Raw genomic sequence first — 114767 nt, forward strand, 5'->3', positions numbered from 1 at the left:
CCACCATCGCGGCCATGCTGGCGGACCCGATCGGGCTGAACAGTGAACTTGGCCGCTTTACCAATTTCATGAACCTGCTCGACTACGGCGGCATTGCGGTGCCTGCAGGCTTGACCGCGCTCGGCCTGCCGTTTGGCGTGACCGTAGTGGCGCCTGCGCAGCAGGATGTACCGCTGCTGCGGCTGGCACGCCGCTGGCAGCAGGCGCTGCAGGGGCGAGCTGCGACGATGGGGGCGACGGGCAGGCCATTGCCGCAAGGTGGCGCAGTTCCCCGTGCCGTGCCGTCTGGCCAGATCCGCGTGGCCGTGTGCGGCGCGCACCTGCAAGGCCAGCCTTTGCACCACCAACTCGCCGACCGCGGCGCCCGACTTGTCGCGCGCACGCGCACCGCGCCGTGCTACCGGTTCTATGCGTTGAGCGGCGAAGGCCCGCGCCGGCCGGGGCTGGTCCGCGTGGCCGAGGGCGGCGCGGCGATCGAGGTGGAAGTCTGGGAGTTGCCGCAGACGCAGTTCGGCAGCTTCGTCGCGGGCATTCCCGCGCCGCTGGGCATTGGCCGCACACTGCTGGCAGATGGTACCGAGGTGCCAGGCTTTATCTGCGAGCCGGCAGGTGTGTCGGGCGCGACCGACATCACCCGCTGGGGCGGATGGCGCGCGTGGCTGGCGCGGGCCGAGGCGGCCTGAGCTGCCTTCAGGTGCGCACCGATGCGCGCCACGCGCCGGGCGGTTGGCCGAACCGGCGTGTGAAACTGCGCGTGAAGGTGGTCTGGTCGGGATAGCCGGAGGCCAGCGCCACCTCCACCAGCGGGAGGCCGCTGTTCGCCAGCAACTGCACGGCGCGGTCCAGCCGCAGCCGGGTCTGGTAGCGGTGAGGCGTGTCGCCGAAGGCCTCGGCGAACAGCGTGTGGAAGCGCCGCACGCTCCAGCCGAAGTGCCCGGCCAGATGGCCTGCATGCACGGCCGAAGAGAGGTTCGCGCGCAGGTAGGCGTCGATGGCCATGACAGGGAAAACGCTCGCGGCCTCGTGCCCGTCCGGCGTACCGAGGCGTTCGGCAAGGTCGCCGGCGAGCGTCGCCGCCACGCTCCAGTTCAGAGACGTGGCTCGCGGGTTTGCGGGGCGCAGCGCGGCCAGTGCCTGCACGCGCGTGCCGAGCGCGCCGTCCAGCACGAAGCCGCGCGGCCGCTCCATCAACCGTGCGGGCAGTGCGACCGACGTGCCGGGAAAATCCGCCACGACCTGCAGGTTGCCTTCCAGCCCGAGAAACTCGTGGTGGCTGCCGGCCGGCACGATGAGCCCGTGATCGCGGTCGACCCGGTACAGGTGGCCGTCGATCTCGAGTTCGGTCGCACCGTCGAGCCCGAACAGCAACTGGTGATGGTCATGCGCATGCCCCGCGGGCCATGGGTGGTAGCGGCGGGGTTCCACCAGCGGGTTTGCGGCGCTGGCGCTTTCCATGCGCATTGGCTCAGTGGGCAGTGGCATGCCTCTGCTTTGGTTGCGGCTGCCGCGTCTGGCACAGCCAGACTCCGGCACCGGCGACGGCCATGCCGAGCCACTGCAGCGGCCCGAGGCGGTCGCCGAACAGGAGCCACGCCTGCACCGCGGCCAGCGGCGGGGCCAGGAACATGAGCGCCGAAGCTCCGGCAGCCTGCCCGCGTCGGACGATGCCGAGCAGCAGCCAGGTGCCGGCGCCGGATATGACGAAAGCGGCCCAGCCGAGCGCTGCCCACAGCACCGGCACGGGCTGCCAGTGCGGTGCCGGCGACAGCCACGCCGCGACGCCGGCCACCAGCATGGCGCCGACGTTCTGCCAGGCCGAGCTGGTGCGCAGGTCCGAAGCGGCGATCGACATTTTCTGCAGCAGGGTTCCCATGGTGATCGAAACAATGGCAAGCAGCCCGGTCAGCACGACCCAGGGCGACACGCCCGGGCCGATGCCGGCCTGCATGGCCGGCACCACCACCAGCGCCACGCCCGCGGCGCCGACGGCCAGTCCTTGCCAGGTGCGTCTGGAAGGTAGCTCCTTCAGCAGGGGAATGGCAAGCAGTGCGGTCAGCAGCGGCTGCAACGCGCCTAGCAGCGCCATCACGGCGGGCGGCAGGCCATGCGCGACGGCGCCGAATGCGGCGCACAGGTAAAGGCCCTGCATCAGTGCGCCGGCCAGCATGTGGCGAGGCACCTCGCGCCACGCCGGCCACGCGGCGCGTGCAGACGTTGCTGCAATGCAGAACATAAGCGCCGCCAACGCAAAGCGCGCGAGCAAGAACAGGCTGGTGTCGGCCAGCGGTACGATGGCCTTGCCGACGATGAAGCCGGTGGACCAGATCAGGACGAAGATGAGGCCGGGGAGCCAGCCGGCTGAAGGGTGAGGGTGAGACATAAGGGCGTGGCGTGGTTTCAACGGAATTCGGCGGCGGTGGGAGTCACGGGTGCCAGCATGCCTTGGAAACTAATGCCGCACGGCGAGGATGTCTTGGCGATTTCGGCAATTGGCGGGCTCATGGTGGCCGGTTGGCGCTTCTGGCTCGGGCCAGCACAACGACAAAAGAAGACCAAAATTTTGTGTTACACACACCCAAACCCAGCCCTGTCAACCGCCACCCCGCCGGACACGTAAGATGACCATGTCCCCGCATCCCCGAGCGAAGGAGCCTGGCATGTCCCCTTGGCGGCAGATCCTCCAAGCAGGCGTCGGCACCCGCGCCCTGCGGCGCGTGCTCGCCACGCTGTTGGCCGCTGCATCGATCGTGTCACTGGCGTCATGTGCGCTGCAGCCGCCAGCGGCTGCAGGCCCGCTCAGCGCCGCGGACTTGCATTGGCTCAATACCGTCAGCTTCGGCGCCGACCAGGCCAGCATCGCCCGGCTGCGCGAGCAGGGCCGCAAGCGCTTCCTGGAAGAGCAACTGCGCATGCCGGCCACCGATCCTCCCCATGTGGCCGCCGCCATTGCGGCATTGCCGAACCTGCAGGGCACAGCCGTCGATCGCGTCCGCGCGGCGCGCGGCGAACGCCAGCGCATCGCCAGCCTGCCGGACGAGATGGCCAAACAGCAGGCCCGCCAGGCACTGAACCAGCAAGGGCGGCAGACGATCGCCGATACCAGCCGCCGGCATTTGCTGCGCGCGCTGTACTCACCGGCCCAGCTGCGCGAGCAGATGACGTGGTTCTGGATGAACCACTTCAGCGTCTACGGGTACAAGGGACAGGTGCGCTGGTCCTTGCCGGACTATGAGGAGAACACGATCCGCCCGCGCGCGCTCGGCAAGTTCGGCGATCTGGTGCTTGCGACGGTGACCGCGCCCGCCATGCTCGAGTACCTGGACAACGCGCAGAGCAGCGCCAACCGCGTCAACGAGAACTACGCGCGCGAGCTGATGGAGCTGCATACGCTCGGCGTATCGGGTGGCCCCAGCGGATCGCGCTATACCCAGCAGGACGTGCAGGAACTGGCGCGCGTGCTGACAGGCTTCGGCGTCAACCTGCGCGGCGAGCCGCCGGGGCTGGGCCCGGTGCGCGCGGCGGCGTACCGCAGCGAGGGCCTGTTCGAGTTCAACCCGAGCCGCCACGATTTCGGCGCGAAGACGCTGCTTGGCCAGCGCATCGAGCCGACCGGGTTTGACGAAGCGGCGCGTGCGGTCGCGATCTTGACGCGCGAGCCGGCCACGGCTCGATTTATCAGCGCAAAGCTCGCCGCGTACTTCGTCGCGGACAATCCGCCGGCTGCGCTGGTCGACCGCATGGCCGCGACGTTCACGCGCACCGATGGCGATATTTCCGCCGTGCTGACCACGATGTTCCTGTCGCCGGAACTCGATCGCATGCTCGATGCATCGGCCCGCAAGTTCCGCGACCCGATGGCGTTCGTCATGGCGTCGATGCGCCTCGCCTACGATGGCCGCACCGTCAGCAATCTGCGCCCGGTCATGAACTGGCTGAACCAGCTTGGCGAGCCGCTCTACGGGCATGTCACGCCCGACGGTTATCCGGCCGCCGAAGGGGCGTGGGCCAGTTCGGGGCAGATGGTCAAGCGCTTCGAGATTGCGCGCGCGATGGGTTCCGGCCCGGCAGGACTGTTTGCCGGGGATGCCAATGTGCCGCCGGGACCCGCGCGTTTCCCGATGGTGGCAGGCAAGGCCTACTACGACACCATCGAACGAACGCTTGGCGCGCAAACGCGTGCGTCGCTCGCGCAGGCCGAAACGCAGGCCGAATGGAACACGCTGCTGCTCAGTTCGCCGGAGTGGATGCAGCGTTGAAAACCCCAATACGCAAGGATCCGGAATGAAACGTCGGGAATGGCTCAGGACGATAGGCACTGCCGGCCTCGCGCTCGCATTGCCCTCGGTCGTCTCTCGCGTCTATGCGTTGCCCGCTCAGGCGGACGCGCGTTTCCTGCTGGTGTTCCTGCGCGGCGCCTATGACGCCACCAGCGTGCTGGTGCCCGCGGGCAGCGATTTCTACTACGCCTCGCGGCCCAATATCGCGATCCGCCGTCCGGTACCTGCGGGCGCCGAGCCCGATCCCGCGGCAGCCGTTGCGCTGGCGCCTGCATTTGCGTCCGACAGCAGCCGGCGCGGCATCGGCGACTGGGCGTTGCACCCGGCCCTGGCCGACACCATGCTGCCGCTGTGGAACCGCCAGCAGCTCGCGTTCGTGCCGTTTGCCGGCACCCATGACATGTCGCGCAGCCACTTCGAGACGCAGGACACTATCGAAGCCGGCATGTCGGGCACCGGCGACGCTCGCCATGACGCGGCTTCTCTGCGCGGCAGCGGCTTCCTGAACCGGCTGGCGCAGTCGATGGGTGGGCGCGCGGCGCCGGTGGCGTTCACCGACGGATTGCCGATGGTGCTGTCGGGCAGCCAGGATGTCCCCAATGTCTCGCTCAAGGGCACGGGGCGCACGCCGTTCGATGCGCGCCAGACGCGCGCACTCGCGCAGATGTACCGCGGCACGCGCTTCGAATCGCTGATCGATGAAGGCTTCGAACTGCGCCAGACCGTTGCCGAACAGGCGCAGGCGATGCAGGCCCGGACAACGATGGGTGGCGCGGCGGGCGCGATGGACAGCGCGGCCGCGCGCATGCAGGACATGCAGGCAGCCAACCGCCGTTCGCTGAGCGCGCGCGGCTTTGAGGTCGAGGCGCGCCGCATGGCGGGGCTGATGCGCGACAAATTCAACCTTGGCTTCGTCGACGTCGGCGGCTGGGATACGCACGTCAACCAGGGCGCTGCACAAGGGCAACTCGCGAACCTGCTCGACAACCTCGGCCGCGGACTGGCTGGCTTTGCGCAGGAGATGGGCCCAGCATGGAACAAGACCGCCGTGGTGGTGGTCTCCGAATTCGGCCGCACGCTCCGCGAGAATGGCTCGCGCGGCACGGACCATGGCCATGGCACGGTCTACTGGGTGGCCGGCGGCGCCGTGCGCGGCGGCCGTATTGCCGGAGAGCAGGTAGCCGTGGAGGCGGCTACGCTGAACCAGAACCGCGACTATCCGGTGCGCAACGAATACCGTGCCATGCTCGGCGGGATGTTCCGGCAGCTGTACGGTCTTGACGATGCGCGGGTGGCGCAGGTGTTTCCCGGGGCGAAGGCACAAGACCTGGGGCTGGTCTGATTACCGACATCAGAAGCGGTGCCGCAGCCCGATTACCGCGCCGAACTGGTTGTCGCGGGCCCCGATCTGCTCGGTCGGACCCGACAGCGCCGTCGCATACGGATTCAGTGACGGGCCGAAGCCCGTCAGGCCCATGGCGGGGCTGTTGCGGCTGCGGGCAAATCCGAGCGTGGTAAAGACGTCGGTGCGTTTCGAGTACGCATAGGACCCCGTCAGCATGAAGCTGTACGGATCGCCGGCACCGCTCTGGGCATCGTTGTAGTACGCCGCCCCCCCGACCTGGATGGCGGACGTGACCTGGTACTGCACGCCAAGCCAGTACAGGTTGGTGCGCAGCCCCACGGTGTTGAAGCTGTCGTAGGACCAGCGGTACCCGGCGATCGCCCTTGCCGGCCCGAGCGAGTACGCGGCGCCGATGCTCGCCCGGTTAGCCAGGTTAGTGCTGCCGACATCCGGGTAGCTGCCGTTTTCGACCGCCATGAAGGCCTTCAGGCCGATGCCCGGTTCACTGCCATGGTGCAGCCCCCAGCGAGAATCCGACAATGCCGCGGCGTATTCGCGCATGACATAGCGGCTGCCGGTTCCGGTGGCGGCCGCGCCGGCGGTGTATTCGACCCCGGCATCGGCAATGCCGTAGCGCACGACACTGGTTTGCGCATGGGCGGCGACGGCCAGCATCGACAGTGCGGCCAGGCAGGCTAGACGGATCTTCATGTTCGGGCCCTCGTCATGTGGGACAGCAAACCGGTCAATGCTGCTATGACGCAGAAGATCGTCTGCGCTGACCGTCTGTTTTCGCACATGGAGATCGCACATCGGCACGCGCATGCCGGATGCGGCATGTCGGGCCAGTCCATGTGTCAGGCAATGCGGTGCAGCAGGCGCCCGCCCGGTCAGGCCCCGGGCGGGATTTCACTGTTGAAGCAGGTATGTCGCATCAATCGGCCGCGCGCGTTCACGAGGGCGCGGTGCGTACGCTTCAGCCCAGGCAACCCATGCCGTACTGCAGCACACGCAACTCGTCGGCGTGTTCGCGATAGCGGTCGGCACGGCTCCAGTACTCGGTGGTTTGCATCGCGCGCTCCGTCGCGCGTATCCGGTAGTCGATGATCAGGCACTGGTTCCAGAATGCGTTCTGCCGGCGCATGTCGGCTTCGTAGTCGGCATCGCGCAGTGCTGCCGGCTGCAAGCCAAAAGGCGTCGTGGCCCGGGCGGATTTCTGGTTCTTTGCGAGTCCCGGAACCGTCTGTACATGCGAGCGCATCGTGCTCGTGACGTTGTGGTAGCCCGCGGGGCACGAGGCCGATGTGTAGAGCGTTTCGTTGACGCCCTGGCACTTGGTGACTGCCTGCGCCAGGCCGCTGCCGGCCAGCAGCAACGTCATCACGGCGAGTTGTCTGACCATGGCCGTGCCCTCCCGCGAACATCGATGGAATCAATGTAGGCAGGGATCGACGCTCTTGCCAGGAGTAGTTTCCGGCCTTTGTGACGCGCGGCAGTGTGCGGAGCCGCCTCTGCGTCACACCGGAAGCGCGGGGGGGCGGTCAGCCCGGCGTGCCGGAAGTGGCCGGCACTGTCGCCGGGGCGGAGGAGGGCTGAGCCGGCAAGGCGGCCGGCGATACCGGACCCGTGGTGGCGGCCGTGTCTGACGATGACGACGCTGGTGACGATGGCGCAGGAGTTGGAACGGGAGTGGGCGCCGGTTCCGGCGCCGCGACCACGACTTCGCCGCGATCGAGCGCCATGCCCGAAGCGTCGGACGCTTCCGCGGCATTGGCCAACGGTGCCGGTGGCTGCGGCGTGACGTCGGCTTCCGGGGACGGCAATGCCGGGCGGCGCGGCGCGGGTCGCGTGGCCGGCGCGTCTGGCGTGGCCGTCCCGCCGAAGAGGCGCTTGAACCACACGCGCACCTGGGTGGCCAGCGCGCTGAAGACGCCCGATTCCTCTTGCTCGGCAAAGCGCGCCCGGCCATCGATGATGCGGCCGCGCAACGAACGCTGGTAGAAATCGCCGACGACCGGCAGCGCGCTGTGGGCGCCTTGCCCCCAGTAGTCGCTGCGCAGCGTGACCCGGCTGTCGTTGAAGCCGACCCATGCGCCGGCCACCAGCTCGGGTTGCATCAGGATGAACCAGCCATCGGCATTGTCCTGCGTGGTGCCGGTCTTGCCTGCCACATCGGCGCGGATGCCGAAGCGCGAGCGGATGGCCGCGCCGGTGCCGCGGTCGATCACGTCGCGCATCACGTCGAGCAGCGTCTGCGTGGTGGCGGCGGGCAGGGCGCGCTCGGCGCGCGCCGGCTGGAATTCCTGCAAGACCTTGCCGTCGCGGTCTTCGATGCGCGTCACCATGGTCGGCGCGATGTATTCGCCAGCGTTGGCGATGGTGGCATAGGACGCCACCATTTCCTTGAGCGTCACCGGGCTTGTGCCCAGTGCCAGCGAAGGGACCGTGTCCAGCTTGCTGTCGCGCACGCCCATGGCGCGCGCGAGCTTGGCCACGCGCGCGGGACCGACTTCCTGCATCAACTGCGCAGTGATGGTGTTGCGCGAATAAACCAGGCCGTCGCGCAGCGACATGGCGCGGCCGCTCGGGCGGCCTTCGTCGGTCGGTCGCCACACTTCACCGCCGGCGAGCTGGATCTCGACGGGCTGGTCCACCAGCGTATCGTCAGGCGTCTTGCCTTGCTCAAATGCGGCGCCGTAGACAAAGGGCTTGAACGTGGAGCCCGGCTGGCGGCGCGCGCTCTGCACGTGGTCGAAGGCGTCCTGGGTGTAGTCGCGGCTGCCGACCCACGCGCGGATCTGGCCCGTGCGCGGATCGATGGCGATAAAGCCGGCCTGGATGCGCGTCTTCTGCTGGCGCAGCGCCTGCATGAACGCCGTATCGGCCAGCAGGTGCTTAAGGGCCTCCTCGGCCGGCGTGCCGGCGGCCACGGCGTTGCGGTACTCGGGCGTTTCGCGCACGAAGGCCTGGACCAGGTCCTTGCTCGCGGCCCAGCCCGCGCGCGGCGCCCATGCGGCATTGGCGATTGACTGCAACCGGTTGCCCTGCGCCGTGACGGCCTGGGTGGCGAACGCCTGCAGGCGCGAATCGATGGTGGTGTGCACGACCAGCCCATCGGCGTAGATGTCATAGCCGTTGCGGTCGGCCCAGCCGATCAGCCACTTGCGCAGTTGCTGGGCAAAGTGCGGCGCCGGGCCGGGCGGCTCGGTCTGGCGTTCGAAATCGATGCGCAGCGGCCGCTTGCTGAGCTGGTCGAGGCGGCCCGCGTCGAGCTTGCCGCGCTTGACCATCTGCGCCAGCACGGTATTGCGGCGGTCCAGCGCGCGCTCGGGGTTCAGCACCGGGTTGTAGTAGCTGTTGCCCTTGAGCATGCCGATCAGCGTGGCGCTCTGCAGTACGTCGAGCGAGCGGGCCGACTTGTCGAAGTACGTACGCGCGGCCATCTCGATGCCGTAGGCGTTGTACAGGAATGGCACCGTGTTCAGGTAGGTCTCGAGGATCTGCTCCTTGGTGTAGAGCGCCTCGATCTTGAACGCGGTGATCGCTTCCTTGAGCTTGCGCGTCATGGTCGGCGCGCGGCCGATCTCATCGGGATACAGATTGCGCGCAAGCTGCTGCGTGATGGTCGAGCCGCCCTGGCGGTCGCCGGAGAACGTGTGCAGCGCCGCCGAGGCGGTGCGCCGCCAGTCCAGCCCATGGTGCTGGTAGAAGCGGTGGTCTTCGGTAGCGATCAGCGCGTCGACCACACTGGGCGAGATCTCCGACAGCTTGACCCAATCGCGGTTGGCCCACTTGAAGACCGCCAGTTCCTTCCCGTCGGACGACAGCACCTGCGCGGGGCGTTCGAACCGGGCCTTGCGGATATCGCTGATGCCGGGCGTGAACGGGATCAGCACCAGCACATAGAGCAGGAATGCGGCGGGAACGGCAGCCACGGCCAGCCAGACCTGCCGGCGCGTCGGGCGCCGCAGGGACGACAGCGACTGGAGCGATGCCTGGGACCGGAGGGACGTGAGGCGCTGCACCGGTTGCAGATGTCCCCAGGCCCGGGCAAGCGGAGGGACGAGCAGGGACTTGATCTTGTCCAGCCTCATGACGCAACCACGATCATCACAAGGCGGGGGCAAAGGACTGCGCGGGGCACTGGGAATACCGGTCTTCGAAAAGACTGAATCCTACCAAAATGAACCCGTTCGCATCGAGAAGACTGCTGCCTTGGTGCCTAATCATTCACTTTGAGTTCCGAATGTGATCGCAATGAGCGTGTCTCGCACAAGGCCCGGTCCCGACCGATGACACGGCAACAACATCTCGTGATCCTCAGCGCAGATTGCGCGCACATTGCGTCAGCCATTGACGAAGCAAATCCACGTGCTGCGGATCGATGCCCTCCAGCATTTCCGCTTCCAGCTTCTTCACGGTCTCGTCGCAACGCGCCAGCAGCGCCCGTGCATTCTCCGTCAGGCTCAGTTTGACGACGCGTCCGTGCGTCGGATCTGCCTCACGCACGATCCAGCCCTTGGTTTCCATCATCTTCACAATCTCGTTGGCCGATTGCGGTGACATGAACGATCGTTCGGCCAGTTGCGCATTGGACAGGCTACCTCTCGCCTGCAAAACGGACATGGCCGTGAAGAATGGCAGCGTAATGCCATGCGGCGCGAGCGCCTCGGTCAGCCGCCGCTTGACGATGCGATCGGTGCGGCCAATGAGATAGGGGATGCGGATCGGCATGGGATTCGCCGCTTCATGCCCGGCGGCTTGATCGACGTCCTTCGTTGCCCTTTTCGTTCCTGACGTTGCCATGGTGGTATGCGGTGCTTCCTGTGTCGCGTCTTGAGAGTCGTTAGGGGTTTACTCGCAACGATGATAATCTACTTGATATGTCAGGAAGCCTGATACTATATTGATACCGCGTTGGCATGCCGACGAAGCGCCTGCGCAACCACGCGAAGCGGCACTTGACCTCCGCAGCAGCCGGGGGCGGCAGTGATTCCTGCCGCCACACCGGCCACGATCTGACAATAAGGGAGACATCCATGCAGCAAATCCTTGCCGGCGGCGCCTTGGCGGCCGCCGCGATGGCGCTCGTCTCGTTGACGGGATGCGGTAGTGGGGACGAATCCGGCGACACCACAGCCCGGGCGTCCTCACCGGCTTCCTCCACCGGGTTGCCTTCACTCTCGCCAGCGACCGGCACTACGATGAGCGCCGCGTGCGAAAGCCTTGCAGGCCGCCTGGCGTTTCAGAACACATCGGTGACGGCGGTCAGTACGGTAGCGGCCGGCGCGGTCAAGATCGGCGGCAGGGACGTCGCCGAGCATTGCCTGATCACAGGCAAAATGAATTCGCGCGTGAGTCCGGTGGACGGCAACACCTATGCCATCGGCTTCGAGATGCGCATCCCGAAATCCTGGAACGGCCGGCTGTTCTACCAGGCCAACGGCGGACTGGACGGAAGCGTTGCCACTGCGCTCGGCACTTTCGGTGGCGGCCCGGTGACCGGGGCGCTTGCCATGGGCTTTGCTGTCATCAGCTCGGACGCCGGTCACAGCGGCAGCCAGAATCCGCTGTTCGGCCTGGATCCGCAGGCGCGCATCGACTATGGCTACAACGCGGCGGCGACGCTGACGCCGATGGCCAAGGCGCTGATCGGGCAGGCCTACGGCAAGGGTCCCGATCGCAGCTACTTCGGCGGCTGCTCCAACGGCGGACGCCACGCGATGGTGGCGGCTGCGCGGCTGGCGGCCCAGTACGACGGCATCCTCGCTGGCGACCCCGGTTTCCACTTGCCAAAGGCGGCCGTGGCACAAGTGTATGGCGCGCAGCAGCTCGCCACGGTTTCCAGCCTGGGCACCGATGGCCTGCCGGATATTTCGACGGCGCTGACGCTGGCGGAGGCATCGTTGATCGCAACGCGCGTGCTCGCAAAGTGCGACGCGCTGGATGGCGCCACGGATGGCATGGTCCACGACCTGAAGGCGTGCCAGGCGCAGTTCAGCCTCGCCAACGATGTGCGCAGCTGCTCCGGCGCGCGCGATGGCACTTGCCTCACGGACGCGCAGAAGACAGCCCTTGGCAATATTTTCGCGGGGGCACGCAACGGTGCCGGGCAATCGCTCTATGCCAGCTTCCCGTTCGACGCGGGAATCAGCGGGACCAACTGGGCGCAATGGAAGCAGACGATGTCGGTCACGCGCGATCCGGGGGCGCTGGCCTTCGTCTTCACGGTGCCCCCCGCACCGGCATCCACCAATAGTGCCTTGAAGGCCTATGCGTTCAACTTCAGCATGGACGTCGATGCGCCGAAGATCTTTGCGACCAACGGCGTCTATGCCGAATCGCCCTGGTCGTTCATGACGCCACCCGACGAGACCAATTTGTCGGTGCTGAAGAACCGTGGCGCCAAGCTGATTGTGTATCACGGCACCAGCGATCCGGTGTTCTCCTCCAACGACACCACTGACTGGTACGAGCGCCTCGCGGCAGCGAACGGAGGCGATGCCAGCAACTTCGCGCGGTTCTTCCCGGTCGCGGGAATGAACCACTGCTCGGGCGGCCCGACCGCGGACCAGTTCGACATGATCACCCCGCTCGTGGCATGGGTTGAGCAGGGCAAGGCGCCCGACAGTGTCGTGGCCACGGCGCGCGGCGCGGTCAACGCGGTGCCGAATGCCGAAGTACCGGCCGCCTGGAACACTGGAAGCGCTGACCGTACGCGGCCGCTGTGCGCGTATCCGAAGACGGCGCGCTACGCCGGCTCCGGCGACATCAACGATGCGGCCAACTTCCGCTGCCTCTGACTTCCGCACCAAGCAAGGAACCACCATGCAAACTTCAACCGTAGTACGCGCCGAGGCAACCTCGGGCGCGGCGCTGACGCTCGGTCTCTGCTTTGTCGTCGCGCTGCTGGAAGGGCTCGATTTGCAGTCGATCGGTGTCGCCGCGCCCCGCATGGCGCGGGAGTTCGGCCTGTCGGTCAGCGAGATGGGACTGGCGTTCAGCGCCGGGACGTTCGGCCTGCTGCCCGGCGCCATGCTGGGCGGACGGCTGGCCGACCGCATCGGACGCAAGCGTGTGCTGATCGTAGCCACCGCGCTGTTCGGCATCTTTTCCATCGCGACGGCGCACACCGTCGACTTCTGGAGCCTGCTGGCCATCCGTGTCGCCACCGGCATGGGTCTGGGCGGCGCCATGCCGAACCTGATTGCGATCTGCTCGGAATCGGTGCCGGCCAGGCTGCGCAATACCGCCGTCAGCATCATGTACTGCGGCATCCCGTTCGGCGGCGCCGTGGCGGCGGTGATTGGCATTCTCTCCGCCGGAGACACCGGATGGCGCCACATTTTCTATGTCGGCGGCTTTGGGCCGCTGCTCGTCGTGCCGCTGCTGCTGATGCTGCAGGACTCGCGTCGTTTCGATCCGCCGCACGGTGAGTCGGTGAAGCCGCCGCCGGTGGCGTGGGCGCTCTTCGGGGAGCGCCGCGCGATGGCCACCGCATGCATCTGGATCAGTTACTTCTTCACCCTGATCGTGCTGTATTTCCTGCTGAACTGGCTGCCGTCGCTGATGGTGGCGAACGGCCTGAGCCGGCCACAGGCGGGTGTAGTGCAGATCGTGTTCAACATCGGCGGTGGCGTCGGTGCGCTAGGCATCGGGATGCTGATGGATAAGGGTCGCCCGCGTGCGGTGGTGTCGGGCATGTATGCGGGGATTATCGTCGCGCTCGCCACGCTGGCGGCCGCTTCGGGCATGACCTGGATGGCACTCGGCGCCTTCCTGGCAGGCCTGTTCGTCATTGGTGCGCAGTCGGTGCTCTATGCGCTGGCAGCCGCGTATTACCCGATGGCGGTGCGCGGCACCGGCGTGGGCACCGCAGTCGCGGTGGGGCGGCTCGGGTCCATCGCGGGACCCATGCTGGCGGGGCAACTGCTGGCCATGGGCAAGAACGCGAGCACGATCATCGGCGCAAGTATTCCGATCACCATCATCTCCGCCGTTGCCGCATTGCTGCTGTTGCAGCGGCCCGCGGCTAAAGACTGACCAGGGCAACAAGAGATCACAAGAGAAGGAAGGAGAAAGCGAGACAATGAAACGCAAGAACATTCACCGTGCCGGCCGGGGGTTCCTGGCGCTGGCGGCGCTGGCGGCGTTGCCTGCGGTCGCCACCGCGCAATCCGTGACGCTTTATGGCGTCGTGGACACCGGCGTCGAGTACGTGGGTTCGATCGGCGCCAACAAGGACAGCGTGGTACGCGTACCGAACGTCACGGGTACCGTGCCGTCGCGCTGGGGCCTGCGTGGCACGGAGGACCTCGGTGGCGGCCTGAAGAGCGTGTTCGTGCTGGAATCGGGGTTTGCTGCGGACTCCGGCACGTCGGGCCAGGGTGGCCGGCTGTTCGGCCGCCAGGCACTCGTTGGCTTGTCCGGCAACTGGGGACAGGTCGCGCTGGGACGCCAGTACACGATGCTGTTCTGGGCGATGCTGGACGCGGATATCCTCGGGCCGCAGGTCTACGGCACCGGTTCGCTGGACAGCTACATTCCCAACGCGCGGGCCGACAACGCAGTTTCGTACAAGGGCACCTTCGGCGGCCTGACTCTGGGCGCAACCTACAGCTTCGGACGCGACACCGTCAACGCGGGCCCCAGCCCGGTCGGTACGAACTGCGCGGGCGAGAATCCGGCTGACAAGTCCGCTTGCCGCGAATGGTCCGCGCTGATCCAGTATGCGACCGCAAACTGGGGCGTGTCGGCGGCATACGACTCGTTGCGCGGCGGGCCGGGCGCGTTTGCCGGCCTGACCAGCAGCGGACTGAAGGATGACCGGCTCTCCGTCAGCGGCTACGCCTTGTTTGATCGCACGAAGATCGGTGTCGGGGTGCTCAGTCGCAACAATGAAGGAAGTCCGACCGCGCGCAGCGAACTGTATTACGCCGGCGCAGCGTATGACGTGACGCCTGCCTTCACGATCGCGGGCCAGGTCAACTACCTGAGGTATCGCCACAGCGACAACAAGGCGCTGCTCTACGCGCTGCGCGGGACGTACGCGCTGTCGAAACGGACGTCGGTCTACGGCACGGCCGGCTACATCAACAACGACGGTCAGCTCGCGCTGTCCGTGAGCAGCGGTGCCGCGGGCGGCAATCCCACGCCGGGCGGCTCCCAATTCGGCTTCATGGCGGGTGTGAAGCACGTCTTCTAGACGCGCCGTCACGTCATGGCATATCCCAGGTAAGGGTTTTCACGAGGTCGGTCGGATTTCGCTTGCAATATCAGGTAACCTGATATTAAATTGATTCCACGACGAACCGCCGACCAGTCATCAAGGAGACGAACATGGCCAATTACGAAGGACGCTGGAAGACCGTAAAGGTCAGCGTGGAAGAGGGCATTGCATGGGTAATGTTTAACCGCCCCGAAAAGCGCAACGCGATGAGCCCGACCCTGAACAGCGAGATGATCCAGGTACTCGAAGCGCTCGAACTCGACGCCGATGCCAGGGTGGTGGTGCTGACGGGCGCCGGCGACGCATGGACCGCCGGCATGGATCTCAAGGAGTATTTCCGCGAAGTCGACGCCGGCCCCGAGATCCTGCAGGAGAAGATCCGCCGCGACGCCTGCCAGTGGCAATGGAAGCTGTTGCGCATGTATGCGAAGCCGACCATCGCGATGGTCAACGGCTGGTGCTTCGGCGGCGGCTTTTCGCCTCTGGTCGCATGCGATCTCGCGATTGCCGCCGATGAGGCCGTGTTCGGCCTGTCGGAAATCAACTGGGGCATCCCGCCGGGCAACCTGGTCAGCAAGGCGATGGCCGATACGGTCGGACATCGCCAGGCGCTGCACTACATCATGACCGGCGACACCTTCACGGGCCAGCAGGCGGCCGCGATGGGCCTGGTCAACAAGAGCGTGCCGCGCTCGCAATTGCGTGAGCACGTGCTGGAACTGGCCGGCAAGCTGCTGGAGAAGAACCCCGTCGTGCTGCGCGCCGCCAAGCACGGCTTCAAGCGCAGCCGCGAACTGACCTGGGAGCAGAACGAGGACTACCTGTACGCCAAGCTCGACCAGGCGCAACTGCGCGACCCCGAGCACGGACGCGAACAGGGCCTCAAGCAGTTCCTCGACGACAAGTCGATCAAGCCGGGCCTGCAAGCCTACAAGCGCGCCTGAGGCCGCGGGGCGCCGTAGAGCGCCCCTTGACAAGCCCCCCGACAGGAAGCGGGCTTCGCAGCGTGCGGGGCCCGCCTGGAGACATGACTTCATGAACGCGTTGACCATGCTGATCGGCGGCCAGGACCGGCCCGCCGCCAATGGTGCTACTTTCGAACGCCGCAACCCCGTCACTGACGTGGTGGCGTCCCGCGCGCCCGCCGCGACACCGGAGGACGCCATCGCCGCGGTCGAAGCGGCGGCAGCCGCCTTTCCCGCATGGGCGGCGCTCGGACCGGGTGAGCGCCGCAAGCGCCTGCTCAGGGCGGCCGACATGATGGACAGTCGCACCGACGAATTCATTGCCGCCGGAGCAGCGGAAACCGGTGCGATGCCCAACTGGATCGGCTTCAACGTGATGCTGGCGGCCGATATGCTGCGCGAGGCCGCCGCCATGACCACGCAGATCGACGGCAGTGTCATTCCGTCGGACGTACCGGGTAGCCTGGCGCTCGCGGTGCGCCAGCCGTGCGGCGTGGTGCTCGGCATCGCCCCGTGGAACGCGCCGGTGATTCTCGCCACACGTGCCCTTGCCATGCCGCTAGCCTGCGGCAATACGGTCGTGCTCAAGGCATCGGAGGCCTGCCCGGCCCTGCACCGGATGATCGGTACCGTGCTGGAGGAAGCCGGGCTCGGCAGCGGCGTGGTGAACGTGGTGACCCATGCGCCGGAGGACGCGGCCACCATTGTCGAGACGCTGATTGCACACCCGGCCGTACGGCGGGTGAATTTCACCGGCTCAACCCATGTCGGACGCATCATCGCGCAGCATGCGGCAAAGCACCTCAAGCCGGCATTGCTGGAACTCGGCGGCAAGGCACCCGTTATCGTGCTGGACAATGCCGACCTCGACGCCGCGGTCGAGGCCGTGGCATTCGGTGCGTTCTTCAACCAGGGGCAGATCTGCATGTCCACCGAGCGCGTGATCGCCCAGCGCGCCGTAGCCGACCTCTTTGTCGAGAAACTCGCGGCCAAGGCGCGCACTCTCCGGGCCGGCGATCCGTCCGATCCGTCTTCGGTGCTGGGCGCACTGGTCAGCACGCAAGCCGCGCAGCGCATCCGCGCGCTCGTGGAAGATGCGCGATCAAAGGGCGCCCGGCTGCCGGTGGGCCTGCATGGCGACGGCGCCATCCTGCAGCCGGCGATTGTCGACGGCGTCACGCCGGAGATGGCGCTCTACCGCGAGGAGTCGTTCGGGCCGGTCGTGACCGTGGCGCGCGTCGACAGCGATGAGGCGGCGATCCAGATGGCCAACGACAGTGAGTTCGGCTTGTCGGCCGCCGTATTCAGCCGCGATGTGCCGCGCGCCCTGGCCGTGGCAAAGCGGATCGAATCCGGCATCTGCCACATCAATGGGCCAACGGTTCACGACGAAGCGCAGATGCCTTTCGGCGGGGTGAAAGGCAGCGGCTATGGCCGCTTCGGCAGCAAGGCGTCGGTCGATGCCTTCACGGAGTTGCGATGGATTACGATCCAAAGTGGGCCGCGGCATTACCCGATCTGAATAGCCGGCAGCGCGACCGGCGGTTACACCCGGCCGCGCACGGCCGGGAGCACAAGCATGGCAGGAGACAGGACGTGAGCGACGTCGAGACAAAAGCAGCCCCTTCCCCCGGCATCCCGATCGATGCTGGCGCCTCGCCCGTTCCGCGATATCGGGCGGTCCATGTGGCCGACTCCGCTGCGCTGGTCAGCCGGGATGGCGATATCTGGCACATCCGGTCCAGCGAGGCACTGCAGCCATATCCGCAGCGCATGACGGATTGTCTCGTGCGTGGCGCGGAGCATCACCCCGACCGCGTACTGGTGGCCGAGCGGGGGGCGGACGGTGGCTGGATGACGATCACCTATGCGCAGATGCTTGAGCGCGCACGCGCGATTGGGCAGGCGCTGCTGGACCGCGGGCTTTCCGCTGAGCGGCCATTGGCCATTCTTTCGGACAATGACCTCGAGCATCTGCAGCTCTCGCTCGGCGCCATGTGGGCGGGCGTTCCCTTTTCGTCGGTGTCCGCGCCTTACTCGCTGGTTTCAACGGATTTCGGCAAGCTGCGCCATGTGTTTTCGGTGCTGACGCCTGGGCTCGTCTATGCCGCGGACGGGAACGCGTTTGCGCGCGCCATTGCGGCGGTTGTGCCGGCAGATGTCGAGGTCGTCACCCGCGATGGCCGGCGTCCGGGTCGCTCGGCCACCGCGTTCGATGCATTGTTGCGGACGACGCCGGTCAGCGTTGATGTCGCCCACGCCGCGACAGGGCCGGACACGATCGCGAAATTCATGTTCACGTCCGGTTCCACCCGCCAGCCGAAGGCGGTGCCGACGACGCAGCGAATGCTGTGCAGCAACCAGCAGATGCTGCGCCAGACCATTCCGGAATTCGCCAGCACCCCGCCGGTATTGGTTGACTGGCTGCCCTGGAACCATACGTTCGGCAGCAGCCACAATTTCGGCATCGTGCTGTACAACGGCGGCACGATGTACATCGACCACGGCAAGCCCGTCGCCGGGCGGTTCGAGGAAACGCTGCGCAACCTGAGGGAGATCGCGCCGACCGCTTACCTGACCGTGCCCAAGGGCTGGGAGGAACTGGGTCTCGCGCTGGAGCGCGATGCGGCCTTGCGCGATAAGTTTTTTTCGCGCGTCAATATCTACTTCTTCGGCGGCGCAGGCTTGTCGCAGGAGGCCTGGGACCGGCTCGAGCGCGTCACCGAAACACATTGCGGCGAGCGCATCCGCATCATGGCCGGATTGGGCATGACCGAAACATCGCCATGCTGCCTGTTCACCACGGCACCCATCACGCGGGCCGGCTACGTGGGCACGCCGGCGCCAGGCTGCGAACTCAAGCTGGTGCCCGTCGACGGCAAGCTGGAGGCGCGCTTTCGCGGGCCGCACGTCATGGCGGGCTACTGGCGTCATCGGGACGCCGGCGTGCAGGCCGCGTTCGACGAGGAAGGCTACTACTGCAGCGGCGACGCGCTGCGTTTCTACGATGCCGAGCGGCCGGAACTCGGGCTTATGTTTGACGGGCGGATCGCGGAGGACTTCAAACTCAGCTCGGGCACCTTCGTCAGTGTCGGGCCATTGCGGGCGCGAGTGATCGCTGCTGGGGCGCCGTACGTGCAGGACGTGGTGGTGGCCGGATCGAATCGCGACGCCATTGGCCTGCTGGTTTTTCCGCGCATGGAGGACTGCCGTAGGCTGGCAGGCTTGCCAACGGGTGCGACGCCACACGAGGTCCTGGGCTCGCCGCCAGTGCGTGCCGCATTTGCGGCGCTTCTGCACACGCTGAACCAGTCGGCCACGGGCAGCGCGACCCGGGTGGCAAGCCTGTTGCCCGTGGACGAGCCGCCCTCGATCGATCGTGGCGAGATCACCGACAAGGGCACGCTGAACCAGCGGGCCGTGCTTTCCAACCGGGAAGCGCTCGTCGAGGCCCTGTACCAGCGCGAAGCGCCCGCCGGCGTCATCCGGCCCTAGCCGGGTTGCCGTCGCGTGCGGCGAAGCCCGCCGCGAGGCGTAGCAACTCTGGGGCTTTGCGAACAGACGGCCGCGGCTGCCGCGGCCCTCATTGCGGAAGGTCAACCTGATCCAGTATTTCCACCTGCCTTTCGGCAGGCAGCGCTGCTCGCGTCAGGCCGCCTGCTTGAGCGTGGCAAGCGCCCGGCGGCCCGCGGCGAGTTGTTGCGCCACTTCGGCGACGCGTGCGCCCAGATGCTCGGCGGTGCGCAGGTCAGCCAGCGGCGGCACCACATCGGCGCTTTCATCGGCATTGGACTGCGCGGCGGCGCCCAGGAAGAAGCCGTGGCGGTTCAGCGAATCCTCGGTCGACTTTGAATTGTTGTGGCCCGGAGGGAGGCCAAGGTTCACCCAGTGCATGCCATGCTGGGCCGCAAAGATGGAGATCTGCTGCAGCGTGGCTAGCTTGTCGCCCGAACGCGAGGCCGAATTGGTAAAGCCCGCTGCCACCTTGTTCGCCCACTTGCCACCCTTGGCGAAGACATTGCGCGAGGTCGCATCCATGAACCCCTTGAACTGTGCCGAGGCACTGCCCATGTAGGTCGGCGATCCGAAGATGATGCCGTCGACCTCTTCGAGCGTGTCCCAGTGTTGGTCGATATCGTCGACGCTGATCAGCAGGCTTTCCACGCCTTCGACGCTGCCGGCGCCACGTGCAACGGCCTGCGCCTGCTTCGCGGTGTGGCCGTAGCCGCTGTGATAAACGATGGCGACGCGGGTTTGGTGGGTGTTCATGGTGTGTTGCCTCACTCGATAAACAAAACAGTTGAATCTTGGTTTTTGCCGGCTATGCGTTGCAGTTGCTGCCGTTGAAAGAAGTTTAGGCGGATGCGGAAGGGCGGCGGTGGCTTGTCTCGAAATGAGTCATTGAAATTTTTTGATATATCGCTGCCGCCGCGAAAAGGGGTTTTCCCGCAACCCGTCGCATGGCAAATCCCGCGCAGACCATATAAAGTTATCCCGCATCCACCCAACCCGGCGCCGGATGGATTCCACGACCGCGCCAGCTTCCAACCGCTCCACACCGATGACGACAGGCGGCAGGCAGGTACTGGCAATCCGGCGTATCGTTACCCGCCATTCGGCGGCATCAGTGTTCAGCCTGCTGGCCAGCCTGGCCGCAGCGGGCCAGTCAGCGGCCGCCGAGCCGGATGTGGCGCTGCCTGATGTCGTCGTCAGCGCGTCGCGCAGCGAACAACGGCGTTTCGATGCTCCTGCAGCCGTGGACAGTGTTCCTGTCGATGCGCTGCGCGCCACATCGCCGCTCGTGAACCTTTCCGAGGTGCTGACCGGTGTGCCCGGTGTGGCCGTGCGCGACCGTCAGAACTATTCGCAAGACCTGCAGCTTTCCGTGCGCGGCTTCGGCACGCGCTCGACGTTCGGCGTGCGCGGCGTGCGCCTGTATGTGGATGGAATTCCCGCCACCATGCCTGACGGGCAGGGACAGACCTCGACCGCCGATCTGGCCAATGCGAGCCGCGTAGAGGTCCTGCGTGGCCCATTCGCGCAGATGTACGGCAATGCGTCGGGCGGCGTAGTTCAGGTGTTCACGCCGGACCCGCCCAAGGATGGCTTCACCGGCCGTGCCTCGACCGGGGTTGGTTCCGATGGCCAGTGGCAGGCGGGCGTGTCGCTCGGCGGCGGCAACGACAAGCTCGGCGGCACGCTGGATGCGTGGACGTACCAGACCGACGGCTACCGCGATCACAGCGCCGCGCGCCGCTACCAGCTCAATGCCAAGGTCGTGGCCCAGCCCACCGATGCCACGCGCGTGACGGGCCAGTTCAATTACTTCAACCAGCCGCTCGCGCAGGACCCGCTGGGGCTCACGCGCGCGCAGGCTGATGCCAACCCGCGCCAGGCCGTGCCCGCCGCAACCCAGTTTGATACTGGCAAGACCGTCGAACAGACCCAGGCCGGCGTGGTGGTGGACCACAAGCTGAGCCAGGCCGACAGCCTGCAGGGACGGCTCTATGTGGGCACGCGCCAGCTTTACCAGCGGCTCGGCATGAGCGGCATCGCCGCGACGTCTTCCGGCGGTATTGTCGATCTGGACCGAAGCTACGGCGGCGCCGCGCTGTCGTGGACGCGGCGAACCACCGCCGGTGGCCTGCCGCTGCAATGGACCGCCGGCGTGGAGGCCAATGGCATGCGCGACGGCCGCACGGGGTTCGTCAACAACAACGGCACCCAGGGCGCGCTGCGCCGCGACGAAACCGACAAGGCCAGCGACTACGGCGCGTTTGCGCAGTTCGACTGGACCCTCCATCCGTCCTGGGAACTCGTGGGCGGCGTGCGGGCCAGCCGCGTGAAACTCAGCATCGACGACCATTTCGTCACCGCCGCCAGCCCGGACGACAGCGGGTCCACCACGTACAACAATGTCAGCCCGGTGCTGGGGCTGGTCTGGCATGCACTGGATACGTTGAACGTCTACGCCAACCTCGGCCGAGGCTTTGAATCGCCCACGCTGACCGAAGTGGCCTACGGACCGGGCGGCGTTGGCAGCAACCTCGGGCTGCAGGCTTCCACCAGCCGCCAAGGCGAAATCGGCGTCAAGTGGCAGCAGCAGCGCCAGCGGCTGGAGGCGGCGCTGTTCGACGCCGACAGCCATGACGAAATCGTGCCCCTGTCGAACAATGCCGGCCGCACGGTCTACCAGAACGTCGATGGGGTGCGCCGGCGCGGGCTGGAGCTGGCCTGGCGCGGAGGCTTTGGCGAGCAGGTCGGCGCAGCGGCGAATGGCGTAGCCGGTAGCCGGTACGAGGCCGGGCTGGCCTATACCTACCTGTCCGCCTATTTCGGTGAGTCGTTCCTCAACGCGCAGGGACAGACCGTAAATGCCGGGAACCGGTTGCCCGGCACGGCACGCCACAGCCTGAACTTCGACATCGCGTGCCGGCCGCTGCCGCCGCTCGTGCTTGGCGCCGAGATGCATGTAGACAGCCGCATCTATGCCGACGACCTCAACACGCAGGCCGCGCCAGGCTATGCCACGTTCAATCTGCGCGCCGGCTACGAATTCCGCCTCGGCAAGACGCGCCTGTTCGCGTTCGGCCGCATCGACAACATAACGGACCGCAAGTACATCGGCTCGGTCATCGTCAACGAGGCCAACGGCCGGTATTTCGAGCCCGCGCCCGGCCGCCGCTTCTTCGTTGGCTTGCGCGCCGCGATGTAAGACACACGCGGACTTGCCACGCCACCCTCCGCCGAACTAAGGTTGCGGCTTTGGCCGGTAGTCCGGCCAGCCTCGGAACACCTCGGAGTACGCAGCCATGACCACGCCCATGCCTGACGACCGCACCCGCCGCATCATGCTGTGGGTGGTGGCGGTCGGCTTCTTCATGCAGACGCTGGATTCCACCATCGTCAACACTGCGCTGCCGTCCATGGCGCGCAGCCTTGGCGAAAGCCCGCTGCGCATGCAGTCGGTCGTGATCGCCTACTCGCTGACCATGGCCGTGATCATCCCGGCCTCCGGCTGGCTGGCAGACCGCTTTGGCACGCGCACCATCTTCCAGACCGCCATCGCGCTCTTCGTGCTCGGCTCGTTGCTGTGTGCGTACGCGGGCACGCTGCCGTTCCTGGTCGCCGCGCGCGTGGTGCAGGGCGTGGGCGGCGCCATGCTGCTGCCGGTGGGCCGGTTGTCCGTGCTGCGCACGTTCCCGCGCGACCAATACCTGCAGGCGCTCAGTTTCGTCGCCATCCCGGGCATGATCGGTCCGCTGATCGGCCCGACGCTGGGCGGCTGGCTCACGCAGGCGCTGTCGTGGCACTGGATCTTCCTGATCAACGTGCCCGTCGGTATCCTCGGCGCGCTCGCGACGGTGCGGTACATGCCGAACGCGCGCCAGTCCGGCATCGGCCACTTCGACGTGGCCGGCTATGTGCTGCTCGCTGTCGCCATGCTGGCGCTGTCGTTCTCGCTTGACGGGCTCGCCGAAATGGGCTTCCAGCACGCCACCGTGCTGATGCTGCTGATCGCCAGCATGGCCGCGCTGACCGCCTACGTGCTGCACGCGGGCAAGCGGCGCCAGCCGCTGTTTCCGCTGCGGCTCTTTCGCATCCACAGCTTCAGCGTGGGCTTGCTCGGCAACCTGTTCGCGCGGATCGGCAATGGCTCCATGCCGTTCCTGATTCCACTCACGCTGCAGGTGAGCCTTGGTTATTCGCCGTTCGATGCAGGCCTGATGATGCTGCCCGTCACCGCTGCCGGCATGGCGTCCAAGCGCCTCGCCACGCGCCTGATCGAGCAGCACGGCTACCGCCGCGTGCTGGTCACCAACACGTTCGCCGTAGGCGTCGTGATGGCGGCGTTCGCGCTGATCACGCCGCAGCGGCCACTGTGGACGGTGATTCCGCTGCTCGCGCTGTTCGGCATGGTCAACTCCATCCAGTTCACGGCGATGAACACCGTCACGCTCAAGGACCTGAGCGGCACCGGCGCCAGCAGCGGCAACAGCATGCTTTCGATGGTGCAGATGCTGTCGATGAGTCTCGCGGTGACGTCGGCGGGCGCGCTGCTGACCACCTTCGAGCATGGCTTCGGCAACGGGCCATCGGGGGTGCTGCCGGCGTTTCACGCGACATTCATCTGCATGGGGCTGATCACATGTGCTTCGGCCTGGATCTTCATGCAACTCTCGCCGCAGGAGTCGCGGGCGGTGGTGCATCGGACCGAGAGGGCGGAAGGGTAAGCTATGTCCGAATACGCCTTTCCCGGTGAACCCGGATCGCCTCCGATATCCATACCACGATGCACATCGTGTTCGCGAAATAGAATCCGGCCCTGATGCCATCGTATCCCCTGGTCCTCTGCCTGACCATCGCCGTCGTATGCAGTATCGGCATGGCCGTCATGGCCTGGCCGCGGCGCGATGACCCGACCATCCAGGCGTTCCTGGTGCTGGCCGGCGGCGTGGTGATCTGGAGCGGCGGGCGGCTGCTCGAGATCAGTTCCGCCGACCTGCCCGGGCGGATACTGTGGGCCAAGATCCAGTATTTCGGGATCGTGGCCGTGCCGATCGGCTGGCTGGTGGCGATGATCCACCTGAGCCGGCCGCGTTACGTGGTGCCATGGTCGTTGTTGTCGATCCCGATCCTGATGGCCGTGCTGACCGTGGTGCTGGTGCTGACCAATACCCACCATCACCTGGTATGGACGCGGATTACGCTGATGCCGCCGGGTGTGGCGCCTGGTGCCGTTTTCGAGCATGGCCCCGGCTATGGCGTCATGGCGGCCTGGACCTATCTGCTGCTCGCGCTGGGCTTCTACTTCCTCGTCACGGCGGAGGTGCCCAACGACGCCTTGTCGCGGCCCGGGCGGGCGGTGCTGGCGGGCAGCCTGGCCTTTCCGCTGCTCACGCATATCGCCTATCTGCTGCGCTGGACCGGGCCGCTGGGCGGCGACCTGACGCCGGCCACGTTCTCGCTGATGGCGGTGCTGGTCTGGTTCTGCGGATTGCGCACGCATCTCGACGACATTGGCCACTACGCGCGCCTGCGCGTATTCGATGCGCTGAGGGAGGGATGCGTGGTCCTCGGTGCTGACGACAAGATCGTCGAATACAACCCCGCGGCGGCGAGGCTGGTGCCAGCGTTGCGCCGTGGGCAGCCGGTGCCGGCCGGCTGGGAGGAGGTGTTCCTGCGCCCGCAGAGCGCCGACAGTCAGACCGTACGCCCGTTCATTCCACCGGGCGCGCACTTCGAACTGACAGCAGAAGCCGTAACGCGCATGGATGGCAAGCGCATCGGCACGCTGGTGTTCCTGCTCGACATCAGCCGCTACCAGTCGCGCGAACTGGCGCTGACGGCCCGGCTCGGGCAGACCGAAGAGCAGTTGTCGCGCGTGCAGGCGGATCTCGACATCGACGCGCTGACCGGTATCCCGAACCGCCGCTACTTCCAGCGCGAGGCAATGCTCGCGGTGAGCCGGGCGTTCGAGCGGCGTGAAGAGATGGGACTGCTGATCCTCGATGTGGATCTGTTCAAGCAGTACAACGATCTGTATGGCCACCCGCGCGGCGACGAATGCCTGCGCCAGGTCGCTGCCGCGCTGACGCGGATGCTGGCAGGCACGCAGTTCTGCGCGCGCCTGGGAGGGGAGGAATTTGCAGTCGTGCTGCCCGCTTCCACACAGGAAGAGACTCGCACCGTGGCGCGGGCTATGGTCGAGGCAGTGCGCGAACTCGGCATCCCGCACCATGGAACGCCGGTGCAGCCGATCGTGACGATCAGCGTCGGCGCGGTTTGCGCGGCGCCCGATGCGCCGCGGCTGGAGCCGCTCCTGCACCGGGCCGACAGCGCGATGTACCAGGCCAAGCGGGCAGGGCGGAACCGCTTTGTGTTCGACGGGCAGGCACACGCGGATGCCTGGCATGGCCAAGGCTGAGCAGAGCTGCGCTAAGCCACTTCCGCGACCCGAACCTCCACCAGCAGCTTCTTCAGTTCCGGCACGCAGGATCCGCAATTGCCACCTGCCTTTACGCAGGCGGTGATCTCGGCCGGCGTCGTCAGGCCATGCTTGCGCACGGCATCGCAGATGGTGTTGCGGCCTACGCCGAAGCACGAGCAAACCGTTGGCCCGGCGTCGGCGCCTTTCTCGATGGGCTGGCCCATGAGCAGGCCGATGCGGTCAGCGTCTTCCAGTCTATCGCGCCCGAACAGCTCGGCCAGCCAGGACCGGGACGGCAGTTCGGGACGGGTGGCCACGTACACACACGCTTCCAGCCTGTCGTTGACGACATAGCCCGCATGATAGGTGCCGGCGCTGCGATCCTCATACTCGAGCCAGTCTGCCTCCGGATCGGTCACGCCGAGCAGGCTGCGGGCCCAGGCGGCACGGTCGACAATGGCTTCACGTCCCGCAAATTCATAGCGCTGGAAGCGCTTGCCCTGCACGCGCGTCCAGTAGGTGAGCGTGTCGGCCGGTAGTTCCCGGCGGCTCAGCACGAAGCCGTGCCAGTTGACGCCGAACGGTTCGACACTGACCGGCGTGTGCTTGAATTCCGGCTCGCCCGACACAGGGTCGACCACCGGGTTGACGAGCGCGCCGACGCGCGCGTCGGAGCTGAACTGCCCATTCCAGTGGATCGGCACGAACACGCTGCCGCGCGGAATGCCGCCGCCGTGCCGCACGCGGGCCACCATGGCGCCCCAGCGCGTGGCCACGCGCGCGAGCTTGCCTTCGCCCACGCCGCACAAGAGCGCATCTTGTGGATGCATGTCGACAAACGGCTCGGGCAGGTGGTCGGCGAGCTTGGCCGACTTGCCGGTGCGCGTCATGGTGTGCCACTGGTCGCGCACGCGGCCAGTGTTGAGGATCAGCGGGTAGTCGTCATCCGGCGCATGTGCCGGCGCGCGCCTCCGCGTCGCGACAAAGCGCGCGAGTCCATCAGGATGGGCGTAGCGGCCGTTTTCGAACAGCCGTCGCGTTCCGGCCGCCGAACCGGCCACCACGGGCCATTGCAAGGGTTCGAAGGTGTCATAGCTGTCCTTGTCCATGCCGGCCATGCCGCCGATGTCGAATGCGCGCGGTGCCTCGTCATTGCGCCACGCGCTCAGCCGTGCATGTTCGTCGAAGATCTCGTGCGGGCCGGCGTAGTCGAAGCCGGCAAAGCCCATGCGCTGGGCCACGTCGCACAGGACCCGCCAGTCGGCGCGCGCCTCGCCCGGCGCCGGCAGGAAAGCGCGCTGGCGCGAGATACGACGCTCCGAGTTGGTGACCGTGCCGTCCTTCTCGCCCCAGCCCAGCGCGGGAAGCAGCACGTGGGCGGCGTCATTGGTGTCGGTGCGTTCAATGATGTCGGAACTGACCACCAGTTCGCACTTCGCGAGCGCGCGGCGCACCTGGTCGGCATCGGGCAGGCTGACCACAGGGTTGGTAGCGATCACCCATACCGCCTTGACCCGCCCTTGCTCGATCGCGTTGAACAGGTCCACCGCCTTGAGGCCCGCTTGATCCGCCATGACTGGCGATTGCCACAGGTCCTGCACGATCTCGCGATGCAGCGGATTGGCCAGTTCCATATGCGCGGCCAGCATATTCGCCAGGCCGCCGACTTCGCGGCCGCCCATGGCATTCGGTTGCCCCGTCAGCGAGAACGGGCCCATGCCCGCGCGGCCGATCCGGCCGGTCAGCAGGTGGCAGTTGATGATGCTGTTGACCTTGTCGGTGCCGGCCGATGACTGATTGACGCCCTGCGAGAAGGCGGTCACGACCTTTTCCGTATCGGCGAACAGGCGATAGAAAGCCAGCACGTCCTCGACATCGAGCTTGCATGCGCGCGCCACGGCCTTCGGGTCGCTGCAGTCCACGGTCGCTTGCAGCGCATCGTCGAGCCCCGCCGTGCTGGCCGCCACGAACGCCGTGTCGGCCTTGCCTTCACGCGCCAGATAGCTGAGCAGTCCGTTGAACAGCCAGACATCGGTGCCCGCACGCACGGGCAGGTGCAGGTCGGCCAGCTCGCATGTGGCGGTGCGGCGCGGGTCGATGGCGACGATCTTCATCTCCGGCCGCGCTTCCTTGGCCTTCGACAGGCGCTGGAAGAGGATCGGATGGCACCACGCGGTATTGGAGCCCACCAGTACGACAAGGTCGGCCAGCTCCAGGTCTTCGTAGTTGCCCGGCACCAGGTCTTCGCCGAACGCGCGCTTGTGCCCGGCCACGGCCGACGACATGCACAGGCGCGAGTTGGTGTCGATATTGGCCGTGCCGATGAAGCCCTTCATCAGCTTGTTGGCGACGTAGTAGTCCTCGGTCAGCAACTGGCCGGAGACATACAGCGCGACCGCATCGGGGCCGTGTTCACGGACGATGCGCGAGAAACCCTGCGCCACGGTGTCGAGCGCGTGGTCCCACGACACCTGTTCCAGCGTGCCGTCCTCGTGGCGCACCTTGGGATGCAGCAAGCGGCCTTGCAGGTCCACCGTCTCGCCGAGTGCCGAGCCTTTCACGCACAGGCGGCCGTGATTGGACGGATGCTCCGCGTCGCCGGCAATCTCGACCTGCCCGTCGGCGCGCACCGTGGCGCGCACGCCGCAGCCGACGCCGCAGTACGGGCAGGTGGTGGCGGTGGTGGTGGTTGGGGTGGCGGATACCACCGGGATGTCGGACAGATTCACGCGTTCTCCGTGGGGCGATGTCGTTGTCGTCGGATGATGGCGTTCAGGCAGCGAGCGCCTCGCATTGGGCCTTGCCGAACAGCAGGCGCTGGCGCAGCGCCGCGACCGGTGCGCATTGCTGGATCAGGTCGAAGTACCACGGCCCGTCCTGCACGTCGCCATAGAGCACGGCACCGATCAGGCGCCCGTCCTGCAGTACCAGCCGCTTGTAGACGCCGCGCCGTGCGTCGCGCAGCACGAGGTCCTCGCTGCCTTCGCCGCCGATGAAATCGCCGGCGGAATAGAGATCCACGCCGGTGACCTTGAGCTTCGTGGCGGTGGCCTGCTGGATATAGCGGCGATGGCCCGCACCGGCCAGGTGCGCGGCGCACACGCGCGCCTGGTCCCAGATCGGCGCCACCAGTCCGAACGTGGCCTGGCGGTGCTGAACGCATTCACCGACGGCATAGATGCGCGGATCGTAGGTCTGCAGCGTGTCGTCGACCACGATGGCGCGTTCGCAGCGCAGGCCTGCACCGGCCGCCAGCTCGATGTTCGGGCGCACGCCGGCGGTCATCACCACCAGGTCGGCCGGGATCTCGTTGCCGTCCTTGAAACGCACGCCGGTCACGCGCGTATCGCCTAGAATCTCCGCGGTCTGCGCGCCCAGCATGAAGCGCAGGCCCTTGCGTTCGAGCGCGCCCTTGAGCAGCGTGGCGGCGGGCTTGTCGAGCTGGCGTTCCATCAGGCTGTCGCACAGATGCACGACGGTGACATCCATGCCCTGGCGCAGCAGGCCGTTGGCGGCCTCCAGCCCGAGCAGGCCGCCGCCGATCACCACCGCGTGGCGGTGGTTACGCGCGGCGTCGAGCATGATTTCCACGTCCTGGATATCGCGAAACGCGATCACGCCGTCGAGCTGGTGGCCGGGTACCGGCAGGATGAAAGGCTTCGAGCCGGTGGCGAGCAGCAGGCGGTCATAGCGCACCTCGCGCCCGGACTGCGCACGCACCGTGCGGCGCGGGCGATCGATCGCCACCACGGGGTCGCCCGCCAGCAGTTCGATGCCGTTCTGCGCATACCACTCTCGCGTATTGAGCATGATGTCGTCGACGGTCTTCTCGCCGGCCAGCACCGGCGACAGCAGGATGCGGTTGTAGTTGCCGTGCGGCTCCGCGCCGAACACGGTGATGTCGTACAGGTCCGGGGCCAGCTTGAGCAGTTCCTCGACCGTGCGCATGCCGGCCATGCCGTTGCCGACGACGACCAGCCGGGGGCGGGACTGCGAGGGGGCGGATGGCGTCATGCGCGCGGTCTCCATCGGGAACATGGTTGCAGTGTCAGGCGGCGAGTTCTTCTTCGGCTTCGCGCAGCGTTACATTGGCGGCGATCCATACCTTGCCGTCGTAGACGCGCGCCGGGTAGGCGTTGACCGAGTGTTCCGGTGCCTCCAGGCATTCGCCGGTGCTCAGGTCGAAGTGCTGCTTGTAGATAGGCGATGCCACCACCAGGCGTTCGCCGATGTTGCCCACCAGGCCGCGCGACAGCACCGCTGCCTGCGAGTTCGGATCGAAATTGTCGATCGCGTACACGTCTTCGCCGCGGCCGATGCGGAACACGGCTACCTGCTGGTCGTCGACCAGCGCGCAGACACCAGTATTGGGCACGATCTCGCGCAAGGTGCAGATCGCAGTCCAGGTTTCGGGATGGTGGGTATGGCTCATCACGTTCTCCTTCGCTTTCGTTGCGTTTACCTGAATTCAGGCTGCTTTTGCGGGCACGGCCACTACGGGAATGTGGCTCAGGCGGGAACGTTGCAAGTTCCGTTCCTCCGGCGTGGCCGGCCGAATCTGTCCGCGCTCTTCGATGAAGACAAGGTTGTCGTCGCGGCGTTCGCTGTTGACGAAGTGGCGGAAGCGCTTGCGCGTCTCGGGATCGGTGACTGCCTTCTTCCACTCGTCTTCGTAGGTATCGACCACGTGCTGCATTTCGGCTTCCAGATCGGCGGCAATGCCGAGCTTGTCGTCGAGCACGACGTCCTTCAGATAGTCGAGGCCGCCTTCCAGGTTGTCGCGCCACACGCTGGTGCGTTGCAGGCGGTCGGCGGTGCGCACGTAGAACATCAGGAAGCGGTCGATGTAGCGGATCAGCGTGTCGCGGTCCAGGTCGCCGGCCAGCAGTTCGGCGTGGCGGGGCTTCATGCCGCCGTTGCCGCACACATAGAGGTTCCAGCCCTTCTCGGTGGCGATCACACCGACGTCCTTGCCCTGCGCCTCGGCGCATTCGCGCGTGCAGCCCGATACGCCGAACTTGATCTTGTGCGGCGCGCGCAGGCCCTTGTAGCGGTTCTCGAGTTCGATGGCGAGGCCGACCGAGTCATCCACGCCATAGCGGCACCACGTGGAGCCGACGCACGACTTCACCGTGCGCAGCGCCTTGCCATAGGCATGACCTGATTCGAAGCCCGCGGCAATCAGTTCTTCCCAGATATAGGGCAACTCCTCAGCGCGTGCACCAAACAGGTCCACACGCTGGCCACCGGTGATCTTCGTGTACAGGCCATACTTCTTCGCCACCTGTCCCACGGCGATCAGCCCTTCCGGCGTGACTTCACCGCCCGGCATGCGAGGCACCACGGAGTAGGTGCCGTCCTTCTGGATGTTGGCGAGGTAGTAGTCGTTGGAGTCCTGCAGCGCGGCGTGCTCTTCCTTCAGCACGAACTCATTCCAGCACGAGGCCAGGATGCTGCCGACGGTCGGCTTGCAGATGTCGCAGCCCAGGCCCTTGCCGTGCGCTTCCAGCAGCGCATCGAAGGTCTTGAACTTGCCCACGCGCACGAGGTGATAGAGTTCCTGGCGCGAGTACGGGAAGTGTTCGCAGAGATGGTTGTTGACGGCCATGCCCTGCTTCTTCATCTCGGCCTTCATGATCTGCGTGACCAGCGGCACGCAACCGCCGCAGGCAGTTCCGGCCTTGGTGCAGCTCTTCATCGCGCCGATGCTGGTGGCGCCGTCGCACACCGCGGCGCAGATCTCGCCCTTCGACACGTTGTTGCACGAGCAGATCTGCGCGGTGTCGGGCAGCGCGTCGGCGCCGAGCGCTGGCTTGGCCTTGCCGCTGCTGTCGGGCAGGATCAGGAATTCCGGCGACTCGGGCAGCTCGATCTTGTTCAGCATCATCTGCAGCAGCGTGCCGTACTCGCTGGCGTCGCCGATCAGCACGCCCCCGAGCAGGTACTTGCCGCAGTCGGACACCACCAGCTTCTTGTAGACCTGCTTGCTGTCGTCGCTGAACTGGTAGAGCCGGGCGCCCGGTACTGTGCCGTGCGGATCGCCGATGCTGGCGACATCCACGCCCATCAGCTTGAGCTTGGTGCTCATGTCGGCGCCGGCGAATTCGGCGGCTTCACCGCGCAGGTGACGCGCGGCGACACGGGCCATGTCGTAGCCCGGGGCCACCAGGCCGTAGATTTTGCCTTGCCACAGCGCGCACTCGCCGATCGCGTAGACATCGGGGTCCGAGGTGCGGCAGTTGTTGTCCACCGTGATGCCGCCGCGTTCGCCAACGGCAAGGCCGGCGGCACGCGCCAGTTCATCGCGCGGACGGATGCCGGCCGAAAACACGATCATGTCGGTGTCGAGGTGCGTGCCATCGGCAAACACCATGCGATGGGTGCCGTCCGCGCCGTCGATGATTTCAACGGTGTTCTTGCCGGTATGGGCGGTCACGCCCAGGCCTTCGATCTTCTGGCGCAGCATGCGGCCGCCGCCTTCATCCACCTGCACGGCCATTAGCCGCGGCGCGAATTCGACCACATGCGTTTCCAGGTCCATGTCGCGCAGCGCCTTGGCGCACTCCAGGCCCAGCAGCCCGCCGCCGATGACCACGCCGCGCTTCGAGCGCGCGCCGCACTCCCGCATCGCTTCCAGGTCTTCGATGGTGCGGTAGACGAAGCAGTCCTTGCGCTCCTTGCCCGGCACCGGCGGCACGAAGGGGTAGGAGCCAGTGGCGAGGATCAGCTTGTCATAGGCCAGCGTCTCGCCGGTCGATACGGTGACCGTGCGCGCGGTGCGGTCGATCGACACTGCACGGGCGTTCAGGCGCAGCAGCATGTTGTTGTGCTGCTCGAAGAAGCCCGCCGGTACCAGCGAAAGGTCTTCGGCCGACTTGCCGGCGAAGAACTCGGACAGGTGCACGCGATCGTAGGCGGGGCGCGGTTCTTCGCACAGCACGGTCACTTCCAGGTTCTGCGCGCCGGCTTCCGCCAGGCATTCGAGGAATTTGTGACCCACCATGCCGTGGCCGACGATGATCAGTTTCATGATGCGTTCCTTGTCCGATAGTCAGTCTGTGCTGCTCGGGATGCTGTTGTGGTGGAGATGCGGGCTATTCAGTTGGCCAGCGCGCTGTCGTACAGCGCCTGTTCCTGCGCCTTGTGCTCGGCGCTGAAGCGGATGGCGATCGCGCACAACGCGGCCAGGGCGGCGAGCACACCAAGCACGGTGAGCGTTTGCTGCAGGTCGCCCAGGCCCTTGAGCAGGAAGCCGGCGGCCACCGCACCCACGTTGCCGCCGGCGCCGATGATGCCGGCCACGCCGCCGAGCGCCTTGCGGTCGATAAAGGGAACCAGCGCATACGTAGCGCCGCAGGCCATGTGCGTGAACAGGCCGAACAGCAGCATGGCAGTCACGGCCATCACGACGTTGCCGGCCTGCGCGAACCAGAGCAGGCCCAGGCCTTCGCCGAGGATCAGCACGAACAGCAGCGTCGAGCGTGCATCGAGGCCGCGGCGGCGCGCCGCCTTGTCTGACAGCCAGCCGCCGAGGGCACGGGCGAACAGCGCCAGCAGGCCGAAGCTGCCAGCGGCCAGGCCCGCGGCCTTCAGGCTCAGGCCGAAGTGGTCCACGTAGAACGTGGCGGCGATGTTGTGGATGAAGATCTCCACGCCGAAGCACGCACCGTAGGTGACGAACAGCAGCCACACGCGATAGTTGGCGCTGGCGGCGCGGAAGCTGGCCCAGCCGCCGCCCTTGCCGCCATCCTTGCCAGTGATGGCCTGGCCGCGGGCGCGCATGTCGGAGTAATTGCCTTCGGGGCAGTCCTGCGTGAAGCACCAGTAGACGACGGCCATGACCAGCATCAGCACGCCCGGCACCAGCAGCGCCACGCGCCAGCCCATTGCATGGTCCACGCCAAGCATCAGCACCGCGCCCAGCAGCAGCGGCATCAGCGCCTGCGCGGCGCCGCCGCCGGCATTGCCCCAGCCTGCCGCTGCCGCGTTGGCGGTGCCAACGACGTTGGGCGCGAACATGACCGAGGTGTGGTACTGCGTGATGACGAAGCTCGCACCGACGGCGCCAATCAGCAGGCGGAACGCGAGGAACGTTTCGTAGCTCTGCGCGAACGCCACGCCGATCACGGGCAGCGCGCCCAGCGCCAGCAAGCCGGTGTAGGTCTTGCGCGGGCCGAAGCGGTCGCACATCGGGCCGATCACCAGCCGCACGAGAATGGTCACTGCCACCGCGGCGATATTGATATTGGCGATCTGCGCCGGCGTGAGGCCGAATTCGCCCTTGATCACCGGCATCAGCGGCGCGCACGCGAACCATGCAAAGAAACACACGAAGAACGCCATCCACGTCAGGTGGAAGGCACGCATCTGCGGGCTTCGCAGACTCAACAACTGGATGCGGGTGGCTTTGCCGTTCATCGTCGCTTGCTCCGAGAAAACAAAAGGCGTCCCGCAATCCGGTCATTGACCAGATCAGGGGACGCCGTTGTCCTGACAGCGGCTACATGGCATAGCCGCCGCATTGATGGGGTGGTTGGATCGCCGTTGATCCGCCCACGTCATTTACGCAAGTGCTGTGCCAGCGTTGATGTGACGGTGAGAGCGATATTTCGCGGCAAAAGGGACCGATATGGTTCTGGCCCGTGCGCGTTGATGGGGCGCGTCGGCCGGCGCGGCACAGTCATGGTGCGATGCAATGTATCGCCGCGGTGCCAGCCAGGGAATCAGTCTTGTGGCGCGCCTGGCGTCGCCAGCGGTATGACGGCCATGTCGGAGGGCGACACGGCCTGGCCATCTTCATCGACCAGCGCCACGCTGACCCGCTGGCCATTCTGGCGCGAGCGGATCTCCACCGGGCCGATGCCACCGGCGGCAAGGTGGCGGTCACCCCATTGCATCAGCCCGACCAGCACGGGCAGTAGTTCGACGGCCGCGCGCGTCGGACGGTACTCGAAGCGCTCGCGCTCGCCAGGTTCCTTGTAGCCGACGCGGCGCAGCAAGCCGGCCTCGGTCAGCGTCTTCAGCCGGGCTGACAGCACGGCCGGCGAACATTCAAGCCGGCGCAGGAAGTCATCAAACCGGGTCACGCCGTGGAAGATGTCGCGCAGGATCAGGATCGTCCACTTCTCGCCGATCAGCGAGAGGGTGGCGGCGATCGAGCAGTCACTAAGGACGGTGGACGTGGCTTTCATGATGCACTGAGCATAGCATGCTGACTTCATTTGCAAAAGTCAGGGGTTCGCCTATACTCTGGATACAAATATTGAAGTCAGGTGGCGGTCATGGTTGAGATAAGGCAAGGCCTGCAAGCACGTACGTCGGTACAAGGGGGCAACGAGCAATGGGCGCTCCGGCGCGGCGCACAGGCAACGTTGCGGCAGGCGGGCGCAGACGATGAAGCCGCGGTACGTGAACTGGTGGAAGGCTTGTCGCGCGACAGCCGCTATTTCCGCTTCCTGACAGGCGGCCGGGTCGCGGACTCCATCATCGAAGGGTTGGTCAGGCCAGGCGCCGAAGGGGCTGCGCTGGTCGTGACCGTGCCGACCGTGGATGGCGGTGCGGAAGTGGTGGCCAACGGCCAGTTCGTCGTGACGGACCGGGATACCGCCGAATTTGCCGTGGTGGTGGCCGATGACTGGCAAGGCCAGGGTCTTGGCCGCCGGCTCATCACCAAATTGCAGCAACTTGCGCAAGCGGCCGGTGTGCGCCGCCTGCGCGGTGATGTGCTCAGCGAGAACCGCCGCATGCTTGCCATCCTTCGCGGACTGGGCTTCAGCTGCCGCCGCAATCCCGAAGACAGCTTCCTGCACGAGGCCACGCTTGCGTTCGGGGCAGCCGATGCGGACGCCACCGCAAGCCTGCCCGCCGGCTGGTTCGGTGCCCGCTGAGCGGGGCGCGCAAGACTATTCGACGCGCGCGCCCGACGCCTTCACCACGCGTTCCAGCACCGGCATGGCCGACTGGTAATCCTCGCGGAAGCGGGCCGACGTGGTGCCCATGGCTTCCAGCCCGGCCACCTGCAAACGCGCCTTGACGGCCGTGGTATTCGCTGCGGCGATGGCCTCCTTCTCCAGCCGGGCGAGCACCGGTGCCGGCGTGGCTGCCGGCGCCACCAGCACCAGCCAGCCGACCGGCCGGAACTCCGGTTCGCTGAGCCCGGCCTGCTCGAACGTCGGGACGTCCGCGATGGTGCCGATCCGCTTGTCGCCGGTCACCGCCAGCGCGCGCAGCTTGCCGGACTCCAGGTACGGCTTGATCGACATATACGAGCCGATTGCCATCTGCACCTGTCCGCCGATCAGGTCCTGCAGCATGGGCGCCTCGCCCTTGTAGGCGATATGGCTCATGTCCATGCCGCGGCTGTTGCTCAGGAAGGCGCCCATCAGGTGCGCGGCCGAGCCGACGCCCCATGAGCCGTAGTTGACCTTGCCCTTGTTCTGCTGGGCCCACGCGACGAATTCCTTCACGCTTTTCGCCTGCACCGACGGGTGGACCGCCAACACGAGCTGGCCGGTCGCGACCTGGGAGATCAGCGCGAAGTCCTTGCGCGGATCGTAGGGGAGCTTCGCGTACACGAACTGGTTGGTCATGATGGGCAGCGTGGTGGTGAACATCATGGTGTAGCCATCGGCAGGCGCCTTGGCGACATAGCTCGCGCCCACGATGCCGCTGGCGCCGGCACGGTTCTCCACGACCACGGGCTGGCCCAGGCGTTTGCCCATTTCGTCGGCCATCGCCCGGCCGACGACATCGGCGGAGCCGCCGGCGGGGAACGGCAAGACCATGGTGATCGGCTTGCCGGGCCACGTCTGGGCCGCGGCAATCGAACAGAGGCCGGCCATGAGGCTGAATGCTGCCAGTGCCACCTTGATGGTTCGCATGCTTCCTGTCTCCTGTGTTGGACGCCAGAGTTGTACTGCGCGGTCCAATCTGAAGCCCGGCCCAGGTTCAGTCAAGCGCGGCAGGCAAAGGGAAAACCATGAACTGGCCGCTATCGCGGCGGGTTTGCTGCGCCGCATTCACGGCGAGAATTCAGGCCGCCGCCTTGCCCCGCGCGGTAGCCGTGCAACCGATCGAGGCCACGATGATGCTGGCAATTGCTAGCCACTGGATCATGCTGAGTTGCTCATGCAGGAACGCCAGCCCGGCCAGCGCGCCCATGGCGGGCTCCATGCTGAGCAGGATGCCGAACGTCCGTCGCGGCAGGCGCTTGAGCGCGACCATTTCAAGTGAATAGGGAATCGCGCTGGACAACACGCCCACGGCCAGCCCCGCGAGCAGCAGCGGCGGGCTGAACATGGCCGTGCCGGCGTGGGCCAGGCCGAACGGCAGCACGACCAGCGCCGCCATGGTCAGACCGAGCGATGTGGCCTGGCCGCCGTGGGCATTGCCCGCGCGCTGGCCGAAGATGATGTAGAGCGCCCAGCCAACCCCCGCCGCGAGCGCGAAGCCCATGCCGACCGGATCCAGATGCGTGGACGCTTCGCCCAGCGGCAGCAGCAACAGCAGCCCGGTGACCGCGAACGCGATCCACAGGAAATCGATGGCACGCCGCGACGACAGCACCGCCACGGTGAGCGGTCCGGTGAATTCGATCGCAATCGCCAGCCCCAGCGGAATGGTGCGCAGCGACATATAGAACAGCAGGTTGGTGGCGCCGAGCGCGGCACCATAGAGCGCAATGGCCCTGGCATTGGCGCCGGACAGCGGCATCCGCCACGGTCGCCACACCGCGAGCAGGATCAATGCCGAAAAGCTCACGCGCAATGCGGTCGTGCCCTGCGCCCCCAGCGCCGCAAACAGCGACTTGGCGAACGAGGTGCCGATGCACAGGGAGGCCATCGAGCCGGTCAGCGCCACGACGGCGAGAAGGGTGGCGCTTTGCCGCAAGCGGGTAAGAGGCAATTGGGGATCCTGAATGGGTGAGGCAGCAGCGGGTGATGCAGCCGCATCTTGGCGCATGTACGGGCAGTGCGCCATAGACGGGCGCAAGGATTCCGCTCTGTACAGTTCAGCCGACATCCGCATTTCCCTTTGCGTGCCGCCCGACTATGGTGAAGGCAGTCCTTCGCTACGGGAGCCCGAAGATGGAAGCCGCCATTCGTCATGTCGTGATCACCGGCGCCGCCGGCGCCTTGGGCCGCGCAGTAGCCAGCCGCTTTGCCGGGGAGGGCTGCCGGCTGGCCCTGATCGACCGTGACCTCCAGCACCTGCAAAGCGTCTTCGCCCATCCCGATGCGGACGGCGGCATGTTGCTGCGCGAGGCCGATGTCACCTCGGATACCGGCATGTCCCGCGTCGGTGCGGAGATACTGGATACCTTCGGTGCCGTGGACGTCGTGGTCCATGTGGCCGGCGGCTTCGAGATGGGCGAGGCCACGCACGCCATCAGCCGCGAGTCATGGATGCACATGATGGACCTGAACGCGTGGTCATTCATCGCCGTAACGCGCCCGTTCATTCCCGCCATGCTCGCGCGGGGCAGCGGCAAGGTCGTGGCCGTCACGGCACGCAGTGCGGCGGCGGGCGTGGCTTCGATGGGCGCGTACTGCGCGTCGAAGAGCGCGCTGCAGCGGCTCGTTGAAAGCCTGTCGCGCGAGGTACGCGCCGGCGGCGTGAACGTCAACAGCATTGCGCCAGGAGTGCTCGATACGCCGGCCAACCGGCGGGACATGCCGGGGACGGATCCTTCAGTGTGGGTGTCGACGGGAGCGGCTGCACGGATGGTATCCATGCTGGCATCCGATGCGGCGGCCATGGTGCATGGGCAGCACTGGGTGCTGGATGGATTGAGCTAGGGGCCGGAGACCGCCACCGTGTTTGCCCCCGCTCCCATCGTTTGCCATTCGGGTTGAGGATCGCCGGTCGCGGTGCCAGAATTCCAGCATTGCGCGATCGCGTGACTGCAATGAGGACGTGGCCCGTCGGAACCGAGCCGGGCCGGCGTGCATATGGACCGAGAACCGCTTAACGAGGCGTCGCAAGGGTCGGTAATGTTCGCCGACCTCAGCGGCAGCACGCGGCTGTACGAAGTGGCCGGCAACGCAGCGGCGATGGCCGCGGTCGCGCGATGCCTCGGCGTCATGCGGTCCTGCTCGCAGGATTGCGGCGGGCGCATCGTCAAGACCATCGGCGACGAGATCATGGTGGTGTTCCCGGCGGCGGAACGCGCACTGCAGGCCGCGCTCGATATGCAGCACGCGGTGGCCGAACTGCCGCCGGTGGCCGGTGTGCCGATGTCGATCCATATCGGCTTTCATCACGGGCCGGTACTATCTGATATCTCAGGCGATGTGTTCGGCGATACCGTGAATCTCGCGGCGCGGCTGTCCAAGCTGGCATCGCGCGGCCAGATCATCACCAGCGCGGAGTCCGTCGGCGGCCTGCCTGACTGGCTGCGCCGGACGACGCGCTACCTGTACCCGATCCAGGTACGCGGCAGGGAGCAGCCGGTCGAACTGTTCGAGGCGATCTGGCAACAGGCGACCGACCTGACGCTGATCGACACCGAAAGCCCGCGTACCGCGTGTTCGGTGTTTCTCACGTTGCGCTACCGCTCGGCGCTCGTGGAAATGAATCTCGCCTCCGCGCCTGTCACCATTGGCCGTGACAGCACCATGACGATCGTGGTGGCGGACCGGCGCGCCTCGCGGTTCCAGGCCACCGTGGAGTCGCGCGCCGGGCGCTACGTGCTGGTCGACCGGAGTTCGAACGGCACGCACGTCACCATCGACGGCGAAGAGAGCTTCATCCTGCGCCGCGACGACGTAATGCTGCGCAGCCACGGCTGGATCACGTTCGGCCAGTCGATGGAAGGCGTCGACGAAGGCGTGGAGTTCTTCGTGCGCGTCGAGCGTGTCTGACGCTAGGCGCTTCCCACGAACGCCTCGACCAGTTCCCGCGCGAAAGCGTCGCGCTCTGTCTGGCTAGTGCTCATGGCCTCGGCCATGCCCAACGCAAGGGCCGACGGCGGCACTGCCGCAGGCGCGCCGGCCGATCCCCACGTCCCGGCAAACGCGGCTTGCTTGCTGGACCCGAGCGATTGCCCGGGACGCAGCAGGCCCACGCGCGGCAGCGCAAACGCGCTCGCGACGATGCTGCCGTGCAGGCTGCTGCCCGCGTAGCCGCGGCTATGGGCGACCAGCGCGCAGATATCCCACAGGTTGAGCGAGCCAAACACGCGCACCGGCACGCTACCCATGAGCGCCGCCAGGCGCCGGTAGACGTCCAGGTCGTCATGCCATGGCGCGGCGCCCGCGCGGAACAGCACGATGCCGAGATCCCAGTTCGTGGCCATCTGTTCGAGCTGCCGTGCGAGTGCGGCCAGCGTCTCGTCATCGCCGAAATCAGCGCTACACTGCACGGCCAGGTATCCGCGCGGGAATGTGGACATCACGCGGGCCAGCTCGCCTTGCCGGGCGTGCTCCCGGATGCGCGGTGCAAACATATCGGCGACCATCACCGCCGGATCGGGCGCGAGATGGCAACTGACGCCCGCGGCTTCCAGCATGGTGCGGGTCTGCAGGTCGCGTACGCTGATGGAAGTGGCGGCCTTCAGCTTGGCTACCACTTCGGCACGCATGGCTGGCTCGAGCCGGTCAAGGTCGATGCCGCCCACGGCGTGGTAGCGCACGCTGGCGACGTTGGCAAACAGGCCATCGGGCAACAAGTACGGGGCGAAGTCGCGCAGCCCGAGCTGTGCGCTCGCCCAGGCGGCGCGTTGTGCCGGCTGCGCATCGAGCCGCGCGACCACCGCCTGCGCCTCGTTCGGGGGCAGCAGCATCACCGCGGCTTCCCACGCGCTGCACGTCAGGATCTCTCCGCCCACATGAAAGATGTCAACGGGCGTGTCGCCCAGGCTTTCGGCCACCCGCGCCAGCGCCCGTACCTTGTGGCCGCCGTACGCCGACAGGTCGCGATCCGCCAGGCCGCCATAGTGCAGCGCACGGCCTTTCATTACGTGTGCGGCGATGTGTGCGAGCAGCAGATCGCCGAAGTTATGGCGATCGAATGCGCCGAAGAGGATGGCGGGGCGATGTTCCTGCGCCTTCACGGCATTCAGCTTGCCGCTGACGGCTGGCCGTGGCGCCAGGCCGGAATGCCGATGGCGACGAGCAGCACGGCCGGCAGCAGCACGCACCACACGGACAACGTGGCATAGCCGATTGCCCCGAGGATCGCGCCCAACGCGAACGCGGCCAGGGCCGGGCCCATCTTGCGCAGCCGCCGCCGGATCGCTTCGCGTTGCGCGCCCGATGCGGATGGAAGATCAACAAGGTCGATCACGATCTGCGTCGTGTTGCCGGTCATGATCGTCGTCGGTCCCAGCTCGAGCAGCGATGTCCGTGACAGCGCGTTCTGGATACCCATGGCCATGACGGCAAGCATGCCGGCCACGAGCGCGGCCGGCGCCGACGGATCGGTGACGGGCGCGGCATGCAGGCTCGCGGCCATGAATAACAGGAGCAGCACGGCTTCGGTCAGCAGCAGCGGGGCGACCGGCGAGCGGCCGGACTTGCCGAGCCGCACTTCGGCGACCCGGGTCGCCGCGACGGCCAGCACAAAGGCGGGCAGCGCGAGCAGCTTGGCGAGCAGGCCTGCCTCGTTGCCCGTGACATCGACGCCGATCATGATGAAGTTGCCTGTCACATGCGCTGTGAACAGCCCGAACAGCGAGACGAACCCGACGACATCGACATAGCCGGCGATAAACGCGAGGATGCAACCCGTGGCGGGGCCCGGTGCCGACGCGGCAAGATCGGGGCGCGGTGCGGTGCTCACTGCGGTCCCGGCGGCAGCACAAGCCGCGCGGTACACGTGCTGGCACATGCCGACCGGGATTGACCGCTCTTGTATCCCCGGATCATTGCCCGCTTTCCTTGCCGCGCGCAGCCAGCGTGACCGGTGGCTCGGTCGTGCCATCCGCCTTCGGTGGCGCGCCGGTAATCTTGGGCACGCACTCGCTGCGGAACCAGGCCGCGGTCACAGGTTCGCCCGCGACGACCCGCTTCACCGTGGGCACGACCTGTTCGCCGATCAGCATGCCGAGCAGCCCGATCAGCGCGATGGCCGGTGGTGCGGGCGACCGTACCTGCAGCAGCGCATAAATGATGCCGACGAGAATCCCGGCGGCGAGCGAGACGATATAGACCTTCATGGTCGGACTCCGGTTGGTTGGTGGCGCGCCATCATGGCGCTCCGGTGCGGCGCGACATCAGAACGCCCAGCACGAGCAGCCCATTGCGCCCCAGAACGAGCGCTCATCGGAAACGGGCAGGCTTGCCGCCCACGCGTCCGCGTGCGCGTGGCCGTGCACGCCGCAGGCGCTGGCGCAACCGCAAGCGGTGTTCGCCATCGCGCGGGCCTGTGCCTGTGGCCGCGGCTGGTAGCGGCTGCCGTGACGGGCCGGCGACCAGTCCGGCATCGGCGGCGGCAGCTCGGGCGCATGCTTGCCGAATTCACCGTCGCCGTAGACCACCTTGCCACCGAGCACGGTCATGACCGAGGTGATGTCCTGAATCTCGTCGCCGGGGACCGCGAAGTAATCGTTTGACAGCACCGCCAGGTCTGCAAGCTGTCCGACCGCCATCATGCCCTTCTTGCCTTCCTCGTTCGAAAACCACGTATTCGCTTCGGTCCACAGCCGCAGCGCGGTCTCGCGGTCGAGCAGGTTGGCCTGCGGATACATCGACATGCCGCCCACCGTCTTGCCGGTCGTGAGCCAGTACAGCGACACCCACGGGTTGTAGGACGCGACGCGCGTGGCGTCGGTGCCCGCACCGACCTTGACGCCGCGCTCGAGCATCTTCCGGATCGGCGGGGTGCGTTCGGCCGATCTTGCGCCATAGCGTTCGACGAAATACTCGCCCTGGTAGGCCATGCGGTGTTGCACCGCGATGCCGCCGCCAAGCGCCGCGATGCGGTCGATATTGCGGTCGCTGATGGTCTCGGCGTGGTCGAAGAACCAGTGCAGGCCGTCGAATGGCATGTCTCGCGCGACCTTTTCATACACATCGAGCGCGCGCGAAATCGTCTCGTCGTAGGTCGCATGCAGGCGCCACGGCCAGCGGTTCTCGACCAGCAGCCGGATCACAGGCTCCAGGTCGCCTTCCATCGACGGCGGCATCTCGGGCCGTTCGACGCGGAAGTCCTCGAAGTCGGCGGCCGTATAGACCAGCATCTCGCCGGCGCCGTTATGCCGGTACAGATCGTCGCCCTGGCCGGGCTTGACCTTCCCGGCCCAATTGCGGAAGTCGCTCAGTTCTTCCTTCGGCTTCTGCGTGAACAGGTTGTACGCGAGCCGCACCGTGAGCTGGCCTTCCCTGTGCAGTTCTTCGATGATGCTGTAGTCCTCGGGGTAGTTCTGGTAGCCGCCACCCGCATCGATCACGCCCGTCACGCCCAGCCGGTTCACCTCGCGCATGAAGTGCCGTGTCGAATTCTTCTGGTACTCGGGCGGCAGTTTCGGCCCCTTGGCCAGCGTGGCGTAGAGGATGGTGGCATTGGGCTTGGCCAGCAGCAGGCCAGTGGGGTTGCCGCTTGCGTCACGAATGATTTCACCCCCGGGCGGGTTTGGCGTGTCTTTCGTGTAGCCGACCGCGCGCAATGCAGCGCCGTTCAGGATTGCGCGATCATACAGATGCAGGATGAACACGGGCGTGTCGGGCGCCGCCGCATTGAGTTCCTCGATGGTTGGCAGGCGTTTCTCCACGAACTGGTGTTCGGTGAAGCCGCCGACCACGCGCACCCACTGCGGGGCGGGCGTGCGCGCAACCTGGTCGCGCAGCATGCGCATGGCATCGGCCAGCGAGCGCACGCCGTCCCAGCGCAGTTCCATGTTGTAGTTCAGGCCGCCACGGATGATGTGCATGTGGCTGTCGATGAGTCCCGGAATAGCACGGCGGCCACCAAGATCGATCACGCGCGTGCTGCTGGCGGCGGTCTGCATGATGTCCTGCTTCGTGCCGACGGCGGCAAACCGGCCATCGCGAATGGCGACTGCTTCGGCTTGCGGATTGGCCCGGTCCAGCGTGGTGAACTTGCCGTTGACGAGAATCAGGTCCGGGGCGGTCGAAGCATTCATGGCGAAACTCCTGTAGGCGTTGGCATGGCAAGGTGACGGCTTATGGCGGGCGCGACGGCGGTTGCCGCTGCGCCCGCGATCCACTCACGTCAATGTGTCAGTGAGCTCAGCGTGCCGGGACTGCCGGAATGGCCTCGTGCTGCGTTGACGTACGCTGCTTCGCCTTGTGCACCATCGTGTACGCGTAGTCGACGCCCATGCCATAGGCGCCCGAATGCTCCTTGACAAGCGCCATGACCGCATCATAGGTATCGCGGTGGGCCCAGTCGCGCTGCCATTCAAGCAGCACCTGCTGCCAGGTCACGGGCACCACGCCGGCCTGGATCATGCGGTGCATGGCATAGTCATGCGCCTCTTTGGACGTGCCGCCGGACGCATCGGCCACCATGTAGATCTCGTAGTCGGCGTCGTGCATCGCGCTGAGCGCGAACGTGTTGTTGCAGACTTCCGTCCACAGCCCCGACACCACGACCTTCTTGCGGCCCGCAGCAGCCAGCGCGTCCCGCACCTTCTGGTCGTCCCAGGAATTCATCGACGTGCGTTCCAGCAGCTTGTGGCTCGGAAACACGTCGAGCAATTCGGGATACGTAAAGCCCGAGAAGCTTTCGGTTTCCACGGTGGTGATCGTGGTCGGGATATTGAAGATCTTCGCGGCCTTGGCGAGCCCGATCACATTGTTCTTCAGGACTTGGCGGTCGATCGACTGGACACCGAATGCCATCTGCGGCTGATGGTCGATGAAGATCAGTTGGCAATTCTGCGGAGTCAGGACTTCTAGCTTCGGATTGCTCACGGTTTTCTCCTTGGGGCGGGAAAGACGCCACACCTTCGCTGTCGCATGGGGCGCGACGGCATGGCGGCGGGGGACAAATTATCATGCGGCGATGGCCGCAGCGCCAACTGCGTGGGAAAGCATGTCATTGGGCACTTGCCGGCAATGCCGGGAGCGCTGCGAAAGTATAACGAGGCGATTCTGACCGGCATAACGGATTATTTCGAACAGACTATTCGAATAAGTGGATGAGTCTGGGGAGGAATCCGTTATTCAGGCCCATAGCATTCTTGGATACCCTAAAGCGACAGCGGTAGGACGATGTCGATGAAAAAAATAAAAACGTGAGTTAACTTCTTTATTCGAACGATCATGCACTAACATGACTTCGCTTCGCCGGCCTTGCAGCAGCGTTGCGGCGCGGCACATCACTATCTTCGAGAGAGCAAGCAATGATCGAGCATGGCAGTCTGACTCCGCCGGCGGCGGAAACCCGCGTGGCCCGCTTCGCGACACCGGTGGTGCGCTGGGTGGCACTGCTGGGCCTGTGCGCGGCCTACCTGCAGGGCGGGCTGAACAAGGCGCTGGACTTCCCCGCGGCCATGGCCGAGATGCACCATTTCGGTCTTGCGCCGGCCGGGCCGCTCGCGGCGGCGACCATTGCGCTCGAACTCGGCGCCTCGGCGATGATCCTGGCCGGCTTCTACCGCTGGCTCGGCGCGCTTGGCCTGGCGGCTTTCACGCTGATGGCGACGTTCCTGGCGAACCGCTTCTGGGAAGTCTCCGGCGATGCCCGTTTCATGATGGAGAACGCCTTCTTCGAGCACCTCGGCCTGGTGGGGGGATTCCTGCTGGTGGCCTGGTACGACCTGCGGGAGAGGGCCTAGCGGCCGCTGGCGACGGCGGTGCGCGCTTTCCCGTCTTGTTCCGGTCTTGTCGCCGGGCCAGTCTGCGCGCCTTCGCCAGTCAGGCTGGCGCCTGAAGCCCAAGGCTTTGGCGCAGGGCGTTGGCGAGCGCCTCCTTGCGCTCGATCCACCAGCCGATCGCCCTGCCGGGATCGTTGCTGCGCCAGGCGATATGAAAGGTTTGTGGCGGGCGCTCCTCGCCCAGCCGCCGCACGACGAGCCGCCCTTTGTCGATATGCGGCTGCGCGGCGCACACCGGCAGATAGCCGCATGCAAGGCCGGACAAGAGCACGGACACTTTCGCATCGAGTGTGGGCACGCTGATGTGTCGCTGGCCTTCCACCAGCGTGTGGAGCGGATCGGGCGCACTGTCCTGCGGCAGCCAGACTTCCACGAACTGGTGTTGCCACAGCACGGTGCAGTCGATGGGCTCCTCCACTGCCGCGAGCGGGTGCCCCGGCGCGACGACAAAGATCGACCTCGCGGTGCCGGCGGGCACCGTGAACAGCCCCTGCACCGCGGGGGGATCTCCGACCGCGCCAATCAACAGGTCAACGCTGTTGGTGGCTAGCGCCAACCAGTTGTTGCCCGGCAATTCCTGCGAGAACAGCAGGCGCGTATAGCTGTTTTCCGCCTGGAATGCCGAGATGAACGGCAGGATGGCGTCAAACGGAACCAGCGCGTCGGTCGCAATCTTTAGTTCGGCCTCCCAGCCGGCCTCGGCGCGCCTGACGCGTTCTTCGAGGTCGTTCGCGGCGCGCAGCAAACGGCGCCCTTCGTCCAGCAGGACCTCGCCTGCCAGCGTCAGGCGCACGCGGTGCGCGCTGCGATCGAACACCGTGATGCCCAGGTCGCTTTCGAGTTTCTGCACGACATAGCTCAGCGACGACGGCGCCTTGTGCAGTTCCTTGCCGGCAAGTGCGAACGTGCCACAGCGCGCAATGGACTCGACTACCTGCAGCGCATCGAGCGTGATTCTCATTGTTGAATATTTGGGTCGTTAGATTCGGGGAATTCGTCTATATGAATAGACGCCTTTTGTATATTACCGCGCGAATTAAACAAAAGCTGCATGGTTGTTACTTTTAAAGGCGCGGTATGAGTATCTGCCGATTTCCGTCAACCAGTTTCTTCGTGTCGGCCGCTTGCCAATGGCGGGGCAATCTCCTCGAGCGGGCGCCGCTCGGCATCGATCCCGTAGCGCAATGCCAGCAGGCCGGCCGCAATGACCAGTGCGGCGCCGAGCCCGTAGCCGGCCGCGACCGCTTCACGGCTGCCGCGTTCGATCAAAGTGCCAAGCAGCACGGGTGCGATGAAGCCGCCGGTGCCGGTGCCCACCGCATAGAAGACCGAGATCGCAAGCGCGCGCATTTCGAGAGGAAAGACCTCGCTGGCGGTCAGGTACGCCGAGCTGGCGGCGGCCGAAGCCAGGAAGAACACGGCGGACCAGCACAGCGCCTGCGTGGCAGCGTCGAGCCAGCCTTGCGTGAACGCCCACCCGGTGGCGGCCAGGCCGAGGCCAGACAGCACGTAAGTGGCCGCAATCATGCGGCGCCGGCCGACCTCGTCGAACAAAGGGCCGAGGACCAGCGGCCCCACTGCATTGCCCAGCGCGAACGGGAACAGGTAAAGCGCGACACGGCCATCCGGCACGCCGTAGAAGCGTGTCAGCACGAGTGCGTAGGAGAAAAAGATCGCGTTGTAGAAGAAGGCCTGCGCCAGCATGAGGGCCAGCGTAATCAGGCTGCGCTGCCGATAGCGCAGCACCAGCAGGCGCAGCACATCGCGTATGGACGGCGGTGGCGTCGGGACGTGAATGTGCGATGCTGCGGCCGGCGAGCCCGCGCGCATCCGCACTGTGGGGAAGACCTGCGCCTCGATGTCCGCAATCACGTGTTCCGCTTCGCCGATGCGGCCGTGCATGGCCAGCCAGCGCGGGCTTTCCGGCACATGCCGGCGCACCAGCATGATGGCAACGGCCAGCACCGCGCCCAGTGCGAAACATGCGCGCCAGCCCCACACGGGACCCAGCACGCGCGGGTCGAGCAGCAGCAGGCTCAGCCCGGCTCCGAGCGCGGCGCCGACCCAGAAGCTGCCGTTGATCGCCAGGTTCACGCGGCCGCGCACACGCGCGGGAATGAGTTCGTCGATGGCGGAATTGATGGCGGCATATTCGCCGCCAATGCCAAGGCCGGTAAAGAACCGGCACACCGCGAACATGGCGAAGCCTGTTGAAAACGCCGTCGCTAGCGTGGCGGCCATGTAGACCAGCAGCGTGACAAGGAACAGCCGCTTGCGGCCGAGCCGGTCGGCCATGCGGCCGAACAACAGCGCGCCGAGCACGGCGCCGCCAACATAAAACGAACCCGTCCAGCCGACCTCGGTCGCGGTAAGCGCCAGCGTGTCGCGGCGCTCCAGCACGGCGCCGACCGAGCCGACCAGCGTGACCTCGAGGCCGTCGAGCACCCAGGCGATGCCCAGCGCGAGCACCACGCGCCAGTGCCAACGCGACCACGGCAGGCGGTCAAGCCGCGCGGGGATGCTGGCCTGCCGGTCGTCGGTCGGAGAGGAAAGGCTGCTTCTCGTCGAAATGTCGGGATCCGAAGCCGTGGCTGCACGGGGGCTCGTGCCAGCCGATGCTGTTCAGTATAGGCGCTGAGGCTGGCTTCTCATTCCGGGCAGGGTTGAGGCAAGTGTCCGTACGACGCGGTGCACTACAACGTGGAGTCGTTTTGCCAAGTCGCTTCATTCGTCAGACGCCTGCCCAGTTCCTGAATCCGCTTGCGTGCCCGGCGCACGCACTCCTGGGACGCGATATGAGGGGCGGGCCACCGTTGGATGCCTCGACAGACTCGCCGAAAAATGAAGTCAATCTCATTCTCAGTGAAGTCCCCAAAGTCGCGGTATGTCGTACGTTTTTCTTTTAGATACGTGTCCAGCTCGACTTCCGCCAACGTCAGCGCGCTAGCCAGCAGAAATCGCGAATGCAGGCGCAACCAGCGGCGGCGCCACCGCCTGTAGCCTTCGTTGTTCATTTGACCCCCAGTACCCGGAAACCTTTCTCCGCGTGCGGCCTGAATGACAGAAAAACTGGCCTGATGCGGGCGGCAACATTTTTGAGATCCATCATAGGTTGCTGCCGGTCGGGCAGCAAATATGGAATCCCGAGAATGGGACCTACTAAAGAGGGGGAACGATCGTTGAGATGGCCGGTGTGGCGACCGGGCGGTCGCAGTTGCTCTGGCACTCACCATAAGTGGTACCTTGGATAGGACCACGCGGTTCCATTGAACGCGGCTGGCGCCGGGCATAGAGTCCACTTCACCGAAGTTGCTAGAACAGCGGTGGAGACCGACATGCCTTTCAGCAAGAGACAATTCCTGGCCAGTGCCGCGCTGACCGTCCTGGCCTCGATGGCCCCGGCAGTGCACGCTGCAACCGACAAGCCAATCACGATCGTGGTCGGCAGCCCGGCCGGTGGCACTACCGACGCGCTGGCGCGCCTGATTGCCCGTTCGATGGGCGAGACGCTGCAACGCAGCGTGGTGGTGGACAACAAGCCCGGTGCTGGCGGCAATATCGCCGCGCAGTATGTTGCGCGCAGCACGCCGGACGGCACCACGCTGCTGATGAGCTTTACTGGCCATACCATCAACGCCTCGCTCTACAAGAATCTGCCGTTCGATGCGGTCAGGGACTTCACGCCGATCTCGATGGTCGCGCGGGTGCCCAGCGTGCTGGTGGCGCGCAAGAACGCGCCGTTCGACAACACTGCCGGCCTGATCGATTATGCGAAGCGCAACCCCGGCAAGCTGAGCTTTGCCATCGGCGCGCAGGGGTCATCGCTGCATCTGGCCAGCGAGCAGTTCAAACTGCAGACTGGCACCGATATCCTGAACATTCCCTACAAGGGCACCAATCCCGCTCTGACCGACCTGCTGGCCGGCACCGTGGACCTGATGTTTGCCAGTACCGTCAATGTGCTGCCGCATGCGAAGTCCGGCGCGCTCAAGATACTCGGCGTCAGCAGCAGGCAGCCGCTGCCGCAGCTCCAGGGCGTGCCCACCATCGGCAGCACCGTGAAGGGATTCGAGTCGTCGGCATGGTTCGGGCTGTTTGGGCCGGCCAAGCTGCCGCAGGCCACCACTGACCAGCTGTATCGGGCGGTGAAGATCGCGGTGGAGGATCCCGCGTACAAGCAGCGCATGGAAGCCGAGGCCGCCAGCGCGGTGAGCATGACGCCGCAGGCGTTCGCGCAGTTTGTCCGCAGCGATATCCAGCACTGGGCCAAGGTGATCCAGGCATCGGGCACACGGGTGGAATGATGGCGCAGGTGTCCGCACAGGCCGTCGCAGCGGCCACGCCCCAGACGCTCGCCCAGAAACTGCTGGCCCGCGCATCCGGCCGCGCGCATGTCACGCCGGGCGAGATCGTCACCTGCCGTGTCGATCTGGCCATGATGCATGATTCGGGTGGCCCGCGGCGCGTCAAGCCGCTGCTGGAGAAGATCGGCGCCCGGGTCTGGGACCCGTCCAGGGTGGTGGTGGTCACAGACCACTATGTGCCGGCCCATGACGCCGACAGCCGCAAGATCGTGCAGATCGCGCGCGAGTGGGTCAGGGAGGAGGGCGTGGCGCGCTTCCATGACATGGAGGGCATCTGCCATGTGGTGGTGCCGCAGAAGGGCTACCTGCGTCCGGGCATGATGGCGGTGGGTGGTGACAGCCACTCCTCAACGGGTGGGGCCTTCGGCACATACATGTTCGGCATCGGGGCGACAGAGATGCTCGGCGTACTGGTGACCGGCGAGATCTGGGTGCGCGTACCGCAGACCCTCCGCATGCAATGGCACGGCCGGCTGCGCCCCGGCGTGTCGGCAAAGGACATGATGCTGCGCATGTGCACGCAATTCGGCATGGACGGGGGCCAGTATCAGGCCGTTGAATATGCCGGCACCGCCGTGTCGGCGTTGTCGATGCAGGAGCGCATGACGCTGTCGAACATGACCGCGGAGCTGGGCGCCCAGGTCGGCCTGGTGGCGCCCGACGCGGTGACGCGCGACTGGCTGCTCGACGCCGGCGTGGAGCCATCGGAGATTGACGTCGACCGCTGGCAGTCGGACGCCGGCGCCGCATGCCTGGCTACGCACGACTTCGACGCTGCGTCGCTGGCGCCGCAAGTGTCGCGGCCGCATACCCCGGCCGATGCCAGCGACGTCGACAGCCTGGGCAATGTGGCGGTCAATATCGCATACATCGGTGCCTGCACCGGCGCCAAGCTCGACGACCTGCGCATGGCCGCGCAAGTGCTGCGCGGACAGCGCGTGGCGCGCAATAGCCGGCTGCTGGTGGCGCCGGCCAGCGCCGCGGACCAGGCGCAGGCCGAGCGCGAGGGCACGCTGGGCGCGCTGGTGGCGGCCGGCGCCGAGCTTCTGCCGAACGCTTGCGGCGCGTGCGCTGGCTATGGCGAGCACCGCTTTGGCGAGGACACCGTGGTGATCAGTACCACTGCGCGCAATTTCAAGGGACGCATGGGCGCCGCATCGTCGCAGGTTTATCTCGGTTCGCCCTACACGGTGGCCGCGTCTGCAATTGCCGGCCGAATCGCCGATCCACGGGGGATGCTGTCATGAACGACACGCTCATGCCCGCCACAGGGCACTTCACCGGTCGCGCCTGGGTGTTCGGCGACGATATCAATACCGACCTGCTGGCGCCCGGCGCGTATATGAAGTACGGCATCGATGCGCTCGCGCGCCATTGCATGGAGCATGTCGATCCCGGGTTTGCCGCCGCGGTGCGGCCCGGAGACATCGTGTTCGGCGGGCGCAATTTCGGCGCGGGCTCGTCGCGCGAACAGGCGGTGGAGGTCTTGCGGCATCTGGGCGTGGCAGCCGTAGTCGCGCCGTCGTTCGCCGGGCTGTTCTATCGCAACGGCTTCAACCTGGGCCTCCCGCTGTTCACTTGCCCGTCGCTGCCGCGTATTGCGGCGGGCCAGCGCGCCGGTTGCGATCTTGCGCGTGCGCAGGTCTTTGTCGAAGGCCTCGCGCCACTACAATGCGAACCGGTTCCGCCGCACCTGGTGGACATGATCCAAGACGGCGGCCTGGTGCCGCACCTCGCCCGCAAGATCGCGGCGGGCCAACTTTCCGTGAACGGAAATCCAGCATGACACTGAAGCAACGCCTGCAACAACCTGGCATCGTGACCGCACCGGGTGTCTATGACGCCTTTTCCGCACTGCTGGTCGAACAGGCCGGGTTCCAGGCTGCCTATCTTTCCGGTGCCAGCCTTGCCTACACGCGCTTTGGCCGGCCGGATATCGGCTTACTGTCGCTTGATGACGTGGCTTCTGTCACCCGCAATATCCGCGAGCGCGTGGCGCTGCCGCTGATCGTCGATGCCGACACCGGCTTCGGCAATGCCCTCAACGTCGTGCAGACCGTACGCGTGCTCGAGCGTGCCGGCGCATCGGCGATCCAGCTGGAAGACCAGGCGATGCCGAAGCGCTGCGGGCACCTCGATGGCAAGTCGGTGATCCCGGCCGCCGAGATGGCGGGCAAGATCCGCGCTGCCTGCGACGCGCGCCGCGATGCGAACACGCTGATCATCGCCCGTACCGACGCCGTGGCGGTGGAGGGCATGGAAGCGGCGCTGGAACGCGCCGAGCGCTACGCCGAGGCCGGCGCCGATCTGCTGTTCGTGGAGGCGCTGCGCAGCCGCGAAGACATGTCGGCGGCCATCGCCAGGCTCGGGACACGCGCGCCGCTGCTGGCCAATATGGTCGAAGGCGGCAAGACGCCGGTGCTGCCAGCGCCGGAACTGGAAGAGATCGGCTTTCGTGTCGTGATCTTCCCCGGCGGTACCGTACGGGCGCTGGCCTTTGCGCTGCGCGACTACCTGCAAAGCCTGGGGACGCATCAGACCACCACACCGTACCTGGACCGGATGCTGTCGTTCCAGGCGCTCAACGAGCTGATCGGCACACCTGAAATGCTGGCGCTGGGCAAGCGCTACGAATAGGGCAGCATCGCTTGTTCAACTAGCGCGACGCGCGTACCGTGGCGGCAATGCCCGTACGCTTGTCAGCCTATTGCCCATGCCTTTGGATGCCAACCCCGATCTTCCCCGCTTTCAGCAAGTCCGGCTGATCCTGCGCGACCGTATCCGCGGCGGCTACTACGAGACCGGCATGCCGCTACCCGGCGAGCGCCAGCTAGCCGAAGAATTCGGCGTGGCGCGTGTCACCGTACGCTCGGCGCTGGCGCGGCTGGAAGAGGAGGGAATGGTTGCGCGTCTGCGCGGCAAGGGCACCGTGCCGACCTTCCGGCATGCGGCAACCGCCGCCACGGCGGTGCGCGGCGGATTGCTCGACAACATCGTCAGCGTCAGCAAGCGCACGCGCGTCACGGTCCTGGAATGGAAGCGCATGCCGGCCCCGCCGGCAGTCAGCACGGCGCTGGACCTGCCGCCTGGCGCCGCGGTGCTCAAGGTGGTGCGCGTGCGCAAGTTCAAGGCGCAGCCGATCGCCTATACCGAAGTCTTTGTGCCCGACGACCTGGCCGGCGCGCTCGACCGGCATACGTTGCAGGACACGCCGATGCTGGTTGCGCTGGAGCAGCACGGCGTGCATGTCGTTTCCGCCGACCAGACGCTGGGAGCCGCCGTGGCGGATCTCCAGGTTGCCCGCATCCTGCGGCTGAGTCCCGGGGTGCCGCTGCTACGCGTTTCGCGCATCGCCACGGATCGGCAAGGCCGGCGTGTGCAATACCTGGTGGGCTTGTATCACCCGGAGCGCTACACCTACCAGATGCGCCTGTCGCGCGTGGGCGGCGCTACGCGGGTCTGGATCGATGCCGATTCGTCGGAGGGTGACGCGGCAGGCAGCACGACGATTTCGCCGCTGGAGTAAGTGAGGGTGAGTAGTCAAGGCATTGAGCGAGCCTGGGCGATGATCGACACCCTGACTGTAGCCTTGCCGACGTGCCTTACCCTTCTGTGGGGAGGGCGCAGTTGATTAGAAACCGGCCCAGTTCGTTTCGAAGCAAGTGGAAGGGTGGTTCTCTGGCCAACAACGCGGACCCGCGTCGCGCACGCGAATAACGCCTCACTTGCCCAATGGCAAGCCTCGTAAATGCCCGTTGCAAAATCGAACAGAATGTCAGGCGTCGCGCCGCTACAGTGATTACTCCCATGCCTTTAGGCTATTCCAGGAGTTAACCGAATGAAGCAACATCTGGCGAAATCCCTGTTGATGGCTGGCGCGATGCTCGCGTCCTGCCCGCTGTTCGCGCAGCAGGCGCAGCCCAATCAGCCGACCCAGCCGATGCCATCCATCCAGCCAGCAGCGCCTGCAGCCCAGCCGATGCAAGGCGCACAGGCCATTCAGGCCGCACCGGCGGCAACCATCCCGGCGGCCGGGGCCATGCCCGCCGGCGGCAATACTTATGCTCAGACGGCTGGACAGCCGAGCCAGCCGGGCATGGCCTCCGCACCGGTCGACATGACCGCGGCCGGCAGCGCGGGCCAGGGCATCGATCCCGCCAGCATGCGCCTGGCGCCCGATGCGCTCGGCACCCGCCTTGGCCAGCGCAGCCCGTTCCTCGACGGGGCCTGAGCGGGCCACGTTATTCAATTCATGCGCGCACGCGGTTGCGTCTATGGAACAGTGACGTACACCTCGCGGTAGTCAAGGTAGCGTTGGAGAACACCAAAAGCTGGTCTCCAACGCGCTTTCCGCTTTGCCGCGAAGTTCCGGGCTTCAATCCAGCCGATAACCGGCACCCAGCAACCGCTCCAGTCGCTGGGACAGCGTCATCGCGACGGCTCGCGCAAAGCCCTGGATCGCCAGCACGTGACGTCGATAGATGACCGCGTGCACCAGTTTCGCCAACGCGCCTTGTACCTGCCAGCCATCGCTGGCGCCAGGCGCAAGCAGATGGCACAGCGCCATGTCGTCAGCCAACGAGATGACAGAGCCACGATCTTGAAATTTGAACCTGGCTACGGGCTTTCCGGCGAGCGCACGGGGCAAGGCTCGGGCCAGGTAAATGGCCTGCTGATGCGCGACTTGTGCTCGCGTAGGAAGCTCTGCCAGTTCGCCCGCCGGACGGAAGCTCGCGCAATCGCCCAAGGCATAAATATGCTCGTCTTCCAGGGTCTGGAGCGTGTCTCCCACCCGAATGCGTCCGTTGCGGGTCACCTGCAGGCCGATGTTCGACAACACCGGCGATACGGTAACGCCGGCAGTCCATATTGTCACGTCCGCGGCAACGGGGTCCGCGCCTGCAATATGCAGGCAGTCGGGTCGGACCTCGGTGACGCGCGTGTTAAGGAGAATCTGGATACCCTGCGCCTGCAACTCAGCTGCCGTCCTGTCGGCGAGGCGATGATCCATGCCCGGAAGAATATTGCCGGAAGCCTCGACGAGGCGTATCTCGGTGCCGCGGTCAGGATCGAGCGAATGAATGCCGTACTGGCTCAGCACGCGCGACATCTGCCGCACCTGGGCTGCCAGTTGCACGCCGGTGGCGCCCGCGCCGACAATGGCGACGCTGGCTCGCGCGGGACCGTCGGCTGCTTTCGCTTGCGAGGACACGCGGCGCAGCGCATCCACGATCTGGGTCCGCGCATACTCGGCGCCGGGTACGCTATCCAGCGCCAGCGCGTGCTCCCTCGCCCCCGGGACACCGAAGTACTGGGTGGTGCCGCCAATCGCAAGCACCAATGTGTCATAGGCCAGCGCCGTCACGTGCGTGGCACCATCGCTTCCGGCTGTCGTGATCGCCAGTGTGCGGTTGTCGCGATTCAGTGAGGTGAACTCTCCCTGCAAGAAACGAAAGCCGTAGCGGCGCGCCTGGAGCGCGAATGACGTGTGGTGGATGTACGGCTCAAGCTTTCCTGCGGCGACTTCGTGCAGCAGGGGCTTCCAGAGGTGTGTCCTGTAGCGGTCCACCAGGACAATCTTCGCCAGGCCGCGCTTGCCCAATTGCTTTCCCAGCCGGGCCGCGAGTTGAAGGCCAGCGGTTCCGCCGCCAGCAATGACGATTGTCTTCATTCCATCCCCCTCTATGCGTTGGTAGTGCCCACGACGGCTCATGCCGGGGCGGCCAATGTCCCTAGGGACGTGTAGCGCGACGGCTGGGTCGGTGCGCCTTGCATGAAGTGCATCTCGATGTCCTCGAACGACGGCCACGACGCGGTGGGCACGTCGGAAAGGATGGTTGGGCCCTCGTCCTGGCGCGATGCCATGCTGTCCCCCAGCCGCATCACCGGCATGCCAAGCGCATCCGCGGCATGGGCCTCACTGGCATTTGCACCGATGAACAGCGCGCGGTCGGCAGGAAGGTCGACGGCATGGAGCACAAGCCGCAGCAGGTCTGCGTGGCCGCGGCCGTGGCCAAGCGAATCCGCGGTGGCAATCACGGTAAAGCGGTCGGTACAGGCTGGCTGGTCATAACTGTCAAGCAGGGCGCTCAGCATGCGGGACGACATCATGGTCACGATGGCAAGCCTGGCTCCGGCTTGCTCGGCTTCGCGCATCAGCTGTTCGATTTGCCGGCGCACAGATACCTTCGCCACCGCGCTTGCCTGTACGAATGCCTCCTGATATGCCGCGCAGAAGTCTTCGCCAATTGCGCTGCCAGGAGCGGTTTCCGACTGGTGCCGGGTGGCTGCGGCCGAGCCGGCGGCGTGTTGCGCTTTCGTCTGGAACAGCACGTGGTCGGCGGAAACAATCAGCAATTCGATCGACATGGTGGACTCCTGGATGGTTTGGCGGAACGCGGAGGGGCGGCGCGATCAGGTCTTGACGTTTGCACTGTACGCGGGAAAACTCATATTGAATAATTGAGAAACAAATCCGACCGATAGGTTTTCTTCTATGCATAAGACCACCACCTTCCGGCAGCTCAATGCGATCGACGCGGTCGCGCGCCTGGGCGGCGTATCGCGGGCAGCCGAGGAGTTACACCTGACCCAGCCGACGGTTTCGCTGCAATTGCGGCTGCTTGAAGAGGCCACAGGCACGCCGCTGGTGCAGCGTTCCGGGCGCGGCTTGCTGATGACGCCCGCGGGCGAAGTGATGGCAGGCTACGCGAGCCAGATCCTCAAGCTATGGCGCGACGCGGTGGAAGAGGTAGCTGCCTTGCGCGGTGGGATCGCGGGGACCCTTCGCGTCGGCGCGATCACCACCGCCGAGTATTTGCTCCCGCAGATGCTGGTCGCGTTCACCCAATGCCATCCGGATGTGAAGATCGTGCTTCGGGTCGGCAACCGCGAAGAGATCGTGCGCATGCTGGGGATGCACGAAATCGATCTCGCCATCATCGGGCGGCCGCCGTCCGAGCTCAGGACGAATGCGGTGACCTTTGCCAAGCATCCGATGGCCTTCATTGCCGCACCCGATCATCCATTGATGGCCCGGCGGCACATCACGATGCAAGACCTGCTTGCGGAAAACCTGCTGGTCCGCGAGCGGGGCTCTGGTACGCGCGATACCGTCGAACGCCTGTTCCGCGAGGCGGGGCTGCGCTTGCCACACGGGTCCGAACTGTCCAGCAATGCGGCGATCAAGCGCATGGTCTCGGCCGGGCTGGGCATCGCGTTCCTGTCGTTGCATGCCTGCACGCTGGAGTTCGAAGCGGGCTTGATCGATGTGCTGCCGCTCGCAGGCAACCCGGTGGAGCGCGACTGGTACGTGGCGCACCTGCCGGCGGTCCGGTTGCCGCCGGTCGCGTCGGCATTCCGCGCGTTCCTGGTCGAAAACGGGCCAGAAGAGATCCACCGGCAACTGGAATCGTTCGACGGTATTCTCAAGCGGCTGCACCAGTCCGAACGCCGGCGGTCAAAGCGTGCGCGTGCGGGCTGAATCATTCCCACGGGTCGGGACGCCTGCAGACGATCTTCCCTGGCGCGATTGTCCTAATGGAACGACGGACTGGTTCTATCTCTCGCCTGCAGGATCTGATGTACTAGGGACACACAACAGGCTGCATGGCGCACCGGTCGACGCGCCCGCTGAAAGGAAAAGCGATGGAACATATTGATGGTCTGACTCTTCGCAAGGCGCTGGGTGCTTTCCCCACCGGGGTGACCGTGATGACCACTTTGGACACCACTGGAAGGGCATGTGGCATCACCGTCAACTCGTTCAGTTCTGTCTCGCTGACTCCGCCCCTGATCTTATGGAGCCAATCTCTTTCATCAAGGAGCTACCCCGTGTTTCGGGATGCCGAGCGGTTCGTCGTAAATATCCTCTCTGAGCACCAAATACAGGTATCCAGGCAATTTTCGACAGCCAGCGACGATAAGTTCCGCAATATCGTCAGCCGCCCGGGTTTGGGGGGTGTTCCAATTATCAGTTCATGCGCTGCCAACCTGGAATGCGTGAAGATTTCCGCTCATCCGGAAGGTGACCATGTCGTTTATATCGGACGGGTTGTCCGCCTGGAACGGTCCGCGAACAGGCCGCTCGTCTTCGGCAATGGACGCTACCTTGTCGCACGCGCCCATCAGCAGGATGAGCTCGATGCGGTGCTCCCATTGGAGGCCTAGGGCTGGTGGTGTCTGCAGCATGTCACAGGCAGTTCGGGATCGCTGGCAGTGGGCCGATGACAGTGTCCGGACTCGCAAGCCACCCCGCAGCTGCTTGCTTTACTGTTGCCCGAGTTGGATGAGCAATGCGCGGGCCTCGCGCAAGTCCGCTGTGTCGAAGCCTTCACTGAACCAGCCGTAGGTCTCGGACAGCAATGTTCGGGCCTCAGCATGCCGGCCCTTCTGCTGCCACAGGCGGCTCAGCGCCACAACCGCGCGCAGCTTCGGCGATCGGGCATCCTGCCTTGTGGCAATCGCGATCGCCCGCTGGAAGCTGGCTTCGGCATTGTTGGCGGCCTCGTTCGCAACGCCCGGTTCGCCCGCTTCCCGCAGCGCAAGTTCTCCCTTGAGCCGATGCAACTCCGCTTCGTGAACCCGCTCTTCGGTTCGTTCCACGGCAGCGAGCGCTTCGGCCACCGCTGCAAGCCCTGCTTCGACTTGTCCGGCTTTGGCGCAGGTGTCGGCCAGTAGCGCGAGGAAATGGGTTCGCAGAAGCTCGGCGCCCGTTTCGCGGTATGCGCACAGGCCCTTTTGAATGAGGCTGATCCCCTCTGCGCTGTGGCCGCCTGCAGCCACGGCGCAGCCCGACAGGATAGTGCCGCAAGCCAGGCCGTACGGCAAACCATAATCGTTCGAGAGAGCAACGAGTGCCTGCGCGAGGTCGTGCGCCAGCTTCACTTCGCCACGGAACAGGCGGACCTGTGCTGCGGCGATCAGCGCATCGGACGTGTCAGAGGGATGGGACGGATTCTGCGCAAGGGTGAGTGCCTCCTGGCCGCGTGCGCAGGCCTGGTCCGGGTAGCCCAGCATCCACAGGTCCATGGCAATCAGGGCGAGCCCTTGCACACCCGGTTCCAGTCCATAGACGTAGGCATGCGAACGGTGCTGCCGTGGGTCATAGAGCGCCATGGCTTGCTCCAGCTGCTCCTGCGCCGGGAGCAGTTCGCCAAGATAGAACAGGTTGGCGCCCAACGCCCGACGCGCCTGAAGCAACCACGCAGGATCCTGCGCCTGTTCAGCCAGGTCAAGCAATTGCCCAGCCAGTTCGCGCGCGGTCCGGAGTTCCGCACGGACCGTGTAGAACGTGCGGAGGCCCATCAGCGCAGTAAACCGCTGGGTCGTGTCTTCCAGCTGCTGACATAGGGCCAGCGCGCGCGCGTAGGTTGCGCCCACCTCCGGCGCAGCGAAGCCACCTTTAGCCATCCAGGCTGGTCCGAGGGTGATCTGAAGCGTGAGTTCCTGTTGTGCGCGCTCGGGGCAATCCGGTAGCGTGGCGAGCAGTCCGAGCGCCATGGTGAGATGGGTGACAGCCTCGGCGTCGGCCGAGCGTTGCACGGCCTGGCGGCCGGCACGGTGCAGGTACACCACTGCCTTTGCCGTGTTGCCGCTGCGGCTGAAGTGATACGCCAGCTCGCTGCAGTGCTCCTCAAGCTGGGCGCTGAAGAGCGTCTCGATTGCCTGCGCCGTGCGCTCATGCAATGCACGACGCCGCTCGCTCAGCAAGGAGCCGTAAGTTACCTCCTGGGTCAGCGCATGCTTGAAGCTGTACTCCACCTCCGGGAAGGCAGGCTGCTCGTAGATAAATTCGCCTGCTTGCAGGCGGGCCAGCAGGCTCTTCGTCTTGTCCTCGGGCAGGTCCACGACGCTACCCAGCAGGCTCCAGGTAAATATCTTGCCGATCACGGCCAAGGTCTGCAGCAGGGCTTTCTCGGCAGGTTGCAGGCGGTCGATACGGGCGGCGAGCACTCCCTGCACAGTGGCAGGAATGTGCAGCTTGCCCGGAATCTGCACAAGTCGGTAATGCCCGCGCTCGCCGCGCAGCACCTGCCCCTCGACGAGGTCCTGCACCACCTCCTCGATAAAGAAGGGGTTGCCTTCGGTCTGCTCCAGGATCAGCTGCTCGAGCCGGGCCAGTCCGGTGGCATCGCCCAGCAGCGCGTGCACCAGGTCCCGGGCTTCGGCTTCGCCAAGCGGATCCAGGCGTAGCTGGGTGTAATAGCTCTTGCGGCTCCAGTCGTGCCGGTATTCAGGACGGAAATTGACCACCAGCAGAATGCGAGCACTGGGCACGCTCTCGCCGAGAAAGCCGAGGAACGACTCGGTTTCGCTGTCGAGCCACTGCAAGTCCTCGATGACCAGCTCCAGTGGCTGGGTCAGGCTTTCGCGCACGAGCAGCCGCTTGATTGCCTCGAAAGTCCGCTGCTGACGGATCTGGTTGTCCATCTGTGCCAGCGCAGAGCCTGGCTCGACGACTCCCAACAGGTGGCAAAGATAGGGCAGGCTGTCTTCCAGCGCGCGGTCAAGCGTCAGGAGCTTGCCAGTGAGCTTTTCGCGCCGCCGGCGCTCATCGTCTTGCGCGGTGATCTGGCAGTAGTTCCGTAGCAGTTCGATGAGCGGCAGATAGGGGTAGGCCTTGCCGTGCGAAACCGAGAACGTTTCGAGCACCAGGCAATCACGCGGCGCGAGCAGCTTGAATTCGTGGCAAAGCCTTGACTTGCCCACCCCCGGCTCGCCGACCACGCCGACAATCTGCCCATGTCCGGCCCGTGCCCGTGCCCTCGCTTCGCGCAATTGTTCGAGTTCCCGGGTGCGGCCGACAAAGCGCGCCAGTCCGCGGCTTGCCGATACCTGCAGCCGGGTGCGAAGCGGGCCGAGCCCGACAACTTCGAAGACCTCCAGCGGCTCGGGCAGTCCCTTCACGCTTGTCGCGCCGAGGGCCTTGAACGCGAAGTAGCCTTCAGTGAGATTGCGGGTGTGTTCGCTTGCGACAATCGAGCCGGGAACGGCGATGTTCTCCATGCGCGAGGCAATATGGATCGAGTTGCCCACCGGGTCGTAATCGGTGTGCAAATCCTTGATGCGAATCGTGCGCACCACGACTTCGCCGGAGTTGATACCGACACGGATCTGAAGCGCGATGCCCTGAGCGAGGCGCACGCCGTCGGCGTAATGGCGCATGGCCTCCTGCATGCGAAGCGCCGCCAGCAGGGCCCGCTGCGGATGGTCCTCGTTGGCGATCGGTGCGCCGAACAGTGCCAGGATGCCATCGCCCATTGACTTGGCGACATAGCCTTCGTAGTGGTGAACGGCCTCCATCATCAGCGCGAGCACCGGGTCGATCAGGCTGCGGGCGTCCTCGGGATCGAGATCATGGATCAGCGCGGTGGAGCCGGCCATGTCCGCGAACAGCGCAGTGACCATCTTGCGCTCGCCGTCCGTCTGGCGGCGGGCTTCCATCTCCGCCTGCGCCGCCAGGATACGCTCGGCCAGATAGGGCGGGGTGTAATCGATGGGAGTGCTGGGCGCCGTTGACGTGGCGCGCACGGCCCCGCTCGATGTAGCGGGGGCGCTGGAGGGGGCGTTCAGCGGCGAGCCGCATTCGCTGCAAAACTTGGCGCTGGCCGCGGACTCCTGCCCGCAGGCCGGACAGGCACGCACCTGCCTGACGCCACATTCCTCGCAGAACTTGGCGCCTGCCGGATTCTCGAACCCGCACCTTGGGCAGCGCATGGACCTTGTCCCCTTGATGGGGCCAGCGACAGTCAACCGTTCAATCTTATCAAGGTGTGCACGGCCCGTCGAACGAGAAGCGGCGCTTACTGGAGGCACTCAATTTCGCGGACAAAAGGCGGGCGGGAGTGCCTAATTCAATACATCGATGGGTCGCGGCGGAGTCGGCAGGAATCGGTCATCCGCTCCCTGCCTACAAGGGTGTTCTCGGGAAAGGCGCTCCTCAGTACAGCACCACCGAGCGGATCGACTCGCCGCGCTTCATCAGGTCGAAGCCTTCGTTGATGCGGTCGAGCGGCAGCGTGTGCGTGATCAGGTCGTCGATGTTGAGCTTGCCGTCCATGTACCAGTCCACGATCTTGGGCACGTCAGTGCGTCCGCGCGCGCCGCCGAAAGCCGAGCCCTTCCATTCGCGACCCGTGACGAGCTGGAACGGACGCGTGGAGATCTCCGCGCCGGCCTCCGCCACGCCGATGATGATCGACTTGCCCCAGCCCTTGTGGCAGCACTCGAGCGCCTGGCGCATGACCTGCGTATTGCCGATGCATTCGAACGAGTAGTCCGCGCCGCCGTCGGTGAGCTGGATGATGTGGTCGACGACGTTGCCCACGTCCTTCGGGTTGATGAAATGCGTCATGCCGAACTTGCGCGCCATCGCTTCGCGCTCGGGGTTCAGGTCCACGCCGATGATCTTGTCCGCGCCGACCATCTTCGCGCCCTGGATCACGTTCAGGCCGATGCCGCCGAGGCCGAACACCACCACGTTGGCGCCGGCTTCCACCTTCGCGGTGAAGATGACGGCGCCCACGCCGGTGGTCACGCCGCAGCCGATGTAGCAGACCTTGTCGAACGGCGCGTCGGGGCGAATCTTCGCGAGCGCGATTTCCGGGACCACGATGTGGTTGGCGAACGTCGACGTGCCCATGTAGTGGAAGATCGGCTTGCCATCGATCGAAAAGCGCGAGGTGCCGTCCGGCATCAGGCCCTTGCCCTGCGTGGCGCGGATGGCCTGGCACAGGTTGGTCTTGCGCGACAGGCAGAACTTGCATTGGCGGCATTCCGGCGTGTAGAGCGGAATCACGTGGTCGCCGGGCTTCAGCGAGGTCACGCCGGCACCGACATCGGTGACGATGCCCGCGCCCTCGTGCCCGAGGATCGCCGGGAAGATGCCTTCCGGATCGGCGCCGGACAGCGTGTAGTAATCGGTATGGCAGATGCCGGTGGCCTTGATTTCTACCAGCACTTCACCGGCGCGGGGGCCTTCCAGGTCCACGTCTTCGATCGTTAGCGGCTTTCCCGCCCCCCAGGCAACTGCTGCGCGTGTTTTCATGGCTCTCTTCTGTGGAAATACGCTGTTGGCGTCAAATGATTGGTGGCCCGACGAGGTGATGGTCCGTGGGCGTAGGTACAGGTTCAACACTCGCTCTCAATTTCAGTGAGCGCCGAGACCTCGCCAGCATCGCCGTCGGGCAGCAACGGCTCGGCGGAATCCGGGCCTTTGTCGCGGTAGGCTGCGGGCGGCACTCCGAATTGCTTGCGAAATTCACGGCCAAGGTGCGATGCATCGGCAAAGCCGCAGCCCAAGGCGATGTCGGCGACCGTGCGGTCCGAGCTGGTCAACAACCACGCAGCGGTCCTCAGGCGCACATGCTTGGCGAATGCCTGTGGGCTCTTGCCCGTCTCTGCCTTGAACAGGCGTTCGAGTTGTCGTGGCGACAGGTCGAGCTTGCAGGCAAGCGCATCGAGCGGGAGCGCCCGGCCGACGTGCTGTTCCATCAGCAGGATTGCGCGCTTGACCTTGGGGTGCGTCGCGGGCTCCAGCCCGGGTGGATGCGGCTGTGGGGCATTACCCTTCTGCATCTCGCCGACCAGCAGGATTCGGAGCGCCTTTTGGACGGTGGCGTGATCGAAGTGGCGCAGCAGAATGGCGGCTGCGACATCGATCGACGCGCGCCCGCCCGAGCAGGTGATGCGCCGGCGGTCGATCACGAACAGCCGGTCGGCAATCAGCAGGTTGGGATCGACTGACGGGAATCGCTCCATGAAATCCCAGTAATGGAACCAGCTTACGCAGGCCCGGTGCCCCTGGAGCACACCAGCGCGCATCAACGCGAATACGCCCGTGCAGATGCCGACGATTGTCGCGCCGCCGCCCGCCGCGCGGCGGATGAAGTCCAGCGTCTCGGGCCCCGCCTGCGGCCCCGAGTGCAGCAGTCCGCCGACGACGACCACGTAGTCGAACGGCTCTGACTCGTCGAATGTTTCCCACGGTGCAACCTGGATCCCGCAACTCGCGCGTACCGGGGCGAGTGTGTTCCCGATCACACTCCAGACGCACCGAACCGGCTTGCTGTAGTCGCCATCGTCGGCCGACAGCCGGAGCATGTCGACGAAACCCGAGAACGCCGTCAGCGTGAAGTTCGGCAGCAGCACGATGCCGAAACGCACGCGCCGTGGCGCCAGCTCGGCGACGGGAGAAATGGGAACGTCGGGTGTCATGGCGGCATCCATCTTGGCTGGTTCGGGCAAGCGGGCGGATCTGGGTTGTGGGGCGGGGGTGCTCTGGGCACCAAACGCCGGTGATGCGTACGGCATTCCTGCAGCGCTCGCCGCCTGTCCGCTCGACGCGGCTCAGGCACAGTCAGCGTCGCCGATCCGCCTGCCGCGAACTTGCGCTTTTCCGACGCAAATCATCGCCAAAACGAACTTCCCGCCTGACCGGCCCCCCGCTTGGCGGCGTCGTCCCACGTCGATGCCGCTTTTGTTCTATCGGCAAATTCCACGCTTTGATGTACTGGCGTCCAACGACACCTACCAGCCAAGAGCAAAGAGGCAAGCCAGATGAATGTCAGCGTTTTCGACCTGTTCAAAATCGGCATCGGTCCATCGAGTTCGCATACGGTCGGCCCGATGATTGCCGCATGCCGATTCGTCTCGCACCTTGAGGATGCGAACCTGCTCGGCTTCGTGCGCCGCGTGCGGGCCGAATTGTACGGTTCGCTCGGTGCGACCGGAAAGGGCCATGGCACGGACAAGGCGGTGCTGCTCGGCCTTGAGGGAAGCTTGCCCGACCGCATCGATCCGGACGTCATTGAGCCGCGGCTCGCGCAGATCCGCAAGGACAAGCGCCTGTTGCTGCTTGGCAAGCATGAGATTGCGTTCGACGAAAAGGAGCACATCGGCTTCTTTCGCCGTCTGATGAGTGGCACGGGCAATGTCGTGCATCCGAACGGCATGCGCTTCCAGGCGTTCGACGAGCAGGGCCAGTTGCTCGTCGAGAAAGAGTACTACTCGATCGGTGGCGGCTTCGTGGTCAATCGCGACGGCGATCGCGTCAACGGCGTGCGCGCGGCTGCCGAGGTGCCATATCCGTTCCGCACCGGTGCGGACCTGATGCAGGCGTGCAGCGACAGCGGGCTGTCGATCGCGGCGCTGATCTTTCGCAATGAATGCGCGCTGCGGCCGGCCGAAGACGTACGCGCGGGGCTGCTGGCGATCTGGCAAACGATGGCCGCCTGCGTCGAGCGTGGCTGCAAGGTCGAGGGCGAGCTGCCCGGCCCGATGCGCGTGAAGCGCCGCGCGGCCGAACTCAATCACCGCTTGCGCACACGTTCCGAGGAGTCGCTGCGTGATCCGCTGTCGATGCTCGACTGGGTCAACCTGTATGCGATGGCCGTCAACGAGGAGAACGCAGCGGGCGGCCGCGTCGTCACCGCACCGACAAACGGCGCGGCAGGCGTGATCCCCGCGGTGCTCCACTACTACGTGAAGTTCGTGCCCGGTTCGAATGACGAGGGCATCGTCGAGTTCCTGCTGACGGCAGCCGCCATCGGGATGATCTACAAGGAGACGGCCTCCATCTCGGGTGCCGAGGTTGGTTGCCAGGGGGAGGTGGGCGTGGCGTGCTCGATGGCCGCGGCCGCGCTGGCCGCCGTGATGGGCGGTACGCCTGATCAGGTCGAGAATGCCGCGGAAATCGGCATGGAGCACAACCTCGGCATGACCTGCGATCCGGTCGGCGGGCTGGTGCAGATTCCGTGTATCGAGCGCAATGCGATGGGCGCAATCAAGGCGCTCAATGCATCTCGCATGGCGCTGAAGGGCGATGGCCAGCACTACGTGTCGCTCGATTCTGTGATCAAGACCATGCGCGAAACCGGCGCCGACATGAAGACGAAGTACAAGGAGACGTCGCGCGGCGGCCTGGCCGTGAACGTCATTGAATGCTAACGAGGGTCCATGAAATGAGCCGCTATTCGATATTCAGTCTGTTCCGCAACGGCCTGTCCTATCACGAAAACTGGGAAAAGCAATGGAAGAGCCCGGAGCCCAAGCGCGAGTATGACGTGGTGATCGTCGGCGGAGGTGGACACGGCCTCGCGACCGCATATTACCTCGCCAAGGAGCACGGCATCAGGAACGTCGCCGTGCTCGAGAAGGGCTGGATCGGCGGCGGCAACACGGCGCGCAACACGACGATCGTCCGCTCGAACTACCTGTGGGACGAGTCCGCGGCGCTCTACGAAAAGGCGATGAAGCTGTGGGAGGGCTTGTCGCAGGACCTGAACTACAACGTGATGTTCAGCCAGCGCGGCGTGATGAACCTGGCGCACACGCTGCAGGATGTGCGCGATACCGAGCGCAGGGTGAACGCGAACCGCCTGAACGGCGTCGACGCAGAGTTCCTGACACCGCAGCAGATCAAGGAGATCGAGCCGACCATCAACCTGAACAGCCGCTATCCCGTGCTTGGCGCGTCGATCCAGCGCCGTGCCGGCGTGGCGCGCCACGACGCGGTCGCGTGGGGATTCGCACGAGGCGCCGATCGCGCGGGCGTCGATATTATCCAGAATTGCCAGGTGACCGGTATCCGCCGCGACCGCGGCGCGGTCGTCGGCGTCGAGACGGTGAAGGGCTTCATCAAGGCGAAGAAGGTCGCGGTGGTCGCGGCCGGCAACACGACAACGCTCGCCGACATGGCCGGGGTGCGCCTGCCGATCGAGAGCCATCCCTTGCAGGCCCTGGTGTCTGAGCCGATCAAGCCGGTTGTCAACTCGGTGATCATGTCGAACGCGGTGCACGCGTACATCAGCCAGTCCGACAAGGGTGACCTGGTGATCGGCGCGGGCATCGACCAGTACACCGGCTTCGGCCAGCGTGGCAGCTTCCACATCATCGAAGGGACGCTGCAAGCCATCGTCGAAATGTTCCCGGTGTTCTCGCGGGTGCGGATGAACCGCCAGTGGGGCGGCATCGTCGACGTGTCGCCGGATGCTTGCCCGATCATCAGCAAGACCGACGTGAAGGGGCTCTACTTCAACTGCGGCTGGGGCACGGGCGGCTTCAAGGCGACGCCGGGCTCGGGCTGGGTATTCGCGCACACGATCGCGCGCGACGAGCCGCATGCGCTGAACGCACCGTTCGCGCTGGGTCGCTTCTATACCGGCCACCTGATCGACGAGCACGGCGCTGCCGCCGTCGCGCACTGAACGCCCCGAGGAGAAAGAAATGCTGCTGATCGAATGTCCGTGGTGCGGACCGCGCGCCGAATCCGAGTTCTCATGTGGCGGCGAGGCCGACATCGCGCGCCCGCTCGACACTGAAAAGTTGTCCGATCGCGAATGGGGAGACTACCTGTTCATGCGCACCAATACCCGCGGCACGCATCGCGAGCAATGGATCCACGCCCAGGGCTGCCGACGGTGGTTCAAGGTCGAGCGCGATACGGTCTCTTATGACATCAAGGGCTACGAAACCTTCGTCCAGCCCGGCGCCAATGCACCGCAAGGAGGGGGCAAGAAATGAGCCAGAAAGACCGTCTCGGCACGGGCGGCCGCATCCATCGCGGCGAGCCGCTGACCTTCACGTTTAACGGACGTACCTACCAGGGGTATCAGGGCGACACGCTGGCATCGGCGCTGCTCGCGAACGGCGTGCGCTTCGTTGCACGCAGCTTCAAGTACCACCGTCCCCGCGGCATCGTGACCGCCGATGTCGCGGAGCCGAATGCCGTGGTGCAACTGGAGCGCGGCGCTCACACGGTGCCGAATGCCCGTGCGACGGAGATCGAACTGTACCAGGGGCTCGTCGCGACGAGCGTCAACGCGGAGCCGGATCTGGAGCGCGACCGCATGGCGGTCAATCAGAAGTTTGCGCGCTTCATGCCCGCCGGCTTTTACTACAAGACATTCATGTGGCCGCGCAAGATGTGGCCCACGTATGAAGAGAAGATCCGCGAAGCGGCCGGCCTCGGCAAGGCGCCGACAGAACTGGACGCCGATCGCTACGACAAGTGCTACGCGCATTGCGACGTGCTGGTGGTTGGCGGCGGGCCGGCAGGCCTCACAGCCGCGCATGCGGCGGCCGTGGGTGGCGCGCGCGTGATCCTCGTCGACGACCAGCGTGAACTCGGCGGCAGCCTGCTGTCCGGCCGGAGCGAGATCAACGGCAAGCCCGCGCTGCAGTGGGTCGGCGACATTGAGGCCAAGCTGCGCAAGCTGCCGGACGTGACGATCCTGTCGCGCAGCAACGCGTTCGGCTACCAGGACCACAATCTTGTTACTGTCACGCAGCGCCTCACTGACCACCTGCCCGTATCGAAGCGCCGTGGCACGCGCGAACTGCTTTGGAAGATCCGCGCTAAACGGGTGATCCTTGCGACCGGCGCGCACGAACGCCCCATCGTCTTCGGCAACAACGACCTCCCGGGCGTGATGATGGCGTCGGCGGTATCGACCTACATTCATCGCTACGGCGTGCTGCCGGGGCGGGATGCGGTTGTGTTCACCAACAACGACCGCGGCTATCAGGCAGCGCTCGACCTAAAGGCGAACGGTGCGAAAGTGACCGTCGTCGATCCGCGCGCCTCGACCAGTGGCGCGCTGCCCGCCCTCGCGAAGCGGCAGGGCGTGACTGTCATGAACGGCGCGGTCGTGATGGCCGCGTCCGGCAAGCGGCACGTCACGTCGGTCGATGTGACTTCCTATGCGAACGGACAGGCAGGCAGCAAGGTGTCGAAGATTCCTTGCGATCTCGTCGCCATGTCGGGCGGCCTGAGTCCGGTGCTTCACCTGTTCGCGCAGTCGGGCGGCAAGGCGCAGTGGAGTGATGAAAAGACGTGCTTCGTACCGGGCAAATCGCTGCAGGCCGAGGTGAGCGTGGGTGCAGCGGCGGGCGAGTTCAACCTTGCGATGGCGCTCCCGCTCGCGCTCGAAGCTGGGATCGACGCTGCCAAGGCCGCCGGCTTCCGTCCCGAAAAGGCCCCGGCCGTGCCGAAGGTCACGCCTGTCGCCGAGGGCGCGCTACTGCCGCTCTGGCTTGTCGGCAGCCGCGCGGCTGCCGCACGCGGGCCGAAGCAGTTCGTCGACTTCCAGAACGACGTCGCCGCGTCGGACATCCTGCTCGCCGCGCGCGAAGGCTTCGAGTCCGTCGAGCATGTGAAGCGCTACACCGCCATGGGCTTCGGTACCGACCAGGGCAAGCTCGGCAACATCAACGGGATGGCGATCCTGGCGCAGGCGCTTGGCAAGTCGATTCCCGAGACCGGTACGACGACGTTCCGCCCCAACTACACGCCGGTCACGTTCGGCACGTTCGCCGGGCGGGAGGTCGGCGACTTCCTTGACCCGATCCGCAAGACCTGCATTCACGAATGGCACGACGAGCATGGCGCGCTGTTCGAGGACGTCGGCAACTGGAAGCGACCCTGGTACTTCCCGAAGAAGGGGGAGAACCTGCACGCGGCGGTGAAGCGCGAGTGCCTCGCGGTGCGCAACAGCGTCGGCATCCTCGATGCTTCGACGCTCGGCAAGATCGACATCCAGGGCCCGGACGCGGTCACGCTGCTGAACTGGATGTACACGAATCCGTGGAACAAGCTTGAAGTCGGCAAGTGCCGCTATGGCCTGATGCTCGACGAGAACGGCATGGTGTTCGACGACGGTGTCACGGTGCGGCTCGGCGAGCAGCATTTCATGATGACAACGACCACGGGCGGCGCCGCGCGCGTGCTGACCTGGCTGGAGCGCTGGCTGCAGACCGAATGGCCGCACATGAAGGTTCGGCTGTCATCGGTGACCGACCACTGGGCGACGTTCGCGGTGGTTGGCCCGAACAGCCGCAAGGTGCTGCGCAAAGTCTGCGAGGACATCGACTTCGCGAACGATGCGTTCCCGTTCATGAGCTATCGGAACGGCATCGTCGCCGGCGCGAAGGCGCGGGTGATGCGGATCAGCTTCTCGGGCGAACTGGCGTACGAAGTGAACGTGCCCGCGAACGCCGGCCGTGCCGTGTGGGAAGCGCTGATGACCGCTGGCGCCGAGTTCGACATCACACCGTACGGCACGGAAACCATGCACGTGCTGCGCGCGGAGAAGGGCTACATCATCGTCGGCCAGGATACGGACGGTTCGGTCACGCCGTATGACCTCGGGATGGGCGGCGTCGTCGCGAAGTCGAAGGACTTCCTGGGCAAGCGTTCACTGACGCGCTCGGATACGGCGAAGGAAGGCCGCAAGCAGTTCGTCGGCCTGCTGACCGACGACGCGGAGTTCGTGCTGCCCGAGGGCGCGCAGATCCTTGCGCCGGGTACGCGCGTGTCGACGACCGAGCCAACGCCGATGATCGGCCATGTGACGTCGAGTTACTACAGTCCGATCCTGAAGCGCTCGATCGCGCTCGCCGTGGTGAAGGGCGGCCTGGGCAAGATGGGCCAGAGCGTTGCGATCCCGCTGGCCGACGGCAGGCGCGTGATGGCGAAGGTTTCCAGCCCTGTTTTCTACGATACCGAAGGAGTCCGCCAGAATGTGGAATGAAACGGGTAATGCTACGCCGGTCGCGGATATGCCGGCGACCGCCGCGCGCAAGCGCGCGGTGCGCCTCGAGTCGCCGTTTATCGGCACCGCCGATCTGCTGAACGCGCAGCAGACGCGTGCGCCGAAGCACTTCGTGATGCGCGAGCGGGCCTTTCTGGATCTTGTCAACGTGCGAGGCGATCTGTCCGATCCCGTGTTTGTCGACGCGTTCGAGGGCGTGGTGGGGTGCAGGCCGCCGGCCGCACCGAACACAGTCGCGCGGAGTGCCGCCTATGACGTACTGTGGCTCGGCCCCGACGAATGGCTGGTGCGGTCGAACGGGCCGGTGCCGGCGGGCGTACTCGAGCCGAAGCTCGCCCAGGCGGTCGCCGGTGCGTACGCTGCGGCGGTCGACGTCGGCAGCGGCTATACGGTCGTGGAGATCAGCGGCGAGCGCGTCCGTGATGTGCTGGCGCGCGGCTGCCCGCTCGACCTGCATCCGCGCGTGCTGAAACCGGGGCAATGCGTGCAGAGCCATTACTTCAAGGCCGCGATCGTGCTCGTGCCGACTGGGAATGACCGCTTCGAGATCGTGGTGCGCCGCAGCTTTGCCGATTACTTCAGCCGCATCATGCTTGACGCAGCGGAGCCGCTGACATCATGAAGCTCGTCGATCACGCGTTCAGCGGCCCGCTCGCCGCGTTGGAAGCGTCGTTGCTGCCGTCCAGGGGATGGAGCGTGTTCATTGACGCGTTGGCGGTGCCGGTGCGAATCGGCATCCATCCACACGAGCATGAGGCACCACAGCCCATTGTCATTGATGCGCGCCTCGGCTATCGCTGCGAGCCGCGCGAGGAGGGCGAGTGGATCGACTACGAAGGCTATTGCGCGCGCGTCGCCGCTTTCCTCGCGCACAGGCCGCATACGCGCCTGCTCGAGACGCTCGTGGCCGATATCGCGGAGTTGTCGTTCCGCGAATGGCCAGCGCTCGACACGCTGACGCTCGCCGTGCACAAGCCGAAGATCCGGCCTGGCACGAAGCGGGTCGGCGTGGCACTCGAGTGGACACGCGCCGATTACCTGCGGCGCAGCGCGAAGGCGGGCTGAGCATTGCGGTGGCCGTGTCGGCATGGTTCAAACGCGTGTCGGTATTGGACATAGGTTTCGCGGTTCCTGCCACTACTCTCGTAGACGCTGCCGCGTATGCCGCGCCGACCGGCGCGGCGGCGGTACGAGCCAAGTTCATACGAGGAGGAAATCCAATGAAAAAGGGAGCGATTGCCGGGCCGGTGCTGGCGCTGATGTGTTCTGCGTCGGCCTTTGCCCAAAGCGGCGTCACGCTGTACGGCATTGTTGATGAAGGCATCAACTACACGAACAACGTCGGTGGACATAGCCTGACCGAGTTGGCAAGCGGCTTTGCCCAGGGCAGCCGCTGGGGCCTGAAGGGGACCGAGGACCTGGGCGGCGGCCTCAAGGCATTGTTCCAGCTCGAGAACGGCTTCAATGCGAGCAACGGCAAGGCAGCGCAGGGTGGCCTGATGTTCGGCCGGCAAGCCTACGTCGGGCTTTCGGACAATCAATGGGGGAGCGTCACGCTCGGCCGCCAGTATGATTCGGTGATCGACTATCTCGCGCCGACGACCGTTGCCGGCAATTGGGGCGGGACCATGTTCGGCCACCCCTACGATAACGACAACCTGATCTACTCGTTCCGCGTCAACAACACAGTCAAGTACACCAGTCCGTCGTTTGGCGGCTTCCAGTTCGGCGGCACCTACAGCTTCAGCAACGACACCAGCTTTGCCAACAACCGCCAGTACGGCGCAGGCATGCAGTATGCGAGCGGGGGCTTGCTGCTGGCTGCGGCCTATCTGCAGGCGGACAACCCGTCGGCCACCTCGGGTGGCGCCATCAATAACGGCGGCGACCAGAACTTCCTGGCCAAGCGCTTGCGCATCTTCGGTGCCGGCATCAACTACACCTTCGGCGCGGCGACAGCAGGCTTCGCTTACTCCAACTCGAACCTGAACGAACCGCTTTCCACCTCGTACATCTCCGGCTCGATCCTGCCGGCGAACGGCACGTTGAACTCGCTCCGGTTCCAGAACCTCGAAGTGAATTTCAAGTATCAGTTCACGCCCGCCTTCTATGCGGGCGGAGCCTACACGCTTACGCTGGAGCACTTCAACGCCTCGTCCGGCGACGCGAAGCCGAAAGTTCATTCCTTTGGCCTGATGGCGGATTACAGCTTTTCGAAGCGCACGGACGTCTATATCCAGGGTGCTTACCAGCGTGTCGCCGGAGGCAAGACCGGCACCGCACTGGACATGGCTGACTTGCCCGGGGCGGCGAACGCATCATCGACGTCGAGCCAGTTCCAGGTTCGCGCCGCGATTCGCCACAAGTTCTGACCGGAACTTCTCCGACGACCTGGTCGAAGAAGATTGCGATCGGTGTTGCGGGGGATGTCCGCGGCGCGGCGATGTCGGTAGGGGACGGCGCGCTCGATGTCGCCGCCGTGCAAGCGCCTGTCGGGTTTTGGACATCCCGCGCCGGCATCCCCGAATACGCTCGAAGACGCTGCCGCGCATGCCACGCCGATCGCCGTGGCTGCGGCACGATTCAACAAGACATGGAGACAACGCGATGAGCAGCAACCGAGGCGTCGTATATCTTGGGCCGGGCCAGGTCGAGGTACAGAAGATCGACTATCCGAAAATGGTCGATCCCAGCGGCCGGGCCATTGGCCATGGCGTGATCCTCAAGGTCGTGACCACGAACATCTGCGGGTCGGACCAGCACATGGTGCGCGGCCGCACGACCGCACCGACCGGCCTTGTGCTCGGTCACGAGATCACCGGCGAGGTCATCGAAATCGGCCGCGACGTCGAGACGCTGAAGCTTGGCGATCTGGTGTCTGTGCCGTTCAATGTCGCGTGCGGCCGCTGCGCGATGTGCAAGGAGCAGCACACCGGCGTCTGTCTTACCGTCAACCCGTCGCGCGCGGGGGGAGCTTACGGGTACGTCGACATGGGCGGCTGGATCGGCGGGCAGTCCGAGTACGTGATGGTGCCGTATGCCGACTTCAACCTGCTGAGATTTCCCGACCGCGACCAGGCGATGGCGAAGATCCGCGATCTCACCTGCCTGTCGGACATCCTGCCGACGGGCTATCACGGTGCCGTCACCGCGGGCGTGAAGCCTGGCTCGACGGTCTATATCGCCGGCGCGGGCCCGGTAGGCATGGCTGCCGCCGCATCAGCCCGCCTGCTTGGCGCAGCCTGCACCATCGTCGGCGACATGAACCCGGCGCGTCTCGCGCACGCGAAGGCGATGGGCTTTGAAGTCGTGGACCTGTCGAAGGACGCAACGCTCGGCGAGCAGATCGCCGAGATTCTCGGTACGCCCGAGATCGACTGCGCGGTGGACTGCGTCGGCTTCGAGGCGCATGGCCACGGCTCGTCCGGCTACGTGGAGGAGGCGCCTGCCACGGTGCTCAATTCGCTGATGGAAATCACGCGGCCCGCCGGGGCGATCGGCATCCCGGGCCTCTACGTAACGGATGATCCGGGCGCCCAGGATGCAGCGGCGCAGCGCGGCAGCCTCAGCATCCGCTTCGGCCTCGGCTGGGCGAAGTCGCACTCGTTCCATACGGGCCAGACGCCGGTCCTCAAGTACAACCGCAACCTGATGCAGGCGATCCTTCACAATCGTTTGCCGATTGCCGAAATCGTCAATGTGACGGTCATCCCCCTTGATCAGGCGCCGGAAGGCTACAAGCAGTTCGATGGCGGCGCGCCACGCAAATTCGTCATTGATCCGCACGGGCTGTTGGCGGCCTGACCATTAGCGCAGAAACAAAACGGGCGGCCGATTTGCGGCCGCCCGTTTTGCCGTTTGAGGCAGTGTGCTTCACTGCCGCTTCCCCCGAACGCTCACGCGTGCAGCATCACTGAAGACGATCCGTGCCCCGACGACTTCGCCAGTGGCGCGCTCTGCGCCCTGCGCTCGCGCGTAGGCGCGACGCCGAACTCGTCGCGGTAGCTCTTGCTGAAGTGGCACGCGGACTGGAAGCCACATGCCATGGTGATGTGCATGATCGACATATCCGTCTGCAGCAGCAGCTCCCGCGCACGGCGCAAGCGCAACGTCAGATAGTAATGCGTCGGTGTCATGCCGAGATGGTCGCGGAACAGGCGCTGCAACTGCCGCTGCGACAGGCTTGCGAGTCGTGCTAGCTCTTCGCGCGACAGGGGCTCCTCGATGTTGTTCTCCATCAGCGAGACCACTTCGAACAGGGACTTCTTCGCCGAGCCCAGGCGTGCGACCAATGGGATCTTCTGCTGCGCGCTCGTGTCGCGCACGTGCTCGACAATGAACTGCTCCGCGATCTGCGTGACTCGCGCAGTACCGACGCGACGTGTGATCAGGTTCAGCATCATGTCCAATGGCGCGACTCCGCCCGTGCACGTGATCCGGTCGCGGTCGATCACGAACAGTTCCTTCAGGAAGCGCGTGTCGGGAAACTCCTCCTTGAGTGCGGACATGTTTTCCCAGTGGATCGCGCAGGCATAGCCGGCCAGCAGGCCGGATTTCGCGAGGGCGTACGTGCCGGTGCAGAGGCTCCCCAGCAAGGTGCCCTCGCGCGCCGCACGCCGCAGCGTGGAGAGGTGCTCCGCTGTCGTCGAACGTTGCACGTCGATGCCGCCGCAAACGAACACGATGTCGGGACGCCCGATGCTGTCTGCCCGCTGAGTGTCGAGCGCCAGGCCGTTGCTCGCCGTCACCAGCCCGCCATCCGGGCTGATGATGCTCCAGCGGTACAGCTCCTGCCCGCTCAGGTAATTCGCCATGCGCAGCACTTCGATCGCATTGGTGAACGCGATCATGGTGAAGTTGGGGAGCGGCATGAACGCGAAGTGAGCTAACGACGCGGTGCGATCGGTCGACATGGGGGCGTCCTTCAAATTTTTTAAGGTGCGTTTCCGGCCTTCGCGGAAAAGGCCCGATGCTTTTTACTTATTGTTAAGTCACCCGCAACAAGCATGCCATACGGCGAAACCCTAGAACTTTCGTGGGGTGCCTCGCAGGCAGCATGGCGGACGGGTTTTCTGCTGCGCCGCACTCGTGACACGCCGCACATGCAACGCGCCACGCACCGTTGCGGTGCGCTTTCCGGCCGCTTGTGCAAATCGGACGCAAATGGCGGAAATGGAAAAGAACGCGTCTGAATTCATCAATCGGCCAAAAACGCGAACGACAAGAATAGATCCGTTGGCAACGCTGTGCCGCTCCGGCAAACAAACCTGGCGCCGCGGGCCTCTCGTCCTCAGCCATTTCATCCCACACGGACCTCTATGTCGAACACCCAGTCTTTCTTCTCGCAGCCCCTGGCCGAGCGCGATGCGCTGGTTCGCGGCGCCCTTTCGAAGGAACTCGAGCGTCAGCAGTCGCAAGTCGAGCTGATCGCCTCGGAAAACATCGTGTCGCGCGCGGTGCTCGAAGCCCAAGGTTCGGTACTGACCAACAAGTACGCCGAAGGTTACCCGGGCAAGCGCTACTACGGCGGCTGTGAATTTGCGGACGAAGTCGAATCGCTCGCGATCGAGCGCGTGAAGCAGCTCTTCAACGCCGGCTTTGCCAACGTGCAGCCCCACTCGGGCGCCCAGGCGAACGGCTCGGTGATGCTCGCGCTGACGAAGCCGGGCGACACCGTGCTCGGCATGTCGCTGGACGCGGGAGGCCACCTGACCCATGGCGCCAAGCCGGCGTTGTCGGGCAAGTGGTTCAACGCCGTGCAGTATGGCGTGAACCGCGAGTCGATGCTGATCGACTATGACCAGGTCGAAGCGCTTGCGAAGGAACACAAGCCGAGCCTGATCATCGCCGGCTTCTCCGCGTATCCACGCCAGCTCGATTTCGCCCGCTTCCGCGCGATCGCCGACAGCGTCGGTGCGAAGCTGATGGTCGACATGGCGCACATCGCCGGTGTGATTGCTGCGGGCCGTCATTCGAACCCGGTCGATTATGCCCACGTCGTCACTTCGACGACGCACAAGACCCTCCGAGGCCCGCGCGGCGGATTCGTGCTGACCAATCATGAAGAAATCGCCAAGAAGATCAACTCGGCCGTGTTCCCCGGGCTGCAGGGTGGCCCGTTGATGCACGTGATTGCAGCCAAGGCGGTGGCGTTCGGCGAGGCGATGACGTCGGACTTCAGGACCTATATCGACAACGTGCTCGCGAACGCCAAGGCCCTCGGCGAAGTGTTGAAGGAAGGCGGCGTCGACCTGGTCACCGGCGGCACCGACAACCATCTGCTGCTGGTCGATCTTCGCCCGAAAGGGCTCAAGGGCACGCAGGTCGAGCAGGCGCTCGAACGTGCCGGCATCACCTGCAACAAGAACGGCATTCCATTCGACACCGAGAAGCCGACCATCACGTCCGGCATCCGGCTCGGCGCGCCGGCCGCCACGACGCGCGGCTTCGGTGTTGCGGAGTTCCGCGAGATCGGCCGCCTGATCCTCGAGGTGTTCGAAGCGCTGCGCGCGAATCCGGAGGGCGACGCTGTCACCGAGCAGCGCGTGCGCCAGCAAATCTTCGCGCTGTGCGATCGCTTCCCGATCTACTGACCCGAACGAACGATAAGACTGGAGCCCCCCATGAGCCCGCTGCACCAGGACAGCATCATTATCGACGGCCTGAACATCTCGAAGTTCGAGCGGTCGGTGTTCGAAGACATGAAGAAGGGCGGCGTCACGGCCGCGAACTGTACGGTCTCGGTCTGGGACAATTTCACCAAGACCGTCGACAACATTGCGCTGATGAAGCAGGCGATTCGCGACAACAGCGAACTGCTGACGCTCGTGCGCACCACGGAAGATATCCACCGTGCAAAGCATGAGGGCAAGACCGGCGTGATCCTCGGCTTCCAGAACGCGCACGCTTTCGAAGACAACCTCGGCTATGTCGAAGCGTTCGCCGACATGGGCGTGCGCGTCGTGCAACTCTGCTACAACACGCAGAACCTGGTGGGCACCGGATGCTACGAGCGCGACGGCGGCCTGTCGGACTTCGGCCGCGAGGTGATCACCGAGATGAACCGCGTCGGGATCATGGTCGATCTGTCGCACGTTGGGGGCAACACTTCGTCCGAGGCGATTGCGTTCTCGAAAAAGCCGGTCTGCTACTCGCACTGTCTGCCGTCGGGCCTCAAGGAACATCCGCGCAACAAGAGCGATGCGCAGCTGAAGGAGATCGCCGATGCGGGCGGCTTCGTCGGCGTGACGATGTTCGCGCCGTTCCTCAAGCGCGGAATCGAGGCGACGGTCGACGACTACATCGAAGCGATCGACTACGTGGTCAACCTCATCGGCGAGGATGCGGTCGGCATCGGCACCGACTTCACGCAGGGCTACAGCACCGAGTTCTTCGACATGCTGACGCATGACAAGGGCCGCTACCGGCGCCTGACCAACTTCGGCAAGGTGATCAACCCTGAAGGGATCCGCACCATCGGCGATTTTCCGAACCTGACCGCGGCGATGGAACGAGCTGGCTGGAAGGCCTCTCGCATCCGCAAGATCATGGGCGAGAACTGGGTGCGCATCTTCAAGGAAGTGTGGGGCGCCTGACCCCCGCACCGCGCCAGCTTTCCATCAAATCACCACAAACGGGACGGGCGTGCGCGATAGCGCGCGCTCGCGCGCGACGCCGCGTCTACGCAACGCTACCGCGGCGTGCCTTTCCTCACGGAGTTACCACGATGCAACCGCAACTGCCAATCGACGTTGATCCCGAAACCGGTGTCTGGGCCACCGACGCGCTGCCGATGCTTTACGTGCCGCGCCACTTCTTCACGAACAACCACGTCGCCGTCGAAGAGGCGCTCGGGCGCGAGGCATACGAAGAGATCCTCTACAAGGCCGGCTACAAGTCCGCCTACCACTGGTGCGATAAGGAGGCGCAGTTGCACGATATCAGTGGGATGGCCGTGTTCGAGCATTACCTGAAGCGGCTGTCGCAGCGCGGCTGGGGCCTGTTCTCGATCCTCCAGGCCGATCCGGCGACGGCTAGCGCGCGCATCGCGCTGCGCCACTCGTCATTCGTGCTCCAGCAGCCGGAAAAGAGCGGCAAGCTTTGCTACATGTTCGCCGGCTGGTTCGCCGGCGCAATGGACTGGGTCAACGACACCGCTTACGCAGGCAAGGGCGCACCGCGCGCGCAGTCGAAGGAAGTGCAGTGCGCGGCCGAAGGACACGATCACTGCGTGTTCGAAGTGTCGCCGATCGCGCGCTGACACCGAAGCCCGTCCGCACTACGAGAAATACGAGACACACCAACGCCAGAGGTCGTCCGCGATGCGTTATCCCCACTTGTTCAAACCTTTGCAGCTCAATCAGCTGACGCTCCGCAACCGGATCGTGAGCACCGCGCACGCGGAAGTGTATGCCGAGCCGGGCGGCCTGCCAGGTGACCGCTACATTCGCTACTACGAAGAGAAGGCAAAGGGCGGCGTCGGCCTGGCAATTTGCGGCGGCTCGAGCCCCGTGTCGATCGACAGTCCCCAGGGCTGGTGGAAGTCGGTGAACCTCTCGACCGACAAGATCATCGATCCGCTGTCGCGGCTGGCCGAGACGATGCACCGGCATGGCGCCAAGATCATGATCCAGGCCACACACATGGGACGCCGCTCGGCGTTCCATGGCGAGCACTGGCCACACCTGATGACGCCATCCGGCGTGCGCGAGCCCGTGCACCGTGGCAACGCCAAGATCATCGAGGTCGAGGAGATCCGCCGCATCATCGCCGACTTCGCGGCAGCCGCGAAGCGCGTGAAGGACGCGGGCATGGATGGCATCGAGATCTCGGCCGCCCACCAGCACCTGATCGACCAGTTCTGGAGCCCGCGCACGAACTTCCGCGCCGATGAGTGGGGCGGTAGCCTCGAGAACCGCATGCGCTTCGGCGTGGAGGTGCTCCAGGCGGTGCGTGAGGTGGTCGGCAAGGATTTCTGCGTGGGGCTGCGCATGTGCGGCGACGAGTTCCATGAAGACGGTCTCGATCACGAGCAACTGAAGGAGATCGCGCAGGCGATGTCCGAGTCCGGGCTCGTCGACTATATCGGCGTGGTCGGCTCCGGCGCCGATACGCACAACACGCTCGCAAACTGCATGCCGCCGATGGCACTGCCACCTGAGCCGTTCGTGCATCTGGCCGCCGGTATCAAGTCGGTGATCAAGGTACCGTTGATGCACGCGCAGAGCATCCGCGACGCGGGCCAGGCCGAGCGCCTGCTCGCGAACGGCATGGTCGACCTCGTCGGCATGACGCGCGCCCAGATCGCCGACCCGCACATGGTCATCAAGATCCGCGACGGCCGCGAAGACGAGATCAAGCAATGCGTCGGCGCGAACTATTGCATTGACCGTCAGTACAACGGCCTCGACGTACTGTGCGTGCAAAACGCCGCGACCTCGCGCGAGGCGACGATGCCGCACATCATCGAAAAGTCGCGTGGCCCGAAGCGCAAGGTGGTGGTTGTTGGTGCGGGACCGGCCGGCCTGGAAGCGGCACGCGTCGCGCGCTCACGCGGCCACGACGTCGTGCTGTTCGAGAAGAACACGGAAGTCGGCGGACAGATCCTGCTCGCTGCCAAGGCACCGCAGCGCGAGCAGATGCAGGGCATCGTGCGCTGGTTCGACATGGAGACCAAGCGCCTTGGCGTCGACCGGCGCCTTGGCGTTGAAGCGGATGCAAAGATGATCATGGCGGAGAAGCCGGACATCATCGTGCTCGCTACGGGCGGCCGGGCATTCTCCGATCAGGTGCCGGGCTGGGCCGTGGCCGAGGGGCTCGCGGTCAGTTCCTGGGACGTGCTGGCCGGCCGCGTCGAGGCGAAGGAGAACGTGCTCGTCTATGACGGCGTGAGCACGCACGCCGGTGCAGGCGTGGCCGACTACCTGGCGAGCCGCGGCGCGAAGGTCGAGATCGTGACGCCGGACGTCAAGGTTGCCGATGATTGCGGCGGCACCACCTTCCCGATCTTCTATCGCCGCCTGTACGCGCAGGGCGTGATCCATACGCCGAACTACTGGCTCGATCGTGTCTACGAGGAGGGCGGCAAGAAGATCGCGGTGCTGCGCAACGAGTACACGGAAGAACTCGAGGAACGCGCGGTCGACCAGGTCGTGATCGAGAACGGCTCGACCCCGAACGACGCGCTGTACTGGAAGCTCAAGCCGGAATCGCTCAATCGCGGCCAGGTCGACGTGCACAAGCTGTTTGCGTCGGAGCCGCAGCCGAGCCTGTCGGAAACGCTCGGCAACGGCCGCTTCCTGTTGTTCCGCGTCGGCGACTGCATCTCGATGCACAACATCCACGGCGCGATCTACGACGCGCTGCGGCTCGTGAAGGATTTCTGACGATGAACCCGTCCCTCCTGATTACCGTTCTGCTGTGGCTGTCGGTGGCGGGGCTCGCATTCGCGGTCGTGAAGCGTGCGTCGTACTGGCGGCTCGGCCGGGCGACCGCACCCGGATCGTTCGGCATCGCGAACCTGCTGGCCATCCCGAAGCGCTATTTCGTCGACCTGCACCACGTCGTCGCGCGTGATCCGTACATCGCGAGGACGCACGTCGCCACGGCAGGCGGCGCGATTGGTGCGCTGGGGCTCGTGTTCGTCAATTACGGTCTGGCGATCTATTCGCCATGGCTCGACAAGGCGATCTTCGCCGCGGCGCTCGCGATGCTGGTTGGCGCGGTGTTCGTCTGGCGCCGCCGGAGCGCGAAGGACGTACCCGCGCGTCTGTCGAAGGGGCCATGGAACACGCTGCCGTGGCTGCTGGGTTCGTTCGCACTCGGTCTCGTGCTCTACGTGGCCGTGCCGGCTGGCGTCATGTCGGGCGCGTTCGCGGTAGTCTGCGCGTTGCTGATCGGCGCCGGTGCGTTCGCGATGACGTTCGGCGCGGCGAAAGGCGGGCCGATGAAGCATGCGATTGCCGGCCTCATGCATCTTGCGTTCCATCCGCGCCAGGAACGGTTTGCTGGCAAGTCGGACTCATACACGGGCAGCGGCACCGCCACCCCGCCGACCGCGCTCAAGCTGCCCGAGATCGAGAAGCAGGAGTACGGCGTGGCCAAGCCCGTGGAGTTCCGCTGGAACCAGCTGCTGAGCTTTGACGCCTGCGTGCAGTGCGGCAAGTGCGAGGCCGCGTGTCCCGCGTTCGCCTCGGGCCAGCCGCTCAATCCGAAGAAGCTGATTCAGGATCTGGTGATCGGCATGGCGGGCGGCAGCGACGCCGCATACGCAGGCACCCCGACGCCGGGCATCCCCGTCGGCCGACACCGCGGGGAGCCGAATGGCCCGATCGTGTCAGGCCTGATCGATGCGCAGACGCTGTGGTCGTGCACGACCTGCCGGGCCTGCGTGCAGGAATGCCCGATGCTGATCGAGCACGTCGATGCGATCGTCGACATGCGCCGCAACCAGACGCTCGTCCACGGCACCGTGCCTGGCAAAGGGGCCGAAGTGCTCGCGAACCTGCGCGAGACCGGCACGATGGGCGGCTACGACACCGCGGCGCGCTATGACTGGTCGGTCGACCTGAATGCGCCGGTCGCGCAGCGGGGCAAGACGGTCGACGTGCTGATCGTGGCCGGCGAGGGCGCCTTCGACATGCGCTATCAGCGCACGCTGAGGGCCTTCGTGAAGGTACTGAACAAGGCTGGCGTCGATTATGCGGTGCTCGGTGGCGTGGAAACGGACACCGGCGATGTGGCCCGCCGTCTCGGCGACGAGGCGACGTTCCAGCAGATGGCGAAGCGCCTGATCGGCACGCTCGGTACCTTGTCTTTCAGGCAGATCGTGACGGCGGATCCGCACGTGATGCACAGCCTGCGCAACGAGTATCGCGCCTTGGGCTTGCGCGTCACGGTCAAGCATCACACGAGCTATCTCGCCGAACTGGCGGACAGCGGCCGTATCGCGCCGAAGGCGGTCGAGGCGCTGCGCGAAAAAGTCACCACCTATCACGACCCGTGCTATCTCGGCCGCTACAACGGCGAGACCGAGGCGCCGCGCAAGCTGCTGAAGACGATCGGCATCAAGGTGGTGGAGATGGAGCGCCATGGCATGCGCGGCCGCTGTTGCGGCGGCGGGGGCGGTGCGCCGCTGACCGATATCCCGGGCAAGCAGCGCATCCCTGATATCCGCATCGCCGATGCACGTGCAGTAGGTGCAGAAGTGGTCGCGGTCGGATGCCCGAACTGCACGGCAATGCTCGAAGGCGTCGTCGGTCCACGCCCGGATGTGCTGGATGTGGCCGAACTTGTTGCGGCCTCGCTGGAGTGACTCGATGAACCAGATCCCACGTATCGATCCACGTCGGCCGTTCGTGATCACAGCGGCCGGCCTGAGAAGGATTACACTCGGCGAGACCGGCAGCGCGGATCCGAACGCTGCACACTGGTCCGCGCACGGCCACGGCACGGCGGCAAGGCCGCGCCGCGCCGTCAGCGATCCGCGGCACGTGCTGCTCGTTGTCGCGCACAGCGAGCGCGGCGCGCTGGACGACCATGCGTGCCAGGCGCTCGCCGCGGCGGCGCTGCTTGCCGATGCGCAGACCGAGGTCGCGCTGCTGGTGTTCGGCGAACTGAAGGACGACGCGGCACCGCTCGGCGCCGACAAGGTCATTGCCCTGCCCACCTTCGATCGCCGCGCCTTTGCGCCCGATGCCGAACTGCGGGCGCTGCTGGCCTGCGCGGCCGCGCTGTCGCCTAAACATCTTTTCCTGCCGGATAACGCGACCGGCGATGGCGATCTGGGCCGCCGCTACGCGGCCGCAACCGGTGCGAGCGTCGCGACGCACGTGGTCGAGATCGACGCGGGCCACGTCGGCACCTACGCACAGGTGAAACGCGCCTTTGCGACACGCTCGCTGCCCGACGTGATCCTGCTTGCGCCGGGCGCGGTCGACACGAAGCTCCCGTTCACCGGCGCGGGCGAGTCGTTGTCAGGCGACTTCCTGCTCGGCATTGGCGATGGTGCGCAGCCGTATCGCGACCTGGGCCTCGAGGAGATCGATGCCGCACAGGTCGCGCTCGAGGAGGCGGACTTCATCGTGTCTGCCGGCAATGGCGTGGCCGATATCGGCGCGTTCGAGCAGCTTGCCGGCGTGTTCGGCGCAGCAATCGCCGCGAGCCGCGTCGCCGTCGACAATGGCCATTTCACGCGCGACAAGCAGGTCGGCGCGACCGGCAAGACCGTAGAGGCGAGTGTCTATATCGCGTTTGGCATCTCTGGCGCCGTGCAGCACCTGCAGGGCATCAAGGACTGCCGTCACGTGATCGCCGTCAATCTGGACGGCAGCGCGCCCATTGCCAAGCGCGCGAACCTGACCATCGTCGGCGATGCGAACGAGACGATCGCGGCGCTGATGGCAGCGGTGCAGGCCGCACGCCGCACCAACGGAAGGGCGCCGGCAGCGGCCAGCGTCCGCGAACCGCTAGGAGCCGCAGCATGAACGCCCCCCAACAAGTCCGGCGCATCGCGGTGCTCGTGTCTATTGGCCGTCATCCGGTCAGCGGCGCTACGCGCTATAGCCGCAACGATGCCGCGGCGCTCGAAATCGGCCTGGCCCTGGCGGACAAGCATCGCGCGCAGCTCGCGGTGCTGCATGCGGGTGACGCCACGGAGCCGGCCCTCGCCGAGTACCTGGCGCTCGGGGCACGCGAAGTCGAGGTGCTGGCCTGCGGGGCAGCGGATGATGCCGCGCGCACATTGGCCGCACGTGTGAAGGACTACGACCTCGTTTTGACCGGGACACGGGCGGAGGGCGCGTACGACACCGGGATGTTGCCCTACCACGTTGCCGCGGCGCTTGGCCGCCCGCTGCTCGGTGCGGCCGTCGATGTCGACATCGCTGAGGGGCGCGTCACCGTGCGGCAGTTCCTGCCGAAGGGCCTGCGCCGTCGCGTCGAGGCGGTGCTGCCGGCCGTGGTGGCCGTCCATCCGCTCGCCAATGTGCAACCGCGCTTTGCCTACGCACGGCTGCGGGCGGGCGTGATTCGGACGGCGCCTGCGGCGCGGTTCGCAGACGCCAACGCCGCCACATGGACGCTCGGCGCTGCGGAGCGCAAGCCGGTCAGGCTGGCGGCCGCCGAAAAGCGCTCAGGGCATGCCCGGATGCTGTCGGCGACGACGACCGAGAGCCGCGGCGGAAACGTCGTAAATGGTGGGACTTCGGTCGAAAAAGCACAAGTCATCCTCGCCTACTTGCGCGAGCATCAACTCATTGACTACTGAGGTTGCCGGTCCATCGGCAAACAAACCAGGAATGCAGGGAATCCGGAGCCAGACGATGAAAGTATCGGCAGACATTGGTGCGCTGGTGGAACGGCGCAAGCAAGGCTACAGCCTCGAGGCGCCTTTCTATCAGAGCGAGGAGATTTTCGCGCTCGATATGGAAGCGATCTTCCGCAAGCACTGGATCCAGGTGGCGGTCGAGCCAGACGTGCCGGAGCCGGGCGACTACATAACCGTCGAGCTGGGCCACGACTCGATCCTGGTCGTGCGCGACGACGACATGCAAGTACGCGCCTTCCATAACGTGTGCCGCCACCGCGGCGCGCGCCTGTGCAACGAGGACAAGGGCACGGTCGGCAACATCGTCTGCCCGTACCACAGCTGGACCTACAACCTGACCGGCGACCTCATGTTCGCCGAGCACATGGGCGAGAAGTTCGACCGGTGCAAGCACAGCCTGAAATCCGTGCACGTGCAGAACCTCGCGGGCCTGATCTTCGTCTGCCTGGCGGACGAGCCGCCCGCCGACTTCGCGGCGATGCGCGCCGCGATGGAGCCCTATTTGCTGCCGCATGACCTGCCGAACACGAAGATCGCCGCGCAGGTCGACATCATCGAGGAGGGCAACTGGAAGCTCACGATGGAGAACAACCGCGAGTGCTATCACTGCGTGGCGAACCATCCCGAGCTGACCATCTCGCTGTATGAGTATGGGTTCGGCTATCAGCAGTCGCCGGCCAACGCCGAGGGCATGGAAGCGTTCGAGAAGACCTGCATCGCGCGCGCGGCGCAGTGGGAAGCGCTGAACCTGCCGTCAGCCGAGATCGAGCGCCTGCTCGAAAGAACCGGCTTCCGTACGCAGCGCTTGCCGCTCGACCGCAGCGGCGAGTCGCAGACGCTCGACGCGAAGGTCGCCTCGAAGAAGCTGCTCGGCAAGTTCGAGCAGGCCGATCTGGGCGGGCTCTCGTTCTGGACGCAGCCGAACTCATGGCACCACTTCATGAGCGACCACATCGTCACGTTCTCGGTGATTCCGCTGTCGGCCGGCAAAACGCTCGTACGCACGAAGTGGCTCGTCCACAAGGATGCGCAGGAAGGCGTCGACTACGACGTGGAGAACCTGACGGCGGTGTGGAACGCGACCAATGACCAGGACCGCGTGCTCGTCGAATATTCGCAGCGCGGCTCGGCAAGCAGCGCGTACGAGCCCGGCCCCTACTCGCCGTTCACCGAAGGCCTCGTCGAAAAGTTCTCGGCCTGGTATATCCGCCGGCTTGCCGAGCACGTCGGCGCATAGGCGCAAGCAAAGGAAGCGGAGATGGAGATGATGCGCGATGCAGTCCAATTCGAGCCAGCCGACAGCCGGGTGACGCGCCCGTCGTTCTGGAGTTCGCTCCCGGAGCGCTGGACGAGCGACGTCGAGGAGACGCTTGTGTGCTGCCACGTGCGGCAGGAAACGCACGACGTGAAGAGCTTCTTCTTCCATTCGCCGGACGGTCGCGCGTTCGTGTTCGAGCCGGGGCAGTTCATCACGCTGGAGCTCGAGATCGAGGGCGAGACCATCAACCGGTGCTACACGATTTCGTCGTCGCCCGCGCGACCACACACGCTCTCCATCACGGTCAAGCGTGTGCCGGGCGGCAAGGTGTCGAACTGGCTGCACGATAACGTGCGGCCAGGAACGCCGATCCGGGTGCTCGGTCCTGCCGGCGAGTTCACCTGCGCGCGGCATCCGGCGCGCAAGTACCTGTTCCTGTCCGCAGGCTCCGGCATCACGCCCCTGATGTCGATGAGCCGTGCACACCATGATCTTGGCGAGGATCGCGACATCGTGTTCGTGCACAGCGCGCGTACGCCGGACGACATCATCTTCTCGCGCGAGCTTGACCTGATCGCGTCGAACCACGCGAACTTCCGCACCTCCTTTGTCTGCGAAAGCGTTGGCGCGCGTACCAGCTGGCCAGGCGTGACGGGGTTCCTGTCGCTCCCGCTCCTGAAGCTGATCGCGCCGGACTTCATGGAGCGCGAGATCTTTACGTGTGGGCCGGCGCCGTACATGAAGGCGGTGCGCGACCTGCTCGACGAAGGCGGCTTTGATCGCAGGCGCTACCACGAGGAAAGTTTCTCGTTCGAGACGCTGACGGCCGATGGACCGGCCGATGCGCCTGCCCCGGACACGGGCGTCGCATCGGCACCACATGGCATTGCGGACATGGCGGCGTTCAGCGTCAGCTTCGCGAAGAGCCGACGCGAGATCGTCTGCAGTTCGGGCCAGCATGTACTTGAAGCGGCGCGGCAGTCGGGCGTGCGGTTGCCAGCGTCATGCACGCAGGGTATGTGCGGGACCTGCAAGGTCAAGCTCGTATCCGGGCAGGTCGAGATGAAACACAACGGCGGCATCCGCCAGCGCGAGATCGACCAGGGGATGGTGCTGTTGTGCTGCAGCAAGCCGCTGTCGGATCTCGTCATCGACAAGTAGGCGCCGTAGCGCCTGCCCCGCGGCTGATGGCCGCACGCTCGACGGTTCTAACTACACGGGGCGGTTCCGCTCCGGCCAATGGAGGTATGCCATGAAGCTTCTTTCCAAGCTGTTGTTTACCGGCGCAGCGTCGGTGATGTTGACATGGAGCGCGTTCGCGCTTGGGGACACGAAACCGACCCTGAAGATAGGTTACGTCGAGGGTTGGGATGACAGCGTCGCGACGACCAACGTCGCCGCACGGATCATCGAGAAGAAGCTGGGTTACCCGGTTCAGCTCGTGCCGCTCGCAGCGGGCGTCATGTGGCAGGGCGTTGCGCGCGGCGATCTCGATGCGACGCTGTCCGCGTGGCTGCCGGTGACGCAGGGCGCGTATTGGGACCAGTTCAAGACCAAGGTGGTCAATCTTGGACCGAACTTTACCGAGGCAAGAATTGGCCTGATCGTTCCGGCATCAGTGACGGCGAAGAGCATCGATGATCTGAACGCACAGAAGGCGGCGTTCGAAGGGCGCATCGTCGGCATCGATGCGGGCGCCGGCGTGATGCGCAAGGCCTCGGACGCCATCAAGAGCTATGGACTCAGCTATTCGCTGATGCCGAGTTCGGGCAGTGCGATGACTGCGGAGCTGGCGCGCGCGATGAACGCGAACAAGCCTGTGATCGTGACGGGTTGGGCGCCGCACTGGATGTTCGCCAAGTGGAAGCTGCGCTTCCTCGACGATCCCAAGAAGGTGTTCGGTGATGCCGAGCACGTCGACAACATCGTGAACCCCGGCCTCGAGGCGAAGGCAAAGCCGGTCGTCGTGTTCCTGAAGAAATTCCAGTGGAAGCCCGGCGAAATCGACAGCGTGATGCTGGCGATCCAGGGCGGCACGAAGCCCGATGCGGCCGCCGATGCGTGGATCGCCGCGAATGCGGAGCGCGTGAATGCGTGGCTCGAAGGCGACCGCTAGTTCGTAACGCCTCAAGAAAGTCAGGGAGGGCTCCGGCCACGGTCGCATTGCGATCGTGGCCGATGTGTTTTGGGGCTTACTGGAACACGACCGTGCGGTCGCCGTTCAGGAACACCCGTCGATCGATGAAGGCCTTGACCGCGCGTGCGAGCGTGATGCATTCGACGTCGCGTCCAACCGCGAGCAATTGCTCGGGCCGGTACGAATGATCGACGCGCTCGACCGCCTGCTCGATGATGGGACCTTCATCGAGATCGTCGGTGACGAAATGCGCCGTCGCGCCGATCAGCTTGACGCCGCGCGCATGCGCCTGGTGATACGGCTTCGCGCCCTTGAAGCCAGGCAGGAAAGAATGGTGGATGTTGATCGCGCGATTGGCGAGCTTTCCGCTGGTTTCGGGGGACAGTACCTGCATATAGCGTGCAAGGATCACAAGCTCGGCGCCGCTCGACTCGAACAGGTCCAGCCACTGCGCTTCCTGTTTTGCCTTCGTCTCTGGCGTGATCGGGAAATGCCGGAACGGGAGATCATGCTGCCGGGCGAGTGGTTCCAGGTCGGGATGGTTCGAAGCAATCCCCACGATGTCCATCTTCAACTCGCCCATGCGCCAGCGGAACAACAGATCCGCGAGGCAATGCTCGAGCCTGGACACCATGATCAGTACCTTCGGGCGCGCGAGCGCGTCATGGATCGCCCATTGCATGCCGAAGCCCTCCGCTATCGGCGTGAACTCCTGCCGCAACACGTCAATGCCCGGCGCCTGGGCGTGCGTTGGATGGAATACGCAGCGCAAGAAGAAACGGTTGCTCAGGTCGTCATCGAAGACGGTCAGTTCGTCGATGTAGCAGCGATGGCGTTCCAGCAGGCCGACGACCGCAGCCACCTGGCCGGGGGCGCTCGGGCACGACAGCGTGAGAACGAAGGTTTGTGAGCGGGGCAGGGCGTCCATAGGATTCCTTTGGTGGAGTGGGGTGGCCGCCGGGCGCGTCGTGCGCTCGCGCGTGCCATGCGCGAAGTAGAGCAGTCCGGATGCCAGGCTGGATAGAACCGAAGCGCCACGAGGGTGGTATCGGTGCGCCAATGCGGTTGGGGTGTTGCGGTGCCGGTGTTGCCAGCGAAACCGCGCGCGCGGGTCGCAATCGGCCCATTCGGCGTCGCTTGCGGACAAGCCGGCTCGGACAGCCTGCCGCCGTGATTGCCGGTGTCGCATTTGTGCAAGCACTTGTCGGAATTCATCGGCAGTGGGGGGGATTTTCTGACAACTATGTAGGGGATCGCACCGTGTCTGAAGGTGATGCGACGAATCTGGTTTCCCGACGCATGCTGGACAGAGGTAGCGAAGCACCGCCCGCCTTTCGGAGATAGGGAAGGCCCAGGCATGCCATATGACGTATGAGTCCCCGCAGGACCAGGAGAGGGTTTCAATGGATAGTCCAAAGGTCGTGGTCGAAGGTCTGTGCAAGGTATTTGGCAGCAATCCGCAACAGGCGCTCGACATGCTCGCCGCCGGGTCGACGAAGGACGAGGTGTTCCGGCGCACCGGCCAGGTCGTCGGTGTGCACAACGTATCGTTCGACGTCAGGGAAGGCGAGATCTTCGTGCTGATGGGCCTGTCCGGCTCCGGCAAGTCGACGTTGATCCGTCTCGTAAACCGGCTCGTCGAGCCGACAGCCGGCAAGGTGCTGATCGGTGGCCGCGACGTGGCCGCCGTGAGCCGCTCGGAACTGATCGCGCTGCGTCGCAAGGACATGAGCATGGTGTTCCAGTCGTTTGCGTTGATGCCGCAACGCACTGTGCTGTCGAACGCTGCGTTCGGGCTCGAGGTCGCCGGCGTCAGCCGGAAGGAGCGTGAGCGCAGGGCGATGGCCGTGCTTGAAGAGGTCGGCCTCGCGGCGTTTGCGCACAAGCTGCCGCGCGAATTGTCGGGTGGCATGCAGCAGCGTGTCGGCCTGGCGCGGGCCCTTGCGGTCAACCCGTCGCTGATGATCATGGACGAGGCGTTCTCCGCGCTTGATCCGCTCAAGCGCAAGGAAATGCAGAACGTGCTGCTGCAGCTACAGAAGGAGCATCGCCGCACGATCATGTTCGTGTCGCACGATCTTGAGGAAGCGCTGCGCATCGGCAGCCGGATCGCGATCATGGAAGGCGGCCGCCTGGTACAGGTCGGCACGCCGCAGGAAATCATTGCGAAACCGGCCGACGACTACGTCCGCAACTTCTTCGACGGGATTGACACGAGCCGCTACCTGACGGCCGGCGACCTGATGCAGACGGACGCCGTACCGATCGTGTCAAAGCTTGACGCACCGACGATTGCGACGACGCTCAACGGGCACGCCGGATATGCCTTTGTGCTCGATGCCCAACGCAAGCTTCGTGGCTGCGTCATGCGCGATGCCATGGAAAGCCTGCGGCCGGTCGAGAGTATCCGGCGCGATGCGTCGCTCGAACACGTGGTCGAGCGCGTCGTCGCGAGCGCGAATGCGCTGCCGGTCGTCGACGAGTACGGCTGCTACTGTGGCTCGGTCGACCGCGCCGTCATCCTGAAAGCCATCACGCACCTGCGAGGTCACCATGTCTGAATACCTTCCGCTCGGCCACTGGGTCGACCAGTCTGTCCACTATCTTCTCGATCACGACGCAGCAACGTTCGACACGGTCGGCCGCGCGATCGAGGGGCTCGCCGCACTGATCGAGCGCAGCCTGCAGGCAGTGCCGATGTGGCTGATGATGGCGATCTTCATCGGCATTGGACTCTGGCGCGTCGGCTGGCGCTTCGCGCTCTTCACGGCCGCGTCGCTGTCCGTGATCTTCGCCACGGGATTCTGGGACCAGACGGTCATTACGCTGGGCCTGACGCTGTCATCGACCATCATCAGTCTGATCCTGGGCGTTCCGCTCGGCATCTGGGCGGCGAAGAGCAGAGTGGTGGCGGCCGTCGTGCGCCCGATCCTCGACCTGATGCAGACCATGCCGGCGTTCGTCTACCTGATTCCCGCGGCGATGCTGTTCGGCCTGGGCCGCGTGCCGGGCATCCTGTCGACGGTGATCTTTGCGATGCCGCCCGCTGTGCGCCTGACGAGTCTTGGGATCCGGCAGGTGAACATGGAGATCGTCGAGGCCGGCCATGCCTTCGGCTGTACGCCATGGCAACTGCTGTACAAGGTGCAGTTCCCGAACGCGCTGCCGTCTATCATGCAAGGCGTCAACCAGACGATCATGATGGCGCTGTCGATGGTGATCATCGCCTCGATGGTCGGCGCTGGCGGCCTGGGCAACGAGGTGCTCGCAAGCATCCAGCGCCTGGACATCGGCCTGGGCTTCGAAAGCGGCCTGTCCGTGGTGCTGCTGGCAATTATCCTGGACCGCATTACCGAGAGCTTCGGCCGCACGCCAGGCACCGCGAAGGCACCGCTTTTCTCGGGGCTCAGGCAACTGTTCAGCGCCAAGGCCACGACGGCCCGGGCCTGATGCCGGCTCATCTGTCCGCCAGGAGCGCGCTGTGAGATCCGTTGCTGCCGCGCTGCCTGAGAGCGCTTCATCGCCGATGTCTTCGCTCGCGCATTTCGGCTTCCTGACGCTGCCCGATTTCTCGATGATTGCGTTTTCGAGCGCGGTCGAAGTGCTGCGCATGGCGAACTATGTCGGGCGCGCCGAGCATTACACGTGGTCGATCTATTCGTGCGGTGGCGCACCGGTGCGCGCGAGCAATGGCATCGCGGTGCGGCCTACGCGCGCAATCGACGCCGCGGAATTGCCGGACGTGATGATTGTTTGCGGCGGCATTCGCATCCGCGATGCTGTCGTTGATGGCACGCGCGCGATGCTTGCGAATCTCGCGGAACGGAACATGCCGCTTGGCGGCATCTGCACGGGCGCCTATGCGCTGATGTCGTCCAGCCTGCTCGACGGCTACCGGTGCGCCGTGCATTGGGAGAACCGCTCAGCGCTGCACGACGAGTTTCCGCGGGTGCAGTTCGCCGACGAATTGTTCGTGATCGACCGGGACCGGCTTACCTGCACGGGCGGCACAGCACCGATCGACATGATGCTGAACCTCGTCGGCTTGCGCTTCGGCCGGCAGTTAGCCGCGCAGGTCTCCGAACAGTTCATTCTCGAGCGGATCCGTGGCGCGACCGATCCGCAGCCGATCCCGGTCGATGCACGGGTCGGCCTCTCGCGGGCGGAGTTGATCGAGGTCGTGCGGCTGATGGAAGCGAATATCGAGGAACCGCTGTCGCTCGACGAACTGGCGCGGCTGGTCCAGCTATCGCAGCGGCATCTGCAGCGGATATTCAAGTTCTATCTGAACGTGTCGCCAACCCACCACTACCTGACCGTGCGCCTGAAGCGTGCGCGTGAACTGCTGCGTACGACCAACGCGTCAATCGCCCGTGTGACAGCTGTCTGCGGGTTTCACTCGCCGTGCCATTTCAGCAAGGCCTACCGCGCCCAGTTCGGCCATGCGCCTAGCCACGAGCGCCGACCCGCCGGATGATCGATGGGGAAGCCAGGGACGGAAGCCCGGTATATGAGGCTGTATTGCCGTATCCAGTTTCGCCAACGGAAAGGACGAGAACCAATGAGTGCGAATGAGATAGCAGTTGCCATGGTGTTCATGGCATGCATTGCCGTCGCATACTTCTTGCCAGACCGGATATCGGTTCCGATGATGCTAGTGGCATCCTTAGGCGCTGTGGTCTACGCGTGCCTGGCAGAGTAGAGGTCGCCGCCAGGGGGCCCATTAGAATGAGAAGTATGTGGGCGGCAACGATGGCTCCGCCGTCCTGAGTCGCCGGAGTTGCCTAATGATCCACTTTCTTCGACGGCTGCTCGTTACGAGCCTGAGCACACTCTTGCTGTCCGTCGTCTGCGGCCAGTCATATGGGCAGATGGTCGTCAAGATCGGGGTTTCCAGTCCGCTTACTGGGATCAATGCCGCCAATGGCAAGGACATCGAGAACGGCGTTCGTCTCGCTGTCGAGGAAGCCAACGCACAGCGCATCAGGCTGGATGGCCAGGAGGCCAGATTCCAGCTTGATTCCATGGACGACCAAAGTGATCCTCGCATCGGCGTCCAGGTCGCCCAAAAGCTGGTCGACGACGGTGTCGCGATCGTGGTCGGGTACTACAACTCCGGCGTTGCGCTTCCCGCTTCGCTTGTCTTCGCCAGGGCAGGCATTCCGGTCATCCTTCCTGCTGCCAGCAATCCGGCGATTACGCGCCAAGGCCTGAAGACGGTCTTCCGTGTCATTGCGACCGATACGCAAAACTCCGGTACGGCTGGGAAGTATGCGGTCAACGACATGAAAGGCCAGCGCATTGCCGTGATGGACGACCGCACCGCGTTCGGGCAGGGGGCGGTGGATGAGTTCAGGAAGGCGGTCATCGGCGCCGGCGGAGAAATCGTGTTGGCGGAATACACCAACGACAAGGTGGTCGACTTCAGCGCGCCGCTCACGAATATCCGGGCCGCCAACGCCGACCTCCTGTTCTTTGCGGGCCTGGATCACCAAGCCGCGCTCATTACGAAGCGGATGAGAGAGCTCGGCATGCGCACCCAGTTCGTCGGCAGTGGCGGCATCGCCGACAGTATCTTCCTGAACGTTGCCGGTCCGGCAGGGGAGGGCGCGATGGCCTGGGAATACGGTCGACCAGCCGAATCGCTGCCGCAAGGCAAGGTATTCATGCAGAAGTTCAGGAAGCGCTTCGGAAGCGACAGCCTCATCTATGCCCCCTTCGCGTATGACGCTACGTGGGCGGCTATAAACGCGATCAGGCAGGCCAATTCTGCGACATCGGCCGAAATCGTATCCGCGCTGCGCGCCACGCAATACGAGGGCATCACCGGGAAGATTGCTTTCGATCCGAACGGCGACCTGAAGAATCCGATGTCGACGCTTTATCAGGTAAGAGGTGGGCGTTGGGTTCCGGTAACGACGATCGGGGCCGATTGATGTGACGATATGCAAGCGAGTCCCGCCATGGCGTAAAGATCCCATCGTGACGACGCATCAGTTCTATCTCGCGGTCTCAAGGATCTGATGTACTAGGGTCACGCCACAGGGCGGACGGCGCTTCGTCCGGAGCGGTCGGAACTGGTACTGCAGGCATGGTCGAGGGCAGTATGTCCGTCAGCACATTCGATATTTTCAAGATTGAAATCGGGCCCTCTGGTTCGCATGCCGCTGGCCTGATGATGGCGCCTTGCCACCGGAACACTCCGAGCATCGACGAGCACCCGATTCCTTACCCTTTTCGGAGCCGGAAAGAGCTATGGCAGATGTGCGAGCAATCAGGACGTACCATTGCCGACCTGATGCTCGAGAATGAGAAATGCTGGCGGAGCACTTTTGACGTTCGCGCCGGGCTACTGGTTATTGCCGCTGCGATTGAAGCTTCCATCGGGCAGGGCGGCCCCACAGGCGCAATTGCTGCTGTACTGCAGTACTACCGCAAGGTCGTACCCGGCGCCAATGAGGAAGGGGTTGTCGATTTTCTGCTAACGGCTGCGGCCATAGGCATCCTCTACAGGAAAGAGGCTGCGATATCCGGAACTCAAATCCGTAACCAGGCTGAATTCGGGGTCGCAAGTGCCATGGCGGGTGCGGGGCTGGTTGCCGTACTGGGCGGTAACAACGAAGAGATTGCGAACGCGGTTGAAATCGGATTCGAACAAGACCTTGTCATGACCGGCGAGCCGATAGAAGGTGTTTGCAAATTTCCTGTATCGATCGCGCTGCCATGGTTGACATCGAGGCACGCCTCAGGTTGGGCAGATAGGAGGGACGATAGTCCGTCTTGGCAGGCCCAGAACCCACTGCGCAAGCTTGCGTTGGCTTGACTACCACCTTGAGATCCCGATGCGCGAGACGAACTTGCACGCTTTGCGAACCCCGCTGTATGAGCGCCACCGCTTGATCCGGGCCCGAATGGCTGATGTGGGTGGCTGGGATCTGCCCGTTGCTTATGGATCCCAGATCGAAGAGCATCACACCGTGCGAGAGGATGCCGCGATGTTCGATGTGTCGCACATGTGCGCGCTTGACGTTCGCGGGACTGACGCTCGAGCGTTTCTCGGCAGGCTTCTTGCCAACGACATCGGGAAGCTGAAATCACCGGGAAAGGCGCTCTATTCGTGCATGCTTAACCGGGAAGGGGGCGTAATCGACGATCTTGTCGTCTACTACCTTAGCGATGAATGCTTTCGCATTGTCTTGAATGCGCAGGCTGCAAGCCGTGACATTGATTGGATGCGAACGCAGATCGTTGAGAGCGGATGTTCCGTGACACTGGTGCCACGTCGACAGGATCTTGTCACTGACGATGTGGAGGCCCTTGCGATGATCGCCGTGCAAGGTCCCAATGCCAGGGAGAAGGTATTTCGAGCCATGCCGTCGACGCGCGCCGCCGACAAGGTAAAGCCATTCAATTCATGCTTCGTGCACGACGCTGCCGTCGGCGAGCTGATGCTGGCGCGCACGGGCAAGACCGGCGAGGATGGCTTCGAGATAACGATGCTGGCGAAGCATGCCGTTCACGTATGGGACGCGTTGCGTTCGTCCGGCATCTGCGCCGCGGGATTCCACGCATGGGATACCCTGCGGCTCGAGGCCGGCATGCACGTGCCGGGACGGGACATGGGCCCGCAGACGTCTCCATTTGACGTTGGCCTGGGCTGGTCTGTTGATCTCGGGGAAAAGCGGGACTTTGTTGGCAAGGCAGCGCTACAAGCTCGCGCTCAAGCGTCGCAACTCGTCGGACTCGCGTTCGAAGGAAGCGGTGCGGTCGCGCGTACGCAGAGCCCCGTGATGAGTCTGGAAGGGGAGGTGATCGGGAAGGTCACCAGCGGGACATATAGTCCGACGCTTCAAATGGCTATCGCTCTGGCGCTGGTTTCGCCAGACATCAAGTTGGGCTCGTCTGTGAGTGTCGAGATCTACAGCAAGAGAGTCTCTGCAAAAGTCGTTCGTCCACCTTTTGTTCGGGATGGAAGCCCAGTGGGAAAACGGTAGAGCAGTCAGTGCGACGTCCGTGGCTTCCATAGCACTGAGACGTCGCATTCATTAGTGTGCGGCCAGAAGCGACTCGCACATCGGGCCCCTTACCGATCACACCCCATCGCACGCAGCATCGATTGGCCATTGCTGGTCAGGCGCGGACTTTGCCTCCGGCCATGCAGGATCTCGAGATGGACAAGTTCCTTGTCCACGAGCGCGTGGAGGTCGGCAGGGTCGATCTGCCGGGAGTCGGTGGTATCGAGTGATTCGGGGCCGCCGTTGATCAGCAGCAGCGTGGCAAGTTCATGCGGGCTCAGCACGTTCGTCTCCTTTACTGCAGGGGTCGTTTGCTGGGACTGGCGCGGCACGGTGCCGCGCGCGCGAAGCCTCCCGATCACGCAAGACACGTGCCTGCGCCATGCACTGAACCGGCGCGACAATGCGGCGGCACTGCATTTTCCGGGGACTAAGGGCTTTGACGCGGTCACAGCGGCCGGGTTCCGCATCTGCGGTGCGTTTCAGCGCTTGCCGCAGTTACGTCGGGTGCACTACAACTAGTAAGGCTGCCGCCGTCGACTTGCCGCTGTTGCGAACGGCGTGTGGCACGTCCGCCGCATAGCGTGCAGTTTCTCCATGCCGCAGCTTCTTTTCTTCCGACCCCGCTTGCACCGTCATGGCGCCGCTCAGCACCGAAAGGTGCTCCTGCGTGCCAGCTTCGTGCGGCTCGGACGCGAGCACGCCGCCCGCCTGAATCGTCAGTTCGTACCATTCGAAACGTCCGGCCAGTTCGATCGGGCCGAGGATCTTCAGTTCGCAGTGCCCATCCGGGCTCTTGAGCGACGGGATGGCATGCGGCTGGACCAGTGCGATTGCGCTGCCGGGACGACCGCCAGCTTCGGCGGAAAGCAAATCGGCAAGATTCACGCCAAGCGCATTGGCCAGGCGCCACAGCACGGCGACGGTCGGGTTGGTCAGGTTGCGTTCGATCTGCGACAGCATCGACTTGGACACGCCGGCGCGGCGCGACAGGTCGTCGAGCGAAAGCTGCTGTTGCTGGCGCAGCGCCTGCAGCGCGGCACCGACCGCGGGCGGTCCCTCGGCGGGCGGCTTCTGGATCGGGGGTTGCGTCATGCAGTGTGGTTCGTTATATTGCACAAAACGTTCGGTATAACGGACGTGTTCAATTTATCGATCAGATCCTAGCATCGGGAGTCAAACCATGTCGAGTGCCGAGGCCTTCTACGCGTCCGTGCGTGCAGAGCTTGACGCCATCCGGGAAGCGGGGCTGTACAAGGAAGAGCGCGTCATCGCGACGCCGCAGGGTGCGCGCGTGCGGACCGCCGATGGCCGGGAGGTCATCAACCTGTGTGCCAACAATTACCTTGGCCTGTCTTCGCATCCCGGCGTCATCGAAGCCGCGCACGAAGCGCTGCGTACGCATGGCTTCGGGCTGAGTTCGGTGCGCTTTATCTGCGGTACGCAGGATTTGCACAAGACCTTGGAGGCCAGGTTGTCCAGTTTCCTTGGCACCGAGGACACCATCCTCTACGGCTCAGCATTCGACGCCAACGGCGGCCTGTTCGAGACGCTGCTGGGTGCCGAAGATGCCATCATCAGCGACGAGTTGAATCACGCATCGATCATCGACGGCATCCGCCTGAGCAAGGCGCGCCGCTACCGCTACAAGCACAACGACATGGACGACCTGCGCGCACAACTGGCGCAGGCCGATGCCGATGGTGCGCGCTACAAGCTAGTGTTCACCGATGGTGTGTTTTCCATGGACGGTACCATCGCGCGCCTGGATGAAATGCGCACGATCTGCGACGCGCATGGCGCGCTGCTTGGTATCGACGAATGCCATGCCACGGGTTTCCTCGGCTCGCGCGGCCGGGGCACGCACGAGTTTCGCGGGCTGTTCGGCAAGATCGACATCATTACCGGCACGCTTGGCAAGGCGCTCGGCGGAGCGTCGGGCGGCTTCACCAGTGCGCGCAAGGAAGTGGTCGCGCTGCTGCGCCAGCGTTCGCGGCCGTACCTGTTTTCGAACACGGTGGCGCCGGCCATCGTCGGCGCATCGATTGCCGTGCTAGATATCCTCGAAGGCAGCACGGAACTGCGCGACCGGCTCGAGCGCAACACGGTGTTCTTCCGCAAGGGCCTGACGGCGCTTGGTTTCGATGTGAAGCCGGGCGAGCACCCGATTATCCCGATCATGGTCTACGATGCGGAGAAAGCCCAGCAACTTGCGCAGCGGCTATTAGAGCTCGGCGTGTACGTGGTCGGCTTCTTCTATCCCGTGGTGCCGAAGGGCCAGGCGCGCATCCGCGTGCAGATGAGCGCGCTGCACGATGAAGCGGCACTGAAGGCGGCGCTCGAGGCCTTCGGCCAGGCCGGGAAAGAACTGGGGCTGACCCGATGAGCGACGCGGCACCAAAAATCCTGATCGTCGGCGCGAACGGCCAGATCGGCTCCGAACTGGCGCTGGCCCTGGCCGAGCGCTATGGCCGAACCAATGTCATCACGTCGGACGTGGTACCGACCGGGCGCCATGTCCACCTGACCCACGAAATGCTCAATGCGACGGACCGCGGCGGGCTGGCGACGATCGTCGAGCGCCACGGCATCACGCAGATCTACCTGCTCGCCGCCGCCTTGTCGGCGACCGGCGAGAAGGCACCGCAGTGGGCGTGGAACCTCAACATGACCAGCCTGCTGAATGTGCTGGAGCATGCGCGGCAGTTCGGCATCGAACGCGTGTTCTGGCCGAGTTCGATCGCCGCATTCGGCCCCACCACGCCGCGCGAGCACACACCGCAGAAGACCGTGATGGAGCCGACCACCGTCTACGGCATCTCCAAGCAGGCGGGCGAGGGCTGGTGCCGCTGGTATCACGACAACCATGGCGTCGACGTGCGCAGCCTGCGCTACCCGGGCCTGATCTCGCACAAGACGCCGCCCGGTGGCGGCACGACGGACTATGCCGTGGATATCTTCCACTCGGCGGTGAAGGCGGAGCCCTACACCTGCTTCCTGCGCGAAGACGAACGGCTGCCGATGATGTACATGCCTGATGCCATCCGCGCCACCATCGAGCTGATGGAGGCGCCGGCGGACAGCCTGACCGAGCGCGGCAGCTACAACATCGCGGGCGTCAGCTTTACGCCGGCGGAAATCGCCGCGGCCATCCGCGAAGAAGTGCCTGGCTTTGTAGTGCGCTACGACCCCGACTACCGGCAAGCGATCGCGCAAGGCTGGCCCGACTCGATCGACGACTCGGTGGCGCGCCGGGACTGGGGCTGGGTGCCGCAGTACGGGCTGAAGGAAATGGTGGGCGATATGCTGGAGAACCTTCGCCAGGCGTGACGGCACGGAACCGCCAGGCAAGGCTGTGTGTTTTCGGCGACGGCATGCATGCCAGTATCCCGTTTCGGTATACTGTGCGGTAAAGACCGCGAACCCAGAACATGACACAGCCAGAAAAGAAAAGCATGGCCGGCGAGATCAAGGCCACGATCCAGCGGGAAATCGAAGCCGGCGACATGCCGCCTGGCACGCCGCTGGACGAACGCATGCTCGCGGAGCGCTTCGGCGTATCGCGCACGCCCGTGCGCGAGGCACTGCAGCAGTTGTCCGTGCAGAACATGGTCCGCATCGTGCCGCGCGTCGGCGTGTTTGTCTCGCGGCTGTCGATCACGCAGTTGCGCGAAACGCTGGAACTGCTCGGAGAACTGGAGGCCGTGGCGGCGAAACTGTCCGCGCGCCGCATGGACGACGAGCAGCGCGTGCGCCTGAAGGCCGCCCGCACCGAATGCGAACAGGCGCACGCCGAGGACGACGGCAAGCGCTTTGCGAAGGCCAACGCCGATTTCCATGACACGGTCTATGCCGGCAGCCACAACGAATACCTGGTCGAGCAGATCCAGAGCATCCGCCGGCTGATGCAGCGCTACCGCCCGCGCATTTTTCAGACCCCGGCGCGCCGGCAGCGCGTGCTGGAAGACCACCAGCGGCTCGCCGACGCCATCCTTAGCGGCGATGAGACCGCCGCGCATGCGGCCATGCTGGAGCACGCGCCGGTCGGCACGACCGGGTTCTCCGAATTCCTTTCCACCCTGCCCGCGAGCTATCTTGAGGGCGAGGGCGGCGGGGAGGCTGCAGCCACGCGCAGCGCCGCACCCCGCGGCGGCGCCAGGCGTGGCCGCAAGCCGGCCGCTTCGAAAGCGGCCTGATTCCAACAATCAGAACTTGTGCCGCATACCCATCGCCACGCCGAACTGGTTCTTCTCGTTCGGTGCGATCTGGTAGGCGCCAGCGGCGCCGTTCAGGCTTTCAAAGTTCAGCGACGCATTCTTGGTGTACGCCGTGCTCAGGTAGACGTCGGTGCGCTTTGACAGCGAGTAATCCGCGATCAGCGTGACCTGCCACGGGTTGCTCGGATTGGTCTTGCTTGTGGCCGTGTACAGCGACTTGACGTTGTCGTAATAGAACGCGCCCGTGAGCTGCAGGGCAGCGGTGGCCTGGTAGTTCAGCGAAAGCCACCACAGATCGTCGCGCGCAGAGGTGTTGGCCGCCCGCGTGCCATTGTTGTTGTACCGGTACGCGGCCTGCGCGAGCAGGGCCGGCGTAATCTGGTAGCGCAGGCCCAGCGCTGCTTTCTGGGTGCGCGTGTAGTTGCCGGCGGTCAGCGCGCTGTTGATGCTGTCATACGCGCCGGCAACCCCGAAGTCGCCGATGCGGTAGTCGAAGCCGCCGCCGTAACCGGTCGAGGCCTGCATCGAACCCGGCTGCTCGCCGAAACTCCAGTGCGCTTCCGCCGTCAGCGGGCCCAGGTCGACATGGTATTTCACCATGTTGTCCTCGCGCAGATTCGAGCCCGCAATGCCTACCACCGGTTCATAGGTGGTGGCGTACGCCGTGGGCGAGTAGTTCGCCATCATCAGGAACAGCGAGGTGTATTGCCGGCCCAGCGATACCTGCTGCGTGCCGCTGCGCAGACCGACCCATGCCTGGCGGCCGAACAGGCGACCGCCCTGCGTTGATACGCCAGTGTCCAGGCTGAAGCCGCTTTCCAGCGCGAAGATCGCCTGCTTTCCGCCACCGAGGTCTTCCGTGCCGCGCAGGCCCCAGCGGCTCGGGGACAGGCCGCCGGAGCTGACGCCGACGCGCGAATGCCCGTCGGGGCCGGCGCCCGCGTTGTTATTGGTGTACTCGATGTTGGCATCGGCCACGCCGTACAGCGTGATGCCCGATGTCTGCGCGGCGGCGGTTGCGCTCGCGAGCACGCAGGCAAGGCCGACCAGGGTTCGCTTCATGACTTTCTCCTCCATGTTTTTGACTGTCATTCCCGCACCGGGAAGTGGCAGAACTATCGCTTACTGGTATGTATATAAAAAATAGTGGTATACGTTAGTGCGTATCAAAAATGCAAACGGGTGCCGCGAGCCTTAAGCGGTGCCGCGCTGGTAGTCCGCAAAGGTCTTGCCATCGCGCGCCAGCCGGACCAGCAGCGGGGCCGGTTCCCACCAGTAGCCGTGCTCGACGTGGAAGCGTTCGATGTCGGCGTACACCTCGCGCAGGCCGATGCGATCGGCGTAGTACATCGGCCCGCCATGGCGCGCGGGAAAGCCGTAGCCGGTCAGGTAGACCGTGTCGATATCGCTGGGCCGCAGCGCTACGCCGGCCTCCAGCAGCTTCGCGCCCTCGTTGACCATGCCGTAGACGCAGCGCTTGATGATTTCCTCGGCGTCGATGGGCCGCCGCACCATGCCGAGCCGCGCCGATTCCTGTTCGATGACCGTTTCCACCTCCGGATCGCGCAGCGGCTGGCGGCTGCCCGGTTCATAGCGGTACCAGCCCTTGCCGCTTTTCTGTCCCAGCCGCCCAAGTTCGGTCAGTTTCAGGATCAGGTCGTTCCAGCGCCGGTCCTGCGGCCGGGTGGCGATCTGCGCCTTGCGTGTCTGGTACCCCACGTCGTTGCCGGCCATGTCGTGCACGGCGAAGATGCCCATCGCGTAGCCGAAGTCGGTCAGCGCCTGGTCCACCTCGTGCGGCAGCGCGCCTTCCTCGACCAGGAAATGCGCCTCCCGCGTGTAGTTGCGGAACAGCGCATTGCCGATGAAGCCGGGGTAGACGCGAGCGAGCACGGCGGTCTTGCCCATGCGCCGGCCGAGGTCCATCAGCGTGGCGATCACGTCCGGCGCGGTGTCCCGCGCACGCACGACTTCGAGCAGGCGCATCACATGGGCCGGACTGAAGAAGTGCGCCCCGACCACGTCCTGCGGGCGCTTCGTGACGGCCGCGATGGCATCCACATCGAGTCCCGAAGTGTTGGTGGCCAGGATCGCACCGGGTTTGCACCGCGCATCGAGATCGCGGAACACCTGCTGCTTGAGCGCCATGTCCTCGAATACCGCTTCAATCACCATGTCGGCGGAAGCGGCATCTGCGAGGGCAACGGAGCCTTTGATCAGGGACAGCCTCGATTCCATGGCTGCCGGTTCGAGCTTGCCGCGGGAGACGCTGCCGGCGTAGTTGTCCCGCACGCGGCGCAAGCCGGTTTCCAGGCCTTTCTCGCTGCTGTCGATCAGCGTGACCGGAATGCCGATATTGGCCAGTGCCATCGCAATGCCACCGCCCATGGTGCCGGCGCCGATTACCGCAACATGGTTCACGGGACGCAGCGGCAAGTCCTTTGGGAAGTCGGGTATATGGGCTGCTTCCGCCTGCGCGAAGCGGACGTAGTCTGCCGTAGCCTGTGCTTCAGCGTCGGTTGGAGTTGTAGTCATGATATTGCTCGCTTATTCGGACTTCTCGCCCGGAACGGCGAGCGGTTTGGCGCGGCCTTCGACGAAATCGCGCAGGCGTTCCGCCGCTTCGGGCGGGCGCGGGATGTTCGAGGTCAGGTACTCGACGAACAGGCCGTCATCGTGGGACAGGTCGTTGATGCGCGGCAGTACGTTGGTGATGCGCCAGTTCGTATCGGCGGTATTGCGCGCGATCAGCGCGGCCAGCTCGCGCGCCTTGGCGAACGCCTGGCCCTGCGGCACCACGTAGCGCACGATGTGTTCGCGCTCGCCTTCCTGTGCATTGAGCAGGCGCCCGGTCAGCATCATGTCGGCCATCACGGTGTAGCCGACCACGCGCTGGATGCGCACGGTGCCGCCACCGCCGACAAAGATGCCGCGCTGTCCTTCGGGCAGGCCGAACAGCGCCGATTCGTCGGCGACGCGGATGTGCGCAGCGGTCGCCAGTTCCAGTCCACCGCCCACGACCGCACCATGCAACGCGGCGACGAACGGAATGGGCCCGCGCGCGATACCGTCGAACACGGTGTGCCAAGAATGGCGCGTGCGCTTGCGGGGCCGTGGTTGCTCACCGGACGCTCGCGCCAGCGCTTCCTTCAGATCGAGTCCTGCGCAGAAGTTGCTGCCGTGCCCGAACAGCACGCCCACATCGGCTTCCTCGCCGGCACGCACGACGGCGTCGTGCAGCGCCCAGACCACGTCTTCGTTGATGGCATTGCGCTTCTCTGGCCGGTTCAGGCCGATCAGCGCGACATTGCCGTCGAGTTCATACGTCACCAGTTCGGTGCTCATCTCATGCTCCTTGTTCATTACGTGGTTCGACGGTGCGGCTACAGGTCCAGCACCAGCTTGCGGGTCTTCGCGCCGGAGCAGCACACCATCATCCGGTTGTTGGCGGCGCGTTCTTCAGCGTTCAGCACGAGGTCGCGGTGATCGGGCTCACCGTCCAGCACACGCACCTCGCAGGTTCCGCACACGCCCTCCTGGCACGAATACATGGGCTCGACACCTTCGGCGATCAGGCATTCCAGGATGGTCCGGCCCGGCTGAATCTCGATGCTGCGGCCGCTGCGCGCAAGTTCCACGGTGAAGCCGCCGTCGGTCGCGGCGGACTCGCGTGCGGCGAAGTACTCGCGATGCACGCGCCCGGGCGGCAGCGATGCGGTGGCCTGCTCGAAGGCCTCGAGCATCGGCACCGGCCCGCAGCAGTAGATGTGCGCGCCTTCAGGCAGGCTCGCGGCGATGGCCGTGACGTCGAGGCGGTCAGCGCCGGCTTCGCGGTCGAAGGTCAGCCGGACTTCGCCACCGGGCTCCATGCCCATGGCCTCCAGCGTCTCGACAAATGCTGCCTGCTTGCGTGTGCGTGCGGCATAGTGCAGGCGCCACGGCCGGCCCAGTTCGCGTAGCCGATGAATCATGCCGAGGATCGGCGTGATGCCGATGCCGCCGGCCACCAGCACCGCCAGCGATGCCGAATCGTCGAGCGGGAAGTTGTTGCGCGGCGGGCTGATGGTCAGCACGTCGCCGGGGCGCAGCGTCTCGTGCAGATAGCGCGAGCCACCGCGGCTCTGCGCGTCGCGGTTGACGCCAATCACGTAGCGGTGCGGCTCGCACTGCGCGTTCAGCAGCGAATAGCTGCGAATCAGGCCGTTCGGCAGATGCAGGTCGATATGCGCGCCCGCCGCAAACGCGGGCAGGGCACGCAACGGCGGCTCCGGCCGCAGCTCGAAAGCCAGGATGCCGTCGGCTTCCCAGCTGATGGACTTGACCCGGACTTGCAGGGTATCGGTATTGCTCATGATGTCTCCGGTCGAAGCAGGCACGGTCAGGCCCATGCAGCCTGCAGGGGCTGACGGCAGGCATGGCCGCGAAGGGTCTTGTGGTCCCGGCTTCTACAGTTCCGCGCGGAAACCCGAGGCGCGGATGATCGGTCCCCACGCTTCCAGTTCGGCGCGCTGGCGGCGCGCCATCTGTTCGCCGTCGAGGTAGTCGGGTACCACCGACAGCTGGCTCATCAGCGATTGCCTGGCCTGCGGTGCGGACAGGATGGTCTTCAGCGCTGCCTGCACGCGCGCGATCTCGGCCGGCGGCGTGCGCACCGGTGCCCACATGGCGGTCCACGCATCGCCGGAGCGCACTGGAATGCCTTGTTCGGCCATGGTCGGGATGTCCGGTGCAAGCGGCGAACGCTTGTCGCTGAAGATGCCGAGCAGGCGTACCTTGCCCGCGCGGTGGTGGCGCAGCAGGTCCTGCAGCAGCGTGACGGCCGAGGGGATATGGCCGCCCAGCAGGTCGGTGATCATCGGCGGCGTGCCTTTGTAAGGCGTGACCGACAGAGAAATGCCAGCCGTCTTGGCGAACTGCAGGCCCAGAAAATGGTTCTGGCCGCCAAGGCCCGGCGTGCCGAAGCTCGCTTCCTGCGAATGGGTGCGCGCCCACTGCACGAACGCGTTTGCCGTGGACACGCCGGTCGTCGCGCCCGCGGCCATACCGGTCGGGTAGGACACCAATGCAGCCACGGGCGCGAAATCGCGCCACAGGTCCCACTTGAGCTGCTTGCCGAACACCAGCGTCTGGAACGTGGGCGTGGCGTTAGGCGCGATCATGTAGGTGAGACCATCGGGCTCGGCGGACTTCAGCACATCTGCTGCGAGCCGGCCGCCCGCGCCGACATGGTTTTCCACGATCACCGGCTGGCCCAGCAGCGCCGGCAGCGAATCCGAAAAGTAGCGCGCGATGGCATCGGTACCGCCGCCGGGCGGCAGGCCTACCAGAATCCGGATCGGCGGCTTGCCACGCAGCTGCGCGAGCGATACCGCGGGTGCGGCGAGGCCCGCGCACGCCGCCAGCAACAGGCTGCGGCGCGAGCGGAAGCGGGGGCTGGTCATGGTTGTCTCCGTCTTCTTGTCAGTCTTTGCGGGCCGGCTTATGCGGCCTTCGTCAGCGCGCGCCAGTCCTCGCCGGCGGGCAGCACGCCGCCGACCGAAAAGATCTGGCTGTAGTCGAGGTCCGGGTTGTCGGCGAGCGTTGGCGTCTTGCCGGCCTGGAACTCGCGCACCGACTTCAGCAGCGCCTGGCGCACGCGCAGCACCGCGCCGTCGGCGGAGCAGAGTTGCTCGGTGGTACGGTCGGCAATCGGGCCCTGGCCGATGAACATGGCAAAGTCCTCGGTGCCCAGGTGCTGCGGAAAGCCAGTGGCATGGCCGCGGCGCATCAGGTCGCGGTTCTGGCCCCAGTTGTCGGCAGGCGTGCCCGGCGGCAGTGGAGGGAAGTTCCACACATCGGGCGTGGCCGACATGATGGTCATGCCGAGCGGGCGGTGCGGGTTGAAATGCACGAACCAGGCGCGGTGCGTGACGTCATCCACGGGCGTGGAGAAGAACACTGTGCTCGGGCCCTTTTCATCGGGCGCGCAGATGATGCCGTACCACGGCATCACGAAGTTGTTGACGCGTGCGTACAGCTTGTCGTCGGCCAGCGGGCGCAGCGCGGCATAGCGGTAGCCGTAAGGGCGGTCTTCGAATTCCAGGCGCGGCGCCAGTGCCTGGGTCATGTGCATGCGCTGGTTGCCCGAGCCTGCGGTGATCTGCGTGGTCGATTCATGCAGCACGCCGACGTGCGACGAATCCATCGACGCTTCCACGCCCTGCACCCAGTTGGTCGGCACTTCCTGGCTCGTGACCGAACGCTGCTCTTCGGGCAGCGACGTGAACGGCAGGTCCGGGAACTTCGGTGCCTGTTCGCCCTTGCCGAGCCACACCCAAACGATGCCGCCGCGCTCCTGCACGCCGTAGCGGTTCACGCGCACGTGCTTGCAGAACTGGGCCTGGTCGCCGACATGGTTCGGTGCTTCCATGACTTCGCCGGTGGTGCCGAGCTTCCAGCCGTGGAAGATGCAACGCAGGCCGTTGTCCTCGTTGCGCGCCATCAGCAGCGAGGTCTTGCGGTGCGGGCACAACTCATCCAGCACGCCCACTGCACCGTCGGTACGGCGGAACGCGACGTAGTTGCTGCCGAGCAGGCGCACGCGTACGGGCGCACCGTCAGCCACCAGCTTGGCCGATGGCACGGCCGGCAGCCAGTAATGCTGCCGAATCATCTCGCCCATCGGCGCGCCGTTCTCGACGCGCGTGAGCAGCTCATTGTCTTCGCGGGTCATCGGCATGTCAGCACTCCTCGTCGGTGCGGAAGGCGCGCGAATACAGGCGCCGGCAGTTGCATTCGAAGATGTTCTTGCGCTGTTCGTCCGTGAGCCACGAGATGCCCTCGATCACGGGCTTCATGTCGTCGTAGTCGCGGTCCGTCAGCGGATCGCGCGCGCTGCCGGTGCCGGGCTTCTCGGTGCCGAACAGCACGTTGTCGGTGCCGGCGACCTTGAGCAGCAGGTCGATCGCCTCGGTCGAGTAGTTGCAGGTGTCGAAGTAGAGCTTGCGCAGTTGCTCGTCGAACGTGACGGTCTCGCCCTTGCGCACCGACCACGAGCGGAAGCGGCCCATCTGGTAGGGAATCGCGCCGCCGCCGTGCGCGACGACGATCTTCAGGTTCGGGAATTCCTGGAACACCTTGGAGTTAAGCAGCGAGATCACGGCGATGCTTTCCTCGTTGATGAACTTGAGCGTGTACGACTCGCGCGCGCTGCAGCTGCCGGCGGAGTGGATCAGGCCCGGCACATCGAGGCGCGTCATGGCCTCGTACAGCGGATACCAGAACGGATCGCCAAGCCCCGGCGGCGTGGGGCCTTCGCTCTCGGTGGGGTCCGGATTGATCAGGCAGCCGACAAAGCCCAGTTCATTCACGCAGCGCTCAAGTTCAGGCACCGCGCGCTCGGCCGGCGATTCCAGCATGTGCTGCGGCAGCCCGGCCACGCCGCGGAAGCGGTCCGGAAACATCGCGACGAAGCGCGCGATGATGTCGTTGCAGTGGCGCGACCACAGTTCGGTCACGCGGCCCGGCTTGACCGAATGCATCTGCAGGTAGGGGCGCGGCGAGATGAACTGCACGTCGGTGCCGACGGCATCCATGCTGCGCACCAGCTCTTCCGCTGCCTTGCGCACCGAAGCGTCCGGAATCTTCGGCGTGGTCGACGGATTGGCGCGGCCGCCGATCAGTTCCGCCATGTAGCGGAAGCTTTCCGGGGGCATGACGACGTGGGCGTGGGAATCGATGATCATGGTGTTCAGCCTTGGTTGGCGCCGGCCAGGACGGCCAGGCATTCGAGTTGCAGAAGCATGCCGTGCTGCAGGTCATGCACGACGATGTGCCGCGCGGGGCGGTCTTCAGGGTTCGGGAAGCACTGCAGCCATTCGGTGTTGATGGCGTCGCGCACGCTGTTGTCCTTCACGTAGATGGTCAGCTTGACCACGTCCGCCACGCTGCCGCCGCCCGCTGCAAGCACGCTCGCGAGATTGCGGAACGCGTGCGAGGCCTGCGCGTTGGCACCGGACGGCAGTTCGCCGGTGGCTGCGTCTTTGCCCGAGATGGCGGAGGTGCAGATGACATTGCCCACGCGCGCGCCGGTGGGAATGGGGGCGTTGTGCGCAAGGCCGGGCACGTCGATCGAACGGAGAGGTCTGGTCATGGGATGCCTGAGGTAACGGGTTCCGGGATGCAAGGTCAGGAAGCAGCGGCATGGCCGCCGTCGAAGAAATGGGTCGGCACGGTCGCCAGAAATTCCGCGAAGCCCGTGGTGCCCGCTGGCACATGCAGCGTCATGGCCGCCGCCGCCTGCTGTTCGTCGCCGGCGCGGATGGCGTCGGCAATGCGCTGGTGTTCTTCCAGCGACTTCGCAACCTGCTGGCCGGTGGCAAAGTCGCGCATGCGGTAACGCTGCAGGCAGCGCCGCGCCGCGCGGATATGCCCGGCGAGGATTTCATTGCGACAGCCCTGGTAGATGGCTTCGTGGAACGCCGCGTTCGCGGCGGCATAGCCCGCGGCGCCCGGCGTCGCCGCAACGCGGCGTCCCAGCGACAGGCCCGCATCGAGCGCGGCGTGCAGCGCTTCGTCGCCGCGGCGTGCCGCCAGCCGCGCGGCCAGCGATTCCAGTTCCCCCACGTATTCGAGCATCGCCCGCACCTTGCCCACCGACAGACGCGCGACCGCAGCGCCCTGCCGCGGCGCGATGCTGACCAGTTCGTGCGCGGCCAGTTGCTGCAAGGCTTCCCGCACCGGTGTGCGCGATACGCCAAAGCGCAGGGCCAGTTCGCGCTCGTCGAGCGGCGCGCCGGGGCACAGCAGGCCGGCCTCGATTTCGGCCTCCAGCGTGGCGCGGATGTCCTCGGCCCGGCTGTGGCGCCCGGCGAAGCGTGGTGGATTCAAAGTGTGGTCGGTCGGTTGCATACGGTTCGACGCGGTCAAGCGTCTCTTTGTTGATCGAAAATATACAACAAAAAAATACTGGTATGCAAAGAAGGCGGAAAAGGATCGCGCTGGGCCGGCTCGCGATTTCTGCGCATTCGTCTTCTATGCTGAGAGAAAAGGAAGCCCGGTTTGGCGAGGGAAATTTCCCGGAATTCCTTTATTGGCGGGGATTTCCGGCTTTCAGTGGTTCGCGCCGCGAAGTGCGAGGAAAGCCTCAGCGCAGTGATCTTTTGGCCGCACGCGTGGCAACCAGTCCAGCGAATAGCGCTGTCCGGCTAGGGGAAACTCCCTACCAATTTCAAGAAAATTCGTTTTCTGGTGTATTGAAACTGCATTACTGGTATGCCAGAATTCGTCAAACACGAGACAAACGCCCTTTCCTGGAAGAGACCACCCATGAAGACCTCTGACATTTCCGGCACGCAGGCCGGACAGCCCGAACCGGCGGCAGAACCCGCAGTGGCTGACGTGACCTGCGTCCTCCGCCCGGCTTCCGTGGCCATCGTCGGCGCTTCGGCGGACCCGCGCTCGTTTGGCGGCTTCGTGCTGGCGAACCTGGAGCGCTTCGGCTACGCCGGCGCTATTCATCTGGTCAGTCGCAGCAGCACCGAAATCAATGGCCGCGCCTGCGTGAAGTCGGTCGATGAAGTGCCGGCCGGCATCGACCTGGCCGTGCTGGCGATTCCTGAGGCGGGCGTGCTGGACGCCGTGCGCAGTCTGGCCGCGAAGGGCACCCGTGCGGCGGTCCTGTTTGCGTCCGGCTATGCAGAAACCGGTGAGGCGGGCCGCGAACGGCAGGACCAGCTCGCTGCCGCCGCGCGCGACGCCGGCATGCTGCTGCTCGGACCGAACTGCATGGGCTTCACGAACTTCGAGGGCAACGTGCCCGTGACCTTCGAGGCGGTGCAGCCCTATCCGTGCAGCGGCCGGCCCGGTATCGGCGTGGTGGCGCAGAGCGGTGCGATGGCTGCCAATATGCGCGATGCCTTCGTCGGCCGCGGCCTGCCGCTGACCGCGGTCGTCTCCACAGGAAATGAGGCATCGCTGGGCGCGGAGGATTTCGTTGCGCACTACATTGACGACCCGCAGACCCGCGTGCTGGCCGTGTACGCCGAACAGGTGCGCCGCCCGCGCACGTTCCTGGCGCTGGCGCGCAAGGCGCGCGAGGCCGGCAAACCGATCGTGATGCTGATGCCTGGCCGCAGCGAGCGCGCCCGCGAAGCGGCCCAGTCCCACACCGGCGCACTGGCTGGCGACCACGCCACAGCTTGTGTGGCGCTGGCACGCGAGGCCGTGGTACTGGTCGATACCCCTGACGAGCTTGTCGACGCTGCAGCCATCCTGCTGCGTTTCCCGGTGCCGCCTGCTGGCGGCCCGGCTTTTATGACCGGGTCCGGCGCGATGAAGAACGTCGCGCTGGACTTCTGCGACGGGCTGGGGTTGGAGCTGCCGCCACTCGGTGCGCAGACAACGGCAAGCCTCAAGGCGATGCTGCCGGACTATGCCGTCGCCGAGAACCCGCTCGACTACACCACCATCGGTGTACGGCAGCCCGGTCTGGTCGGCGAGGTCCTGCTGACCATGCTGTCCGATCCGGCCGTGGGCAGCATCGTTCTCAGCATTCCGGCGGGCCCCGAAGTGGCCCAGCGCGACAAGGCCGAGCACATCGTTCCGGCGCTCGCCCGCGCCGGCAAGCCGGCCGTGCTGGTCGTGACCGGCGACAGCGGCCCGATCGAGCCGTTCTTTGTCGATGCGATCCGCGCCAGCGGCGTACCGTTCTTTCGCTCGCCGGACCGTGCCCTGCGCGCGCTTGCAAGAGTCTCCGCATATGGCGAGGCGCTTCAGCGCGCCGGCCGAGCGACCCAATCCATTCCGGCGGCGGTGCCGCTACCCGGCACCGTTCCGCCTTCGGGGGTGTTCGCGGAATACCAGGGCAAGGCATGGCTGGCTGCTGCGGGACTGACTGTGCCCGAAGGCGCGCTGGCGACGAGCGCCGATGATGCGACCGCGATCGCCGCGCGCATCGGCTACCCCGTCGTCATCAAGGCGCAGGCGAGCGAACTGCCGCACAAGAGCGATGTTGGCGGCGTGATCGTCGGCCTGGCCGATGAAGCGGCGCTGCGTGCGGGCTGGGATCGCCTGCAGCAGAACATCGCCACGCATCGTCCGGGCCTGACGCTGGATGGAGTGCTGGTCGAGGCCATGGGACCGCGCGGGCTGGAGCTGGTAGTCGGCGCGAGGCGTGACGCCGGCTGGGGACCGGTCGTGCTCGTGGGCCTCGGCGGCGTGTGGATCGAGGCGCTCAAGGATGTGCGGCTGATCCCGGCGGATCTTGCCGAAGCCGATGTCGTGCAGGAGCTGGGCCGGCTGAAAGCCGCGTCGCTGCTGCGCGGCATCCGCGGTGCGGCAGCGGTCGACGTGGCGGCGATCGCGCGGGCCGTGACGCTGATCGGCGCGCAGATGCGGGCCAATCCCGCGATCACCGAGATCGACGTCAATCCGCTCGTGGCCTATCCCGACCGCGTGCTCGCGCTCGACGCGTTGGTCGTCTGCGCCCAGGAAGTCTGAAACCCGGCCTGAACCCACGGCATATATCATGAAGCTGACTTTTTCCCCCGCCGACGAGGCGTTCCGCCAGGAGGTGCGTGCGTTCGTCAAGGCGAACCTGCCCGCCGATATCCGGCGCAAGGTCGAACTGGGCCTGCGCCTGGAGCACGCCGACTACGTGACGTGGTTCCGCATTCTCGAAGCGCGCGGCTGGCTCACGCCGGGCTGGCCCGTCGAGCACGGCGGACCGGGCTGGAACCACGTGCAGCGCTATATCTTCGACGAAGAAACCATGCTCGGCGGCGCGCCGCGCATCATCGCCAGCGGCATCCAGATGCTGGGCCCGGTGCTGATCGCATTCGGCACGCCCGAGCAGAAGGCGAAGTACCTGCCCGATATCCGCCAGAGCAATACGTGGTGGGCGCAGGGCTTCTCCGAACCCGGTGCGGGTTCCGATCTGGCGGCGGTGCGGACCACCGCGGTGCTGGAGCCGGACGGCAAGCACTTCGTCGTCAACGGCCACAAGGTGTGGACTTCGTATGCGCACTGGTGCTCGATGATGTTCGCGCTGGTGCGTACGGACCCGAACGCGGCCAAGCCGCAGGAGGGCATCTCGTTCCTGCTGATCGACATGAACACGCCGGGCGTGCAGGTGCGGCCCATCCGCATGCTCGAAGGCGGCACCGACCTGAACGAATGCTATCTCGACAATGTGCGCGTGCCGGTGGAGAACCTCGTCGGCGAACTGCACAAGGGCTGGTCCTATGGCAAGTACCTGCTTGGCCATGAGCGCACCGGCATCGCGGGTATCGGCTCATGCAAGCAGCAATTGCAGCGGGCCCGCGAACTGGCCGCCAGCCAGGGGCTGGACGGTGATCCGGTGCTGCAGTCACGGCTTGCGCAATTCGAAATCGAACTGCTGGCGCTCGAGTTCACCGCACTGCGCCTGCTCAGCGCCAACCAGCAGAGCCGCGTCCCGGCGGTGGAAGCGTCGATGCTGAAGGTGCGCGGCACCGAACTGCGCCAGGCCATCTATGAGCTGCTGGTGGAAATCGCGGGCCCTCAGGCGGTGCCGTTCGAAGAAGCGGCGCTGCGCGGCGAACTGGACGAACCTGCCAGCCCGCCCGAACTGTCGGCGCTCGCCGCGAACTACCTCGACGCGCGCAAGCTGTCGATCTACGGCGGCGTCAATGAAGTGCAGCGCAACCTGATCAGCAAGGCCTTCCTCGCCGCCTGACAACGTACCGAGACCATGGACTTTTCCCTTAACGACGAACATATCGCGCTGCGCGACGCGGTGCGCCGCTTCTGCGACGGCGAATACCCGGCGCATCGGCGCGGCGATGCCGAGACCGAAGGCGAGGCCGCCGCTCGCTGGACCGCAATGGCCGACCTGGGCCTGCTAGGCCTGCCGCTTTCGGCAGATGTCGGCGGCAGCGAGCAGGGCCCGACAGAAATGATGCTTGTGGCCCAGGAACTGGGCCGGGCGCTCGGCGGCGGTGCGTGGCTGTCAAGCGTGGTGCTCGCCGGACAACTGCTCGACCAGGCGGGCACGCCCGCGCAACGGCAGCAATGGCTGCCGGCACTGGCAGCGGGGCAATCGCGTCTGGCTCTGGCCATCAACGAGGCCGATGCCCGCTATGACCTGTCTCGCGTCAGCACGCAGGCGCGCCGCGACAGCGAGGGCTGGGTCATCGACGGAACCAAGACGCTGGTGCTCGATGGCGCGCAAGCCGATGCCTTCCTCGTGGCGGCACGCACCGCCGGCGATGTCGCGGATGAACAGGGCGTGACGCTGTTTCTCGTTCCGGCCGATGCGCCCGGACTGTCTGTGCGCGAGTTCGGCACGCTCGATGGCCGCAGCGCGGCGCACCTCACGTTGCGCGAAGTCAGGGCGGACGAAAACGGGGTAGTCGGTCAGCCCGCCGCCGCGCTGCCCGCCATCGTCGCCGCCACCGACCGGGCCAACGCCGCACTGTGCGCGGAAGCCGTCGGCGCGCTGGAGGCACTGCTCGACCTGACCGCCGAGCAACTGAAGACGCGCAAGCAGTTTGGCACGCCGCTGGCAAAGTTTCAGGTGTTGCAGCACCGCGTGGCGGACATGCTGATCGCGCTCGAACAATGCAAGTCGATGGCCTGCGTGGCCGCCATGGCGTTGGCCGACGGCGACCCGGTGCAGCGTCGCCGGCTGGTGTCGGCGGCCAAGGTGATGGTCGGGCAGGCGGGCCGGCAGGTCGGCCAGTGGGCCATCCAGATGCATGGCGCGATGGGCATGACCGACGAATGCCGCGTTGGCCATTACGCCAAGCGCCTCATGGTCATCAACCAGCTGTTCGGCGACGCCGGGCATCACCTGGCTTGTTTTGCCCGGCAGGCCTGACCAGCGCCTGACCGGATCACACAAGAAATACACAGGAGACAAAGACATGGCCCTCATCCGTACCTTCAGATCCGCCTGCGGCGTGCTAGCGCTGGGGCTCGCGTTCGCTTGCGGCGCGCAGGCGCAGGAAAAGCAGCCGATCAAGTTCCTGGTCGGCTTCCCGCCCGGCGGCTCGACCGATACCGTCGCGCGCGTGCTCGCCGAGAAGCTGCAAGGCGAACTCGGGCAGACCGTGATCGTCGACAACCGCCCCGGCGCCGGTGGCCGCGTGGCGACCGGCATACTCAAGCACAGCGCTCCCGATGGACTGACCTACATGGTCGCGCCGAATGCGACCGCGATCTTCCCGACGCTGCTGTATCCGCCGGCCACGCTCAAGTACGACCTGCTGACCGACCTGACACCGGTCGCGGTGGTGATTTCGTATCCGCTGGCGCTGGTGGTCAGCACGCAGACAGGCGTCACAGACATGAAGGGCTTTGTCGAGTGGGTGAAGGCGCATCCCGGCAAGGCCATGTTCGGAACCGCCGGCCT

The 114767-nt window shown here is 65.4% G+C and carries 96 protein-coding genes (2 of these 96 only partly in view); 56 read left to right on the plus strand and 40 right to left on the minus strand.

Annotated elements, in window-relative coordinates:
• Nucleotides 1-683: the final stretch of an allophanate hydrolase gene (gene atzF, locus ACIGJG_RS24495; RefSeq protein ID WP_483673111.1), read on the plus strand. 1147 nt of this gene lie to the left of the window's left edge; the window shows 683 of its 1830 coding nt (coding positions 1148-1830); its start codon lies off the left edge, out of view; it ends in the stop codon at nucleotides 681-683.
• Nucleotides 684-690: 7 nt separating this feature from the next.
• On the opposite strand, the gene ACIGJG_RS24500 is transcribed toward atzF, so the two are convergent.
• Both ACIGJG_RS24500 and ACIGJG_RS24505 read right to left on the minus strand, forming a co-directional pair.
• Nucleotides 691-1482 carry a helix-turn-helix transcriptional regulator gene (locus tag ACIGJG_RS24500; RefSeq protein ID WP_483673112.1) on the minus strand — a complete coding sequence of 264 codons (792 nt, stop codon included), beginning with the start codon at nucleotides 1480-1482 and terminating at the stop codon, nucleotides 691-693.
• Complete coding sequence (locus ACIGJG_RS24505; protein ID WP_011300994.1) at nucleotides 1466-2380, minus strand: DMT family transporter; 915 nt, start codon at nucleotides 2378-2380, stop codon at nucleotides 1466-1468. The genes ACIGJG_RS24500 and ACIGJG_RS24505 overlap by 17 nt, the downstream gene beginning before the upstream one ends.
• Before the next feature lie 277 nt (nucleotides 2381-2657).
• On the opposite strand from ACIGJG_RS24505, the gene ACIGJG_RS24510 reads away from it, so the two are divergent.
• Nucleotides 2658-4256 carry a DUF1800 domain-containing protein gene (locus ACIGJG_RS24510; protein WP_483673113.1) on the plus strand — a complete coding sequence of 533 codons (1599 nt, stop codon included), beginning with the start codon at nucleotides 2658-2660 and terminating at the stop codon, nucleotides 4254-4256.
• A gap of 25 nt (nucleotides 4257-4281) precedes the next feature.
• Nucleotides 4282-5619 (plus strand): DUF1501 domain-containing protein, encoded by a 1338-nt coding sequence (locus tag ACIGJG_RS24515; RefSeq protein ID WP_011300992.1) that lies wholly within the window; start codon nucleotides 4282-4284, stop codon nucleotides 5617-5619.
• Between the two features lie 9 nt (nucleotides 5620-5628).
• Here the strand turns inward: ACIGJG_RS24515 and ACIGJG_RS24520 are convergent, their stop codons facing one another.
• The 4 genes from ACIGJG_RS24520 to ACIGJG_RS24535 all read right to left on the minus strand — a co-directional run bounded on the left by ACIGJG_RS24520 (nucleotide 5629) and on the right by ACIGJG_RS24535 (nucleotide 10356).
• Nucleotides 5629-6333: a porin gene (locus ACIGJG_RS24520; protein ID WP_011300991.1), complete on the minus strand. Its 705-nt coding sequence runs from the start codon at nucleotides 6331-6333 to the stop codon at nucleotides 5629-5631.
• A 265-nt stretch (nucleotides 6334-6598) separates the two neighbouring features.
• On the minus strand, nucleotides 6599-7024 hold the full coding sequence (locus ACIGJG_RS24525; RefSeq protein WP_011300990.1) for a hypothetical protein: 426 nt from the start codon (nucleotides 7022-7024) through the stop codon (nucleotides 6599-6601).
• A 139-nt stretch (nucleotides 7025-7163) separates the two neighbouring features.
• Entirely contained in the window at nucleotides 7164-9716 is a 2553-nt protein-coding gene (locus ACIGJG_RS24530) for a penicillin-binding protein 1A (protein ID WP_483673114.1), read from the minus strand.
• A 226-nt stretch (nucleotides 9717-9942) separates the two neighbouring features.
• A complete protein-coding gene (locus tag ACIGJG_RS24535) occupies nucleotides 9943-10356 on the minus strand; it encodes a MarR family winged helix-turn-helix transcriptional regulator (RefSeq protein ID WP_140951789.1) in 414 nt (137 codons plus the stop codon).
• A 305-nt stretch (nucleotides 10357-10661) separates the two neighbouring features.
• Here ACIGJG_RS24535 and ACIGJG_RS24540 point away from each other — a divergent pair, with 305 nt between their 5' ends.
• The 6 genes from ACIGJG_RS24540 to ACIGJG_RS24565 all read left to right on the plus strand — a co-directional run bounded on the left by ACIGJG_RS24540 (nucleotide 10662) and on the right by ACIGJG_RS24565 (nucleotide 19311).
• Nucleotides 10662-12425 carry a tannase/feruloyl esterase family alpha/beta hydrolase gene (locus tag ACIGJG_RS24540; protein ID WP_140951791.1) on the plus strand — a complete coding sequence of 588 codons (1764 nt, stop codon included), beginning with the start codon at nucleotides 10662-10664 and terminating at the stop codon, nucleotides 12423-12425.
• Between the two features lie 25 nt (nucleotides 12426-12450).
• Nucleotides 12451-13665, plus strand: a complete 1215-nt coding sequence (gene mhpT, locus ACIGJG_RS24545; RefSeq protein ID WP_011300986.1) for a 3-(3-hydroxy-phenyl)propionate transporter MhpT — start codon at nucleotides 12451-12453, stop codon at nucleotides 13663-13665.
• Nucleotides 13666-13711: 46 nt separating this feature from the next.
• Nucleotides 13712-14827 carry a porin gene (locus ACIGJG_RS24550; RefSeq protein ID WP_483673116.1) on the plus strand — a complete coding sequence of 372 codons (1116 nt, stop codon included), beginning with the start codon at nucleotides 13712-13714 and terminating at the stop codon, nucleotides 14825-14827.
• 134 nt (nucleotides 14828-14961) lie between these two features.
• Entirely contained in the window at nucleotides 14962-15795 is an 834-nt protein-coding gene (locus ACIGJG_RS24555; protein WP_011300984.1) for a p-hydroxycinnamoyl CoA hydratase/lyase, read from the plus strand.
• Between the two features lie 91 nt (nucleotides 15796-15886).
• Nucleotides 15887-17338: an aldehyde dehydrogenase gene (locus ACIGJG_RS24560; RefSeq protein WP_483673117.1), complete on the plus strand. Its 1452-nt coding sequence runs from the start codon at nucleotides 15887-15889 to the stop codon at nucleotides 17336-17338.
• Complete coding sequence (locus ACIGJG_RS24565) at nucleotides 17296-19311, plus strand: feruloyl-CoA synthase (RefSeq protein WP_483673118.1); 2016 nt, start codon at nucleotides 17296-17298, stop codon at nucleotides 19309-19311. Before ACIGJG_RS24560 ends, ACIGJG_RS24565 begins: the two co-directional genes overlap by 43 nt.
• A gap of 153 nt (nucleotides 19312-19464) precedes the next feature.
• On the opposite strand, the gene ACIGJG_RS24570 is transcribed toward ACIGJG_RS24565, so the two are convergent.
• Nucleotides 19465-20085 carry a flavodoxin family protein gene (locus tag ACIGJG_RS24570; RefSeq protein ID WP_011300981.1) on the minus strand — a complete coding sequence of 207 codons (621 nt, stop codon included), beginning with the start codon at nucleotides 20083-20085 and terminating at the stop codon, nucleotides 19465-19467.
• A 292-nt stretch (nucleotides 20086-20377) separates the two neighbouring features.
• Between ACIGJG_RS24570 and ACIGJG_RS24575 the strand changes: the two genes are divergently transcribed.
• The 3 genes from ACIGJG_RS24575 to ACIGJG_RS24585 all read left to right on the plus strand — a co-directional run bounded on the left by ACIGJG_RS24575 (nucleotide 20378) and on the right by ACIGJG_RS24585 (nucleotide 25744).
• Nucleotides 20378-22531, plus strand: a complete 2154-nt coding sequence (locus ACIGJG_RS24575; protein WP_483674039.1) for a TonB-dependent receptor family protein — start codon at nucleotides 20378-20380, stop codon at nucleotides 22529-22531.
• A 97-nt stretch (nucleotides 22532-22628) separates the two neighbouring features.
• Nucleotides 22629-24050, plus strand: a complete 1422-nt coding sequence (gene mdtD, locus ACIGJG_RS24580; protein WP_011300979.1) for a multidrug transporter subunit MdtD — start codon at nucleotides 22629-22631, stop codon at nucleotides 24048-24050.
• Between the two features lie 95 nt (nucleotides 24051-24145).
• Nucleotides 24146-25744 (plus strand): histidine kinase N-terminal 7TM domain-containing protein, encoded by a 1599-nt coding sequence (locus tag ACIGJG_RS24585; protein WP_011300978.1) that lies wholly within the window; start codon nucleotides 24146-24148, stop codon nucleotides 25742-25744.
• Between the two features lie 11 nt (nucleotides 25745-25755).
• Here the strand turns inward: ACIGJG_RS24585 and ACIGJG_RS24590 are convergent, their stop codons facing one another.
• The 6 genes from ACIGJG_RS24590 to ACIGJG_RS24615 form a co-directional block, all read right to left on the minus strand.
• Entirely contained in the window at nucleotides 25756-28476 is a 2721-nt protein-coding gene (locus ACIGJG_RS24590) for a molybdopterin-dependent oxidoreductase (RefSeq protein ID WP_483673119.1), read from the minus strand.
• Nucleotides 28477-28519: 43 nt separating this feature from the next.
• A complete protein-coding gene (locus ACIGJG_RS24595; protein ID WP_220630121.1) occupies nucleotides 28520-29761 on the minus strand; it encodes an NAD(P)/FAD-dependent oxidoreductase in 1242 nt (413 codons plus the stop codon).
• Nucleotides 29762-29795: 34 nt separating this feature from the next.
• Nucleotides 29796-30179: a nitrite reductase small subunit NirD gene (nirD, locus tag ACIGJG_RS24600; protein ID WP_011300975.1), complete on the minus strand. Its 384-nt coding sequence runs from the start codon at nucleotides 30177-30179 to the stop codon at nucleotides 29796-29798.
• A 36-nt stretch (nucleotides 30180-30215) separates the two neighbouring features.
• Nucleotides 30216-32777 carry a nitrite reductase large subunit NirB gene (gene nirB / locus ACIGJG_RS24605; RefSeq protein ID WP_483673121.1) on the minus strand — a complete coding sequence of 854 codons (2562 nt, stop codon included), beginning with the start codon at nucleotides 32775-32777 and terminating at the stop codon, nucleotides 30216-30218.
• A 68-nt stretch (nucleotides 32778-32845) separates the two neighbouring features.
• Nucleotides 32846-34165, minus strand: a complete 1320-nt coding sequence (locus ACIGJG_RS24610; RefSeq protein WP_140950837.1) for an MFS transporter — start codon at nucleotides 34163-34165, stop codon at nucleotides 32846-32848.
• A 305-nt stretch (nucleotides 34166-34470) separates the two neighbouring features.
• Nucleotides 34471-34938: a winged helix-turn-helix transcriptional regulator gene (locus ACIGJG_RS24615; RefSeq protein ID WP_483673123.1), complete on the minus strand. Its 468-nt coding sequence runs from the start codon at nucleotides 34936-34938 to the stop codon at nucleotides 34471-34473.
• Between the two features lie 90 nt (nucleotides 34939-35028).
• Here ACIGJG_RS24615 and ACIGJG_RS24620 point away from each other — a divergent pair, with 90 nt between their 5' ends.
• On the plus strand, nucleotides 35029-35634 hold the full coding sequence (locus ACIGJG_RS24620) for an N-acetyltransferase family protein (protein WP_483673124.1): 606 nt from the start codon (nucleotides 35029-35031) through the stop codon (nucleotides 35632-35634).
• Nucleotides 35635-35649: 15 nt separating this feature from the next.
• Here ACIGJG_RS24620 and ACIGJG_RS24625 read toward each other — a convergent pair whose 3' ends face one another.
• Together ACIGJG_RS24625 and ACIGJG_RS24630 are read right to left on the minus strand one after the other, a co-directional pair.
• On the minus strand, nucleotides 35650-36627 hold the full coding sequence (locus tag ACIGJG_RS24625) for a Bug family tripartite tricarboxylate transporter substrate binding protein (protein WP_011300970.1): 978 nt from the start codon (nucleotides 36625-36627) through the stop codon (nucleotides 35650-35652).
• 151 nt (nucleotides 36628-36778) lie between these two features.
• Nucleotides 36779-37651, minus strand: coding sequence for an EamA family transporter (locus tag ACIGJG_RS24630; RefSeq protein WP_041680267.1), 873 nt, complete (start codon nucleotides 37649-37651; stop codon nucleotides 36779-36781).
• A gap of 182 nt (nucleotides 37652-37833) precedes the next feature.
• On the opposite strand from ACIGJG_RS24630, the gene ACIGJG_RS24635 reads away from it, so the two are divergent.
• Complete coding sequence (locus tag ACIGJG_RS24635; RefSeq protein WP_220630123.1) at nucleotides 37834-38544, plus strand: SDR family oxidoreductase; 711 nt, start codon at nucleotides 37834-37836, stop codon at nucleotides 38542-38544.
• A gap of 195 nt (nucleotides 38545-38739) precedes the next feature.
• The gene (locus ACIGJG_RS24640) at nucleotides 38740-39609 is read left to right on the plus strand and encodes an adenylate/guanylate cyclase domain-containing protein (RefSeq protein WP_483673126.1); all 870 of its coding nucleotides are present in this window, start codon (nucleotides 38740-38742) and stop codon (nucleotides 39607-39609) included.
• A gap of 2 nt (nucleotides 39610-39611) precedes the next feature.
• Here ACIGJG_RS24640 and ACIGJG_RS24645 read toward each other — a convergent pair whose 3' ends face one another.
• From ACIGJG_RS24645 to ACIGJG_RS24665, 5 genes are all read right to left on the minus strand, one after another.
• Nucleotides 39612-40799 (minus strand): polysaccharide pyruvyl transferase family protein, encoded by a 1188-nt coding sequence (locus tag ACIGJG_RS24645; RefSeq protein WP_483673128.1) that lies wholly within the window; start codon nucleotides 40797-40799, stop codon nucleotides 39612-39614.
• A gap of 5 nt (nucleotides 40800-40804) precedes the next feature.
• On the minus strand, nucleotides 40805-41527 hold the full coding sequence (locus tag ACIGJG_RS24650; protein WP_483673130.1) for a YoaK family protein: 723 nt from the start codon (nucleotides 41525-41527) through the stop codon (nucleotides 40805-40807).
• Nucleotides 41528-41609: 82 nt separating this feature from the next.
• Nucleotides 41610-41903, minus strand: a complete 294-nt coding sequence (locus tag ACIGJG_RS24655) for a XapX domain-containing protein (protein WP_011300964.1) — start codon at nucleotides 41901-41903, stop codon at nucleotides 41610-41612.
• Nucleotides 41904-41960: 57 nt separating this feature from the next.
• Nucleotides 41961-43829: an amidohydrolase gene (locus ACIGJG_RS24660; RefSeq protein ID WP_011300963.1), complete on the minus strand. Its 1869-nt coding sequence runs from the start codon at nucleotides 43827-43829 to the stop codon at nucleotides 41961-41963.
• Between the two features lie 106 nt (nucleotides 43830-43935).
• Entirely contained in the window at nucleotides 43936-44622 is a 687-nt protein-coding gene (locus ACIGJG_RS24665; RefSeq protein ID WP_011300962.1) for a hydrolase, read from the minus strand.
• A 431-nt stretch (nucleotides 44623-45053) separates the two neighbouring features.
• Here ACIGJG_RS24665 and ACIGJG_RS24670 point away from each other — a divergent pair, with 431 nt between their 5' ends.
• A complete protein-coding gene (locus tag ACIGJG_RS24670) occupies nucleotides 45054-45488 on the plus strand; it encodes a DoxX family protein (RefSeq protein ID WP_011300961.1) in 435 nt (144 codons plus the stop codon).
• Between the two features lie 79 nt (nucleotides 45489-45567).
• Here ACIGJG_RS24670 and ACIGJG_RS24675 read toward each other — a convergent pair whose 3' ends face one another.
• Both ACIGJG_RS24675 and ACIGJG_RS24680 read right to left on the minus strand, forming a co-directional pair.
• Nucleotides 45568-46488, minus strand: a complete 921-nt coding sequence (locus ACIGJG_RS24675) for a LysR family transcriptional regulator (RefSeq protein ID WP_011300960.1) — start codon at nucleotides 46486-46488, stop codon at nucleotides 45568-45570.
• 137 nt (nucleotides 46489-46625) lie between these two features.
• Entirely contained in the window at nucleotides 46626-48098 is a 1473-nt protein-coding gene (locus ACIGJG_RS24680) for an MFS transporter (protein WP_049796506.1), read from the minus strand.
• Between the two features lie 764 nt (nucleotides 48099-48862).
• Here ACIGJG_RS24680 and ACIGJG_RS24685 point away from each other — a divergent pair.
• From ACIGJG_RS24685 to ACIGJG_RS24710, 6 genes are all read left to right on the plus strand, one after another.
• Nucleotides 48863-49831: a Bug family tripartite tricarboxylate transporter substrate binding protein gene (locus ACIGJG_RS24685; protein ID WP_011300958.1), complete on the plus strand. Its 969-nt coding sequence runs from the start codon at nucleotides 48863-48865 to the stop codon at nucleotides 49829-49831.
• Nucleotides 49831-51138: a 3-isopropylmalate dehydratase large subunit gene (locus ACIGJG_RS24690; protein WP_011300957.1), complete on the plus strand. Its 1308-nt coding sequence runs from the start codon at nucleotides 49831-49833 to the stop codon at nucleotides 51136-51138. Before ACIGJG_RS24685 ends, ACIGJG_RS24690 begins: the two co-directional genes overlap by 1 nt.
• Nucleotides 51135-51677: a LeuD/DmdB family oxidoreductase small subunit gene (locus ACIGJG_RS24695; RefSeq protein ID WP_011300956.1), complete on the plus strand. Its 543-nt coding sequence runs from the start codon at nucleotides 51135-51137 to the stop codon at nucleotides 51675-51677. The genes ACIGJG_RS24690 and ACIGJG_RS24695 overlap by 4 nt, the downstream gene beginning before the upstream one ends.
• Complete coding sequence (locus ACIGJG_RS24700) at nucleotides 51674-52528, plus strand: isocitrate lyase/PEP mutase family protein (protein ID WP_011300955.1); 855 nt, start codon at nucleotides 51674-51676, stop codon at nucleotides 52526-52528. The genes ACIGJG_RS24695 and ACIGJG_RS24700 overlap by 4 nt, the downstream gene beginning before the upstream one ends.
• 76 nt (nucleotides 52529-52604) lie before the next feature.
• On the plus strand, nucleotides 52605-53417 hold the full coding sequence (locus tag ACIGJG_RS24705; protein WP_011300954.1) for a GntR family transcriptional regulator: 813 nt from the start codon (nucleotides 52605-52607) through the stop codon (nucleotides 53415-53417).
• Nucleotides 53418-53729: 312 nt separating this feature from the next.
• Complete coding sequence (locus ACIGJG_RS24710; protein ID WP_011300953.1) at nucleotides 53730-54122, plus strand: hypothetical protein; 393 nt, start codon at nucleotides 53730-53732, stop codon at nucleotides 54120-54122.
• 144 nt (nucleotides 54123-54266) lie between these two features.
• Here ACIGJG_RS24710 and ACIGJG_RS24715 read toward each other — a convergent pair whose 3' ends face one another.
• Nucleotides 54267-55562, minus strand: a complete 1296-nt coding sequence (locus ACIGJG_RS24715; RefSeq protein WP_483673133.1) for an NAD(P)/FAD-dependent oxidoreductase — start codon at nucleotides 55560-55562, stop codon at nucleotides 54267-54269.
• Between the two features lie 38 nt (nucleotides 55563-55600).
• The gene (locus tag ACIGJG_RS24720) at nucleotides 55601-56260 is read right to left on the minus strand and encodes an HAD family hydrolase (RefSeq protein ID WP_011300951.1); all 660 of its coding nucleotides are present in this window, start codon (nucleotides 56258-56260) and stop codon (nucleotides 55601-55603) included.
• Between the two features lie 127 nt (nucleotides 56261-56387).
• Here ACIGJG_RS24720 and ACIGJG_RS24725 point away from each other — a divergent pair, with 127 nt between their 5' ends.
• Together ACIGJG_RS24725 and ACIGJG_RS24730 are read left to right on the plus strand one after the other, a co-directional pair.
• Nucleotides 56388-57374, plus strand: a complete 987-nt coding sequence (locus ACIGJG_RS24725) for a LysR family transcriptional regulator (protein WP_011300950.1) — start codon at nucleotides 56388-56390, stop codon at nucleotides 57372-57374.
• A gap of 164 nt (nucleotides 57375-57538) precedes the next feature.
• Nucleotides 57539-58060 carry a flavin reductase family protein gene (locus tag ACIGJG_RS24730; protein WP_049796505.1) on the plus strand — a complete coding sequence of 174 codons (522 nt, stop codon included), beginning with the start codon at nucleotides 57539-57541 and terminating at the stop codon, nucleotides 58058-58060.
• Nucleotides 58061-58159: 99 nt separating this feature from the next.
• On the opposite strand, the gene ACIGJG_RS24735 is transcribed toward ACIGJG_RS24730, so the two are convergent.
• The 3 genes from ACIGJG_RS24735 to ACIGJG_RS24745 all read right to left on the minus strand — a co-directional run bounded on the left by ACIGJG_RS24735 (nucleotide 58160) and on the right by ACIGJG_RS24745 (nucleotide 64108).
• A complete protein-coding gene (locus tag ACIGJG_RS24735; RefSeq protein WP_483673134.1) occupies nucleotides 58160-61609 on the minus strand; it encodes an AAA family ATPase in 3450 nt (1149 codons plus the stop codon).
• Nucleotides 61610-61832: 223 nt separating this feature from the next.
• The gene (locus tag ACIGJG_RS24740) at nucleotides 61833-62939 is read right to left on the minus strand and encodes an S-(hydroxymethyl)glutathione dehydrogenase/class III alcohol dehydrogenase (protein WP_140950963.1); all 1107 of its coding nucleotides are present in this window, start codon (nucleotides 62937-62939) and stop codon (nucleotides 61833-61835) included.
• A gap of 83 nt (nucleotides 62940-63022) precedes the next feature.
• The gene (locus ACIGJG_RS24745; RefSeq protein WP_041680264.1) at nucleotides 63023-64108 is read right to left on the minus strand and encodes a GlxA family transcriptional regulator; all 1086 of its coding nucleotides are present in this window, start codon (nucleotides 64106-64108) and stop codon (nucleotides 63023-63025) included.
• A gap of 342 nt (nucleotides 64109-64450) precedes the next feature.
• Between ACIGJG_RS24745 and ACIGJG_RS24750 the strand changes: the two genes are divergently transcribed.
• The 8 genes from ACIGJG_RS24750 (at nucleotide 64451) to fdhA (ending at nucleotide 74247) form a co-directional block, all read left to right on the plus strand.
• Nucleotides 64451-65839 carry an L-serine ammonia-lyase gene (locus ACIGJG_RS24750; protein ID WP_011300945.1) on the plus strand — a complete coding sequence of 463 codons (1389 nt, stop codon included), beginning with the start codon at nucleotides 64451-64453 and terminating at the stop codon, nucleotides 65837-65839.
• A 14-nt stretch (nucleotides 65840-65853) separates the two neighbouring features.
• Nucleotides 65854-67098 (plus strand): sarcosine oxidase subunit beta family protein, encoded by a 1245-nt coding sequence (locus ACIGJG_RS24755; RefSeq protein ID WP_011300944.1) that lies wholly within the window; start codon nucleotides 65854-65856, stop codon nucleotides 67096-67098.
• 19 nt (nucleotides 67099-67117) lie between these two features.
• Nucleotides 67118-67414, plus strand: a complete 297-nt coding sequence (locus tag ACIGJG_RS24760) for a sarcosine oxidase subunit delta (RefSeq protein ID WP_011300943.1) — start codon at nucleotides 67118-67120, stop codon at nucleotides 67412-67414.
• Nucleotides 67411-70422: a sarcosine oxidase subunit alpha family protein gene (locus tag ACIGJG_RS24765; RefSeq protein ID WP_483673136.1), complete on the plus strand. Its 3012-nt coding sequence runs from the start codon at nucleotides 67411-67413 to the stop codon at nucleotides 70420-70422. The genes ACIGJG_RS24760 and ACIGJG_RS24765 overlap by 4 nt, the downstream gene beginning before the upstream one ends.
• Complete coding sequence (locus ACIGJG_RS24770; RefSeq protein ID WP_011300941.1) at nucleotides 70412-71065, plus strand: sarcosine oxidase subunit gamma; 654 nt, start codon at nucleotides 70412-70414, stop codon at nucleotides 71063-71065. Before ACIGJG_RS24765 ends, ACIGJG_RS24770 begins: the two co-directional genes overlap by 11 nt.
• Complete coding sequence (locus tag ACIGJG_RS24775) at nucleotides 71062-71508, plus strand: dihydroneopterin aldolase (protein WP_011300940.1); 447 nt, start codon at nucleotides 71062-71064, stop codon at nucleotides 71506-71508. Before ACIGJG_RS24770 ends, ACIGJG_RS24775 begins: the two co-directional genes overlap by 4 nt.
• Before the next feature lie 155 nt (nucleotides 71509-71663).
• Nucleotides 71664-72815, plus strand: coding sequence for a porin (locus tag ACIGJG_RS24780; RefSeq protein WP_011300939.1), 1152 nt, complete (start codon nucleotides 71664-71666; stop codon nucleotides 72813-72815).
• A 235-nt stretch (nucleotides 72816-73050) separates the two neighbouring features.
• A complete protein-coding gene (gene fdhA / locus ACIGJG_RS24785) occupies nucleotides 73051-74247 on the plus strand; it encodes a formaldehyde dehydrogenase, glutathione-independent (RefSeq protein ID WP_011300938.1) in 1197 nt (398 codons plus the stop codon).
• A 92-nt stretch (nucleotides 74248-74339) separates the two neighbouring features.
• Here the strand turns inward: fdhA and ACIGJG_RS24790 are convergent, their stop codons facing one another.
• Nucleotides 74340-75356 (minus strand): GlxA family transcriptional regulator, encoded by a 1017-nt coding sequence (locus ACIGJG_RS24790; RefSeq protein ID WP_011300937.1) that lies wholly within the window; start codon nucleotides 75354-75356, stop codon nucleotides 74340-74342.
• Nucleotides 75357-75761: 405 nt separating this feature from the next.
• Between ACIGJG_RS24790 and ACIGJG_RS24795 the strand changes: the two genes are divergently transcribed.
• The 10 genes from ACIGJG_RS24795 to ACIGJG_RS24840 all read left to right on the plus strand — a co-directional run bounded on the left by ACIGJG_RS24795 (nucleotide 75762) and on the right by ACIGJG_RS24840 (nucleotide 88143).
• A complete protein-coding gene (locus ACIGJG_RS24795) occupies nucleotides 75762-77036 on the plus strand; it encodes a serine hydroxymethyltransferase (RefSeq protein WP_483673137.1) in 1275 nt (424 codons plus the stop codon).
• 30 nt (nucleotides 77037-77066) lie between these two features.
• Complete coding sequence (locus ACIGJG_RS24800) at nucleotides 77067-78038, plus strand: dipeptidase (RefSeq protein WP_483673138.1); 972 nt, start codon at nucleotides 77067-77069, stop codon at nucleotides 78036-78038.
• Between the two features lie 131 nt (nucleotides 78039-78169).
• A complete protein-coding gene (locus ACIGJG_RS24805) occupies nucleotides 78170-78703 on the plus strand; it encodes a DUF5943 domain-containing protein (protein ID WP_483673139.1) in 534 nt (177 codons plus the stop codon).
• 61 nt (nucleotides 78704-78764) lie between these two features.
• A complete protein-coding gene (locus ACIGJG_RS24810; RefSeq protein ID WP_011300933.1) occupies nucleotides 78765-80828 on the plus strand; it encodes an NADH:flavin oxidoreductase in 2064 nt (687 codons plus the stop codon).
• A gap of 2 nt (nucleotides 80829-80830) precedes the next feature.
• Nucleotides 80831-82756 carry a (Fe-S)-binding protein gene (locus tag ACIGJG_RS24815; protein ID WP_483673140.1) on the plus strand — a complete coding sequence of 642 codons (1926 nt, stop codon included), beginning with the start codon at nucleotides 80831-80833 and terminating at the stop codon, nucleotides 82754-82756.
• Nucleotides 82757-82760: 4 nt separating this feature from the next.
• Nucleotides 82761-83927, plus strand: coding sequence for an electron transfer flavoprotein subunit alpha/FixB family protein (locus ACIGJG_RS24820; protein WP_011300931.1), 1167 nt, complete (start codon nucleotides 82761-82763; stop codon nucleotides 83925-83927).
• Nucleotides 83924-84709 (plus strand): electron transfer flavoprotein subunit beta/FixA family protein, encoded by a 786-nt coding sequence (locus ACIGJG_RS24825; protein WP_483673141.1) that lies wholly within the window; start codon nucleotides 83924-83926, stop codon nucleotides 84707-84709. Before ACIGJG_RS24820 ends, ACIGJG_RS24825 begins: the two co-directional genes overlap by 4 nt.
• Before the next feature lie 55 nt (nucleotides 84710-84764).
• Nucleotides 84765-86006, plus strand: coding sequence for an aromatic ring-hydroxylating oxygenase subunit alpha (locus ACIGJG_RS24830; RefSeq protein WP_483673143.1), 1242 nt, complete (start codon nucleotides 84765-84767; stop codon nucleotides 86004-86006).
• 27 nt (nucleotides 86007-86033) lie between these two features.
• Nucleotides 86034-87188 carry an FAD-binding oxidoreductase gene (locus tag ACIGJG_RS24835; protein WP_041680548.1) on the plus strand — a complete coding sequence of 385 codons (1155 nt, stop codon included), beginning with the start codon at nucleotides 86034-86036 and terminating at the stop codon, nucleotides 87186-87188.
• A gap of 91 nt (nucleotides 87189-87279) precedes the next feature.
• Nucleotides 87280-88143, plus strand: a complete 864-nt coding sequence (locus tag ACIGJG_RS24840) for a glycine betaine ABC transporter substrate-binding protein (protein WP_011300927.1) — start codon at nucleotides 87280-87282, stop codon at nucleotides 88141-88143.
• A 76-nt stretch (nucleotides 88144-88219) separates the two neighbouring features.
• Here ACIGJG_RS24840 and purU read toward each other — a convergent pair whose 3' ends face one another.
• Nucleotides 88220-89092, minus strand: a complete 873-nt coding sequence (gene purU / locus ACIGJG_RS24845) for a formyltetrahydrofolate deformylase (RefSeq protein ID WP_483673144.1) — start codon at nucleotides 89090-89092, stop codon at nucleotides 88220-88222.
• Nucleotides 89093-89567: 475 nt separating this feature from the next.
• Between purU and ACIGJG_RS24850 the strand changes: the two genes are divergently transcribed.
• The 6 genes from ACIGJG_RS24850 (at nucleotide 89568) to gcvT (ending at nucleotide 96158) form a co-directional block, all read left to right on the plus strand.
• A complete protein-coding gene (locus ACIGJG_RS24850; protein WP_220630129.1) occupies nucleotides 89568-90725 on the plus strand; it encodes a quaternary amine ABC transporter ATP-binding protein in 1158 nt (385 codons plus the stop codon).
• Complete coding sequence (choW, locus tag ACIGJG_RS24855; RefSeq protein ID WP_140950956.1) at nucleotides 90718-91614, plus strand: choline ABC transporter permease subunit; 897 nt, start codon at nucleotides 90718-90720, stop codon at nucleotides 91612-91614. Before ACIGJG_RS24850 ends, choW begins: the two co-directional genes overlap by 8 nt.
• A gap of 31 nt (nucleotides 91615-91645) precedes the next feature.
• On the plus strand, nucleotides 91646-92641 hold the full coding sequence (locus tag ACIGJG_RS24860) for a GlxA family transcriptional regulator (RefSeq protein WP_220630131.1): 996 nt from the start codon (nucleotides 91646-91648) through the stop codon (nucleotides 92639-92641).
• 310 nt (nucleotides 92642-92951) lie between these two features.
• Nucleotides 92952-94100 carry a branched-chain amino acid ABC transporter substrate-binding protein gene (locus ACIGJG_RS24865; RefSeq protein ID WP_483673145.1) on the plus strand — a complete coding sequence of 383 codons (1149 nt, stop codon included), beginning with the start codon at nucleotides 92952-92954 and terminating at the stop codon, nucleotides 94098-94100.
• A 170-nt stretch (nucleotides 94101-94270) separates the two neighbouring features.
• Entirely contained in the window at nucleotides 94271-94987 is a 717-nt protein-coding gene (locus tag ACIGJG_RS24870) for an L-serine ammonia-lyase, iron-sulfur-dependent, subunit alpha (RefSeq protein ID WP_181184465.1), read from the plus strand.
• Between the two features lie 19 nt (nucleotides 94988-95006).
• The gene (gene gcvT / locus ACIGJG_RS24875) at nucleotides 95007-96158 is read left to right on the plus strand and encodes a glycine cleavage system aminomethyltransferase GcvT (protein WP_220630134.1); all 1152 of its coding nucleotides are present in this window, start codon (nucleotides 95007-95009) and stop codon (nucleotides 96156-96158) included.
• Nucleotides 96159-96247: 89 nt separating this feature from the next.
• Here gcvT and ACIGJG_RS24880 read toward each other — a convergent pair whose 3' ends face one another.
• Nucleotides 96248-96463, minus strand: coding sequence for a hypothetical protein (locus ACIGJG_RS24880; RefSeq protein WP_041680262.1), 216 nt, complete (start codon nucleotides 96461-96463; stop codon nucleotides 96248-96250).
• 214 nt (nucleotides 96464-96677) lie between these two features.
• The gene (locus tag ACIGJG_RS24885) at nucleotides 96678-97274 is read right to left on the minus strand and encodes a helix-turn-helix domain-containing protein (protein WP_011300918.1); all 597 of its coding nucleotides are present in this window, start codon (nucleotides 97272-97274) and stop codon (nucleotides 96678-96680) included.
• An 88-nt stretch (nucleotides 97275-97362) separates the two neighbouring features.
• Here ACIGJG_RS24885 and kbl point away from each other — a divergent pair, with 88 nt between their 5' ends.
• From kbl to ACIGJG_RS24900, 3 genes are all read left to right on the plus strand, one after another.
• A complete protein-coding gene (gene kbl / locus ACIGJG_RS24890; RefSeq protein ID WP_011300917.1) occupies nucleotides 97363-98565 on the plus strand; it encodes a glycine C-acetyltransferase in 1203 nt (400 codons plus the stop codon).
• Nucleotides 98562-99509 (plus strand): L-threonine 3-dehydrogenase, encoded by a 948-nt coding sequence (locus tag ACIGJG_RS24895; RefSeq protein ID WP_011300916.1) that lies wholly within the window; start codon nucleotides 98562-98564, stop codon nucleotides 99507-99509. The genes kbl and ACIGJG_RS24895 overlap by 4 nt, the downstream gene beginning before the upstream one ends.
• 101 nt (nucleotides 99510-99610) lie before the next feature.
• Nucleotides 99611-100375: a GntR family transcriptional regulator gene (locus ACIGJG_RS24900; protein WP_011300915.1), complete on the plus strand. Its 765-nt coding sequence runs from the start codon at nucleotides 99611-99613 to the stop codon at nucleotides 100373-100375.
• 9 nt (nucleotides 100376-100384) lie between these two features.
• On the opposite strand, the gene ACIGJG_RS24905 is transcribed toward ACIGJG_RS24900, so the two are convergent.
• The 9 genes from ACIGJG_RS24905 to ACIGJG_RS24945 form a co-directional block, all read right to left on the minus strand.
• Nucleotides 100385-101458: a porin gene (locus tag ACIGJG_RS24905; RefSeq protein WP_483673147.1), complete on the minus strand. Its 1074-nt coding sequence runs from the start codon at nucleotides 101456-101458 to the stop codon at nucleotides 100385-100387.
• Between the two features lie 132 nt (nucleotides 101459-101590).
• Nucleotides 101591-102931, minus strand: coding sequence for a 3-hydroxyacyl-CoA dehydrogenase (locus ACIGJG_RS24910; RefSeq protein WP_483673148.1), 1341 nt, complete (start codon nucleotides 102929-102931; stop codon nucleotides 101591-101593).
• Nucleotides 102932-102943: 12 nt separating this feature from the next.
• Nucleotides 102944-103741, minus strand: coding sequence for a crotonase/enoyl-CoA hydratase family protein (locus ACIGJG_RS24915; RefSeq protein WP_140950949.1), 798 nt, complete (start codon nucleotides 103739-103741; stop codon nucleotides 102944-102946).
• Nucleotides 103742-103779: 38 nt separating this feature from the next.
• Nucleotides 103780-104748: a PDR/VanB family oxidoreductase gene (locus ACIGJG_RS24920; protein WP_011300911.1), complete on the minus strand. Its 969-nt coding sequence runs from the start codon at nucleotides 104746-104748 to the stop codon at nucleotides 103780-103782.
• A gap of 93 nt (nucleotides 104749-104841) precedes the next feature.
• Nucleotides 104842-105837: a tripartite tricarboxylate transporter substrate-binding protein gene (locus ACIGJG_RS24925; RefSeq protein WP_011300910.1), complete on the minus strand. Its 996-nt coding sequence runs from the start codon at nucleotides 105835-105837 to the stop codon at nucleotides 104842-104844.
• A gap of 38 nt (nucleotides 105838-105875) precedes the next feature.
• Nucleotides 105876-107114, minus strand: a complete 1239-nt coding sequence (locus ACIGJG_RS24930; RefSeq protein WP_011300909.1) for a Rieske 2Fe-2S domain-containing protein — start codon at nucleotides 107112-107114, stop codon at nucleotides 105876-105878.
• Between the two features lies 1 nt (nucleotide 107115).
• Nucleotides 107116-108120 (minus strand): amidohydrolase family protein, encoded by a 1005-nt coding sequence (locus tag ACIGJG_RS24935; protein WP_220630140.1) that lies wholly within the window; start codon nucleotides 108118-108120, stop codon nucleotides 107116-107118.
• Nucleotides 108121-108125: 5 nt separating this feature from the next.
• Nucleotides 108126-108527 (minus strand): RidA family protein, encoded by a 402-nt coding sequence (locus tag ACIGJG_RS24940; RefSeq protein WP_011300907.1) that lies wholly within the window; start codon nucleotides 108525-108527, stop codon nucleotides 108126-108128.
• A 35-nt stretch (nucleotides 108528-108562) separates the two neighbouring features.
• Nucleotides 108563-109285 (minus strand): GntR family transcriptional regulator, encoded by a 723-nt coding sequence (locus tag ACIGJG_RS24945; RefSeq protein WP_011300906.1) that lies wholly within the window; start codon nucleotides 109283-109285, stop codon nucleotides 108563-108565.
• Between the two features lie 26 nt (nucleotides 109286-109311).
• On the opposite strand from ACIGJG_RS24945, the gene ACIGJG_RS24950 reads away from it, so the two are divergent.
• The 5 genes in view from ACIGJG_RS24950 to ACIGJG_RS24970 are tightly spaced (at most 46 nt apart) and all read left to right on the plus strand, a layout consistent with a single transcriptional unit that may run on beyond the window.
• Nucleotides 109312-109716, plus strand: a complete 405-nt coding sequence (locus ACIGJG_RS24950) for a hypothetical protein (protein WP_483673149.1) — start codon at nucleotides 109312-109314, stop codon at nucleotides 109714-109716.
• A complete protein-coding gene (locus ACIGJG_RS24955; RefSeq protein WP_041680260.1) occupies nucleotides 109703-111874 on the plus strand; it encodes an acetate--CoA ligase family protein in 2172 nt (723 codons plus the stop codon). Before ACIGJG_RS24950 ends, ACIGJG_RS24955 begins: the two co-directional genes overlap by 14 nt.
• 28 nt (nucleotides 111875-111902) lie before the next feature.
• Nucleotides 111903-113090, plus strand: a complete 1188-nt coding sequence (locus tag ACIGJG_RS24960; RefSeq protein ID WP_140948751.1) for an acyl-CoA dehydrogenase family protein — start codon at nucleotides 111903-111905, stop codon at nucleotides 113088-113090.
• Between the two features lie 15 nt (nucleotides 113091-113105).
• Nucleotides 113106-114233, plus strand: a complete 1128-nt coding sequence (locus ACIGJG_RS24965) for an acyl-CoA dehydrogenase family protein (protein WP_483673150.1) — start codon at nucleotides 113106-113108, stop codon at nucleotides 114231-114233.
• Nucleotides 114234-114279: 46 nt separating this feature from the next.
• Nucleotides 114280-114767, plus strand: partial view of a Bug family tripartite tricarboxylate transporter substrate binding protein gene (locus ACIGJG_RS24970; protein WP_483673151.1) — the 5' portion only. The gene runs 499 nt beyond the window's last position; 488 of the gene's 987 nt are visible here — the first part of the coding sequence; the start codon lies at nucleotides 114280-114282; its stop codon lies off the right edge, out of view.

This window comes from Cupriavidus sp. C1SS-2L, assembly GCF_057073735.1.

What these genes read in the sequence shown, in the direction of transcription:
- ACIGJG_RS24815 (WP_483673140.1), top strand. Translation starts at nt 80,831, where the DNA reads ATGAACCCGTCCCTCCTGATTACCGTTCTGCTGTGGCTGTCGGTGGCG.
- ACIGJG_RS24690 (WP_011300957.1), top strand. Translation starts at nt 49,831, where the DNA reads ATGGCGCAGGTGTCCGCACAGGCCGTCGCAGCGGCCACGCCCCAGACG.
- ACIGJG_RS24635 (WP_220630123.1), top strand. Translation starts at nt 37,834, where the DNA reads ATGGAAGCCGCCATTCGTCATGTCGTGATCACCGGCGCCGCCGGCGCC.
- ACIGJG_RS24550 (WP_483673116.1), top strand. Translation starts at nt 13,712, where the DNA reads ATGAAACGCAAGAACATTCACCGTGCCGGCCGGGGGTTCCTGGCGCTG.
- nirD (WP_011300975.1), bottom strand. Translation starts at nt 30,179, where the DNA reads ATGAGCCATACCCACCATCCCGAAACCTGGACTGCGATCTGCACCTTG.
- ACIGJG_RS24660 (WP_011300963.1), bottom strand. Translation starts at nt 43,829, where the DNA reads ATGAATGCTTCGACCGCCCCGGACCTGATTCTCGTCAACGGCAAGTTC.
- ACIGJG_RS24955 (WP_041680260.1), top strand. Translation starts at nt 109,703, where the DNA reads ATGAAGACCTCTGACATTTCCGGCACGCAGGCCGGACAGCCCGAACCG.
- ACIGJG_RS24500 (WP_483673112.1), bottom strand. Translation starts at nt 1,482, where the DNA reads ATGCCACTGCCCACTGAGCCAATGCGCATGGAAAGCGCCAGCGCCGCA.
- ACIGJG_RS24575 (WP_483674039.1), top strand. Translation starts at nt 20,378, where the DNA reads ATGACGACAGGCGGCAGGCAGGTACTGGCAATCCGGCGTATCGTTACC.
- ACIGJG_RS24820 (WP_011300931.1), top strand. Translation starts at nt 82,761, where the DNA reads ATGAACCAGATCCCACGTATCGATCCACGTCGGCCGTTCGTGATCACA.
- ACIGJG_RS24810 (WP_011300933.1), top strand. Translation starts at nt 78,765, where the DNA reads ATGCGTTATCCCCACTTGTTCAAACCTTTGCAGCTCAATCAGCTGACG.
- ACIGJG_RS24730 (WP_049796505.1), top strand. Translation starts at nt 57,539, where the DNA reads ATGGAACATATTGATGGTCTGACTCTTCGCAAGGCGCTGGGTGCTTTC.
- ACIGJG_RS24915 (WP_140950949.1), bottom strand. Translation starts at nt 103,741, where the DNA reads ATGAGCACCGAACTGGTGACGTATGAACTCGACGGCAATGTCGCGCTG.
- ACIGJG_RS24960 (WP_140948751.1), top strand. Translation starts at nt 111,903, where the DNA reads ATGAAGCTGACTTTTTCCCCCGCCGACGAGGCGTTCCGCCAGGAGGTG.
- ACIGJG_RS24740 (WP_140950963.1), bottom strand. Translation starts at nt 62,939, where the DNA reads ATGAAAACACGCGCAGCAGTTGCCTGGGGGGCGGGAAAGCCGCTAACG.
- ACIGJG_RS24800 (WP_483673138.1), top strand. Translation starts at nt 77,067, where the DNA reads ATGAGCCCGCTGCACCAGGACAGCATCATTATCGACGGCCTGAACATC.
- ACIGJG_RS24750 (WP_011300945.1), top strand. Translation starts at nt 64,451, where the DNA reads ATGAATGTCAGCGTTTTCGACCTGTTCAAAATCGGCATCGGTCCATCG.
- ACIGJG_RS24610 (WP_140950837.1), bottom strand. Translation starts at nt 34,165, where the DNA reads ATGAACGGCAAAGCCACCCGCATCCAGTTGTTGAGTCTGCGAAGCCCG.
- mdtD (WP_011300979.1), top strand. Translation starts at nt 22,629, where the DNA reads ATGACCACGCCCATGCCTGACGACCGCACCCGCCGCATCATGCTGTGG.
- ACIGJG_RS24735 (WP_483673134.1), bottom strand. Translation starts at nt 61,609, where the DNA reads ATGCGCTGCCCAAGGTGCGGGTTCGAGAATCCGGCAGGCGCCAAGTTC.
- ACIGJG_RS24885 (WP_011300918.1), bottom strand. Translation starts at nt 97,274, where the DNA reads ATGACGCAACCCCCGATCCAGAAGCCGCCCGCCGAGGGACCGCCCGCG.
- ACIGJG_RS24940 (WP_011300907.1), bottom strand. Translation starts at nt 108,527, where the DNA reads ATGACCAGACCTCTCCGTTCGATCGACGTGCCCGGCCTTGCGCACAAC.
- gcvT (WP_220630134.1), top strand. Translation starts at nt 95,007, where the DNA reads ATGCGCGAGACGAACTTGCACGCTTTGCGAACCCCGCTGTATGAGCGC.
- ACIGJG_RS24755 (WP_011300944.1), top strand. Translation starts at nt 65,854, where the DNA reads ATGAGCCGCTATTCGATATTCAGTCTGTTCCGCAACGGCCTGTCCTAT.
- ACIGJG_RS24625 (WP_011300970.1), bottom strand. Translation starts at nt 36,627, where the DNA reads ATGCGAACCATCAAGGTGGCACTGGCAGCATTCAGCCTCATGGCCGGC.
- ACIGJG_RS24530 (WP_483673114.1), bottom strand. Translation starts at nt 9,716, where the DNA reads ATGAGGCTGGACAAGATCAAGTCCCTGCTCGTCCCTCCGCTTGCCCGG.
- ACIGJG_RS24900 (WP_011300915.1), top strand. Translation starts at nt 99,611, where the DNA reads ATGACACAGCCAGAAAAGAAAAGCATGGCCGGCGAGATCAAGGCCACG.
- ACIGJG_RS24705 (WP_011300954.1), top strand. Translation starts at nt 52,605, where the DNA reads ATGCCTTTGGATGCCAACCCCGATCTTCCCCGCTTTCAGCAAGTCCGG.
- ACIGJG_RS24805 (WP_483673139.1), top strand. Translation starts at nt 78,170, where the DNA reads ATGCAACCGCAACTGCCAATCGACGTTGATCCCGAAACCGGTGTCTGG.
- kbl (WP_011300917.1), top strand. Translation starts at nt 97,363, where the DNA reads ATGTCGAGTGCCGAGGCCTTCTACGCGTCCGTGCGTGCAGAGCTTGAC.
- nirB (WP_483673121.1), bottom strand. Translation starts at nt 32,777, where the DNA reads ATGAAACTGATCATCGTCGGCCACGGCATGGTGGGTCACAAATTCCTC.
- ACIGJG_RS24565 (WP_483673118.1), top strand. Translation starts at nt 17,296, where the DNA reads ATGGATTACGATCCAAAGTGGGCCGCGGCATTACCCGATCTGAATAGC.
- ACIGJG_RS24910 (WP_483673148.1), bottom strand. Translation starts at nt 102,931, where the DNA reads ATGACTACAACTCCAACCGACGCTGAAGCACAGGCTACGGCAGACTAC.
- ACIGJG_RS24620 (WP_483673124.1), top strand. Translation starts at nt 35,029, where the DNA reads ATGGTTGAGATAAGGCAAGGCCTGCAAGCACGTACGTCGGTACAAGGG.
- ACIGJG_RS24920 (WP_011300911.1), bottom strand. Translation starts at nt 104,748, where the DNA reads ATGAGCAATACCGATACCCTGCAAGTCCGGGTCAAGTCCATCAGCTGG.
- ACIGJG_RS24930 (WP_011300909.1), bottom strand. Translation starts at nt 107,114, where the DNA reads ATGCCGATGACCCGCGAAGACAATGAGCTGCTCACGCGCGTCGAGAAC.
- ACIGJG_RS24695 (WP_011300956.1), top strand. Translation starts at nt 51,135, where the DNA reads ATGAACGACACGCTCATGCCCGCCACAGGGCACTTCACCGGTCGCGCC.
- ACIGJG_RS24655 (WP_011300964.1), bottom strand. Translation starts at nt 41,903, where the DNA reads ATGAAGGTCTATATCGTCTCGCTCGCCGCCGGGATTCTCGTCGGCATC.
- ACIGJG_RS24585 (WP_011300978.1), top strand. Translation starts at nt 24,146, where the DNA reads ATGCCATCGTATCCCCTGGTCCTCTGCCTGACCATCGCCGTCGTATGC.
- ACIGJG_RS24640 (WP_483673126.1), top strand. Translation starts at nt 38,740, where the DNA reads ATGTTCGCCGACCTCAGCGGCAGCACGCGGCTGTACGAAGTGGCCGGC.
- ACIGJG_RS24685 (WP_011300958.1), top strand. Translation starts at nt 48,863, where the DNA reads ATGCCTTTCAGCAAGAGACAATTCCTGGCCAGTGCCGCGCTGACCGTC.
- ACIGJG_RS24720 (WP_011300951.1), bottom strand. Translation starts at nt 56,260, where the DNA reads ATGTCGATCGAATTGCTGATTGTTTCCGCCGACCACGTGCTGTTCCAG.
- ACIGJG_RS24700 (WP_011300955.1), top strand. Translation starts at nt 51,674, where the DNA reads ATGACACTGAAGCAACGCCTGCAACAACCTGGCATCGTGACCGCACCG.
- ACIGJG_RS24765 (WP_483673136.1), top strand. Translation starts at nt 67,411, where the DNA reads ATGAGCCAGAAAGACCGTCTCGGCACGGGCGGCCGCATCCATCGCGGC.
- ACIGJG_RS24945 (WP_011300906.1), bottom strand. Translation starts at nt 109,285, where the DNA reads ATGCAACCGACCGACCACACTTTGAATCCACCACGCTTCGCCGGGCGC.
- ACIGJG_RS24835 (WP_041680548.1), top strand. Translation starts at nt 86,034, where the DNA reads ATGATGCGCGATGCAGTCCAATTCGAGCCAGCCGACAGCCGGGTGACG.
- ACIGJG_RS24825 (WP_483673141.1), top strand. Translation starts at nt 83,924, where the DNA reads ATGAACGCCCCCCAACAAGTCCGGCGCATCGCGGTGCTCGTGTCTATT.
- ACIGJG_RS24775 (WP_011300940.1), top strand. Translation starts at nt 71,062, where the DNA reads ATGAAGCTCGTCGATCACGCGTTCAGCGGCCCGCTCGCCGCGTTGGAA.
- ACIGJG_RS24780 (WP_011300939.1), top strand. Translation starts at nt 71,664, where the DNA reads ATGAAAAAGGGAGCGATTGCCGGGCCGGTGCTGGCGCTGATGTGTTCT.
- ACIGJG_RS24795 (WP_483673137.1), top strand. Translation starts at nt 75,762, where the DNA reads ATGTCGAACACCCAGTCTTTCTTCTCGCAGCCCCTGGCCGAGCGCGAT.
- ACIGJG_RS24925 (WP_011300910.1), bottom strand. Translation starts at nt 105,837, where the DNA reads ATGACCAGCCCCCGCTTCCGCTCGCGCCGCAGCCTGTTGCTGGCGGCG.
- ACIGJG_RS24790 (WP_011300937.1), bottom strand. Translation starts at nt 75,356, where the DNA reads ATGTCGACCGATCGCACCGCGTCGTTAGCTCACTTCGCGTTCATGCCG.
- ACIGJG_RS24745 (WP_041680264.1), bottom strand. Translation starts at nt 64,108, where the DNA reads ATGACACCCGACGTTCCCATTTCTCCCGTCGCCGAGCTGGCGCCACGG.
- ACIGJG_RS24540 (WP_140951791.1), top strand. Translation starts at nt 10,662, where the DNA reads ATGCAGCAAATCCTTGCCGGCGGCGCCTTGGCGGCCGCCGCGATGGCG.
- ACIGJG_RS24520 (WP_011300991.1), bottom strand. Translation starts at nt 6,333, where the DNA reads ATGAAGATCCGTCTAGCCTGCCTGGCCGCACTGTCGATGCTGGCCGTC.
- ACIGJG_RS24870 (WP_181184465.1), top strand. Translation starts at nt 94,271, where the DNA reads ATGTCCGTCAGCACATTCGATATTTTCAAGATTGAAATCGGGCCCTCT.
- ACIGJG_RS24935 (WP_220630140.1), bottom strand. Translation starts at nt 108,120, where the DNA reads ATGATCATCGATTCCCACGCCCACGTCGTCATGCCCCCGGAAAGCTTC.
- ACIGJG_RS24675 (WP_011300960.1), bottom strand. Translation starts at nt 46,488, where the DNA reads ATGAGAATCACGCTCGATGCGCTGCAGGTAGTCGAGTCCATTGCGCGC.
- ACIGJG_RS24615 (WP_483673123.1), bottom strand. Translation starts at nt 34,938, where the DNA reads ATGAAAGCCACGTCCACCGTCCTTAGTGACTGCTCGATCGCCGCCACC.
- choW (WP_140950956.1), top strand. Translation starts at nt 90,718, where the DNA reads ATGTCTGAATACCTTCCGCTCGGCCACTGGGTCGACCAGTCTGTCCAC.
- ACIGJG_RS24710 (WP_011300953.1), top strand. Translation starts at nt 53,730, where the DNA reads ATGAAGCAACATCTGGCGAAATCCCTGTTGATGGCTGGCGCGATGCTC.
- ACIGJG_RS24555 (WP_011300984.1), top strand. Translation starts at nt 14,962, where the DNA reads ATGGCCAATTACGAAGGACGCTGGAAGACCGTAAAGGTCAGCGTGGAA.
- ACIGJG_RS24515 (WP_011300992.1), top strand. Translation starts at nt 4,282, where the DNA reads ATGAAACGTCGGGAATGGCTCAGGACGATAGGCACTGCCGGCCTCGCG.
- ACIGJG_RS24535 (WP_140951789.1), bottom strand. Translation starts at nt 10,356, where the DNA reads ATGCCGATCCGCATCCCCTATCTCATTGGCCGCACCGATCGCATCGTC.
- ACIGJG_RS24505 (WP_011300994.1), bottom strand. Translation starts at nt 2,380, where the DNA reads ATGTCTCACCCTCACCCTTCAGCCGGCTGGCTCCCCGGCCTCATCTTC.
- ACIGJG_RS24595 (WP_220630121.1), bottom strand. Translation starts at nt 29,761, where the DNA reads ATGACGCCATCCGCCCCCTCGCAGTCCCGCCCCCGGCTGGTCGTCGTC.
- ACIGJG_RS24770 (WP_011300941.1), top strand. Translation starts at nt 70,412, where the DNA reads ATGTGGAATGAAACGGGTAATGCTACGCCGGTCGCGGATATGCCGGCG.
- ACIGJG_RS24865 (WP_483673145.1), top strand. Translation starts at nt 92,952, where the DNA reads ATGATCCACTTTCTTCGACGGCTGCTCGTTACGAGCCTGAGCACACTC.
- purU (WP_483673144.1), bottom strand. Translation starts at nt 89,092, where the DNA reads ATGGACGCCCTGCCCCGCTCACAAACCTTCGTTCTCACGCTGTCGTGC.
- ACIGJG_RS24570 (WP_011300981.1), bottom strand. Translation starts at nt 20,085, where the DNA reads ATGAACACCCACCAAACCCGCGTCGCCATCGTTTATCACAGCGGCTAC.
- mhpT (WP_011300986.1), top strand. Translation starts at nt 12,451, where the DNA reads ATGCAAACTTCAACCGTAGTACGCGCCGAGGCAACCTCGGGCGCGGCG.
- ACIGJG_RS24760 (WP_011300943.1), top strand. Translation starts at nt 67,118, where the DNA reads ATGCTGCTGATCGAATGTCCGTGGTGCGGACCGCGCGCCGAATCCGAG.
- ACIGJG_RS24510 (WP_483673113.1), top strand. Translation starts at nt 2,658, where the DNA reads ATGTCCCCTTGGCGGCAGATCCTCCAAGCAGGCGTCGGCACCCGCGCC.
- ACIGJG_RS24850 (WP_220630129.1), top strand. Translation starts at nt 89,568, where the DNA reads ATGGATAGTCCAAAGGTCGTGGTCGAAGGTCTGTGCAAGGTATTTGGC.
- ACIGJG_RS24725 (WP_011300950.1), top strand. Translation starts at nt 56,388, where the DNA reads ATGCATAAGACCACCACCTTCCGGCAGCTCAATGCGATCGACGCGGTC.
- fdhA (WP_011300938.1), top strand. Translation starts at nt 73,051, where the DNA reads ATGAGCAGCAACCGAGGCGTCGTATATCTTGGGCCGGGCCAGGTCGAG.
- ACIGJG_RS24895 (WP_011300916.1), top strand. Translation starts at nt 98,562, where the DNA reads ATGAGCGACGCGGCACCAAAAATCCTGATCGTCGGCGCGAACGGCCAG.
- ACIGJG_RS24715 (WP_483673133.1), bottom strand. Translation starts at nt 55,562, where the DNA reads ATGAAGACAATCGTCATTGCTGGCGGCGGAACCGCTGGCCTTCAACTC.
- ACIGJG_RS24560 (WP_483673117.1), top strand. Translation starts at nt 15,887, where the DNA reads ATGAACGCGTTGACCATGCTGATCGGCGGCCAGGACCGGCCCGCCGCC.
- ACIGJG_RS24840 (WP_011300927.1), top strand. Translation starts at nt 87,280, where the DNA reads ATGAAGCTTCTTTCCAAGCTGTTGTTTACCGGCGCAGCGTCGGTGATG.
- ACIGJG_RS24670 (WP_011300961.1), top strand. Translation starts at nt 45,054, where the DNA reads ATGATCGAGCATGGCAGTCTGACTCCGCCGGCGGCGGAAACCCGCGTG.
- ACIGJG_RS24965 (WP_483673150.1), top strand. Translation starts at nt 113,106, where the DNA reads ATGGACTTTTCCCTTAACGACGAACATATCGCGCTGCGCGACGCGGTG.
- ACIGJG_RS24905 (WP_483673147.1), bottom strand. Translation starts at nt 101,458, where the DNA reads ATGAAGCGAACCCTGGTCGGCCTTGCCTGCGTGCTCGCGAGCGCAACC.
- ACIGJG_RS24830 (WP_483673143.1), top strand. Translation starts at nt 84,765, where the DNA reads ATGAAAGTATCGGCAGACATTGGTGCGCTGGTGGAACGGCGCAAGCAA.
- ACIGJG_RS24525 (WP_011300990.1), bottom strand. Translation starts at nt 7,024, where the DNA reads ATGGTCAGACAACTCGCCGTGATGACGTTGCTGCTGGCCGGCAGCGGC.